Consider the following 113,625-nt stretch of genomic DNA (forward strand, 5'->3'; position numbering starts at 1 on the left):
ACATCCCCGGGCCAACTCACCCCCCTTCAACGAATCGTCGTCACTCAGTTCGGGCAGCTTCGTCCGTCGGTGACCGCCTCCAGGAGGGAGAGGGCGGTGACCGCCTGGAACCAGTCCGCCCGCGCCGGGGTGAAGAGCTTTCCGGACTCTCGCGACTGGCGCGCCCGCAGCCAGGCTGGCGGCCTGGCTGGGGGCTTGTCCCCACGAAGCCCTGCCCCCGCGAACCTCCCTCTCACCGGCGGGCGCTTCCGGGCAACGATTCAACGCGGCGGACAGGGTCCGGCAGCTTGCGGAGGAGGCGTTGAGGAGGTGGGTCAACAGCGCGTTCGCGCCGGTCGACGAAGTGGTCCGGGAGCAAGGACAGAAGCCGCCAGGCATTCGCGGGCTGGTGACGGCCGCGCCCCTGCCCACGGATGCGAGCACGGGCGTTGCGGGACGCGGCCGTACGTCTGCATGCCCCGGCTCAGAGGTGGGACTTGAACCACCGAGAACTCCTTCACGATCGCCTCTCCCGGCCGGACGAACGACCACAACATCCGTCCGCTCATCGGCCTCTGCTGCTACAAATGCCTCCTCAAACTGACCATGTAGGACACGGTGTTAGCCGTTGTCAGCCGTGGGTGATCGTCACGTGGTCCATCCGGGTACTGGCAAGTCCAGGCCCGGCGATCCCGGTCACAGTCCGGGGTGGCAGGAGCTTGCCGACAGTTCTGCACGAGGAGACATCGTGGTCGACCGCTCGAAGCATGACCACTCCGGCTGGGAGGCGGTCGTGCTCGCGGCTCGGGAGCGCGCCCGCTCGCGTCAGGCACTCATGGTCGAGCGCTTCGGTCTGGCCGGAGACGTGCCATACGCGTGGTCGATGGACGACGCGCAGATCACATGGTCGCGCGACGGCAAGGTTTTCCTCGCAGGCCGGCTCACAGTGATCGGCAGCGTCAGCGTGGCCCAGCAGACCTGGCTGTGGTCCTGGGCGAACGAATCACTCCCGCCCACCGCCCTGGGCGACATGGAGAGGGTGCGGCAGTTCGGCGAGGAGAACGACTACCCCGTCCTTCCCTGGCCAGGCTTCAAGTACGATCCCGAACTCGTCGCTGAGGCTCGGATGGTCGCGGCCTCCGTGCTCGACGCCGAGGGACTGTGGGCGGAGTCGATGGACGACGCAACTCCACTTCATGATTCATGACCTGGCGCCCGCTGCGGAGCGGCAGTGACGGTTGCCCGGATTCCCAGGCAACTGGTGCTGGCCATCGGACGCTGAACGGCAAACTCAACGTTCCTCGGCCTCCAGGCCGTAAACGCGTCCGGTGTCGTCGACGCATGAGCACCGAGCAGCACAACGCCAACGCATGCGGCCAAAACCTGGCGCTCATCAGCACGAAGCCACGGCAGCGCGGTTCACGGTCTTCCAAGCTCCGGCCGCCGCCGGGACCGGACACGAGCAGGCCTTCGGCAATGTGTCGAAGCTGGACGCAGGGTGGTGGCCGGCGCCCACACCTGGCTCTCCGGGACCAGCACCCTGCACGGGTCCGAGCCGCGGATCGGGGAGGGCCGGCGCGCCGGTGATCGAAGGCGGCGGCGCTGCCGCCTCGCGATCGTGTCCTCCTCGTCAAACTCGGCGGGGCGACCAGGGCGGGCTGCTGCGCACGGTCCCTTCGCGCCTTCGCAGCGGGAATGTGCCACCAAGCAGGGCCCTTGCACTGGGCTCGCCCGGATCCCTGTCCGAGGTCAAGATCCGGACCCTTTCCGGGCCAGGTCACCGTCCACCGCCGCCCACGGCTCGCCCCACAGTTCGCGAGCACCCGGAGCACACGGCCCGGGCCAGGCTGGTCGGTGTCCGTAGGACTACGCAATCGGCTACGGAATTGCGCTGCAAGGAGCCTTGCGACGCGTGCGCGGGTCCGCTGCGTGTGTGACTCTGTGGCCGGCAGCAGTCTCTACGCAGGCAAGGTAACTCATGCGAAGTGCACGGAAGTTGCTCGTACCGGCCGCTGCCGCAGCAGCGCTGTTCGCCGTCTCGGGGTGTTCGGACGATGAACCAGCCAAGGACAAGCCGGCCGCCCGGTCCTCGCCCTCTGAGCTCGCTCAGTACACGGCCGCTCCCGACACGGCCCCTGCGACGCAGAGCCCGACGACGGACACGTCGACGAAGTGCGTGAAGACGGCGGGTATGAACGTCGAGCAGCTCACCGAATATCTCAAGGAACTACCCAACAGCAGCGGCGCACACCAGTCCCAGGGACTGACACTGGACTCCGACGGACTGAACTTCACCCCGGACCCGACCCAGAGACCCTGCAAGGCGGTCAAGGTGAAGCTCGCCCGCTACTGGGTCGACCTCAAGCAGACGAGAGAGGAGACCGCCGTCAGCGCGGCCCGATTCGAGTACGAGTACACGCTCATCGACGTCACTTCCCACAAGGCCGGTCCGCAGAACGGCAGAGTCCCCGATTCCGCGCCGGCGGCGGGCTCCGACTGCCAGGGTTCGGTCTCGGTGGTCTATCTCGGCGACGACATTCCGCTGCGATCCCTGCCGTCCGACTTGGAACTGACCGACACGACAGCCCCGGTCCCGGTCGAAGTGAACGAAGACGGAGTGCTGTCCGCGATCTACGTCTCGCCGGTCAGCGTGGTGTCCTGCTGACCGGGAGAGGTGATGTGCGCACCGGCTGCCGGTGAGATCAGGTGGGCCCCGCCGTCCCGGTCGTCGTGTCGCGCAGTTCCGATCTGGTCTGGAGGACGGCGAGGGCGGCCCGTGAAGTGACTCCGGTCTTGCGGTAGATGCGAGCGAGGTGGGACTCGACCGTGCGGGGGCTGAGGAAGAGACGGGCGGCGATGGCCGGGGTGGTCAGGCCGACGGCGACCAGGGAGGCGATCTCGCGTTCACGGGCGGAGAGAGCCGCGAGTGGGGGCTCGGCCGAAGGCTGGGGCTGAACCGAGGATTGGGGCTGGGCCGGAGGTGGGGGCTCGGCGTACACGAGGGGATGGATCATGTCCGCCAGGCCCGTGAGCTGACGCGCGCCGCCGGTCGTGGCGAGTTGCCGGGCACGGGTCCACATGGCTCGGGCGCGGTCCGGATCGCCGACGGCCGCCAGGGGTGCGCCGAGCAGCAGGCTGAACGCTTCCCACAGCACCGCTCCCCCGCGTGCCGTCCTGTCCACAGCCTTCTCCAACAGCTCGGCGGCCGCTGCCGTGTCGCCGCCGGCGGACAGACAGTGGGCGGTGCTGCGCAGCGCCGATGCCTGCTGTGACGGCAGGTCCAGCTGGTCCGCCTCCCTGCGTGCCCGCTCGGCCCAGGTCACGGCGGCATCCGTGTCCCCGGTCAGGACGGCGGAGGTGACGAGGATCTCCAGGATGAGCGGACGCATGGACGGGTGGAGCCCGTTCAGGTCCTTGCCTCCGCCGCGCAGCACCGCGTCCCGGGCGCGCTGAGGATCGCCTGCGTGGATCGCCGCCTGGGCGAGTACGCACCAGGCGATGGACGCCCACCAGTTGGTGCGCGTGCCCGCTGCCGCGACGGCTTCCTCGGCCACCGCGAGTGCGGCCTGGTCGGCGGGTGGGAGCGCGAACAACTGGACATACGCCTTGTTGGTCAGGACGAAGGCCAGCAGTTCGTCGCTGCCGATGCCTCGGGCGATGGTCTCGGCCTCATCCGCGAGCTCCATGGCCGTCTCCAGCCGCAGGGTCTGCAGATGCACGTACGACTTGCAGAGCAGGAGGTGCGGCAGGACGTAGAGCTGGCCGCCGCGCCGGGCGATGGCCAGGCCGCGATCGGCGTGCCGTTCGGCATCGGCATACCGCTCCAGGAACGCCTCCGACCAGCCGAGCCGGGCCAGCGGCTCGCACAGACCCGCCAGGTCGCGATCGGTCAGGGCGTCCACCAGCGCGGCGGCCCGGTCGGTGGCCTGCCGCGCGGCACTCATATTGCCTTCGTAGGTCTCCCCGAGGGCGGCGATCGCGAGGGCACCGGCCTGGGCGACCTCGTCGCCCAGCGACCGGGCCAGGTCGAGGGTCGCGACGACGTCGGCACGCATCTGCGGGTAGGAGGTGGCGTGCGGCGCGGACGAGCCGAGTTCCAGGCCGAGTTCCACCCTGTCGGCATCGGACGGGCCCCGTGTCCGGGCGAGTTCGCGGCGCAGCAGGGCGACCGCCTCCGCGTACCGGCCGAGGTGACGTTCCATCACCGCGCAGAGTGTCACCGCGGACGCCCGCACGCTGTGCGACGCGCTCTCCTCGTCGGGCGGTGACATGGCGATCACCTCGTGCAAGAGGTCGCGGCTCTCCCGCAGTCCACCGCACACCCCCAGGGCTCGCGCCCGTCGCAGCATCAGATCGCGGCGCAGCAGGGCATGTTGAGGCTGGTCGGGCAGGTGGGTGAGGGCAACGCCGAGCCAGTGGGCGCTGCTCGCGGGTGCGGTGGAGGCGAACCGCTCGGCCGCTTCGGACAGTACGGCGACGGCTTGTGGGTCCCAGCCGGTCAGTGACTGCTCGACGTGGTGGGCGCGTTCGGTGGCGGGGGCTCCGGCGGCGGTCAGCGCGTCCGCGGCGAGGCGGTGCATGCGTACGCGCTCCACGGGGTGGGTGTTCTCGTGCACGACCGCCCGTAGCACCGGGTGGCGCAGGGTCCACCGCCCGCCCGGTTCGGAGCGCAGGAGGTCACGGTCCGTCAGCACCGCTAGATCGGCGCCGACTTCGGCCTCGTCCCGGGCGGTCACCGCGGCCAGCAGCGAGGTGCTGCCACGGTCGCCCAGGACGGCCACCGCTTCGGCGGTACGACGCTGTGGCGCGGTCAGCGGAGTCAGTTCGTCCAGCAGGACGGAGCCGAGTCCGGTGGAGGGCGGTGGGACGTCCTGCCCGGCGTTCCGCTCTGCTTGTCCGGCGTGCAGGAGAGCGAGAAAGTACAGCGGGTTGCCGTCGCTCGCGGCGTACAGTTCGGCGGCCCGGGCGGACCGCACGGCGGGCGCCAGTCGGGGGGCGAGGACCTCGACGCAGGCCCGCTCGGCGAGGGGGCCGAGGTGCAGTCTCAGCACCGTACCCAGGTCGATGCCACGGGTGAGGGCGGCGTCCAGGGAGGCGGTGGTCTGACGGTCGCGGCGGGCCACGACGATGATGACAGGGGCGTTCGGGGGATGGCGGACGACGTGGTCGAGGAGTTCCAGGGACGCCGGGTCCGCCCAGTGCAGATCGTCCATCGCCACGAGGAGCCCGGGGCCGGTCCGGGCGATCCGGACGAACAGCTTCGCGATGGACCGCTGCAGACCGAACCGGTCGCCGCGCGCGTCCTCGGCACCCGGCTCCGTCAACTCCAGGTCGTGGTCGGCGAGTGCGTCACTGAACGGCTGGTACGGGATGTGCTGTTCGTACTCGGTGGCCCTGCCTCGCAACACCGTCATTCCCCGGGCCTGTGCGCGTCGGCAGAACTCGGCCATCAGCCGGCTCTTGCCGATGCCCGCGGGCCCGGCGAGGTCCACGACGCACGAACCGCCGTTCTCCCCCAGAGTCCGGTCGAGGACCGTGTCCAGAAGTTCCAGCTCTGTCGCCCGGCCCACCAGCGGAGTCACATCGCCACCCAATCCGTCCATGTCCCGCGCGACTGTCCGGGACATTTTCGTGACGATCTTACGTAAGGACGAAGGCCCGATTGCTCTGCCCTGGACGACCTGCGCCGCGGGCACCTTCTTGCTCGGCCTCTTCCTCGCTTGGTGGCTCGACGCACTGGGCGCGATCGCGCTCGACGCGCCGTCCGGCACACATGTCCCCTACGTCTGCTACCAGTTGATCTCAGTCGCCAGGAAAGGTTCGTTCTCCGGAGCCTGCTTGCGGGCCGCCAGGACGCGCTCGGCAGCCGCGCCGACCGGTACGCGCAGGGGAGGTTCGTTCTGTTCGACGGTGTCGGCCACCGCGGAGGCCACGTCTTCGGGGGTGACCGACTCGCCGCGCAGGGCGCCCAGTGCGTCGAGCAGCGGAGCGTACGGGTCCTTCTCCTTCACGTACGCCTTGGCGCGTTCAGCGCCACCGGAGGAGACCGCGCCGGGCTGGATGAGACTCACCTTGACGCCGAAGTGACCCGTCTCTATGGCGAGTGTTTCGGCGAGCGCCTCCAGTGCCCATTTGCTGGCGCCGTACGGGCCGATCATCGGCAGCACCAGGCGCCCCTGGATGCTGGAGACGAAGATGAGACGGCCCGCTCCCTTTTCCCGCATCGCGGGAAGCACGCCCTGCACCACCCGCAACGCCCCGAGGGTGTTGAGCTGGAAGAGCCGCTCGACCTCCGCGAGCGGCACGCTCTCCAGGGGCGCGCGCACGGTGTCCCCCGCGTTGCTGATCAGTACGTCGATGTCGCCGGCGTCGCTCATGGCCTGGTCGACGCTCTGCTGATCCGTGACGTCGAGGCGCAGCCGTCGGTCGACGGGGAGGTCCGCCAGCTGTTCCGGGCGGCGTGCGGTGGCGACCACCCGGTGGCCGCGCCCTGCGAGTTCGACGGCGACGGCCCGGCCGATACCTCTGGACGCACCGGTGACGAGTACGGACGACATGTTGGAACTCCTGATTCGTCGGGGTGGAGCGACCCGGCCGGGGTCGACCGGGCCGAGGTTCCGGCTCAGGCGGCGGCCTTGCCGCCGACGAGGTTGCCCTTCATGAGCCACGTCGGGCCTTCGGCGTAGGCGCTGGCCCGCGCGAAGAACGCGGCGAAGTAGGGGCCTCCGGCGTGCGCGTCGAAGGCCTCGACGTCCGCGTAGGCCTCGTTCAGATAGAAGACGTCGGGGTTCTCCTCGTCGGCGATGATCTCGAATCGCCGCGAGCCTGGCTCGTTGGCGAGGGAGTCGCGCGCGGCCCGCCCGGCCGCTTCCACGAAGTCGTCGCGATGCTCCGGCTGGACGGTGAAGGAAACCAGGAATTGGTACATGAGGCCGCTCTCCTCGAAGCTCGACGCCTTGAGCAGTTCACTGACTGAACTATCCTGCTCGTCACCGTAGCACGCGCCAGTTCAGTGAGTGAACCAGCTCTGTTAGAATCGGCGTATGACGCTCCCCAAGACCTACGCGGACCGGAACTGCCCGCTGGCGCGAACACTGGAGGTCGTCGGAGAGCGCTGGACGCTGCTGATCGTCCGGGACGCGTTCTACGGGGTGCGGCGGTTCGGGGACTTCGCCACGCAGCTCGGGATCCCGCGCGCGGTCCTGACCTCGCGACTCAAGTCCCTCGTGCAGGAGGGCGTACTCACCCGTGACGACGACAGTGCGGGCGGCGTCGAGTACCTGCTGACCGCCAAGGGAATCGCCCTGTGGCCGGTCGTCCACTCCCTGATGAACTGGGGCGAGGCCTTCTACTCCCCCGACGGACCGAGGCGCGTCCTCCGCCACGACCAGGACGGGGGCCTCCTCGACGCCCAGGGGCGCTGCCAGGAGTGCGGTTCGGTCGTCCCCGTTCCGGCGATCCGGGTGGAGACCGGCCCCGGATTCCAGCCGTCGGACTCCGTTCAGGATCCGGTGTCGACCGCGATCAACACGCCGCGCCGCCTGCTCGAACCGATCACGACACCGCGCGCATCCCGCTGAGGGCTTGCAGCGAAGCGTTCTCCGACAACTCCCGGTCGGGATCTTCGATTTCAGGCCCCGCTGTCCGCCGAATGGGACGCCTCGACTCACCCGGTCCGGACGCCCACGCATGAAAAGTGAACTGGATCACATGCTGTCACAGGGGTGGCGCAGCCGGTGTCTTGAGCTCGAACCGGTCGAACCGAGGGAGACATCATCATGGTGCAGAACACGGACGTGGTCGTGGTGGGCGGCGGATACGCCGGAGTCATGGCGGCCAATCGCCTGACCCAGCACGACGGCGTGACGGTGACACTGATCAACCCGCGGCCCACCTTCGTCCACCGGGTCCGCCTGCACCAGATGGTGGGCGGGACCGAACACCGCCGTCGTCGACTACCAGGAGGTCCTCGCGCAGGGAGTGCGGCTGGTGGTCGACAGCGTGACGCGGATCGACGCGGCCGGGCGCGGTGTGGAGCTGGCGAGCGGTGGTGCGGTCGGCTACGACTACCTGGTGTACGCGGTGGGCAGTGGCAGCGCCGACCCGCAGGTGCCCGGGGCGGCCGAGTTCGCCTACCCGATCGCCGGCCTGGAAGAGGCGCAGCGGCTGCTGCCGGTCCTCGACGCCGCGCCCGCGTCGGCCGCGGTGACGGTCGTCGGAGCCGGTCCGACGGGCATCGAGACCGCCGCCGAGCTGGCGGAGCAGGGCCGCAGCGTGACCCTGGTGTGCGGCGGGGTGCTCGGTCCGTACCTGCACCGGCGGGGACGGCGGTCGGTGGCCGGGCGGCTGGCGGCGCTCGGGGTGAAGGTTGTGGAAGGCCCCGCAGCGAAGGTGACGGCGGTGGCACGTGACGCGGTCCGGCTCGCCGACGGCCGGCAGCTGCCCAGCGCGGTGACCATCTGGACCGCGGGCTTCGGCGTGCCGGACCTGGCCTCCCGCAGCGGGCTGAGCACCGACGTGCTGGGCCGTGTGCTCACGGACGAGACGCTGACGAGCGTGGATGACGACCGCATCGTCGCGGCCGGAGACTCGGCGGCGCCGTCGGGCCTGCCGCTGCGGATGAGCTGCCAGACGGCGATGCCGCTCGGAGCGCGGGCCGCCGACACGGTCCTCAGCCGGCTGGCGGGGGAACAGCCCGGGCCCCTCAACCAGTCGTTCGGAGCGCAGTGCATCAGCCTGGGCCGGGGCACCGGCATCTTCCAGTTCGGCAACAGGTCCGACGTGGCGGTGTGGTTCCACATCGACGGCCGCCTCGGCGCGAGGATGAAGGAAGGCGTGTGTAAGGGCATCGTGAAGCACCTGGCCGACGAGGCGCACAAGCCCGGTGGGTACAGCCTGCACCGCGTGAAGGGCGGCGCCGTACGCCGTGAGGCGCTGGCGACCCTGCGCGCCGAGGCACCGGTCGTCGAACGGACTTCCTGAGTACGGGGCGGACGACGGGGAGATGATCGGGACATGAGTGATGATCGCGCCGCCGCCGACCAGGCCACCGAGACCTTCATCGCGCAACGCAACCTGCTCTTCACCGTCGCGTACGAGATGCTCGGCTCGGCGGCCGATGCCGAGGACGTCCTGCAGGAGACCTGGCTGCGCTGGGTCGACGTCGACCTCCAGCAGGTGCGCGACCAGCGCGCGTACCTGGTCCGGATCACCACCCGGCAGGCACTCAACCGGCTGCGCACGATGTCCCGGCGCAAGGAGTCGTACGTGGGCCCGTGGCTGCCGGAGCCGCTGCTGACCACCCCGGACGTGGCCCAGGACGTCGAACTCGCCGAGAGCGTGTCGATGGCAGTGATGCTGGTCCTGGAGACGTTGTCACCGACCGAGCGGGCCGTCTTCGTCCTGCGCGAGGTCTTCGACGTCGGCTACGACGACATCGCGGCGGCGGTCGACAAGACCCCGGCAGCCGTCCGCCAGATCGCGCACCGCGCCCGCCGTCGCGTGGACGCCCGGCGCCCACGCGCAGTGGTTTCCCAGCGTCAGACGCGGGCGGCAGTGGAGTCGTTCGCGCGGGCACTGGAGGACGGGGACCTGCAGGCGTTGCTCGACGTGCTCGCGCCTGACGTCGTCTACATGGGCGACGGTGGCGGCGTGAAGCATGCCGCGCTGCGGCCGATCGTCGGCGCCGAGAAGGTGGCCCGCCTGCTGGCGGGCGGGCTCGGCAAAAACACGATCCCGGTCACCTTCGGCCCCACCATGGTCAACGGCAGTCCGGCGCTGGCGGTCCACCTGGACGGTGAGCTGGACAGCATCGTGGCGGCCCGCGTGGAGGCCGACCGCATCACCGGCCTCTACGTCGTCCGGAACCCCGAGAAGCTGTCCCGCACCGCATCCGAGACTCCGCTCACCCTGCGATGAACTCCCGTAGTTGGTGAGCGACTTGGTTGGGTTGGGTTCGGTGAGGCGAGCTGTTTGCGACGGCAGTGGGGTGAAACTGGCCCTTGACGTCCTGGTGGCAGTGACCGCACTGGTGGGCATGCGCAACAAGCGACCGCGGGCCTTCTACGCTGTGGGGTCGTTCGCGGCGGCCGCAGCGGTCGTGGCCGTCGCGTGGGAGTAGTCCCCGGCGGGCCTGAGCGCGGGCGCGTACTCGGGTGCGTACTCGGGGACGATCTCGCGCCGGCCCCGCCGCTGATCACCTTCGGCCCGACGTCGGGCACGCTCGCGTCGGCGAACCCGCTCCCGTCAACGCTCCTGCCGCCTACCGTGCCTGCGGCCCCGGGCCTGCACGACCTCCTGCGCGGCCGTCCACACGACGATCAGCGCTATGGCCAGCCACAGGACATCGCTCCACGACTCCCCCAGCCAGAAGTGGGAGAAGACAGCGGCGCCGCCGAAGCCGAGCACCGCCAGACCGAACCTCACCCGGCGGCGTGGCCACGGGGTCCGCGACCGCCCGGTCGCCCGACGTTCATCCGACATGCCCAACTTCGTAACACGAAGGGGCAGTTCGGATTCAGGGGCCGTGTTGTCCACGCGTCCGCCGACACCGAACCGGTCGTCGCCGTCCCTGACCGCAAGCGGAACCGCCTCCGCACTCGCCCAGAACTGGCCCACCGTCCCCCCGACGGCCCTGGTCGGCAGGGTGCGACCGGGAACGGCGCCGCTTCCTCACCGAACCGGACAGCGCCGACACGTCCGCCGCGCCACGCGAAGCCGTACGTCGGCAGTACGTCCATCGGGCACAGCACCGCCGGCCGCGCCGGGGCCGCCCTCCCTTTGCGTGAGGGAACCGGGTCGCCGCTGTCCATCCCCTCCCCCGTCAGGGCAGTGGAGACATCCGGCACGGCCGACCCCGTCCGCGTCCGGCGAGTGCCGGACATGTTCCGGACCGTCCGGGTCCCGGAACCCTGTGGAGCAGGCTCGGAAAGCGGTTCGGGCGGTGCCCGCGTGGTGAGCGCGGGCACCGCCCGAAGCGACGTCGGCGGCGAGGAAAGCGAAAGAACTTGTTTTCATTGCAGGAAATTGAGAAGGAAGCCCCTTCATGGCCTCGCCGTGATGAACGCTAGCACTCAGCCCGGGATCACGTCGCGCAGGTTTTCGAGGGTGATGGCCGTCGAGTCCGGGTGCAGGCCCTCGGGACGTTCGAGCCCGATGTAGAGCACGGGTTCGTCCGGGACGGGCTCGCCGTCCCACAGGTCCACCACCGTGGAGTCGTCGGACATCAGATCCACCAGGTACCACACCGTCAACTGCTGCCGCTCCACGAGGGCGCGTACCGCTTTGGCCACCGACACCTGGTTCTCCTCGACCCGGTTGGCCGACGAGATGCCCTTCAGGTACAGGTGCAGCCACTTCGCGCGCCACCGGCCGTCGTCCTCCCGGCGGAACACCAGCGGCAGCGCCACTCGGCCCACTCCGCGAAGCTCGGACTTCATACGCACCGTGCGCGGCTCGAACGGCCGGCCTTTCTGCTCACCGTCCCGCAGCATGAAGCCGAAGAACGACTCGGCTGTTTCCTCGAAGCCCTCACCGGCGTAGATGTTGACCTGCGGAACGATGAACGTGCTACGGACCCGGCCCAATGACAGGTTGATGAATTCCGAGGCCCCCTCGGGTGCCTCGGTGACATCACCCGAGTGCTCAGCTCCGGCAGCCGTGAGCGATGTGTAGGAGAGCCAGGAGTCAGTGCTGTAGTCGGCGTTGAGGAGCAGCGCCGAGAGGTCGTAGTCGGTCCGTTTCTCGGTCTCCTTCCAGTACGCGAAAAACCGCAGCTGTTCGCCGTCGACCGTGGAGAGTGACCCGCGCGGCAGGACGCCGAGCCCCGCCGTGGTGGCCCTGCCGCTGAGCGGGAGCGCCACGTCGAGGACGTCGGGGTCGAGGAGCAGTCGGCGTGGTGCCGGGAGCCTGCGGCGTATCTCGGCGTCCAGTGCACTGATCAGACGGTCGCGGTCGGCGGCGGGGACGGGTGGCCGGACGTCAGGGGTCACCCAGCCCCGGCCGCGACTGTTGATGAAGATGCGGGCTTCGCCGGTCTCCCGTTCCCGGTTGTGGAAGTGCTCGCGGACGGAGAGCACGACCCGGCCGGAGACCTCGGGGGCGACCCGCACCGCGGCGGCCACCACCGCATCCCGCTCTTCCTGGTCGGCGGCGGTACGCAGCAGGAGGTCCAGGGAGCGGAACAGCTTGCCGGGAGCGGACTGCAGCAGCCGCACCGCGCCGAGGACGTCGAACTCGTCGAGCCGCTTCTCGACACGGCTGTCGAAGGACCACGCCGGCTTCTCGCCCCGCGCCACCGCGAACACGTCGGCGGCGTGAGGCCAGCGCGGGTACTCGTGCGGGTGCAGACGCTCACCGAGCCGCTTGAACGGCTCCCGGTGGGCGTGCACATCGGCCAGCTTGGCAGGGTTCGCCGCGATGACGGTGTCGAGGCCCGCGAGCAGGGCACGGCGGGCCGGACGTGACAGTGTGCGGAACCGGGTCGGTTCCCGCAGTGTCACGTCGCCGCCCGACAGTGCGCAGGCCAGCCGGAGCACGTCGGTGACGGTGTCCAGCAGGAGGTCCGCGCCGACGGCGAGACGGGCGGCGTTGACAGCCGCCCGATTCTCCCGGACCGGGATCGACTCGGGCTGTGGCCCGAGCGCGCACCGCTCGGCGAGTGCCTTGAGGTCGAGCAGGTGCTCCTCGCCCAGGGGTGTCGTGGAGCCGGCCAAAGCCAGGTACAGGCTGGTGAGTTCGGTGTCCAGATCCGAGCCGAGGTGCAGGACGGTCACCCGGTCCCGTGCCGAGGCGATCAGCTCGTCCTGCGCGGCGAGCATCTCCTCGTAGGTGTGCTGATAACGGCCGTACACGGGAAGGCTGAGCAGATCCAGCATCCCGTGCGTCAGCTGCTCCACCACACTCTCGCGCGACGTTTTGTCGGCGAGCGCCTGCGTCACGCACCGCATCCAGAATTCTTCGGTGTCCGGCACGTTCGCCGGGAAGTCGATGAAATACGAGTTGTGCTGGACATGGTCGCCCACCATCTCGCTCACCGTCCGCAGGGTCCGCCTGGCGGTACGCACGACGGCGGCCTCGGACAGCCCCGACAGCCGCTCCAGCAACTGAGCGGACAGCTTGAAACCCACCGACGCCAGCGCCGCGTCGAACTGCCGCGCCACGACGGCCCCTTGACCCGCGGAGCCCTGAGGGGAGGAAAGACGGTGAGTGTGCCGAATGACCAGTGCGTCGAAATCGTGCGCCATTCAGGGATGATCGCAGAGACGTACGAACACATGCACTGGGGTTTTTGCGTGGTGCAGTACGGCGTGCCCGCGGTCGCCCTGGGGAGCCTGGAGTGGATCAGCGATGCCGACATCGAGGCCCGGAAGCCCGGCGCATCATCCCATGCGCGGCGAAGATCGTCTGATGCCCGATCGTGATCCACTGGCGTACAACCCCGTGTAGACCACAGCCGTCTGAAGAACGCGCCGGAGGATCGGTCTCCGGTGCGTTTGTCTACAGAGATCGGGGATCAAGTGGGGAAGAAGCTCTGGAGAGCTGTCGTGGCCGGTGGCGCGGTCGCGGTGTTCACCGGTGTTGCCGCGGTGCCGGCCGGTGCGGCCGAAGGCGGGGTCTCGTTCACCCGTGTCCAGGTGAACGGTGGCAAGCCGATCGTGATCGGGGTGTCGAAGGAGGTCGCGGTGCCCGCCTCCTTCCGGATGACGACCACCCACAAGTGGAAGTGGCCGGCGGTGTTCCTGTACCGCGGCAATGCGGATGACCGGCTGTGGCACGCCATCGAGACGAGCGACTGCATCAAGGTGAGTTCGGGCGTCTGCGACTTCGACGAGACGATGTTCTTCGACCCGAGCGTATGGGACATGCACAACAGCGAGGCCGGAGCCTGGAAGGTCGCGGCCGAGGTGTACTTCCAGGGCGGCGGCGGTGACACCGACGACAAGGGCCTCACGGCCTACGTGAAGCGCAACTCCCGTCTGACCGTGAACGCCTCGCCCGAGCCGGTGACCAAGGGCAGCACGATCACCGTGACCGGAAAGGTCACGCGGGCCAACTGGGAGACCCGGAAGTACGCCTCCTCCGGGGGCCGCCTGGTGAGCCTGCAGTTCAAGCCCACCGGGGCCGCCTCCTACACCACGGTGAAGAAGGTGTACGCGAACGGCTCGGGTCAGCTCAGGACGACCGTGAAGGCGTCCAAGACCGGCACGTGGCGCTGGGTGTACTACGGCAACACCACCACCGGACCGTCGAACTCGGCCGGGGACAACGTCGTAGTGAAGTGAATGTCCCTGGGCTGCCTCTCGACCTGTTCGGCAGCCCGGCGGACGGCTTCCGGGCCGGCCGTCCCCCTGGGACCGGGCCGGTGATTCGCCCGGCCCGGTCCCCGGTCCCGGACATCCGGAACCCTGCCCCCCTCGTCCCGCATCCGTGGATCCCCCTCCTCGGCGGGCCGTGAAAAGACAGTGGCATGACCCGACTGTGGGGAACCTGAAGGTTCCTGAAGGCCCTTCAGGTTCCCCACAGGACCGATCGGTCATGCTGGGGGCATGCGGATACTGGTGGTCGAGGACGACCGGCGGTTGGCGGAGCTGCTGGGCCGGGGCCTGGTCGGCGAGGGGTACGCCGTCGACATGGCTCATGACGGTCCACGCGGCCTGGAGCTGGCGCTGCAGAACGAATACGACGTACTCGTACTGGACGTGATGCTGCCTCGCCTCAACGGCCTGCGGCTGTGTGCGCAGCTGCGCCAGGAGGGCGTGTGGACGCCGGTCCTGATGCTCACCGCCAAGGACGGCGAGTACGACCAGGCCGAGGGCCTGGACACCGGCGCGGACGACTACGTCACCAAGCCGTTCTCCTTTGTCGCACTCGCAGCCCGGTTGCGCGCCCTGATCCGCCGAGGCCGCCCCGAGCGGCCCAGCGTGATCCGGATCGGAGACCTGGAGATCGACCCGGCCGGCCGCCACTGCCGACGCGGTGGCCGCGAGATGGCACTGACCGCCCGTGAGTTCGCCGTTCTGGAGTATCTGGCCAGCCGCAAGGGCCAGACGGTGTCCAAGTGCGAGGTCCTCGAACATGTCTGGGACGACCGTTTCGACGGCGACGTCAACATCGTCGAGGTCTACATCAGCGCCCTGCGCCGCAAACTCGACACTCCCTTCCAGCGGCGCTCGATCCGAACCGTCCGGGGCGCCGGCTACCGCCTCGACGCCGGCGAAGGCACACCACCATGAAATGGATACGTCTGATACGGCTGATGCCCCTGCTGCGTCGGCTGTCCCCCGCAACGATCCGCCTGAGGCTGACCCTCCTGGCCGCCGTGATCGCCGCGGTGCCCCTGGCCGCGGCCGCCACCGGCACGGCGCTCGCGGTACGGGCCTCGATCCTCCAGGACGGCCAGCGGCGCAGCGCGGAGACCCAGCACTGGCTGCGCGTGGAAGTGAAGCGCGATCAAGTGACCGACAAGCACAAACCAGTACCGCGCTGCCACTCCAACCCACATACGCCCCAGGCCCCCCAGCGCGTCAGTTTCTGCAGGAAGCCCTACGACTTCAGTTCCGGCAAGCCCGGACCGTCCGGCCGCGAGGCGATGTACGACGCCCTCAACAATCAGGGAGCGCTGTCCCTCGCCCCCTGGACCTCTTCGACCCCTATCCAGCGGCCAGGCGCCTATCCCCAGTTCTCCGACTACGTCGTGCTGATCTATTCGCTCCGAGCCGAACAGGCCCGGCTGAACACCTTCGTCTGGTCCCTGGCCGGCGGAACACTGGGGCTCGTAGCCCTGATCGCGGGCAGCACATGGTTCGCGGCCGGCCGGGTGCTGCGACCGGTCGAGGCCATCCGTGCCGAGTTCGCCGAGCTCAGCGCCCGTCATCTCGACCGGCGCGTTCCCGTTCCCCGAGCGGGCAACGAGATCGCGCGTCTCGCCACCACCATGAACACCACCCTCAACCGGCTGCAGACCGCCGTCGACCGGCAGCGGCAGTTCACCGCGGATGCCTCGCACGAACTGCGCACGCCGCTCGCCTGCCTGCGCACCGAACTCGAACTCGCCCTCAACCGGCCTGATGCCGCCGACTGGCCCCAGGTCGTTCGCGCGGCCCACGAGGACACCATCCGCGTACAGGAACTGACCGAGGACCTGCTGCTACTGGCTCGTCTCGACGCCGAGCACGGCGACCGGCAACCGCGGCGGACCGTCGACCTCACCGACGTCGTACGGGAGGAGACCGTCCGTCGTCGACCGCCGCACGGCATCGAGATCGACCTGCGCACGGAGCCCGGCCCGGTCGCCGTGACGGGCCACCCGGCTCTGCTGGCCCGCGTCATCGGCAATCTCCTCGACAATGCCGAACGCTACGCGACCAGTGCCATTGCGGTCCGTCTGACCCACGACACCGACCACGGCACAGCGGTGGTTGACGTCGTCGACGACGGCCCCGGCATCCCGCCCGAGGACCACGAGCGGATCTTCGAACGCTTCACCCGCCTCGACGACGCCCGCGCGCAGGACACCGGTGGTGCCGGTCTCGGCCTGGCCATCGCCCAGCGCATCGCCACCGCCCACCACGGCACCCTTGAGATCACTCCCCGTACCCGTGGCGCGCATTTCACTCTCCGCCTTCCCGCGCGCCTGCCCTGAAGTGCGCCGCCTCGTACGGTGCGGACCGGCAGGCCTTACCCGGTCCGGCTACCGGGCGTGGCAGGAGGCGCCGTTCGTAGCCTGTCCAGTCCGGCCATCTGCTGCGCCGTACTCCTCGCGATGGCCGCCGCCAGTCCCGTCGCCTCGTCGGCACGGCCTTGGTTCTGCTCGCCGGCGCACAGCATCCGGGACTGGGTGAAATGGGCGCGCAGCGCGTCGGTGAGGATCAGGTCGAACGGCCGGCCCTTCGTGGCGGCCGCCGTGTCGAGGGTGTCGAGGCCGACCATGCCCGGCATGTTGTGCCCCTCGTGGGGGCGCGTGTCCGGTACACCCGACCGCTTCAGCGCGGCGCGCAGACGGGCGAGGTCCGTACGCAGTGCCGAACCGGTCCTCGCCGCCAGCGTGGCCACGGCCGGGTCCGCCGAGCGGGAGGGCGCCAGGTCGGTCAGCTGCCGGGCACGCTCGGCCATGGGGATCATCAGCAGGATCCAGGCGGTGTCGGTCGCGTTGAAGGCCGATGTCCGCGACGCGGCGGCTCCCGGCGACGTACCGCTGGTCGCCGGCTGCGCGGTGCAGCCGGCGACCAGCAGCGCCACAACCGCGGCGCACACCGACCACAGGGTCAGAACGTGCCGGCGGAGTTGCACTTGGCCTTCTGGGTGATGCAGTCCTTCACTCGGTGTCCGAGAGCGGCGTTGTCCCAGGCGTTGAAGAAGTCGCCGTGGATGGACGACGCCATGCCCGAGGCCAGCCGGAAGCCCGCGCTACTGCCGCTGGTCGGATAGCTGACGACGAAGGAGAGGTTGGGGATGGCGACGGGGTAGGCGCCGCTGCACTTGCCGTCGTAGGTGAACGCCACATGCGACTTGTGGTCGGGGCTGTCGAGGTTCTTGCCGTCCCAGCAGTCGGGGAAGACGAGTTGGTGGGTGAGGTGGGCCTTCGGGGCGCAGACAGGCCAGTTGCCGTCGGCGCTGCGGCCGATCTCACCGCCCTCGCCGGAGCACCAGTACTGACCGGTCGATCCCGCCGGGGTGGGCGTCTGCGCCTTGGCGTCGCCCGCGATCATGCGGAATCCCTCAGGGAAGGGCACGGTCGCCGAGGGGTCGGTGAGCCGGGAACCGTAGTAGACGATCATGCCCTCGGCCTCGACGGCCCTGTCGCCCTCGTAGAGGGAAGGGATCCAGTACGCCGAGAGGTCGTCGGCGGGGGTGCAACTGGTCGGTTTGTTGGACAGCAGGGACTGGGTCGTGGTGAACGCGTCGGTGCTCTTGTTGCCGAAGAAGCTGTGCATGTGGGACGCGCCGGGAAGACCCGGCAGGACGATCGGGTCGTCCGGCCTGGAGTGACTGTAGGTGCAGGTGGCGTTGAACTCCGGAACCCGGACCACACCGCCGGGCACCGCGGCCGGCGTCATCGCACGGAACTGACTCAGCTGGGCGTTCCACTTGGTCTGGTCGACGGGGACCCAGCCGGGCGCCGCGCCGCCGCCCTCTCCGACGAACGAGAACCAGTTGATGTTCACGAAGTCACCGGCCCCCGAGCCGCGCACCACGGCGAACACCGTCTGCGCACCGGTGGGGTGGCTGGAGACCTCGGTCTCCCGGGTCGCCCAGGTCTGCCAACCGCCGGTCGGGGCAACCGAGATGACCGCGAGCAGCGGTCCGGTGAGGCTGCCGGTACGCAGTTCGACCGTGCCCGAGCCGACGGCGGAGGCGATCCGGGCCGACACCGTCAGCCGGCCGGCCGTGCCGAGGTCGACGTTGTCGAACCGCATCCAGTCGCCGTCGGCGAGGAACGCGGCGTTCTGCCCGCCTCCCATGTCCGCGGTCGCCTCCAGCCCGACGCCCGACTGGGCCGCGTAGGACTCGGCCTGGACGGTGACCGTCGCGGCCTGCGCCCGCTGGGTCGACACGGTCAGGCTCAGGGCGGCGGCCAGAGCGACCACCAGGACGTTCACCAAGAGTGTGTACAGGGGGACGCGATATCTGCGCATCTCACTTCCTCACGAACATCGGGGGTGACGGAATGGTGCGACGGAGCTGCTTGAACGAACGCCGAGGTGGCCGGGGCCCGGTCGTCGGCCCGGGCCCCGGCCTGGGAACCGACGGCTACTGATAGACCCGTACGAAGTCGACGAGCATCTTGGACGGGAAGGGAGTGCTCGCGTCCGTCGGACCCGGCCAGTCACCGCCGACCGCGAGGTTGAGGATCATGTAGTGCGGGTGGTCGAAGATCCACGGCCCGCGTGTCTGCTCCACCTGGTCCTTGTCGAGGGAGAAGACGGTCCGGCCGTCCAGGCTGTAGGTGATGCCCTTGCTGTTCCAGTCGGCGGCCCAGGTGTGGAAGTCGTCGGAGAAGTCGGCGTTCCCGGGCAGGGTGTACGGCGAACCGATGCCGCCTCCACCGTTGTAGGCGGGCGCGTGGACGGTCGAGTACGCGGTCTTCACGTCCTTGCCGAGGACCTCCACGATGTCGACCTCGCCGTTGTACGGCCACGGCCGGCCCGTCAGGAAGTCGGCGCCCATCATCCAGAACGCGGGCCACAGGCCGTTGCCCTTGGGCACCTTGATGCGTGCTTCGACGCGCCCGTAGGTGAACTGGAACGTCGCGCCGGTGTTCATCCGCGCCGAGGTGTACTGGCAGGTGGTGCTGCCGCTCAACGGGTCACGCGGGCACGACGATCCGGCGGTGACCTCCTTGCGGGCCTCCATCACCAGGTGTCCCGACCCGTCCAGCGAGGCATTGCGATGGTCGGTGTAGTACTCCAGCTCGTTGTTCGGCCCGGTACCCGGGTCGGCCCGCCACTTCGAGGCGTCGGGCTTGCCGCCCGCGGCGCCGTCGAACTCGTCGCTCCACACCAGCCGCGGCGGGTTAGCGGGGTCGCTCGGCAGGGGCGGGGGCGTGATCGGGTCCCCGCCGGTGCCGTACACCTGGAACTCCCACAGCGAGTAGCCGTACGGGGTGGCGCGTTCCGTGCCGAACATGCGCACGTAGCGGCCGGTGCCGGAGACGGTCAGTGTCTGCTTGAAGCCCGTGCCTGACGTCGTCGAGTAGATCGGCGTCCAGTCGGTGCCGTTCGGTGAGACCTGGATCTGGAAGGACTTGGCGTAGGCGGGATCCCATTGCAGGACGACCTTGTCGATCTGTGCCGTCGCGCCGAGGTCGATCGAGATCCAGCCCGGGTCGGTCCAGCCGGTGGTGGAGCTGGTGGCCCAGCGCGAGGCGGGGTCACGGTCGAACGCCCTGGCCGGTGTGCACTCCCAGCAGTTCCCGTCGCTCTGGGAGGAGGAGGCCGCGCCCGGCCTGCCGTAGGAGAGCAGCCTGCCCGGGTCTCCGCCGGTACCGCCGGCGGTGCCGTACACCTGGAACTCCCACAGCGAGTAGCCGTAGGCGGTGGCGCGTTGGGTTCCGTACATGCGCACATAGCGGCCGGTGCCGGTGACCGTCAGGTTCTGGGTGCCGCCCGTGCCCGAGGCCGTCTGGTGGACGGTGGTCCATGTCTGCGCGTCGCTCGACACCTCGATCCTGAACGCGGTGCCGTACGCGGCTTCCCAGTTGAGGACGACCCGGCTGATCCCGGCACTCGCGCCGAGGTCGATCTGGATCCACTGCGGATCGGCGAAGGCGCTGGACCACCGCGTCCCGGGGTCTCCGTCGACGGCGCTGCGGGCGTTGAAGTCCCCCTCGGTACTTGAGGCGGTGGCGGTCTTTCCCTGCGAGAGCAGGACCTCCGCTGCCTGTGCGGAGGGGGCGGGCAGAGCGATGAACGTGAGTAGTGAGGCGGCGAGCGTCAGAAATAAGGCGCAGCGACGCAACAGAGCTTGCACGGGCGACTCCTCAAGTGGGGGCGAGGTGAGGGAGCGCTCCCTGAAGGGGAGAATGGAGGGATGCGTGAAAGCTGTCAAGAGCTGTTTCACCTTGGAAAAACAGCGGTGTTACGCGTACGAATTCTTCAGGGAGCGGTCCCTGGAGCCGCTCGCGCGACATCGTCGGCCCGGAGACGGCGCAGGAGGCGAGGGACTCTTGGGCATGCTCATGACGCTCCTGCCTGCGGATACGCTGCTCACAACGTCATGACGCTGAGCCGGAGGTCGCCCTGATGAGAAAACCCGCCCCGCGCACGAACCCGGGCGGCGACACAGGGGACGGACAGGGATGAAACGCCCCACTCTGGAAGTGGTCGCCGCTCGGGCGGGCGTGTCCAAATCGAGCGTCTCCCGCGTCATCAACGGCGAGACGACGGTCGCCCCGGAGATCCGGGACGTCGTCATGCGCGCGGTGCGCGAACTGGGTTACGTGCCCAACGGGGCTGCCCGCAACCTCGTCACCCGCCGTACCGACACCCTCGCCGTGGTGGTCTCCGACCCGCCGCAGGGAGTCGTCTCCGACGACCCCCTCTTCTCGGCCGTGGTCCGCGCCGTCAGCCGAGAGCTGGAGAAGGCGGGCAAACGGCTCGTGCTCATGCTCGCGGAATCGGACCAGAGCCGGACCCGGGTGGTGCAGTACATCGCCGGCGGACACGTGGACGGCGTACTCCTGGTCGCCCTGCACGGTACGGACTCCCTGCCGGCCGCGCTCGCCCGGCAGGGTCTGCCCGTCGTGTCCTTCAACCGCACCTCCGCACAGGACGTCCCGTACGTGGCGCTGGACAACGCCGGCGGAGCGGCGCTGGCCGTACGTCACCTGCTGGAGCGCGGCCGGCGCCGGATCGCCACCATCACGGGGCCGCTCGAACTCCACGAGGCACGCGAGCGCCTGGCCGGCTACCGGCAGACGCTGCAGGACACCGGTCGGCGCTCGATCGTGGCACTGGGCGACTTCACGAGGGCGTCCGGCGCCGAAGCCATGCGCCAGCTCCTGGAGGACGATCCCGACCTCGACGCGGTGTTCGCGTCCAACGACCTGATGGCGATCGGAGCCCTGCGCACGCTCCAGAAGGCGGGCCGGCGCGTGCCCGAGGACGTGGCGGTGATCGGCTTCGACGACATCGAGGCCGCGTCCTACACGAGCCCCGCACTCACCTCGGTACGCAGCCCGATGGCGGACCAGGCGACCGCGGCCGTCCACCTGCTCCTCAACCTGATAGACGGCGGCCCCACAGATCCGGTGATCATGCCGAACGAACTCGTGGTGCGCGAATCGACCTGACCGCGCGGCTTGTTCCGCGACCGGTCTCGCGACTGATCTCGCGTTCCGGAACCGCCGGGACCGGCTCGGTGGCCAGGGAAGCCGGACGGCCCTCCTTCAGGGTTTCCAGGTGCGGAGGAAGGCCGTGATCCGTTCGGCGGTGCAGTGCGGGTCGTTGAGTTCGTTGGCGAGCGCGGTGAGTTGTTCGCGGGTGGGGTTGACGGGGATGTTGCTGGCTTCGAGGTACATGACCGCGACGGCGCAGGCGACGGTGAGGTTGGAGCGTTCCAGCCAGCGGCAGCGGCCGAGGCTGTGGACCAGGGCGGCGGCGCGGGCGTAGGGGCCGTCGTAGACGGGGGTGTCGAGGAGTTCGCCGCGATGGCGGGCCACGGCGGCGATCGGCACGCCGTAGTCGTCGGCGGCCGGGTCGCGATGGCCCGCCCGTTCGGCGACTTCGAGGATCCAGGATTCGTCGACGTGCAGGATCACGCGGCGGCACCCGGCTGCGGCTGCGCGTACGGGGCGTCGAGCTGCTCCTCCAGGTCGTCGAGGAAGGCGCCGTGCTCATTGATGAGCCGCTGGGCCGCCGCCATGCCCGCGGCGCGAGCACCGGTGGTGTCCTCGATGATCAGCCGCTCCACGTACTTGTTGAAGTCGAGCCGTCGGGCGGCCGCGGCGGCCTTGCCGGCGGCGAGGACGTCCTCTTCCAGCCGGACCTGCGTCTGCTTCTTCATGGAAGTCACACCCAGATGGTAGCAGGGTGGTAGCTGCCGCGCGGGGGATGTGGCGCGGGCGGATGCGGCGCGGGCGCTGGATGCCCCAGATTCCCTGTCGCCCTACCGGAATCTGCACTCCGACGATAAAAATCGACACCGTGTAGACTTTTGGGTGAGGGAGCAACCAGGCTCCGTCCGAGTCCCAGCTGGAGGAACAGTGCAGGAACAGAAGTGGCTCATCACCGGCGTCAGCACGGGCCTCGGACGCGCCTTCGCCCAAGCGGCCCTGACCGCCGGGCACACCGTCGTCGGCACCGTCCGCTCGGAGAAGGACCTGCGGGCCTTCGAAGAGCTCGAACCCGGACACGCTCACGGCCGCATCCTCGACGTGACGGACGGCGACGCGGTCGCGCGTGTGGTCGCTGAGGTGGAGCAGAGCGTCGGAGCTCTGGATGTCGTCATCGCCAACGCCGGCTTCGGCCTGGAGGGCACCTTCGAGGAGACCCCGCTGGCCGAGGTGCGGCGGCAGTTCGAGGTCAACGTGTTCGGGGTGGTGTCCACCCTGCAGGCCGTGCTGCCCCACATGCGCCGGCGCCGTAGCGGACATCTGATGGCCGTCACCTCCATGGGCGGGCTCATGGCCGTGCCCGGCATGTCCGCCTACTGCGGCAGCAAGTTCGCGCTGGAAGGCATCCTTGAGGCGCTGGGCAAGGAGGTCGCGCAGTTCGGGATCCACGTGACGGCGATCGAGCCCGGCTCCTTCCGCACCGACTGGGCCGGACGGTCCATGACACGTGCCGAGCGGTCCATCGACGACTACGACGAGCTGTTCGCCCCCATCCGTGAAGGGCGGCAGAAGGCCAGCGGGAATCAACTGGGCAACCCGGCCAAGGCCGGGGACGCCGTCGTACACATCACGTCGGTCGACCAGCCGCCGGCCCACCTCGTCCTGGGCTCGGACGCGCTGCGACTGGTCACCGCCGCGCGCACGGCCGTGGACGAGGACATCCGCGCCTGGGAGACGCTCTCCCGTACGACCGACTTCGCCGAAGGTGCTCAGCTCTGATGCCCGGCAACCACCCCGCGCGAAGCCGACGCGGCACCGAGCGCAAGGGCGACGTCCGGGAGCGGGCCATTCTGGACACCTGCGAAGCCCTGCTGGCGCAGAAGGGCTACGACGCCATGACCGTCGGCGACATCGCCCAGGGCGCCGGTATCACGCGTGGCGCCCTGTACTTCTACTTCGGCTCGAAGCAAGAAGTGGTCACGGCGCTCGTGGCCCGTACGGTCGAGCACCTGTGGGAGCGGTCGCGGGTCACCGCGCAGGCCGATGAACCGCGCCAGGCCATCGCGGCAGCCATGCGGCGCACGGTCGAGCTGTGGAACGAGCACGGCCTGGTCATGCGTACGGCGATCGACCTGTCGCTGACCGTGCCGGAGATCGGCGAACTGTGGAGCCGTACAGCTGACTTGTTCATCGCAGCCATCACGGCCGTCCTGGAACGGGCCGGCATTCGGGCCGGCGGCGAGCCGGAACAAGCGTCGGCGATGGCACGCGCTCTGTGCTGGATGATCGAGCGCACCTTCTACCACGCCTCGCAGGAGTCCCGCGAGGATCTGCAAAACGCATCCTCGACCTGTGAACACATCTGGCTGGTCAGCGCGGGCCTGACCGCCTGATGCATCCGGTGTCGGGACTGCATCAGCCGCTGAGGAGGATGGACGACGGCCGTCGTCAAACCCCGTGTGTGCGCGGGCGGTCGGTAATTCCGATCACGCAGTGGCGCCGATGGGGTAGCCTGTCCGGGATTTCGTGCGGCAGGTTCGCTGCCGCCCCGTTCGGCGCGCTCGGCGTCGACACGCACCGCGTGCCCTGCCCGGAAGGAGGCGAGAGACATGGACCGTGCTGAATGCGTTGCGGCCATAGTTGCCTCCGGCCGTGTGCCCTCCCTCCTCTGCGGCGCGCGGTAGCTCCTCCCCCTTCCTGTTTCCTGTCGTCGGCATCTTCCTGAGATGCCGCGTCACGAGATGTCCTGGCCTGCGCGGTTCACCGCCGCGCGGGCCGCGGGGGCGCGCGCCCGAAGACGGGCCCTTCTTTTGCTGGTCATCGTGATCTCGGCGTTCCGCGCCGCACGACCGGCAAGAGCACCGGCGTGAATGACACGCGGTTGGTGAGGCAGGCCCCGGGTGCTGTTCGCGGTTCCCGCTGCCCCACCGCCCTGCCGTGTCCCCGTGCTGCGTACACCGGCCCGTCGTCACCACCGCGACCGTCCCTGGCCGGCTGTCTCGACAGCGCTTCGACACGAAACGTGCGTGATCGTCATGAGCAAGAGTCCTCCCGAACGTCCCGGAGGGGAATCCCGTCCCGGAGGGGAATCCCTCCCCCGCGGCCTCTCCACCCCTTCCACGGCCACCGGCCGCTCTCCGGACCGCGAGGTTCCCGCCGCGACTCCGACTCCTGTGCCGACACCGGCATTGGCAGCGGCACCGGCACCGGCACCGGATCCGAAGCGCTGGTGGGCGCTGGCCGTCATCGCCCTCGCCCAGCTGATGGTGATCCTCGACGGCACCATCGTGAACATCGCGCTGCCCTCCGCCCAGCACGCTCTCGGCATGTCGGACGGCGACCGGCAGTGGGTGATCACCGCCTACACGCTGGCCTTCGGCGGGCTGCTGCTGCTCGGCGGCCGGATCGCCGATCTGGTGGGCCGCAAGCGCACCTTCGTCATCGGCCTGGCCGGGTTCGCCGCGGCCTCCGCACTGGGCGGCGCGGCGGCCGGTCCCGGGATGCTGTTCGCGGCGCGGGCCCTGCAAGGTGCGTTCGCGGCGCTCCTGGCGCCCTCGGCCCTGTCACTGCTGACGACGACGTTCACCGACCCCAAGGAGCGGGCCAGGGCGTTCGGGGTCTACGGTGCGCTGGCCGGCGGCGGCAGCGCGGTCGGCCTGATCGTGGGCGGTCTGCTGACCGAGTACCTGAACTGGCGCTGGTCCCTGTACGTCAACGTGCCCATCGCGCTGGCCGCCCTGCTCGGCGCACCGGCCTTCCTGCGCGACCGCACCGGCCGTCGGGACGGGCGCCTGGACGTGCCGGGCGCACTGCTGGGCTGCGGCGGGCTCGTCGCCCTCGTGTACGGGTTCAGCGAGGCTGAACCTCGCGGCTGGGCCGACCCGTCGGTCCTCACGCTGCTCGTGGCCGGCGTGATCCTGCTCGCCGCCTTCGTGTGGTGGCAGAGCCGCGCTGCGAGCCCGCTGCTGCCGCTGCGCATCGTCAAGGACCGTGTCCGGGCCGGATCGCTCGCGACGATGGGCCTGGCCACCGTCGGCATGTTCGGCGTCTTCCTGTTCCTGACGTACTACCTGCAGGTCGTCCTCGGCTACCCGCCGGTGCGGACGGGCCTGGCCTTCGTGCCGATCTCGGCCGGCATCGTCATCGGCGCCACCCAGATCGCGGCCCGCCTGCTGCCACGCACGGCACCGCGCGTCTTGATGTCGTCCGGCATGGTGCTGGCCGCCGCCGGAATGGTGCTGCTCAGCAGCCTGACCGTGCATGCGCAGTACGTCCCGCGCGTGCTGCCCGCCCTGCTGCTGCTCGGCCTGGGCATGGGCCTGACCTTCATGCCGGTCTACGCGACGGCCACGGCCGGCGTGCCCGCGCAGGACGCCGGTGTGGCCTCGGCCGTGCTCAACACCGTTCAGCAGATGGGCGCTTCGCTGGGCACCGTGCTGCTCAACACCATCGCCACCGGCCGTTACGTCCACTCGCACGTGCACGATCCGGTCCACGGCGGCGCGACCCTCGACGAAGGCATGGTGCACGGCTTCTCCGTCGCCTACCGGTGCTCGGCGGGCGTCCTGCTGCTCGCCGCCCTGGTGGCGGGCCTCACCGTACGGCGGAAGACGCCGAAGCATGCCGGAACCGACGCACGGGCCTGACCAGCCAGGGCCACGTCCCACAACCGGCACAACGAGCCGGGGCCACGTCCCGCCACCGGCCTGACGAGCCTGGGCCGCGTCCAGCCACCGGCTTACGCGCCGAGGTCGTGTCCGGCCACCCTCCACCTCACCCCTCGAAGGACCTCCCATGAAACCCCTGACCGAGCACGACATCCGTACCTCGTTCGTCAACTGCTCGAAGGGCGAGGCCAAACGCCTCCCCCTGCCCAAGAACCTGGCGGACCTCGACCACTGGGACGACCTGGACTTCCTGGGCTGGTTCGATCTGTCCGCGCCCGATCGCAAGTATCTCGTCGTCGAACGCGCCGATGAACTCGTCGGCCTGTCCCTGCGCTCCTCTTCCGGCAACCGCGGCTTCCTTCGCCGCAGCCTGTGCTCGCTGTGCCTGACCACGCATCCCGGCAGCGGTGTCTCCCTGATGAGCGCCCCCAAGGCAGGCCCGGCCGGCCGCGGAGGCAACTCGGTGGGCGTCTACATCTGCGCCGACCTGGACTGCTCGTTGTACGTACGCGGCAGGAAGAAGGCGGCGCCGGGCGGGCGGATGGAGGAGTCCCTCACCGTCGAGCAGCAGATCGAGCGGCTGCGCGGCAACCTCGACGCGTTCGTGGAGCGGGTCTTGAACTGACGCCGACAGGGGCTCGACGGACGTCGCCGCCGAGCCCCTGTCATCCCGACCACCGCGGCAGGCACAGCCGGCCCCGGCGATCACCCCCGTGGGTCATGGGTGTCCGCGTCAGCACTCGCCTCGCCAGCGGACGCTGTAGACGACCTCCGTGTAGGGAGCGGTCCACTTGTACTGGCCGGGCCCGGGGTTGTAGTGGAGACAACTGGTGACGGTGCCATCCCCCTCGTACCAGTACGTCATGTCGACGTGGTCGGCTCCCGGGAACGCGTATCCGTTGTTGAAGACGGACCGGAAGTTCACCTGGCCGCTCCAGTTGCCTGCCGTCTTGAGCACCAGCGATCCGGTCTGATCCGGCCCGCTGTAAGCGCAGAAGTACCCCTTGGGGCATCCGGGCGGATTCGCTTCGGCGGAGGCGGTGGTGGCCGAGGCGATGACACCGAGCATCGCAGCGGCGGTTGCGAGGGTTGCCGCAGCCTTCTTGCGCATATCGTTCCCCTGTTTCTGGTCGTGGCCATCGGCCCTGGCGCCAGGACGTACGGCGACCGGCCCGTACGAAGGTCGGTCCGTACGTAGGTCGGTCCGTACGCGGATCACGTCCACACCATGACGCAGATCGCGGGGGCAGCGCGAGACCCTTCAGCCACACCTGAAACCCGCTGCTCAGGCGCAGGAACAGGGATACCGGCCGGGGCAGCGCCCGAGCGGCCGGGCCCTGCCCGACGGCCCCGGTCGCGTCCGAGAGCCTGAGAGACGCGCTGCGCCTGAGCACGCCCGGTACTCATGAGCGGCAGACAGCCGCACACGTCACAGCCCTTGACGCACCCCGTCGACAGGACGAAGGATTACCGCTGCCGCTTGACAACGTTGTCCGGCTCATGGAGAGAGGCGCCGATCGTGTCCCGCATACCTGCTCCCCCGGTCGCCCGGCGCCGTTTCGTCCAACTCCTCGGCGTCTCCGCGGGCTTGGCCGCTCTGCCTCTGACACTCGGGCCCGCCGCCGCCCACGCCGAGGACCGTTCCGGTGGGCTCGCGGGGCGATCCGGCGCGGCGCCGGACGACGTGGCGGCCGTCTACCATCGTGTCCTGCTGAACCACACCCGCTGGTCGGAGCAGCAATGGGACCAGGCACGCGGGTACTACACGGACAAGGACTTCGGTTTCGCCGTGGTCCTTGGCAACGCGGTCCTCCTCACGCACGGTGCGTACGACGGCGACCGGGCCGGTGTCGACGAGCAGACGCTGCGGACCCGGACCCTGGCGACCATCAAGCACTTCGCCGCCTCCAACCGGCTGACCGGCGGCGCCCAGTGGGGCCGCAAGCTGTTCTTCGACACGACCTTCCAGTCGTACTTCGTCCTCGCCGCACGACTCCTGTGGGACGAGCTCGACGCGGTGACCCGGAAACACGTCGACACGATCGCGCGCGAACAGGCGGCCTACACGGCCGGCCTGGGCACGGGTGACGACCCGGACTCCGGTGACTGGACCCCCCACGGGCTCTCCGGCGGCTACCAGAAGGACACCAAGCTGGAGGAGATGGGCGTGTACGCCCAGTCCCTCGCCCCCGGTGCGGCCTGGGCCGCGGACGACCCCCGGCACGCCGACTGGCTGGCCGCGTACGGCACCTGGTCGCGCAACGAAGCGGGGCTGCCCCCGGCGGACCTCGCCAACCCGGTGCGCGTCGACGGCGTTCCCGTCACCGCGAACACGGCCCGCAACCTGTACGACACGTTCATCGTCGAGAACCACGGCTCCTTCGGCCCGCACTACCAGCAGGAGTTGTGGCGTACGTCGGGGCGCAATGCCGCGCACTTCATCGCCGCCGGGCGCCCGATGCCGCAGGTACTCACCCGGCAGCCGAACGCCGACCTCCTGTGGCGCACCCTCCTCGGGGTGATGAGCGACGCCGGAGAGCCGCTGATGCCCATGGTGGCGGACCGCGAGCACCTCTACGGGCGGGACGTCGTCCCGCTCGCCTTCCTCGCCCAGATCGGCGGCGACCGGGCGGCGGCCCGTGCCGAGCGCTCGCTGGCCTCGCGGCTGGAGGCGTACCAGGCCTACCCTCCGGAGTACCGGCTGGCGAAGTTCTCGGGCGAACCGAAGTACGAGCCGGAGGCCAGGGCCGAGTTGGCCATCAGCTACCTCCTGCATGTGTGGGCTGCCGAGCAGGGGCGCACGGTCCGCCCGCTGTCCGAGGCCGACCTGTTCGCGCACGCCTCCGGCGTCACCGACTTCGGAGCCGAGCCGGGTCTCGTCTCCCACCAGTCGCCCGGAGCCTGGGCCGGTGCCGTCTCCAAGCCGGGCTTCGTGAAGTTCGCCTGGCAACCGGCGCACGACGACTGGCTGTTCAAGGTCAGCGGCGGCACTCCGATGTTCCTCCCGACCGTGTCGGGCAAGGTCGAGAGCCGCCGGGTGCGGACGTACAGCCGGGTCCGTGACGGGTTCGACGGCAGCGCGACCGTGCTGCGCCTGGGCGCGGAGTACGCCGGTTGGACGTCTCTTCCCTCGGGCGCCGTCGTCTACGCGACCACGGGCGTCGCCGCCGGCGAGGGGCATCTGGAGGTGCACAACCTCACCATGCCCGGCGTGGCCGGGCTGTCGGGCTCCCGTACCTACCGCTTCGCGGAGGGCAGCGCCACGGTCACCGCGCAGGACGCCCGTCCGCCGGTGGCCTCCCCGCGGGTGGACGACCTCACGTTCGCGCGGACCGAGGTACGGCATCTGCGGATGGCCGGGGTCCGGCCCGATCCGACGTACGGGTACTCGCTGTTCGCGTTCGAGGCACGCGACGGGGCGGCGGGCACCGACCTCGCCCGGGCTGCGACGGCCACCGCGTCGTCCTTCGACCCCGGCAAGGAGCCGGCCCTGGCGGTGGACGGGAACCCGACGAGCCGATGGGCCGTCTCGCGGGCGGAGCGCCCCCGCACGGACAGCTGGCTCGCCGTCGACCTCGGCGGATCGCACTCCGTGGACCGGGTGAGTCTGCGCTGGGAGGCCGCCGCGGGGCGCGCCTACCTTCTGCAAGGCTCCGTGGACGGCCAGGAGTGGACCGACCTGGTGTCGTGGCCGGTCCCCGATGCGTCGAGCCGGGGTGGCTGGCTCGACGTCGACGGCCGTGCGGGACTGGTGGTGCGGGACTCGGAACACCCGCTGGCCGTGTACGGCGACACCGTGGTCCTGGCGGACGGACCGGCCGCCCCGCTGCTGGTCGAGGGACTGCCCGACGCCTCCCCCGCCGCCCTGCGTGAACTGGCCGGCCGCCCCGCGCCGCACGCCACGGACGGTGCCGTACGTGCCGCTCTCACGTACGGCCATCTCAGCCTGTTCAACCTCTCCGACCGGGCGATCGCCACGCAGGTCGCGATCCCGCAGTCCCGATCGCACCTGTCCTTGTTCGAGGGCCGGCAGACGGTGAGCACGTCCGGCAGTTCCTACGAGGCCGCGCTCGACGCCGTCACGGCCCAGGTCCTGGCGCCGCGGCTCTCGCTGCGTCCGCTGTCCGGCGGTCGGCTTCCCGTGGGCCTGCGCGCGGAGGTCGTCGACGCTTCCACGGTCCGGCTCAGCGGTCCGTCCTGCCGTCTCCGGGTCGTCGGCCCGAGCTCCGACGCGGTGGTCGTGGTGCGCTCGGGGCGGGTCGCCACCTGCACGCTGCGGGACACTCCCGCGTATCCGCACAGCGATCTCGCTCTGGGGCGCACCGTCTTCCCGACATCGCCTCTGCCGCCGGGCATGTCGGACCCCTCAGCGGCCGTGGACGGCGATCCGGCGACGGCCTGGACCCCCGGCCCCGGCGGTCGGATGGTCGTCGACCTCGGTGCGACGCAGCGGATCCGCGGCATCCGCACGCGGTGGACGCGAGGGTGGGTGCCCGGGGTCCGGGTGGAGGTCAGCGCCGACGGGCTGACGTACACGCGGATCGGGCGGCTGACAGGCACGGGGCGGAGCCGGGATCTGGGCGCGGACACCGATGCACGCTACGTCGCCGTCGTCACCGAATCCGGAGCGGGGGCGGGGGCGCGGCTCGTCGAACTCTCGCTGCGGTGAGAACTCCACGGCGGTCCCGGCCACCGGCGAGGCGGCATCGCATACGGTCTGCGGCATGACAGCGGAAGATTCGAAAAGCCCCAGGCCCCGGGTGCAGTTGGTCATCGGCATCGTCCGCCGCGGCCACGAGATCCTGCTCGTACGAGAGGGTCTCGGGGTCCACGGCGAGATGCGCTGGTCGCTGCCCGGTGGCGGGGTCGAGGACGGTGAACTCCTGCACGAGGCCCTGCGCCGTGAACTGCGGGAGGAGACCGGGCTGCTGGTGGGCGATCCGGTGCGGACCGCGTTCCTCATGCACATCGACTCCGAGCAGCACCCCTCGGCATTGGCCGCCGCCTTCGAGATCGACGAGTGGGCGGGGGACCTCACGCCGCAGGACGACGACATCGAACAGGCCGCCTTCTTCCCCCTGCCCGATGCCTTGAAGCTGCTCGGTGAACTCGACAGCGCGACACAGCGGGAGCCCATCGTCGGCTATCTGACGGGCGCCGTCGCGCCGGGAACGACCTGGCTGTACCGCAACCGGGGCGGGGAGGAGACGCTCGTCGCCCGCTGGTGACGACAGACCCAGGCACCGGCAGACGACCCCGTGCGGCCGGCCGGGTGCCCTGTACCCGCGATCGCGCCGCTACGGGGCACCCGGCGCGCAGCCGGCTGCGGCAGGCAGTGGCCGTCAGGTCGCGCAGCCGTCCTCCCCGGCTCCTGGTCCTCCGGAGGGGATTGAGAGGGCCAGGAGCCGGGGTCCGGGGCCCTGAACCGGCCTCCGTCCAGCGGGGGCCGTCCCTGTATGTGTCTTCCGGTACGGGCCGCGGGCCGGATGCGGTCGTAGTCGGCATCTACGCCTGTTGCGGGGCCGTCTCATCCGTCGATGAGCGCTACCTGCCTGGACCCTTCCCTCACGGCGTGGGAGAGCGCGGGCCGTGTTCAGGAGAAGTCGGTGATGACGACCCTGGCGGTGTTGCCGTCCTTCAGCGCCTCGTAGCCTGCCGCGATGTCGGCGAGGCCGATCTCCTTGGAGACCAGGTCGTCGAGGTTCATGCGGCCCTGGAGGTAGAGGGAGGCGTAGTAGGGGATGTCCCGCTTGAGGTTGGAGGAGCCCATGTAGACGCCCTGGACCTTGTGCGAACTGCTCAGCGCCGCGATGGAGTTGACCTCCACACCGGCGTCGTTGCTGCTGACGCCGATCAGATAGAGGCCGCCGCCCCTGGCCAGCATCCCCATGCCCTGGGCGGTCACGGCCCGCGCGCCGACGAAGTCGAAGACGTGGTCGGCGCCGTGCCCGGTGATCTCCCGTACGGCCTCGACCGGGTCGGTGGTGCGGGAGTTCACGACGTGGGTGGCGCCGAACGCCTTGGCGCGCTCCAGCTTGCTGTCCTCGATGTCGGTGACGACGATCTTCTCCGCGCCGGCGATGCGAGCGCCGCTGACCGCGTTCATGCCGACCCCGCCGGCTCCGATGACGACGACGGTCTCGCCGTGCGCGACCTGCGCGCTGTTGAGGACGGCGCCGGCTCCGGTGAGGACGCCGCAACCTATCAGCGCGGCCGGGGCCCAGGGCATGTCCTCGGGGATGACGGCGAGCTGGCTCTCGTGGATCAGTGCTTCCTGCGCGAATCCGCCGAGCCCCATGCCCTGTGCGACGGGAGCGCCGTTCCAGCTGATCCTCGACGGCTGGTCGGCTCCTCTGAGGGTCGCTTCGGGACGCAGGCAGATGTGAGTGCGGCCGCCGAGGCAGTTGGCACAGGTCCCGCAGTACTGGATGAGGCAGCCGACGACGTGGTCACCGACGCGCGCCTGGGTCACCCGGGGGCCGACCGCGACGACCACGCCCGCCACCTCGTGGCCGAGCACGACGGGGAACTCCTCGCCGATGAACGTCGCGACGCTCAGGTCCGAGTGGCACAGGCCCGAAGCCTTGACCTCGATACGGACTTCGTGCCCGACGGGTTCGGCAAGGTCCACGTCCTCGACGACGAAGCCCTGACCGAGTCCCTTGGTGATGGATGCCTTCATGGTGCTGTCTCTTTTCCATGTACGGACCGTCGGCGCCGCTCTGCTGAGGCCGGCGCCGGAGCGAGGCCGCGCTGGGGCCGGTGGGCGAGACACAGGTCTGCGGGCATCGGCGCGCGCGGTCGCGGCAGGCACCGGTCCCTGACCACCGGAAGGCTCTGCCACGTCGTCGATTGTGGCACCGAGAAACCCAAAAGAAAAGAGACACCTGTTGATCAATGCAGCTCAGAGGAGTGTGCTGTAGATCGCGATACGATGCGAAGGTGTCAGGAACCGATCACCCTTCCGCCGATTCCGAGCTCCCGGACGGGCCTTCTCCGGCCCCGGTGACGTCCGATGCGCCGGACCTCGACGTGCGCGCCCGAAGGACCCGGGCCAGGCTGCACGAAGCGGTCGTCCGGCTGGCGGCGGAGCGACCGGTGGAGGACATCGCCGTCGCCGACCTGGTGCGCGCCGCGCGCGTGAACCGCACGACGTTCTACAAGCACGCCACGAGTCCGGCGCAGGTGCTGGAGCAGGTGCTGTACGCGGATCTGGACCGGGTCAGGGCCGAATGGATCGCTGACGCCACAGCCGCCCGACTGCCCGTCACCACGGTGTGGGAGCGCGCCTCCCACGCCCTGCTCGACCACCTGGAGCGCTACGAGGCCGTCTACACCGCGGGCCTGGTGGGGCGGCGCAGCGCGATCCTGCACCACCTGCTCGTCGATCACTTCGCCGCGTCGGTGCGCGCCCTGCTCGACGGCAGCCCCACCCTCCTTCCCGGGGGTGACGGGCCGGCGAGTTGGCGCATGGAAGCGCACAGTCTCTTCTTGGCGCACGGCGAGACCGGCCTGGTGGAGGCGTGGCTGTCCCTGCCCGTCCCTCGCGATCGCCGGCTCTTCGTCTCCGCCGCCTCGGGGGCCCTGCCCTCCTGGCTCATTCACGAGCCACAGGACCGCTGAAGGCACACGGCCGCCGCGGCCGTTCGCGCCCCGACGGGCGCGGCCCGTCCCCCGGTCCCGGCGTCAGGCGCGCGTGACCCAGCCCCGGCGTCAGGCGCGCGTGACGTTGCCGACCGCGGTGCGCAGGTTGCCCTCGCCGTCGAGCAGCGGGGGCAGGGGGGTCGCGCCGGCCGGGTTCAGCGAGTCGAAGAGCAACGCGGTGAAGCGGGCGCGCAACGAGGGCGTGGTGCCGGGGAGTGCGAGACCGGCGACGGCCATGACGAGGATGTGCGGGATGTCCTCGGCGGTGAGGTCGTCGCGCACCTCGCCCGCCTCCTGTGCGCGCACGAGCAGCGGGTGGAGCGAGGCGCTGAAGCGCTGGAGGACGTCGACAGCGACATCGGCGAAGTTGCTGGCGAAGGTGACCAGACCCCGTTCCTCGGTGATCAGGTCGAGCAGCCGTGTGGCGATGTCCTGAAGCGCCTGGCGGGCATGGGGGACGTCGGCGGCGTCCTCGATGATCGGGAGCAGATCGGTGTCGAGGATGTCCTCCAGGACGGCCCGGACGACGGCCTCCCGGTTGGGGAAGTGGCGGTAGAGGGTGGCGATGCCCACGCCCGCCTCCGCCGCGATCTGGTCCAGTGAGGCATCACCCCTGCCCAGCACCGTGCGCCCCGCGGCCGTGATGCGCTCCACGCTGGAGCGGGCGTCGACCCGGCGCCGGGGCGCGCGATCGTTCCTGGCTGCCATCCGTGACTCTTCCCTGGTCTGCGACAAGGCCGACGAGGCCGTCCCTCCGCCGACCTGCATCCTAGCGCGGCGATAGACAACTATCGGTTTGATAGTAGCCTCTCACTTCATGATGCGGCCTGCGCTGTCGGGCCGCCCTGAGAGGGGAGAGCTCTGTGTCCGTTCTGCTGTACCGGCTGGGAAGGTTCGCCTACGGCAAACCCTGGTACGTCATCGGCGGCTGGCTCGCCGTCATGGCGACCGTCGTGGTGCTGCTGGCGACCCAGCCGGTCAAGCTCAGCAACGAGGTGCGTATCGACGGGACGCCTGCGCAGGAGGTCGTCGACGAGCTGGCCGACTCACTGCCGGAGGCGTCCGGCGGCCAGGGCATGCTGGCCTTCAAGGCCCCGCCCGGCGCCCGGATCGACGACAGGGAGGTCCGCACCGCGCTCCTGGCCGCGGTGGACGCCGTCTACCGCCATGATCACGTCGTCGACGTACGGAAGGTCCTCGCGCGGGAAGTCGCCAGGGGCGAGAACAGCCCGTTGCTGCGGGCCCAGGCGGCAGTGGCTCAGGCGGCCGGCAGGCCCTCGTCCGACAAGGCACCCGTTCCGTTGGAGGCGGACGGTCGACCGGTGCCGGGAGTGATCGTCTCCGCCGACGGCTCGACCGCGTTGCTGCAGTTCCAGTTCGACCGGCAGACCTTCGAACTCCCCTCGGGAACGATCGACAGCACCGTCGAGGCCGCCGAGCGGAAGGCCGAGCCCCTGGGCCTTGAAGTGCTGCCCTCCGCGGCCATGATGGAGATACCCGAGATCGTCGGGATCGGGGAAGCCGTCGGGGTCGCCGTGGCGGCCGTCGTCCTGCTGATCACCCTGGGCTCGACCGTGGCGGCGGGCCTGCCGCTGGCCATCGCCCTGATCGGCGTCACCGTGGGTGTGGGCGGCGCCTTCACCCTCTCCACCGTGTTCGAGATCCACTCGCTCGCCGCCGTACTGGCGCTGATGCTGGGGCTGGCCGTCGGCATCGACTACGCGCTCTTCATCGTGAGCCGGGAACGCCGTCTGATCCTCGACGACGGTCTGGACGCGCGTGAGGCGACCGGCCGCGCCCTCGGCACCGCCGGAAGCGCCGTGTTCTTCGCCGGCAGCACGGTGATCATCGCCCTGGCCGGGCTGCTGGTCATCGGTATCACCCTGCTCAGCACCATGGCCGTCGTCGCGGCCGCCACGGTCGCGGTCGTCGTCCTGCTCGCCCTGACCCTGCTGCCGGCGCTGCTCGGACTGGTCAAGGAGAGCATCTGCCCCGCCCGCTACAGGGCCCGCACACGGCAAGAGGCGGTCGGCCATGAACGCGCCCTGCGCTGGGGAGCACGTCTGGCCCACCACAGGTACGCGGCCCTCGCGGCCGCGATCCTGATTCCCGCGATCCTGGCCGTGCCCGCCGCCGACATGAAGATGGGCCTGCCCTCCGGCGCCAGCTACAACCCCGACACCGCGCAGCGGCAGAGTTACGAGCTGGTCGGCGACGCGTACGGCCCCGGCCACAACGGCCCCCTGCTGGTCGCCGTCAGCTCAGGCGCCGACGGGCAGCGCCTCACCCCGAAGACGCTGGCCGCCGTCACCTCCGATCTGCGGGGCGTCGAGGGCGTCACGTCGCTGTCGCTGGCCGGAATCAACAAGAGCGGCACCACGGCCGTCCTCAGCCTCGTTCCCGCCGGCGGTCCGAACGACGACGCCACCAAAGAACTCGTCACCGCCGTACGGGACAAGAGCGCCCACATCTCCGAGACTCGCGGGACCACCATCGGCATCACCGGCTTCACCGCCCTCGCGATCGACGTCTCCGACCGCCTCGGCGACGCACTCCCCCTGTACGTGATCACCGTCCTGGGGCTGTCGCTGATCGTCCTGCTCCTGGTCTTCCGCTCCGTTCTCGTGCCGGTGACCGCCACCCTCGGATTCCTGCTGAGCATCGGCGCCACCTTCGGCCTCACCACGGCCGTCTTCCAGTGGGGCCGGCTGCAGAGCCTGATCGGGCTGGACGCCACCGCGCCGGTGGTGAGCCTGCTGCCCATCATCGTCACCGGTGTCCTGTACGGACTCGCCATGGACTACCAGATGTTCCTGGTGACCTCCATGCGCGAGGCACACATCCACGGCGCCACCGCCCTCGACGCCACCGTCACCGGTTTCGCCCGCGCCGGTTCCGTCGTCGTGGCGGCGGCCACCATCATGGTCTCCGTCTTCGCCGGGTTCGTCTTCAACCCCCAACCCATGATCAAGCAGGCCGGCTTCGCCCTGGCCGCGGGCATCCTCATCGACGCCTTCGTCATCCGGATGACCCTCATCCCGGCCACCATGGCACTCGCGCGGGAGAAGGCCTGGTGGATCCCGGCCCGGCTGGACCGGCTGCTGCCGGACCTCGATGTCGAGGGCGACAAGCTCGCACAGAAGATCCCGCTGCCCCGCCCTCACCCGGCACAGCCACAGAGCATCGGGTGACCGGGACCGCGGAACCACGGGGCCGAGCGCCTTTACGCCCTCACCGTCCGCCGCGCGACGGTGAGCAGCCCTGCTGCGCTTCCGCGCTGTCAAGCGTCGAGTCCTCCGCGCTTGACCAACTGGCTCGCGATGACGTTGCGCTGGATCTCGTTGGTTCCCTCGCCGACGATCATCAACGGGGCGTCGCGGAAGTAGCGTTCGACGTCGAACTCGGTGGAGTAGCCGTAACCGCCATGGATTCGGACGGCGTTGAGCGCGATCTCCATGGCCGTCTCGGAGGCGAAGAGCTTCGCCATGCCGGCCTCCATGTCCACGCGGCGGCCCGCCTGCGCCTCCCGGGCGGCGTACAGGGTGAGCTGGCGGGCTGCGGTGAGGGAGGTCGCCATGTCCGCGAGGTAGTTGCCGATCGACTGGTGCTTCCAGATCGGCTTGCCGAACGACTCGCGCTCCTGGGCGTAGGCGAGGGAGTCCTCCAGGGCGGCGCGGCCGACGCCGAGGGCGCGGGCGGCGACCTGGAGGCGGCCGGTCTCCAGGCCCTTCATCATCTGGGCGAAGCCCTTGCCCTCGACTCCGCCGAGTACGGCGTCGGCGGGTGCCCGGTAGTCGTCGAAGGCCAGCTCGCAGCTCTCGACGCCCTTGTAGCCGAGCTTGGGCAGATCACGCGAGACCGTCAGGCCGGGGCCGTGTTCGACGAGGAGGATCGAGATGCCCCGGTGGGCCGGGCTCGCGTGGGGGTCGGTCTTGCAGAGGAGGGCGATCAGTCCGGAGCGGCGGGAGTTGGTGATCCAGGTCTTCGAGCCGCTCACGACATAGCCGTCGCCGTCGGGGGCCTTACGGGCGACCGTGCTCATGGCCTGGAGGTCGGAGCCGCCGCCCGGCTCGGTCAAGGCCATGGTCGCGCGGATCTCACCGGTGGCCAGCCTCGGCAGCCAGTGGCGCTTCTGCTCCTCGGTACCGAAGGTCAGGACGAGCTTGGCGACGACCGTGTGACCGCCCATGGCCCCGGCCAGGCTCATCCAGCCGCGGGCCAGCTCCTCGGTGATGAGCACGTAGCAGGGGACGGAGACGGGCGTGCCGCCGTACTCCTCGGGGACGGCGAGTCCGTAGATGCCGAGCCGCTTCATCTGCTCGATCAGGGCTTCGGGGTAGGTGTTGCCGTGCTCCAGTTCCCGGACGACGGGCTTCACCTCCTTGTCGACGAAGTCCTGCACCGTCCTGACGATGAACTGCTCGTCCTCGGACAGGATGTCCAGAGTGCTCATGCGGTGACGCTCCTTCCAGAGCCGCGATGGTGTCGTGCGTCGGTGGTTCCCCGGTGGCTCAGACGACGCGTTCCGCGCGCAGCCGCTCGATCTCGGCCGCGCCGTACCCGAGCCCGCCCAGGATCCTGTCGGTGTGTTCGCCCGCCGCGGGCACGGCGCCCATGCGCGGGACGGTGTCCGCCAGGTCCACGGGGGGCACGAGTGCGGGCACCGTCGTTCCGCCGGGAATCCGTACGTCCCGCCAGCGCTCGCGGGCCTCAAGGACGGGGTGGGCCAGGAAGTCCTCGATGTCGTTGACGCCGGCGTTGGCGATGCCCGCCCGCTCAAGGAGCTCCATCGCCTCCGCGCTGCCGAGTTCGGCGAAGCGGGCGGCGACGACCACGTTCAGCTCCGCGCGGTGGGCCACCCGGTCGGAGGTGGTGGCGAAGCGCGCGTCCTCGACGAGGTCGGAACGCCGGAGGAACTGCGTGCACAGAGCGGCCCATTCACGTTCGTTCTGCACGGTGAACAGCACGTCCTTGCCGTCGGCGGCGGTGTAGGCGCCGTACGGGGCGATGGTCGCGTGCTGGGTGCCGATGCGCGGGGGCTGGGTGCCGCCGAACCGTGTGTAGTACGCGGGCTGGCTCACCCACTCCGCCAGCGCCTCGAACAACGACACCTCCACCGCCCGCGCGATGCCCGTGGTCGCCCGTCTGAACAGAGCGGTGAGGATGCCCGAGTAGGCGTACATGCCGGCGGCGACATCGGCGACCGACACCCCGACGCGCGCCGCGCCGTGTTCGTTGCCCGTCAGGGACACCAGCCCGGTCTGGCACTGCACCATCAGGTCGTACGCCTTGCGGTCGGCCCACGGGCCGCTGGTCCCGTAACCCGAGATCGTGCACGGGATCAGGGAGGGCAGGCGCTCCGCCAGAGCCTGCGCGCCCAGGCCCATCCGGTCGGCCGCGCCCGGGGCGAGATTCTGGACGAACACATCGGCCTCCGCGAGCAGTTGCTCCAGGATCGTGCGGCCCGCGTCCGACTTCAGGTCGAGCGTCACCGACTCCTTGGACCGGTTGAGCCACACGAAGTAGCTGGACTCGCCGTGCACGGTGGTGTCGTAGCGGCGGGCGAAGTCACCGCCGCCCGGCCGCTCCACCTTGATCACCCGGGCACCGAGGTCCGCCAGCTGGCGGGTGGCGAAGGGAGCGGCCACCGCCTGCTCGACGCTGACGACGGTGATGCCGGCGAGCGGCAGGTCTTCGGGGTGCGCGGTCATGGGTGCTCCAGGAAGGGGTGGGCGGCCTGTACCGGGGCTACCATCATGAGTATTTATGACTCGCTAAGTGAAATAGCAATTACTGATGCCCCTATGCGTGCTTCGGATGGGGCGGGAAGGAGGGCGCCGTGGACCTCAAGCAGCTCAAGGCGATCGTCACCGTGGCCGAGGTCGGCAGCGTGACCCGGGCCGCGGAGCTGCTGCATCTGGTGCAGCCCGCGGTGACCCGGCAGATCCGCACCCTGGAGCAGGAGCTGGGCATCCCCCTCTTCGAGCGGACCGGGCAGGGGATGCGGCCCACCGAGGCCGGCGCGATCATGGTGGACCGCGCACGGCGTGCGCTGGGCGAGCTGGAGCGGGCCCGCGCCGAGGTGCAGCCGACGCCCGGCGCGGTGACGGGCATCGTCACCGTCGGCCTGCTGGAGAGCACCAGCGACCTGCTCGCCGAGTCGCTGGTGTCGGCGGTCGCCGAGCACCACCCCGGCGTGCAGCTGCGGTTGATGACCGCCTACTCGGGACATCTGCAGCAGTGGCTCGACGACGGCGATCTCGACCTGACGCTGCTGTACAACCTGGACAGCACGCCCTCGCTCAACGCCCGCCCGCTGGTGCGCGAGCGCCTGTGGGCCGTCGCTCCGGCATCCGCCGGCCTGCGCGCCGACCGGCCCGTTCCGTTCGAGGAGGCGGCCGAGCACCCGCTCGTGATGCCCACGTCGGGGCATGCGCTGCGCAGTCTGATCGACGCGGCGGCGGCGCGGGCGGGAGCCGGCCTGAACGTCGTCGCGCAGACCAACTCCATGCGCGTGCAGAAGCAGCTCGTGCGCGCCGGGCACGGCTGGACGGTGCTGCCCGGTCTGGGCATCGCCGAGGACGTCGTGCGGGGCGAGGTCAGTGCGGCGCCGCTGAGCGAACCCGACGTGTGGCGCTCGATCGTCCTCGGCACACCGAGGTCCGGGCGTACGCCGCCCGCCGTGGAGGTCGTCGCGCGGGAACTCGTACGCCAGATCAACTCCGCCGTGAAGCAGGGGAGATGGCCCTCCGCCCGGGTCGACGGGACGGACGGTTCCGCGGCAGACGTGTGAGCCCGTCCCGCGTCCCCGATGCGCCGACGCTCCGCTGCGCGGCACCTGCCATGCGCTCGGAGTATGCGCTCATCATGATTTTTTATTACCCAAGACGATCTATCACTGCCCATGATGGACGGAGCCGGGCGGCACACCTTCCCCGGTCGTACGCCGAACCGTTCCGCACCGCCCTCCTGGAGGTCGCCGATGCCCCCCTCTTCCCCTGCCTGGCCCGAGACGGCACCGCTCGGCTCGTACGTGACGTCGTGGCGGCCCGCACCCGTCACGGACGAGGACCCGCTGCACGCCGATCCGGTGGTGGCGCTCTCGGCCGTACTGGACCTGCCGGCCCCCGCAGTGCAGGACGGTGACGCGATCCCGCCACTGTGGCACTGGCTGTACTTCTTGAACTGGACGGCCCAGGGCGATCTCGGCCCCGACGGTCACCCGCTGCACGGGCACTTCCTGCCGCCCGTCCCCGACCGGCAGCGCATGTGGGCCGGCGGCCGCTGCGAGATCGTGAAGCCGCTCCGCCTCGGCGGACCCGCGGAACGCGTCAGCAGCCTGAGCGCGGTGACCACCAAGCACGGCCGCACCGGAGAACTGCTCTTCGTCACCGAACGCCGTGAGTTCCGGCAGGACGGCCGCGTCCGTCTCGTCGAGGAGCAGGACATCGTCTACCGGTCCGGACGCAACGCGGCGCGGCACCCCGACGCGCTCGACGAGTCGGCCGCTCCCGAACCGGACGCCCCCTGGCAGCTTCCGTTCCAGGCCACCCCCGCGCTGCTGTTCGGCTTCAGCGCCCTGACCGCGAACGCGCACCGCATCCACTACGACGCCCCGTACTGCCGCGACGAGGAGGGCTATCCGGGTCTCGTCGTGCACGGGCCTCTGCTCGCCCTGCTCATGCTCGAACTGCCGCGCCGCCAGACCCCGGAACGACCTGTGCGTTCCCTGTCCTACCGGCTCCGGCGACCGGTGTTCGCCGGCGAGCACGTTTCGGCCTACGGCACCCCTGGCGGCACTGGTGCCGAACTGAGTGTCGCCACCCACCGGGAGGCGCAGCACGCCACAGGGGAAGTGGTCTTCGGATGAGCGCCCAGCGTGATCGCGTCGTCGGCGCGAGAAGCCTGCTGTTCGTGCCGGGCGACCGGCCCGACCGCTTCGACAAGGCGGCCGCCTCGGGGGCGGACTTCGTCATCGTCGACCTCGAAGACGCCGTCGCGGCCGAGAACAAGGAACGCGCCCGCGAGAACACCGCCGCCTGGCTCGCGCTCGGCAACCGGGCGATCGTACGGATCAACGCGCCCGGCACCCCCTGGTCGGAGGACGACCTCGGCACGGCGGCCCAACACGGCTGCCCGGTCATGGTGCCGAAGGCCGAGAGCTCCGCCGTGCTCGGGGAACTGGCCGCCCGCACGGCCGGCCGCTGCGAACTCGTGGCGCTCGTCGAGACGGCTCTGGGTGTCGAGCGCGCCCACGAGGTGTGTGCCGCGCCCGGCGTCGTACGGACCGCCTTCGGCAACGTGGATCTGGCCGCTCAGCTCGGTGTCGCCCATGACGACCGCACAGCCCTGGCCTACGCGCGCTCCCGGCTCGTCGTCGCCTCGGCCGCCGCGGGGATCGCCCCGCCCGTCGACGGTGTCACCACCGCCATCCGGGACCTCGACGTACTGCGCACCGACGTCGCGGACGCCCGGCGACTGGGCTTCACCGGCAAGCTCTGCGTCCATCCCTACCAACTCCCCCTCACCGCCGACGGGTTCACCGCCTCGGCGAGGGAACTGGAGTGGGCGCGTACCGTCCTGGGCGCCGGGGAGTCCGTGACCACGGTCGACGGGCAGATGGTCGACAAGCCGGTGCTGGAGCGTGCCCGTCGCATCCTGGCGGCGGCCCGGGAACCGCACACCGCGCCCTGAGACCACCGACGGGTGCCGGCCGGTCCCGGGAGTGCCCGGGCCGCGCCGCCTCCCTCTCTCAGCTTTCGTTCCCTCAGCTTTCGTTCCCTCAGCTTTCCGCGCAGGCCGAGGCGAGGTCCCCGCTGGCGCCGTTGCCGGACTTGCCCGACGGCGGCAGCAGCTTCGGGTGGTCGTCCCCCGCCGTGTAGTCGTACTGCCAGAAGCAGTTGACCTCGGCGGAGGGCTTTCCGGCGGTGTAGGTGACCGGTTCGGGCAGCAGACCGTCGAGGGTCTCGTCCTTGATGCCGCGGTAGGCCTTGAAGACACTGTCACGGGTGACGGTGTCGGTGTCCGGGCCGACCGCCTTGAGGAAGAGTTCCAGGGACGCCCAGACGGTGGTGGCGCTGGAGCTGGAGATGTCGGTCTTGGGCTCGTACTTCTTCATCGCGTCACGGAACTCGGCGACCGGCGGGCTGTCGGCCCACCAGGGGAAGCCGTTGAGCGTGCCCACCATGTGCATGCCCTGGATGGCGCTGTACTTGGTCGGGTTGAAGCTGGTCGAGGAGGTGGCGAACACTCCCTTGTAGCCCTGTTGGACGCAGTCGCCCATGACCCGTACCGCTGTGTCGACCGAGACGAGCAGGGGGACGTAGTCGGCCTTCTTGTTCTTGAAGTTGAGGCACTCGGCGGTGTAGCTCGCGGCGTTCGAGGCGACGGTGGTGTATCCGCCGTACCCGACTCCGACGGCCGCGGTGGCCGGCTTGTAGACCTTGGTGTCGTCGGCGCAGGTGGCGGATTCCGCACACACGGCCGACACGAGCTGCTTGGCGCCGAACGCTCCGGCCGCCGTGACCAGGGACTTGATGACCGTGGCCGAGTTCGGGGACTGGGTAAAGAAGTTCGGCAGGCCGTTCCACACGGCCGCGTTGTAGCCGCCCGAACCGATCACCGGGAGGTCGGCGGACTCCAGGTACTTGCCGACCGAGCCCTCGGCGACGGCGTCGACCAGCAGCGTGGCGACGACCTTCTTGTCCTGGGCCAGCGACTTGGCGACGGACTGGGCCGCGCTCGCGTTGTTCTTGGTGTCGGCGATGACGATCTTCACCGGGCGCCCGCCCAGGCCGCCGTCGCTGTTGACCTTCTTCTCCCAGGCCCGCGCCGCCGCGGTGGCGGCGGTCGTGCTGGACGAGAGGGGTCCGGTCTCGGATATGGCGAATCCGATCTTCACCGGTTCGCCCTTCAGGTTGTCCGCCGGATCCGAAGCGCTGTCGCCGCCGCTCCCGCACGCGGTGAGTGCGAGACAGCAGCTCCCCACGAGGGCGGTGATGTTCCGCGCTCCGCGGGATGCTCTCCTGTGATGGTTCATGGGGCTCTCCATACATGGTGGTCGAGCGGCCCGAGTGGGCCCGGAGGGCGTGGGGGATGAGGGGTGTGGCAGGCATGGGGGGGCGTTGGGGCCTGATCGTCGCTGCCGGCGCGCTGCCGACGCCCGGTCTCCCGAGGTCGAGGACACGACCGGGGCGACGCGGCACACACTAGATTCTAATGGTGTTACAAGTCTAGTATCGGGACGATAACAACACTTGGAACATAACTAGAGGCAGGGAGAGGCTCCGGGGCCGTGCCAGGCGACCATGGCGCGCCGGACGGTCTCGACGAGCGCGAGCGGCCGGTCGAGCATGATGTGGTGCCCCGCGCCCGCGATGTCCGTGGTGACCGCGAGGGCCCCCAGCCGCTGCCTCAGCAGGTCCGCCATCTCCGCGCTCAGCAGGCCGTGTTCGGCCCGGACCAGGACGACAGGACGGGTCGCCGTGGACCAGGTGTCGAGTTCGACCTCGGGCCGGCGGTGCGTACGAGGGTCGAACTTCCAACTCCAGCCGTCGTCGAAGCGCCGTACCGAGGTGTGCGCCACATGTGCCGCGACGTACGGCAGGACGTCCTGGGCGGGCGAGGGCCGCCACCGTGCGGCGGCCTCCCCGTGATCCGCGTACCGACGGAGTACCGCTGCCGCCCGCCGGGCGCGGCGGACCAGGTCCTCCGGGCGGACGCGCCGCACCGGTGGATCCACGGCGACGACCCCGGCGACGGCCGGTGCGGACAGTTCGGCCGCGCGCAGGGTCACGAAGCCGCCGAGGCTGTGTCCGACCAGCACCGCGGGTCCCACGATGCCCGACTCCCCCGCCACGCAGGCGACTTCGGCCGCCCAGCAGTCGAGCGAGTAGGTCGGTCTGCGGTCGCTGTCCCCGTGCCCGGACAGGTCGAGGGCGACCACGCGGTGGGCGTCGGCCAGCAGCGGTCCGAGGTGGTCCCACCAGCCGGCGTGGGCGCCCGCGCCGTGCACGAGGATCACGCCCGGGCGGCCCGCGGGACCCCAGGTGCGGTAGGTGATCCGGGCGCCGTCGACCATGGTCGCCCCGTGGCGGGGCGCGGCGGCGAGCGCGCCGCGGAACCAGGCCGGCGGCCGCTGCCGCTCGTCGGACGACGATCCCGTACTCACAGGGCCGACCGTACCCTCCGCCGGGTGCGCTGCCGCGCGGTGCGGTTCAGGCGGCGCCCTCGCCGATGTACTGCTCGAACATGTTCCCGTCGAGCAGGGGCGCCGCGTCGCCGGAGTACGCGATCCGTCCGCGCCGCAGGACGTAGGCCGTGTCCGCGACCTTGAGGGACCTGAGCGCGTACTGGTCCACGAGCAGCAGCGCGATGCCCTCGGCCTTGAGGGTCTCCAGGAACTCGAAGACGAGGTCGACGACGATGGGCGCGAGTCCGAGCGAGGGCTCGTCGACCAGGACGAGATGCGGGCGGCGCAGATGGGCGGCGCAGAGGGCCAGCATCTGCTGCTCTCCGCCGCTGAGCGTGCCCGCCTTCTGGCCGAGCCGGTTGCCGAGGACCGGGAAGGCCGCGGCGGCCTTCTCGATGCCCTCCTCCACGGCGCCGCGCGACGCCATCATGGCGAGGTTCTCGCGCACGGTGAGGTTGCGGTAGATGCCCCGGCCCTCGGGGATGTGGCACAGCCCGAGCCCGGCGCGGCGGTGCGGGGCGGTGCGGGTGACGTCCGCGCCGTCGACGAGGACCTGTCCTTCGGACGGTGCGAGCAGCCCGGAGGCGACGCGCAGGGAGGTGGTCTTGCCCGCGCCGTTCGGGCCGATGAGCGCGGTGACCCGGCCGGGCCGCACGGTGAGCGACACGTCCCGCAGGACCGTGGTCTCGCCGTATCTGGCGCTGACATCGCGCAGTTCGAGCGCGGGCGCCGTGGTGTGCGGCCCGGTGTCGGCCCGGAGGTCGGTGGCGGTCATCGGGCCTGGCCTTCCGTGACGGTGGAGGGAGTCCGCGCCATCGCGGTCTCCGCCTCGGTGTCGTCGAAGGTGCCGAGGTAGGCGGCCTGGACGACGGGACTGCTGCGGACCTCGTCGGGGGTGCCCTGGAACAGCATCCGGCGGAAGTCCAGGACGTGGATGCGCTCGCAGATCCGCAGCACCAGGGCCATGTCGTGCTCGACGAGCAGGATGCCGCAGCCTCGCCGGCGTACGACGTCGAGGAGGATCTCGCCGAAGCGTTCGGTCTCGGCGGTGTCGAGGCCCGAGGAGGGCTCGTCGAGGAGCAGCAGGTCGAAGGGGCCGCCGAGGCAGCGGGCGAGTTCGACCAGGCGCCGCTGGCCGGTGGAGAGGGAGCCCGCGGGCCGGTCGCGGAGGTCGGCGATGCCGCACAGTTCCATCGCGTACTCGGCGGCCTCCCGGGTGAGTCGGGCCTCCGCACGGGTGGCGAAGAGCTGACCTCGTACGTTCGTGCCCGCGAGGGACGACTCGATGCCGAGGGCGACGTTCTGGGCGACCGTCAGGGAGTCGCACAGTTCCATGAGCTGGAAGGTGCGTCCCAGCCCCATGCGGCCGCGTGCCGCCGCGCCCTTGTCGGTGACGTCCGTGTCGTGGAGGCGGACGCTGCCCGAGGTCGGGGTGAGCAGTCCGCTCGCGGCGTTGAACGTGGTGGTCTTGCCCGCGCCGTTGGGCCCGATGAGTCCGGTGATGGAGCCGACGGGCGCGGTGAAGCCGATGTCCTCCACGGCGATCCGGCCGCCGTAGCGGATGGTGAGATCCTTGATCTCCAGGCCGGTCGCCTGCTCCCGGAGGGTCCAGGGGTCCTTGGCGGCGGTGGGCTCCGGCTTCTTGGCCGGCCCGCCCCAGCGGGTCTCGACGAAGGTGCGCAGGGCGGCCGGTGCGGGCGGTGTACCGCCGCGCATGGCGGTGACGACGGCGGCGACACCGAAGAGGACGTTGAGCCAGCTCGCCGCGTGTTCGCTGTGCCAATAGGCGGGCAGCACCGAGCCGACGAGGGCGACGACCGCGTACCAGGGTTCGCGGAACGGCATCAGGGCGAGCATCGCGACCAGGACGAGCGAGGAGTACGCGGTGTAGTTCTGGTCGCCGAGGACGGCGTAGTTCACCGATGCCCCGTACAGGATGCCCGCGACGCCCGCGAAGAAGCCGGCGATGCAGAACACCAGCAGCCGGGTGAGGTTGACGTCGAGGCCGAGCGTCCTGACCGCGAGCGGGGATTCGGCGAGGCCCTTGAGGACCCGTCCGAGTCGGCCGCGGTGGATGACGACCATGACGACGGCGGTCACGACGAAGAAGGCGAGGACGACGTAGTAGTAGGCGCGGTCGCTCTCGAATCCGCCGGGGCGGGGCATGGCGCGGCCGATGCCGGTCTGGGTGAAGAAGAACGAGCGTGAGTACAGGAGTTGTTCCACGGTGAGGCCGAAGCCCAGGGTGGCGAGCGCCAGGAACAGCCCGGACAGCCGGATCGCGGGCAGCGCCAGCAGTGCGGCGACCGGCACCACGACGAGCGCGCCGAGCAGCAGGGCGAGCAGCCAGGGAAGGCCGAAGTTCGCGGTGAACTGGGCGAACGCGACAGCTCCGATGGCCGCGAAGGCCGCCTGGCAGAGCGAGACCAGACCCGCGGTGCGCACCAGCAGTCCGAGCGACAGCAGCATGATCGCCTGGGTGAGGCCGACGGTGTAGTAGGACAGGTCGGTGCCGACGGCGAACGGCACCACGGCGAGCAGCGCGGTGACCACCGCGCCCGCCACGAGCCGGGTGCGGGCGGGGCCGTGCCAGGGAGTGGTGGGCGGCCGTTCGGCGCGTGCGGGAGCGTCGAGCTTGCGCCGGGGTACGACGAGCAGGGCCACCAGCAGCAGGAAGAACGGCAGGCTGGAGGAGAGCCCCGACAGGGAACTGTTCTCCAGGGTGTACTTGGTGGAGACGCTGGCGGCCACGCCCACGACGAGGGCGCCGACGTAGGTGAGCGGGATGCTGGAGAAGGCGCCGACGGCGGCGGCGCCGAACGCCTGCACCACCAGGAACGTCAGCGCGACCGACTCCAGTCCGGCGATCGGTGCGATGAGCACACCGGAGAGCGCGGCGAACATGGAGCCGACACCCCACGCGAGGCGCTGGACGCGCTGCGGGTCGGTGCCGTGCAGGCCGACCAGTTCGGGGTCGTTGACGACCGCGCGCATGGCGAGCCCCGAGCGGGAGGTCCGGAAGAAGACGTAGAGGCCGCCCACCACCAGCAGCGACACGGCGGTGACGGTGACCTGGGCGTAGGTGATGTTGACCCCGCCCACCTCGAAGAACTCGGACCCCTTCGGCAGGTACTGGGGCAGTCGCAGCGTGTTGAAGCCGTACGCCACGGTCGCGAGGCCCTGCACGATCAGGATCAGCCCGATGGTCGCGACGATCTTCATCGAGGCGCGCTGGTCGGCGAGGGCCCGGCTCATCGCCGCGAGGAGCAGCCCGAACACCGGCCCGAGGACGCCCACCGCGAGAGCCAGCGCGGCCCACCAGGGCCACTCCTGGTCGACGCGGAGGTAGTAGAAGACGTACGCGGCAGCGGCGGCCACTGCGCCGTGGCCGATGTTGAAGATGCCGGAGGTCTTGTAGGTGAGGACGAGGCCGGTGCCGGCGAGGCCGAGGATGGCGCCGGTGGCGATACCGGCCACGATGAAGGGGAGCAGGTCGTTCAGCATGACTGCGGTCTCCCGTCGGAACGGGGCGGGATCGAGGGTGACTCCCCCACCGGACAAACCGCTCGGACTGCGCGCGACGGAGTCGGCATCGGTTCTCCTTGCTGAGTGGCGGCCGGGCAGGGCGAGAACGCGCCGACGGCCGATGCGCAGTCACGCTAAACGGCCGAACAATTACTTGTCCAGGCTTAGAACACCACTTACTCCATCACTTACCAATCGTGACAGCGACTCATGGAGCATGAGTGGAGCACGCATGGAGCACGGCAGGAGGTCCCACTTCCACGAACAGGAGGTCCCGCGTCAGAGCCTCAGCAGCCCGCGGTCTGCGCGTCCGCCATGCGGGGTCCCGCGGCCCACCGGTCGTCGCGGGCGCCCACCACATGCATGGTGCCACTGACGTAACAGCCGTCGTCGGAGACGAGGTACATCACGGCGTTCGTGATGTCGTCCGGGTCGGGGGTCTCGACCGGCATGCGGGTGAGCGCCGGACTCACCGGCCCACCGAGGACGCCGTCGTCGGCGGCGGTCTCGTGGTGCACGGCGTTCACCCGTACCCCGTACGGATCCAGCTCCTCCGCCAGCACCTGGATCAGGGGGATGAGCCAGGCCTGCGCGGTACCGCCGTGCGGGGCGCGCCCGTCCGAGCGACCGGCCGAGCGCCCGGCCGTGAGCGGGGTCGCGGGCGGAGTCGTGATGACCACCGATCCCCCTCGGCCTCCGCTCATCAGATGGGGAACCGACGCCTTGATGATCCTCCAGACGCCGATGAGCCTGCCGTCGATCGCGTGCTGCCAGGTCTGCTCGGCCTCTTCGAGGACCGCGAGGGGGTCGACGGTCCCGGCGTCCGCCAGCACGATGTCGAGCCGGCCCAGCTCGGCCACGCCCTGGTCGACGGCCGCCGTCAGCGCGGCCGCGTCGCGCACATCGGCGCGTACGGCGACGACACGTCTTCCCGCGCGCTCGACGAGGCGGGCAGTTTCAGCCAGGCCGCCGGGGGCCGAAGGGCTCGGATCGATGCCGGCCGGAGCCGCCGCGTCCACGGCGATGACGTCGGCCCCTTCTTCGGCGAGCCGGACGGCATGACGGCGACCCTGCTCCCGTCCCGCCCCGGTGATGAACGCGACCTTCCCTGCGAGCCGTCCCACGGGACCACCCTCCTGACATCGCCGATGACGCCGGATTCCGCTGATCAGAAAGGTTATGGCGCAGTGGGACAAAAGTAAACCGCGAAGCGTGCGACGATGGGCGGCATGACGGAGCCATCGGCGCGGACAGCGGTGAACCTCGGCGGCCGGCCCGCCTCGACCAGCGCGCACCGGCTCGCCGAGATCGCCCAGGAGCTCTTCATCCGCCAGGGGTTCTCCGAGACCTCGGTCGACGACATCGCGGCTGTGGCCGGAATCAGTCGCCGCACGTTCTTCCGGTACTTCTCGACGAAGGCCGACGTGCTGTGGGTCGAGACCCAGAAGGAACTGGACCGGGTGCGGGAGGGCTTGGACGCGGCACCGGCGCACGAGAACTGCCGTGACGCCCTGTGCCGCGTGATCCCGGCCGCCTACCGCCTGTCGGAGTCCCAGCGGACCTGGGCACTCCAGCGTGCCGAACTGGTACTGCACGAACCCGCCGTCCAGGGGTCACTCGCCCGGCACCAGGCCGAATGGCGCGCCATGGTCACGGCCTTCGTGGCGCGGAGGGCGGGCGCCGAGGTCACGGACATGCTGCCGATGGCCGTCGGCGCGGCCGCGCTGAGCGGAAACCTGATCGCCCACGAGTACTGGACGGCCCATCCGGCCGAGGATCTGCCCACCGTGGTGACGCAGATGCTTCAACTCATGCTGCCTCGACTCGACAACATGTAGAACACCATTGCGTGCCCGGAGCCCTCGTACGGCGGAAACCTGTTTATATTATGTTTGGAACATTATTGACAGAGCCGCGAGAGAGGGTCCCGGCGTCATGACCTTCGTAATCAACCAGGGATGCTGCAAGGACAGCTCGTGCATCCCGGTCTGCCCGGTCCAGTGCATCCGGCCCCGCCCGGGCGACCCCGACTTCACGACGGCGGAGCAGCTCTACATCGATCCGGCGACCTGCATCGACTGCGGCGCCTGCATGGACGAGTGCCCGGTGAACGCGATCGACTCCGAGTTCGACCTGTCCGAGGAGTCGGCGGACTACCTGGACATCAACGCGGAGTACTTCGCGGCGAACCCGATCGCCGAGTCGCTCCCGCCCGATCTGGTCTACCGCAAACTGCCCGCGGGACGTGCCGAGTTGTCGGTCGCGATCGTCGGTTCCGGCCCGGCCGCCTGCTACGCGGCCGGTGAGCTGAGCGACATCAAGGGCGTCACGGTCAGCATGTTCGAGCGTCTACCGACCCCGTTCGGCCTCGTGCGGGCCGGGGTGGCTCCGGACCATCCCAGGACCAAGCAGATCGCGAACCGGTTCGGTTCGGTGCTGGCCCGGCCCGGCGTGCACTGCTTCTTCAACACGGAGGTGGGCCGCGACATCTCGATCGACGAGTTGCTGGAGCATCACCACGCGGTGCTGTGGGCGGGCGGCGCCGACGACGACCGCCGTCTGGGCATACCGGGTGAGGAACTGCCCGGCTGCTTCTCCGCGCGGGAGTTCGTCGCCTGGTACAACGGCCACCCCGATTTCACCGGCCACCGCTTCGACCTGACCGGCCGGCGTGCGGTGGTGCTCGGCAACGGCAATGTCGCGCTCGACGCCGCCCGGGTGCTCGCCCGGCCGGTCGGCGCGCTGGAGCCGACCGACATCGCCCCGCACGCCGTCGAACTGCTCGGCGCCAGCCGCATCGAGGACGTCGTGGTCGCCGCACGGCGAGGCCCCGAGCACGCCGCCTACAGCACGGGTGAACTGCTGGCGCTCGACAGCACCGAGGGGGTCGCGCTGCGCGCGGTTCCCGGGGAGGCCGACAGCCTCGCCGGACGGACCGACCGTCAGGCCGCGGTCGTCCAAGCCGCGGTCGTGCGGGCCGCGGGCCGCGAATCCGGCGGAGCGGACGGCGGCGAACGCACGATCACCTTGCGGTACGGGCTCACGCCGGTGTCGGTGAACGGTGACGGCGCGGTGGAGTCGGTGACGTTCCGCCGCGCCGACGGAAGCACGGAGACGATCGAGACGTCGTTCGTGCTGCGTGCCGTGGGATACCGCGGACGCTCCGTGGCCGGGCTGCCGTTCGACGACGTGACGGGTACGCTGCCGCACCGCAGCGGCGCCGTGTACGACCCCGAGAGCGGTATGCCGGTGGTCGGCGTCTACTGCGCGGGCTGGATCAAGCGCGGCGCCAACGGCATGATCGGGAGCAACAGGACGGACTCCGCGGAGACCGTGGAGGCCCTCCTCGACGACCTTGCCGGGGGTCGCCTGACCGACCCGGTCCATGACGTCGAGCATCTCGCGCAGCTGGTGTCCGAACGCAATCCGGACGTGGTCGACAAGCACGCCTGGACACGTATCGACCAGGCGGAGCGACGTCTCGGCCGGGAGGCCGGGCGCGCCCGCGTCAAGCTGGTGAGTGTGGCAGAACTCCTCGCCGCCTCGCGGGTGACGTCATGACGGCCCGCGTCATCGCGGTCGTGGGCGCGGGCCTCGCCGGGCTCCGTACGGCGGAGGCGGTGCGCCGGGCCGGCTGGACCGAGCGGATCGTCGTGGTCGGCGACGAGCCGCGCATGCCCTACAACCGTCCGCCGCTGTCGAAGAAGATCCTCCTCGACGGGACCGGCTCGCACGACCAGGTCGCTCTGCGGCTGCGGCCGTCGGAGCACGAGACCGAATGGCGGCTGGGAAACCGCGTCGTGCGCAGTGACCTCGATGCCCGGACCCTGTGGCTGGCGGACGGGTCGTCGCTGGTCTACGACGGTCTGGTGGCCGCGTCCGGTGTCACCGCGAGGAGGCTGCCCGAGGCCGTCGGCGGCGTGCGGCGCGTCCTGCGCACGGTGGACGACGCGGTCGCCCTCACCACCGCCCTCACGGCGGGAACGAGAGTGGTCGTGATCGGAGCCGGTTTCATCGGCTGCGAGGTCGCGTCGGCCGCCGTCGCACGCGGCTGCGAGGTATCCGTCGTCGCGCTCGACGCGGCTCCGATGACCGTGCCGCTGGGACCGATGGTCGGCGCCGAGCTGGGCCGCAGACACGCCGGGGCGGGCGTGCGCTTCCATCTCGGGCAGGGAGTCACGAGCGTGGGCGAGGACCTCGTCGTCCTCACCGACGGCACACGGCTCGGGGCCGACCTGGTCGTGGAGGCCATCGGCTCCCGGCCGAACACGCAATGGCTGGCGGACAACGGCCTCGATCTCGCGGACGGGGTCGTGTGCGACGCCCGGCTGCGCATGGGAGGCACACCCGCCGCGGTCGCCGTCGGTGACGTCGCCCGGTTCCCGAACGCCCACTTCGACGACGTACCCCGGCGTGTCGAGCACTGGCAGATCGCGGCGGACACGGCCCTGCACGCGGCCAGGACACTGGTCGCCGACCTCGACGCGGGCGAACCGCCCGCCGCGTTCGGCACGGTGCCCGCCTTCTGGTCGGATCAGGGCGTCGTCAGCATCCGGTCCTTCGGCATGCCGGGACTGGCCGACACGAGTGCCGTGCTGGAGGGCGATCTGACGGGCGAGGCCGCGATCGGGTACAGCCGGGACGGCGCTCTCGTCGGGGTGGTGCTGCTCGGGCTCGCCAAACAGGCGGGAGCCCACCTCCGTCGTCTCACCGCGGAACTGGAGACGGCGAGGGCGGGCTCCCGCACCTGACCGCCGGTCAGTCCTCCAGCAGGACCACTCCGCGCAGGTTCTTTCCGGAATGCAGGTCGGCGTACCCCTGGTTGATGTCGTCCAGGGTGTACGTCGACGTGATCAGCTCGTCCAGCTTCAGATGCTTGTTGCGGTACAGGTCGACCAGCAGCGGAACGTCCCGGTAGACGTTCACACCGCCGTAGACGTTCCCGCGCAGGGTCTTCTGCGTGAGCGTGAACTGGAAGAGGGACAGGTCCAGCGAGGTCGAGGCCGCCGGCGTCACCGAGGTGATCACCACGATGCCGCCGGGGCCCACCAGATCGACGGTCTCGGCGAGCAGTCCGCCGCTGCTCACGCCGACCGAGAGGATCGCCACGTCGGCGAGGCGGCCGGGGGTCAGCTCCGTGAGCAGCTCGGTGGCCTCGGCGATGGAGGCGACGGCGTGGGTGGCTCCGAAGGTCTTCGCCTGCTCGCGCTTGAACTCGACCGGGTCCACGACGACGATCAGGTTCGCGCCCGCGTTCCTGGCGCCCTGGACCGAGTTGACGCCGACGCCGCCGCTGCCGACGACCACCACGTTGTCCCCGGGACCGACCTCGCCGAGGTAGACCGCCGCGCCCCAGCCGGTGGTCACGGCGCAGCCCAGCAACGACGCCGCGGCGAAGGGGACGTCCTTGTCTATCTTGATGGCGCAGCGTTCGGAGACGACGGTGCGGTCCGCGAACGTGCCGAGGTCACCGGTCGCCGCGACCGACTGTCCGCGTGCCGAGAACGGCGTCTGCTGCCCGTAGCCCTGCTGTGCCGCGTTGAGGCACAGGTTCGAGCGGCCCTGCCCGCAGTTGCGGCAGTGTCCGCACGGCGGGTTGAAGATCAGCACGACGTGGTCGCCGGGCGCGACCCTGGTGACGCCGGGGCCGACGGCCTCGACGATCCCGGCCCCCTCGTGACCGCCCACGAGGGGCAGCGGCACCGGCATGTCGCCGGTCACCGCGTGGTCGTCGGAATGGCAGAGCCCGGTGGCCTTCACCTTCACCAGGATCTGGCCCGGGCCCGGGTCCGCGAGCTCGACCGGCTCGACGGTCCACTCCCCTCGGGTCTCCCACAGGATGGCGGCTCGGTTGCTCATGATGTGCCTCTCGTGAGTGAGGTGCGGTCGGCCATTGCCCCCGCTACTCATGCTGTCTATTATGCTGGAAGTCGAATGTAAACATAAGTAGCAGCATGAGAGCGCGACGACCGGCCGACTCCGGAACGCATGTGGTGTGTGAAGAACGGGGCGCGTGTTCCCGCCCGAGCAGCGTCGAAGAAAGGGGTAGCCCATGACGTCCATGGCCGAGCGTGCCGAGGAATCCGGCCTCCCGGTCCACCGCCTGGACCTGGAGAACGACGAGCGGTTCGCGGAGGATCCGTTCGCGGTGTGGGACGAGGCCACCGACACGGCGCCGCTGTTCTACAGCCCGGCGGGCCGCGGCTTCTTCGTCGCCGCGGACTACGACACGGTCAAGACCGTGCTGCAGAACCCCCGTATGTGGTCCAACCTGCCGAGCCCGATCACGTACACCAAGGAGGAGGTCGTGATCGACGTGCCGCCGATCACGATGGATCCGCCGCAGCACACCGCCTACCGGCGGGCCCTGATCCCGCTGTTCAGCCCGAACGTGGTGGCCACGCTGGAGCCGCGCGTGCGGGAGCTGAGCCATGAGCTGTGCGACAGCATCGAGGCCGCGGGTTCCTGCGACTTCGCGAAGGACTTCGCGAGCAAGCTGCCGGCGAGGTTCTTCCTGGAGTGGCTCGGGGTGACCGAGGGCGACGCGGACCGGATGTTCAAACTGGCCCAGGCCGCGGCCTTCGACTTCCCGACGCAGGAGGAGCGCAACGCGATCGAGGAGGAGATCAACGCGATCGTCGGTGACGTCATGAAGGCCCGCAGGCAGGAGCCGCGGGACGACCTGGCCACCGCGTTCACCCAGATCCGTATCGACGGCGAGCCGGTCGAGGAGAAGCTCCTGGTCGGCATGGCGACCCTGGCGTTCATCGCCGGACAGGAGACCACGTCGACCCAGCTGTCGTACATCGCCTGGCACCTGGCGCGGCACCCCGCCGACCGGCAGCTGCTGGTGGACGACCCCGATGTCATCCCGGACGCCATCGAGGAACTGATGCGCGTGTACAACACCGGAGGACCCGCCGGCCGGGTCGCGGCGCAGGACGGCGAACTCGCGGGCTGCCCCGTCAAGAAGGGTGACCGGATCTTCATCGCCCGGTCCGGCGCGGACCGTGAGCTGGACCGCGAGGTGCACCTGCTGCGCACGCCCAACCGGCACAGCGCCTTCGGGCTGGGCGTGCACCGCTGCCTCGGCTCCCATGTCGCCCGTATGGAGATGCGCGTCGGCCTTGAGGTGTGGCACGAGCGCTTCCCGCGGTACGAGCTGCCGACCGATTTCGTCGCCCGGCACCGCTACGGCAGCTTCATGCAGCAGCTGACCAGGCTGCCGCTCGAACTGAACCCCGCCTGACGGGCGCACGGCCCGCCCGGCGAAACCACCACGACGCGAGGAGCACGCAACCATGACCTCTCTTTCCGGGAAGGAAGCCACCGGTCTGAGGTTCCGGATCGACACCGACCTCTGCGCGGGACACGGCCGGTGCTACGCGCTGGGCCCCGAGTACTTCGAGTCCGACGACATCGGTTACGCCAAGGTGCTCGACCGGGTCGAACCGGCGGACCGGCGCGACGGCATGGAGGACATCGCGATGGCCTGCCCGGAGGGCGCCATCCTGATCGAGGAGACCTCAGGGAGCTGAGGTCCGTACACGCTGACCCTGCCCCCACGGACCGGGCGGGGCCCGCCGGGGAGGACACCCCCGGCGGGCCCCGCCCGGTCCGCGTCCGTTCAGATCACGCCTTCCCAGGCTTCGAGCCGGAACGCGCCGGGATTCTCCACCGTCCCCGCGCGCGAACCGAGTTGGCGCACCTTGCGCCGCTCCCCGTAGACCTCCCAGCCGGGATCGCCGCCGGCCACGAAGTCGACCCACGCCCCATGGGTACGGGTGGCAAGCTCCCGGGGCGCGTCGGGGCCGCGCAGCGCGATGCCCCACGGATCGTCCAGCGTGTCGAACACGAAGGGGATCTCCAGCGTGTGGCACGCCCCCAGCCGCCCGCCGTACGTGTCCGGCCGCCACGCGAACTCGTACACATGGCTCTCCGCTCCGGCGGCGCGTCGCGCCTCCACGTACCGCACGGCCGGCACGCGGCAGAACCAGTCCGACTGGATGGCGACGTACAGTTCCGCCGCGGTCGCTCCGGGCAGGCCGGCGCGGTACCGCTCGATCATCACCGCGGGGTCGACACCGAGCCTCGCGACCGTCGCCGCGAGCGTCCGCTCGTCCAGGGTGTCCGCCAGCCCGGTCGGCGCGCAGAACAGTCCGTACTCGTCGGCGTTCGTGCCGATCAGCAGCTCGACGGCGTTCGTGGCGCCGTCGCGGACCGCGTCGAGCGGATGCCGGGGCACGATCTCGCCGTCCACGACGGGCTGCATCGCGAGGCGGCGGAACCGTGCGAACCGCGGGTCCTTGCCCGTGGCGGCCCGGCCGATCACCTCGTTGGTGGCGGCGTGGAGTCTGTCCGCCGGGACTCCGGAGACGCCCCGCACGCTGTGCGGTACTCCCAGTTCGGCGCAGAGCTCCGAGGCGAACAGCCGTGCCTCCTCCGGCGTGTGGACGTGGTGGCCGTCGCCGCTCTGCGCGATCGCGCGCCGCATCAGGCCCTCGGCCCGCGGCACGGTCAGCAGGGTGAGCAGCGACATCGCGCCCGCCGACTCCCCCGCGACGGTGACCCGGGCGGGGTCCCCGCCGAGGGCGGCGATGTTGTCCCGCACCCATTCCAGCGCCGCGATCTGGTCCAGCAGTCCGCGGTTGGGCACGGTGTCCGGCAGATACAGGAAGCCCTCGGCGGCGAGTCGGTAGTTGATGGTCACGGCCACGACGCCGTCCCGTGCGAACGCCGACCCGTCGAAGACGGTGGTCGACCCGGTTCCGGTGACGAAGCCTCCGCCGTGGATCCAGACGAACACCGGCAGACTCGCCGAGGTGTCCGGGGTCCAGACATTGAGGTTGAGGCCGTTCACGCCCGGCCGCACGGGGTCGGGGAGCAGCGCGTCGATCACGGCCGAGCGCTGCGGCGGGGCCGACACCGTGGGGCCGTACGCGGTCGCGTCGGCGACGCCCGCGTGCGGCAGGGGCGGGCGGGGCGCGGCGAACCGGTGCTCGCCTGTCGGCGGTGCCGCGTAGGAGATCCCTTTGAAGGACAGCACCCCACGCTCGCGCGTGCCGCGGAAGGTGCCCTGGTCAAGTCTTGCTTCCATGGGCTTTAATTATGCTCCTAATAAATGAAGTGCGCTACTATGGCATTACTATGGGATCACAGAAGGGGCTTCCGCGTCGATGACACTGGACGACAAGCGACGGCTCGAACTGCTGACCGCGCCCGGCGGAGCCTTCCCCCTGACCGAGCGGGCGGTCGGCGGCCGGACGGTCAAGGTCTTCGACCGCGAACCGCGCACCCTGCGGGAGGCGTTCCTGGCGACCAAGCGGCACGGCTCCGCTCTCGCCATCGGATACCGGGACGAGCACTACGACTACGCAGGCCTGTGGGCGCGGACCGTGCGTCTGGCCCACGCCCTGCGGGGCGAGTTCGGCATCGCCAAGGGCGACCGGGTGGGCATCGCGATGCGCAACTACCCGGAGTTCGTGTTCGCCTTCGGCGCGACCCAACTGCTCGGCGCGGTCGCCGTGCCGTTCAACTCCTGGCTCAAGGGACCGGAGCTGGCCGACCTCGTCGGCGAGGCCAGGCCCAAGGTGCTCTTCGCCGACCAGGAACGGATCGCGCTCGCCCAGGCGTTCGGGATCACCGCGCCTGAACTGATCGGCGTACGCTGCGCCGCCCCGACGCCAGGTGTCACCGACTGCGCGAGTCTGCTCACGGACCTGTCCGCGGACCTCGACACACCGGACCTCGACCCACCGGACGCCGAGGTGCTCCCTGACGACGTGGCCACCATCCTCTTCACGTCGGGCACCACGGGCAGGCCGAAGGCGGCCGTCCACACGCACCTCAACCACTCGGCCTCCCTGCTCAACAAGCTCATCCGCGCCGTGCCGGTCACCGAGCCGGAGGGCGGCGGGCCGGTCGAGGTGTCGCCACCTCCCCGGTCGTGCAAGCTCGTCACGTTCCCGTTCTTCCACATCGCCGGCCTCAACACGCTCTACAACACCCTGTACGCCGGGCAGTCCCTGGTCCTCATGTACAAGTGGGACGCCGCCGAGGCGGTCCGGCTCGTCGAGGCCGAGAAGGTCAACGAGGTCTCCGGGCCGCCCTTCGTCGTCCAGACGTTCCTCGCCGCCGCGCGCACCACCGGCCGGGACCTCTCCTCGCTCCGCTCGCTCGGCATGGGCAGCGCCGCGGCGCCCGCGCACGTGGTCGAGGAGGTGCGCGCCGTGCTCGGCGACACGGTCGTCCCCAAGACCGGCTACGGCATGACGGAGACGACCTCCGGCGTCGTCGCGATCTCCGCCGCCGACTTCGCCCGCCGGCCCACGAGCGTCGGCAGGCCGCTGCCCACCGCGGAGGTCGCGATCATGGGCCCGGACGGCCGACTGCTCGACTCCGGCGCCGAGGGCGAGGTCGTGGTCCGCGGCCCGCAGGTGATCCAGGGCTACGAAGGCACCGGGACCGGCGCCGGCCCTCTGGACGACAGCTTCCGCGACGGCTGGTTCCGCACCGGCGACCTCGGCAGGATCGACGCCGAAGGCTTCGTGTACCTCGTCGGCCGGATCAAGGACATCGTCATCCGCGGCGGGGAGAACATCAACTGCTCCGAGGTCGAGGTCGCGCTCGAAACCCACCCCGAGGTGCGCGAGGCGGCCGCGCTCGGCGCGCCGCACCCGTTGCTGGGCGAGGAGCTCGTGGCGATCGTGCACGCGCCGCAGGACAGCGCGGTGACCCCGGAGGACCTGCGCGCCCACCTCGCCGAGCGGCTCGCGGCGTTCAAGGTGCCCGCCCGCGTCGCGATCGTCCACCGGCCGCTCCCCCGCACCGCCAGCGGAAAGATCGTCAAGCGTGAGCTGGCCGGTGCGCTGGACCTCGGCCGGCTGCTCGACCCCACCCCCGCCTCCTGACACCCCTTCACGTACGCATTCGAGATTTCCGGAGGACAAGCATGGCCGTCCGCACCCCCGACTTCGACGTCATCGTCATCGGCGCCGGGATCTCCGGCATGTACCAGCTCCATCTGCTGCGCGAGGCCGGCCTGAAGGTGCGCGTCCTCGAAGCGGGCGGCGACGTCGGCGGGACCTGGTACTGGAACCGCTATCCGGGCGCGCGCCTGGACTCCGAGAGCTACAGCTACCAGTACGCCTTCACGAAGGACCTGCTCGGCGAGTGGGACTGGTCGGAGCACTTCGCGGCCCAGCCCGAGCTGGAGAAGTACTACCGGACCGTCGCCGACCGCTACGACCTGCGCAAGGACATCCGGTTCGACACGCGCGTCACGGCGATGGACTTCGACGAGGACACCGACGACTGGACGGTCACGACCGGGACGGGCGAGCGGCTCACCGCGCATGTCGTCATCACCGCGACCGGCGTGCTCTCGGCCCCCATCTACCCCCGCATACCGGGGATCGAGCGCTTCGGCGGCGAGGTCCGCCACACCGCGCAGTGGCCACGCGAAGACGTCACCTTCGAGGGCAAGCGGGTCGCGGTGATCGGGACGGGCTCGACGGGTGTCCAGGTCATCACGGAGATCGCGAAGACCGCCGGGCATCTGACGGTGTTCCAGCGCACCGCGAACTGGGCCGTGCCGCTGAACAACGCGCCGCTCTCGACCGAGGAGATGGCCGAGATCCGCGCCGGCTACCCCGACATGTTCGACCGTCTGCAGAAGACCTTCAGCGGCTTCCTGCACGACTGGGACCCCCGGCCCACCACCGATTACGACGGGGCCGGCCTGCGCGACCGTTTCGAGGCCGCGTACAGCGGTCACGGCTTCTCCAAGTGGATCGGGCTGCCGGCCGACATCGCCACCGACATCACGGCCAACGAGAAGTGGTCCGGCTTCCTCGCCGACAAGATCCGGGAGCGCGTCGACGACCCCCGGACCGCCGAACTGCTGATCCCCGACGACCACTACTTCGGCACCAAGCGCGTGCCCTGCGAGAGCGGCTACTACGAGTCCTACAACCGGGACAACGTCGAGCTGGTCCCGGTCAGGGAGAACCCGATCGAGGAGATCACGGAGACGGGCATCCGCACGTCCCAGGGCGAGCTCCCCTTCGACATGATCGTCTTCGCCACCGGCTTCGAGGCCTTCACCGGCGCCCTCAAACGCATCGACATCACGGGCGTCGGCGGCAGGACACTCCGGAAGGCGTGGGAGGACGGGCCGGTGACCTACCTCGGCGTCCAGGTCTCGGGATTCCCCAACCTCTTCATCATGGGCGGGCCGCACGGCAAGGGCGGTCACGGCAACGGTCCCCGGTGCGCCGAGCGGGTGCTGGAGTGGATGGCCGAGTTCGCCGAGCACATCGTCACCGAGGACATCCGCCGCGTCGAGGCGACCCCGGAGGCGGAGCGCGAGTGGTCCGAGGAGGTCCAGCGGCGCGCGTCGGGCGGGCTGCTGGCACAGACGAAGTCCATCTACTTCGGGGACAACCTGGAGGACGAGGACGAGGACGGCGACGGGGGCAGGCCGCGCAAGCGCGTGTACCTCGCGTACATCGGGGCGCTGTCCGAGTACGTCGAGCGGCTGCGGACGCTGGCGAGGACGGGCTACCCGGGGTTCCGCATCTCCAAGTAGCGGCAGACCGTGTGAAGGGGCGGCGGTGGATTCATCCACCGCCGCCCCTTCACATGTCACACGTCACGTGCCGCCTGTCGGCGGGTGAACCCCGTCAGCGGGAGAACACGATCCCCTCGTACGCCGCGTCACGGACCCGGTCCAGCTCGGACCGGTACCGCGGCAACCCTCCCGCGTACAGCAGGAACGTCCTCTTGCGGCCCGGCACGTTCGTGCCCCAGGCCCAGCCGCTCGCCGACTCCTGCAGGGTGCCCTTGATGGTCGAGTATGCCAGGTCCGACCACGCGTCCTCGGCCTCCGCGGTCGCCTCCGCGCGGGTGATCCCCTGCTGCCGCTGGTGGTCGAGGCAGTCCGTCACCCAGTCCGCCTGGACCTCCGCGTACCGGGGGATGTTGCCCGTGGTGCTCTGCGGGCCGCCGACCATGAACAGGTTGGGGAATCCGGCCGTCTGGATGCCCAGGTACGTCCGGGGCCCGCCCGCCCAGTGCTCGCGCAGCGGGAGACCGCCGGCGCCGCGGATGTCGATCCGGTTGAAGGAGCCGGTGACGGCCTCGAAGCCGGTCGCGAGCACGATCATGTCGACCTCGTAGTGGCCCCGCGAGGTCCTGATCCCGGTCTCGGTGATCCGCTCGACGGGTTCCTCGGAGGTCGCCACGAGCTGGACGTTGTCCTGGTTGAAGGCCTCGTAGTAGTCGATCTCCAGAGGTGGTCGCTTCTGTCCGAACCCGTGGTCCTTGGGGATGAGCCGTTCCGCGGTCTCGGGGTCCTTCACCCGCTGGCGGATCTTGTCCGCCAGGAACTGGTTCAGGAGAGCGTTGGCCTCCGCGCTGCGCGTGACGTCCTGGAAGTTGGCGTGCACCATCGACATGCCCGGTGCCTCGTACAGCTCCTCGAACACCGCGAGGCGTTCCTGCGGGCTCACGTCCACCGCGCGCTCGGCGCGGGCCTGGTACTGGGTGCCACCGGGTGAGGCCAGGAGCCGTGCGTGCAGTTCGGCCGCGCGCAGCCGCAGTTCCTCCGCCTTCTCGGGTGAGATCTTCGTGTTGTTCAGCGGGGTGCACCAGTTCGGCGTGCGCTGGAAGACGGTCATCGACCGCACCGCGGGGGCGACCGTCTGCACGATCTGCACACCGCTGGAGCCGGTGCCGACGACGGCGACCCGCTTGTCCGTGAAGTCCACCTCGGAGTGCGGCCACAGCGCCGTGTGGTGGATCTCGCCGCGGAAGTCCTCGCGGCCGGGGAAGGGCGGATATATCGGTGCCGACAGGATGCCGACCGCGGTGACGACATAGGTGGAACGAAGCTCCGTGCCGTCCTCGGTGGTCGTCGTCCAGGTGCCGGTGGCGTCGTCGAAGACCATCGACTTCACCCGGGTGTCCAGCTGGATGTCCTCGCGTAGGCCGAGCCGGTCGACGACGAAGTTCAGATAGCGCTCGGTCTCCGGCTGTGACGCGTACTCCTCCGACCATGTCCACTCGTCGAGCAGTTCCCGCGAGAAGAAGTAGCCGTAGCTGTAGCTCTCCAGGTCGAACCGGCAACCGGGGTAGGCGTTCCAGTACCAGGTGCCGCCGACTCCCCCGCCCGCCTCCAGGAGCTTCACCCGCAGGCCCAGTCGGCGCAGCCGGTGGAGCTGGTAGATCCCGGAGATCCCGGCGCCGACGATCACGGCGTCGTGGTCGATGCCGGTCTTGGGGTCGTTCTGTGTCATTTCCCTGTCTTTCTGCGTCGCGGGTTCGGGCCGGGTCACGGTCGGGAGCCAGGGGCGGCGCCGCGCACGCGGTCGGCTCGGACGATGTCCGCGGCGATCCAGGCCAGCGCCATCGTGGGCGCGTTGTTGTTGCCCGAGGGCTGCTGGGGGAAGACCGACGCGTCCACCACCCGCAGACCGGTCGTGCCGCGCAGCCGGAGCCGGTCGTCGACCACGTCGTGCTCGTCGGGGCCCATCGCGCAGGTGCCGAGGGTGTGGTAGCCGGCGTTGCCCTTGTTCAGCGCGTGGTCGAGGATCTGCTCGTCGGTCGAGATACCGGGCCCTGGTTCGAGCTCCGCCACGACGTGGTCGGCGAACGGCGGTGTCGCGAGGATCTCGCGGGCCTTGCGGACGACCTTGAGCAGCAGCCTGCGGTCGTGCTCGGTGCTCAGGAAGTTCGGTACGAGTTCCGGCGCGTCCGTCACCGAGGGGCCGGTGATGTGGATGTGCCCTCGACTCGTCGGGTGCAGGGGGAAGGTCACGAACCGCGCGCCCGGGTGCTTGTCCACGACCAGGCGGCCGGTCATCGGGTTGGCCGTGGACGTGGAGATCGGGGTGAAGAAGCTCTGGGTGTCGGGGCGCCAGGACGCCGGGTCGGAGGCGTAGATCCCGGAGACGGCGAAACCGCCGTGGGCGATCAGGCCGTCGCGGGTGAACAGGTACTTGAAGCCGGTCCACATCTGCCGCGAGAAGCTGGAGGCCAGGTGGTTGTAGCCGCGGACCCCGTCCAGCCTCAGCTGGAACAGGACGCCCCGGTGTTCCCTGAGGTTCTCCCCCACCCCCGGACTGGCGACGAGCAGCGGCACCCCCGCCGCCTCCAGGACGTCCGGATCGCCGACTCCCGAGCGCTCCAGGAGCAGCGGTGAGTCGAAGGCGCCGCCGCACAGCAGTACTTCTAGGCGGGCGCGGAAGGTGACCGCCTTGCCGTCGCGGCGGGCCCGCACCCCGATGGCGCGGGTTCCCTCGAAGAGAACGCGCTCGGCCTCGGTGTTCGGCACGACCGTGAGATTGCGGCGGCGTCGGGCCCGGCGCAGGAACGCCCGTGAGGCGCTCATCCGCAGTCCGTTCCGGGTGTTCGACGCGACGTAGGACACCCGGTTGTTGTCGCTGCCGTTCATGTCGTCCTCGAACGCGATGCCGTGCCGGTCCATCGCCTGGATCAGCTGCTCGCAGACCGGCTCGGAGGGGCCGGCTATCTCGATCGGCACGGGGCCCTTGTCGCCGCGGAAGTAGGTGCCTCCCAGCGAGTGCGCCTCGATCCCGCGGTACGCCTCAAGGAACCGCTGCCAGTTCCATCCCTTGTTGCCGGCCTCCTCCCACTGGTCGTAGTCGGGGGCCCAACCGCGGTTCCACACCATTCCGTTGATCGTGGTGGAGCCGCCGACGACCCGTCCGCGGTGCCAGACCTCGTGGGACCCGTCCGGGTAGGGCTCGGTCACGAAGTCCTTGGCGTATCTGGCGTCGGCGACCGTGTAGTAGAACCCCTTGGGCACCAGGTGGATCGGCGCACGGTCCGGGCCGCCCGCCTCGATCAACAGCACCGACACGTCCCGGTCGGCGCTCAGCCTCGCGGCGAGTACGGACCCCGCGGCGCCCGATCCGACGATGACGTAGTCGTAGGTACCGCTGCTCATGTCTGCCATGGCATCTCGCTTCTTTCCGCGCCCGACTCCCAATAATGGTGGAGCATAATTAGAAAACTACATGACTCATTCGGTCCCCGGCGACAGAGGCGGTGGAGGAGGGACTTCGCGGACACGGCTACGGCGTCGGGGAGTCCACGTTGAAGAGGGCCATGTTGCCGCCGTCGACGGCCAGTGACTCGCCCGTGATCTGGCGCGACAGCGGGGACAGGAAGAACAGCAGCGCGGCCGCGACATCGGCCGGGTAGGTGAGCCGTCCGGTGGGCGTCTTCGCGATGTTCGCGTCCAGCAGTTCCCGCGTCCACTTGGGGTTGGCCTGTGCGCGCGGGGTGCGCACCACGCCGGGCGCGACGGCGTTCACGCGGATGCCGAGCGGTCCCAGCTCGACGGCGGCGGTGCGCACCAGCGACATCAGCGCGGCCTTCATCGCCCCGTAGGCCGCCAGCTTCGGTGAGCTCTGCTTGCCCGCGACCGACGCCACGAAGGCCACCGAGCCGCCCGTCCCGGTCCGCCGCCAGTACCGCGTGGCGTACTCCAGGGCCAGGTAGGCGTGCTTGAGCACGACGTCGAGATGCCACTGCCAGTCGTCGTCGGTCAGTTCGGTGAGCGGCTTGTAGCGCGCCAGGCCGACGATGTCCACGACCCCGTCGAGTCTGCCCAGTTCCCGGCCGACATGGTCGAACAGCTCGGCCATCGAGTCCCGTTCGGTCAGTTCGCCGACCCACGGCACGCCGCCGACCTCCTTGGCCACCTCGTCCGCCCGGTCCTGTTCACGGTCGACGCACACGACCTTCGCGCCGTACGCGGCGAGTGCGTGCGCGCTCTGATGGCCGATCCCCTGACCGGCGCCCAGGACGACATGGACCTGGCCGTCCAGCCGCATCAGGGACGCGTAGTCGGGGACGATGTTCGCGTCGGGCTCGACAGGCATGTGACGCCTTCCTATTTGACTGCGATCGGGTTGAGGGGGGAGCCGACGGCACCGGTGATCCGCAGCGGGGGCGCGGAGAGGAAGAACTCGTACACGCCGTCGGCCGCGCAGGCCAGCGCGAGCGCGTCGAGATCCCAGATCTCACCGATGAGCACGCCGGCGTTGACGAGCATCACGACATGCATGCCGAAGGGCACGTCGGGCAGTGACTCGCACGGGACGACTTCGAGTCCCCAGGTGTCCGAGGCGACGGCCGCCACCTTGCGCGGCAGCAGGTAGTCGCAGGCGCTCAGTCCGAGGCCGGGCGCGGGTCCCGCCGCGTAGTCGCCCCAGAACTCCTCCTGGCGACGGCGCTCCATGTGCCCGGTGCGCACCAGGACGATGTCGCCCTCGCCGATCACCACGCCCTGATGCTCGGCGCACGCGGCGAGGTCGTCGTCCTGGACGGCCTGTTCCGGTTCGAGCCAGTCCACGCCGTAGAAGCGCGGGAAGTCGAGGAGGACGCCACGGCCGGTGGTCGTCTCGCGGACCTCGGTGATGCTGTTGTGCGCGGCTCCCGCGCCGGTCACCGACTCGGGGCCGTGACCGTTGTAGGTGACGCCGTCGAAGAAGACGTGGCAGAAGGCGTCCCACTGCGTGGCCGCCTGAAGCGGCATGTAGACACCGTCGTCGGTCGAGCGCATCCCGTGCCGGGCGTTCTCCCAGTCCGCGAGCATGTCACCGCCGTGCCGGAACATGATGTGCTGCGGGTTGACCCGGGGACTGCCCGGACGTCCATGGTTGGGCCCAGCACGGTCGAAGGGTGTGGCGAGCGAGAACACCTGCCCGGTACGCACAAGGCCCGCGGCCTCGCGCACCTTGTCCCTGCTGACGTAGTTCGTCGAACCCCGCTCGTCGTCCGGTCCCCACCTGCCCCAGGTGCGGTGGCGCTCCGCCATCGCGAGGACATCGGCTCTCGTGTACTCGCGGCGGGGTGAGACGGCTCTGCGGGCGGCGATGACGGCCTCCTCAATACTGTTCGCGAGTATCTAATAATGTTCCAACATGTTAGCATCAGCTTTGTGACCACGACAGCCCCCTCCATCGCCCCCGACGCCGCCATGATCGAGAAGGTGGCCCGCGACGTCGTCACCGCGCACCCGCCACGCGACGTCCCGCTCACCGAACTCATGGGTGCCTGGTACGACGCCGGACTCACCTGGGTGCACTTCCCCGAAGGCCTCGGCGGGCTTCGGGCGCCGCGCAGTCTGCAGCCCGTGGCCAACCGGGTCATGCGCGAGGCGGGCGGCCCCGAACCCCGTACCGTGAACACCATTGGGTACGGGATCGTCGCCGGCACGATCCGCCGCTACGCGAGCCCGGAGCAGGCCTCCCGACTACTGCGGCCACTGGCCACGGGCGAGGAGAAGTGGTGCCAGCTCTTCAGCGAGCCCAGCGCCGGCTCCGACCTCGCGGGGCTCGCCACCCGGGCGGTCCAGGAGACCGGAGACGCCGTGACGCCGGGTGGGGGCGACTGGATCGTCAACGGCCAGAAGGTGTGGACCAGCCTGGCGCACACCTCCCGCTGGGCCGTGCTCCTCGCGCGGACCGACCCGGACGTCCCCAAGCACAAGGGCCTGACCTACTTCATCCTCGACATGACCACCCCCGGTGTGGAGGTCCGCCCCCTGCGGCAGCTCACCGGGCGGGCCCAGTTCAACGAGGTCTTCCTCGACAACGTCCGCATCCCCGACGCCCAGCGCTTCGGCGCGGTCGGCGAGGGCTGGATCGTCGCCAACAGCACCCTGGGCGACGAGCGCACCTCCCTGGGCGACCGGGTGCCGGCGCGCGGCAGCGGCGTGATCGCCGACGCGCTCGCACTGTGGCAGGCCCATCCCGAACGTCACACCCCGGTCCTGCGGGAGCGGCTCACCCGGCTGTGGATCCGCGCCGAGACGCACCGGCTGACCTCCGACCGCACCCGGGTGGCGGCGGCCACGCAGGCCACCGCAGGGCCGGGCAGCGCCGTCACCAAACTGGTCGGCTCCGAACTGACCCAGCACGTCTACGAGTTCTGCATGGAGCTGCTGGGCCCGGCGGGCACGCTGATCGACACCTACTCCCCCGACGCCCCCGACGACGAGTCGGGACCCACCGCGATCCAGCGGAAGTACCTCCGCTCACGGGCCACCACGCTCGAAGGCGGCACGTCCGAGATCCAGCGCAACGTCATCGGGGAACGTGTGCTGAAGCTCCCGCAGGAACCGCGTGCCGACAAGAAGATCCCGTGGCGCGACGTCCCGCGCTGACACCGACGCCCACCCGCGAGACACCCATTGGTTGCCATGACACAGGAATTCGAGTTCACGGACGAACTGGCCGAGCTGCGCACCATGGTGCGCGACTTCTGCGCCGAGGTCTCGCCGGAATCCACGGTCCGCGAAACGATGATCACGGACACCGGAAGCGACAGTGCGCTCTGGCGCCGCCTCGCGGCCGAGCTGGGCGTACTGGGACTGGCCGTACCGGAGGCCTACGGCGGTGAGGGGGCCGGCCTCGTCTATCAGGCCGTCGTCGTCGAGGAACTCGGCGCCGCGCTGGTGTGCGGGCCGGTGCTCGGGACGGTCTGCCTGGCGATGCCCGCCCTGGCCGCGCTGTCCGACGCCGCGGTGCGGGCCGACTACCTTCCCGCGCTGGCCAAGGGCGAACGCGTCGCGACACTCGCGGTCCCGACGCACGGTGGCACCTTCTCCCCTGACCGGGTGACGGTCACCGCGACTCCCGCGGAGAGCGGCTGGACCCTGTCGGGTGCGCTGGCCCAGGTCCCCGACGGGACGACGGCGGACCTCCTGCTCGTCGCGGCCCGCACCGGGTCCGGGGTCGCGCTGTTCGCGGTGGAGGGTGACACGGAAGGCGTCGCCCGGACCGCGCTGTCCACCCTCGACCTCACCCGGCGGCAGGCCGACATCGTGCTCCACGACGTCGCGGCGCGACGCGTCGCGGACGAGAGCGAGTGCCCGTCCGTCTGCGAACGGGCGCTGCTCGTCGCCTCCGCCCTGCTGGCGGTCGAGCAGGTCGGCGGCGCGCAGCGGATGCTCGACGCGACCGTCGCCCATGTACGTGACCGCCTGCAGTTCGGCCGGCCCATCGGCTCCTTCCAGGCGGTGAAACACCGGTGCGCCGACATGCTGGTCTCGCTGGAGCAGGCCCGGTCCGTGGCCTATCACGCGGTGTGGGCCCTGGAGGACGGCACGGACGACGCCCGGCTGGCGGTGAGCCTCGCCAGGGCCGTGGCCTCGGAGTCGTATCTGTGGATCAGTACGAGTGCCATCCAGTTGCACGGCGGACTGGGGTTCACCTGGGAGGGCTCGCCCCATCTGTACTTGAAGCGGGCGACCACCGACGCCCTGCTCCTCGGCACGGCCGGGGAACACATCGAGCACGTGGCGGCACGCACGGTGGATCTCGCCTCCGCCGCCGACTGACGGGAGGCCACCAGCATGGTGCAGCAGAAGGAACAGGTCGTGCCCGAAGGCGCCGAGGAGTCGCAGGCCACTGCCCCCGGAGCCGTCGAGGAGTCGCGGGCCACCGCCTCGCCGGTCCACGGCCTGCGCTGGGCGATCAAGACCAGCTTCGTCGCGTACGTCGCCCGTATGCAGGACGGACGGGCCCATCTCGGCAACGGCGTCGCGGTGAACGAGCGCAACGAGTTGATCTTTCCGCTGGAGGAGGACGCCGCTTCCGTCGCGGAGACGTTCGCGTTCGGTGGTGACGTCCGGTTCGTCGGCCACTTCGGCATGCTGTCCGTGCACATCGCCCTGCCGCGCGTCGTCGTACGCGCGGGCGGCCGGGGCGAGTTGACCGTCCTGGATCCGGCGTCGCGGGACGGCGGACGGCTGCGGCTGGTGACGTTCGACCTCACCGGCCGGCGGACGGAGGGCGGGATCGAGGAGTGGCACGCCACCGACGTCCGCCTGGCGCCCGAGGGCGTGGAGCTCTTCGGTGACGTCTACGAGGCGGGCGAGCCCTTCGCCCCGCTGACCATCACGGTTCCCCGACCGGAACGACCCGAACACCCCGGACGACCTGAAGGAAACCATGGCTGAGGACATCGAGGCGCTGCGCGACCGCATCGGCATCGAGGCGGCTCTCCGCAACTACGCCTACGGGCTCGACGAACGCCGCTGGGAGGCCTGGGAGCTGGCGTTCACCGCCGACGCGGTCATCGACTTCACGCCGATGGGCGGCAAGCGCGAGACCCCCGCCGGGATGCGTGCCCGGCTGAGCAAGCCGGACCCCGCCTGGCTGTTCGCGCAGCATCCGCTGGTGAACACGGTCGTCGAGCTGGACGGGGACCGGGCGACGGCGTACTCGGACTACCAGGTGGAGACCGGGCGCCGCGGCGCCGAGGAGGGCGAGATCGTCCGCGTCTCGGGCGGCGGCTCGTACGTGGATCTCCTGAAGCGCACGCAGGACGGCTGGCGGATCACCGAACGCCGGGTCTCGATGAAGTGGCGCGAGACCCGCACCGTACGGGACGAGATCACTCGCTGAACGACGCTGAGCGATGACGGGTGGGTGCCGGGTACTTCAGTGAAGTACCCGGCACCCACCCGTCTTTTCGCTCGTCTACCGGTCCCAGCCGATCCAGTCGGCCAGCGCCCCGCCGAGCACCGCCGTTCGCTCACTCTCACTGAGCAGAGGGGTGTGATGCACGAAGGCGTCCACCAACTGCGGGTACGGGACGGGCAGTCGGGAAAGGTCCGAACCGAAGAAGACCCGGTCCGCGCCGAAGGCGTCGACGAGCAGGTGGACCGTCTCGGTGACGGACGGGAAGGGGTGATCCTCCCGTACGAAGCACGGCAGCGCGGAGGCCTTGACCGCGATTCCGGGGTACTTCGCGAGGGCGAGCAGCGGCTGGACGGCCTCGGCCAGTGGCGCCGCGGCGGACTCGACGGCCGCGTGGTCGACGGTGATCCTGAGCCCCGGGTACCGCTGGGCGAGCCGCTCGTAGAGCGCGTGGCGGCCGGGTGCGTAGATGTTCAGCGGCACCCCGAACCGCTGGGCTGCGGACCAGAATCCGCTGGCCTCTGCCGCCGCGACCGTCCCGTCGACATCGCCGCGGTTGAGGGACATGCGGATTCCGTACATGCCGGCGGTCTCGCGCCAGTGCGCCAGCTTCTCGACCTCCGCCGGATCGCCCGTCGCGTAGCGGCAGATGGCGCCGAACCGTCGCGGGTGCGCCGCCGCGGCGGCGAGGGTGTAGTCGTTGCGCGAGCCCTCCCAGGTCGGCCCGAGCAGCAGTGCTCCTGAGACGCCGGCCCCGGCCATGAGGGCGCTGACCTCCGGCACCTCCAACGGGACCGCGCGGTGCGGCTCTATGGCGTCCGGCGGCCACGGCCGATCGGCGGTCGGAGCCTTCCACACATGGATCTGCGCGTCGATGATCATCGGTGCCGGTGCTCCGTCGCCGCCGGGGACGGATCCGCCACCGGGGACGGGTCCGCCGCGGGGGACGGTTCCGCCGCGGGGTAGGCGTCGAAGTCGCTCATCTGCAGCTCGGCGTACTGCTCCTCGTGTCGGGCCCGCGTGAACGGCCAGATGATCGGGACACCGACTTCCTGGCTGTACCAGTTGTCGCCCTCGGAGTACGTCGTGCCGGGCAGCGCCTCGCGCACCTCGTCGACGAAGGCCTTGGTCGCCGCCTCCGAGGGCGCGTACCCCTGGCCGGTCCGCGCTATGACGTCGAACAGGCGCATGAGGTAGCCGACCTCGTGGGCCAGCGTGGTGGGGATGGTCAGCGAGTTGACCGGGGCGAACGGGCCGCACAGCAGGAAGAAGTTGGGGAAACGCGGCACACCGATGCCGCGGAACGCGGTGACGCCGTCGCGCCACGCCGCGTCCATCGTCAGCCCTTCGGGGCCCGTGACGCGCATCGGCCGCATGTACGCGTGCGCGTCGAAGCCGGTCGCCCAGACGATGACGTCGTGCCGGTGGAGCGTGCCCCGATCGTCCACGATCCCGTGCGGCTCCACGCGCCGGATCCCGCCGAAGACCGGGTGGACGTTGTCCTGCTGCGCCACGCGGTAGTAGTCGGGTGTCTTCGCGATGCGCTTGACGCCGAGCGGTTCGGTCGGCGTGAACTTGGCGCGCAGCTCCGGATCCGGGATCTCGTCCTCCAGCATCTTCAGGAAGCGCCGCTTCATCTCCTCGCGGTCGGGTCCCGGTACGAGGCGCCAGGTCTCGTTGCCGTCCGTTTTCACCCGCAGCTCGGCCATCTTCCGGTCGTAGCGTCTGGCCAGCGGCGGGATGCGCAGGACGAGTTTCTCGGTGAGCGTGTACCTGGGGTTGTCCTTGACCTGCATCCACTGCGGCGTGCGGATGTAGTGGGTGACGTCGGCGCCCGTCTTGCCGAGCGCGCTGACGATCTGTACGCCGCTGGAGCCGGTGCCCACCACGCCGTACCGGACGCTCTTGTCCTTGAGGTCGAGGGAGTGGTCCCACCGGGAGGAATGGAACTGCTTGCCGAGGAAGGTGTCCGCTCCCGGGACCTTCGGTATCGCGGGCGTACGCAGGAAGCCGGTGGCGGTGACGACGATGTCGGCCGTGCTCGTCGAGCCGTCGGCCAGGGTGAGCGTCCAGACGCCGTTCTCCCACGCCGCCGACGTCACCTCGGTGTCGAACTCGATGTGCGGCAGCAGGTTCCGGGTCTCGGCGAAGTCCGCGAGGTAGCGCCGGACCTCCTCACCGGGCGCATACCGTTTGGTCCAGTGGTGTCCGCGCGCGAACGGGAACTCGTAGTTGCGCGTCAGGACGTCGACATGCAGGCCCGGGTACGTGTTGGTGTCCCACGTCCCACCTGCGGCGGAGCGCTTCTCGTAGATCGTGAAGCGCATCCCGGCGTTCTTGAGGTGGTGCCCCATGAAAAGTCCGGACATGCCGGCGCCGACCACGGCAACCTTCAGCGGCTGCTTCATCCAGCTCTCCGATCCTGTCGCCACATCAAGTTGTCTCTTAATAATGTTCCAACAAGATTAGCATGCACTGGATCAGCGATTGTGGTGTACATGTCATGTCTGACCGGTGAGCGGCACCCGCGGAGCGGTCGGGAGCTTCTCAGCCCTTCGAGGCGGACGCCGGCAGGTCGCGCAAGGCGGGGCCGAGCAGTTCGTCCAGCTGGGACCGGGCCGCTTCGAGGCGCCGGGTGTACTCGTCGCGCTGCGGATCGGACTGGACCTGACCGGCCTGCTCCGGGCCGCCCTGCTCCGAACCGGCCTTCACGCCCTGCCGCGCTTCGGGCGACTTCGCGGCCGACCACAATTGCCGCAGGATGGCCGCGGCCAGCGCGTCGTAGTCGATCTCCAGGCCCGCCACCGGGCTCGCGTCCTGCGAAGTGGCAGCCTCGACGGCTTCGGACTGCGCACGGAAGCTCTCAGCGGTCTCCTCGGACGCGGCGATCCCGTAGGTACGCTTCCCGCGGATCTCCCGGACGATCTCGCCGTCCCGCTCCATGGCCGCGATCAGCTGGATGAAGGCGACGGCCGAACCCCGGTAGCCGACCGCCTCCTTGAGTACGGCGGACGTGTACCCGGACGGGTCCCTGACCGGGCCCGAGGTCACCAGCAACTGTCGGACCCGGGCTCGGGCGCTTCCGTCGCGTGCCATCGGGCGTACCTCCACATGGTCGCCAAACCTGCTCAACAAGAGTAACGACAAGCATAGAGCACGCCCCCGACGCCGCCGGGCCGTCGACACCCGGCGCCGATCCGGGCGGATACGCGGATTAAGGCGACGTAACCAAAAGATGTCAATGGCATCCCTTGACGCCCGAGTGTTGTGCTCCTTACTGTCCTGAGAAGTTCGCCGCAGCATCCAAAGGAGGACGGCCGTGGACATCAAGGGCATCTGGGAGCTGGCAGAGCGGGCCGCGGATCTGCTGCCGGGCGCCCCCTCCCCCGATGATGTTCTCGGCTGGCTCAGCTGGCGCGAGCTCGTCTGGGACACCGCGCACCGGATCGGCGAGATCGCCACTCCCGTGCTCAGCGACCTCGGACTCACCGGCATGGACGACGCGAACACGACTTCGGTCTCGGCAACACAACTACTGCGCCTCGCGGTCCTGGTCCACACGAACTCGGGCGAGGTGTACGCGTCCGGCCTCCCGACGCCCTGACCCGCCCGCGTCCTCCACCACCCCTGCTCACACGTCCTCAAGGAGGGCCCATCGTGACCAGCACTACCGTCGACGCCGGCCAGTACCGCACGCTGAATCCCGCGACAGGCGAACTGGTGCGCTCGTGGAACGCGCTCGACGACAAGAGCGCCGAGGAGCTGCTGTCGCGCGGCCACGAGGCGTACCTGGCCTGGCGGCAGGTGCCGATCGAGGAGCGGGTGCGGCTGTTCCGGCGGGTGGCCGAACTGATCGGCTCGCACGCCGAGGAGCTGGGCCGTCTGACGACGCTCGAAATGGGCAAGCCGCTCAGCCAGGCGATACCGGAAGCGCACGGCGCGGCCGAGATGTTCACCTACTACGCGGACCGGGGCCCCGAGCTGCTGGCCGACGAGGTGGTCCCGGTGCCGGGCATCTCCCGTGCCGTCGTACGCCGCGAACCGGTCGGTGTCGTCCTCGGCATCGAACCGTGGAACGCCCCGATGTACCAGGCGATGCGCGCGACGGCGCCCAACCTCATGCTCGGCAACACGGTGATCGTCAAGCCCGCCGCCATCTGCGCCGGGTCCACGCTGCTGTTCGACGACATCTTCCGCGAGGCCGGGTTCCCGGACGGCGTCTACCAGACCGGGCTCCTGTCCAGGGACCAGGTCTCGACGTTCATCGCCGACTCCCGGGTCCGCGGGGTGACACTGACCGGTTCGGACCAGGCCGGGGCGATCGTGGGCGCGCAGGCGAGCCGCCACATCAAGCCGGTCGTCCTGGAGCTGGGCGGGTCGGACGCGTTCGTGGTGCTGGACTCGGCCGATCTGGACAAGGCCGCGGCGACCGCCGCGACCTGCCGGCTGATCATCGGCGGGCAGGCCTGTGCCCTGCCCAAGCGGGTGATCGTGACGGAGGGCGTCGCTGACGAGTTCATCGCGAAGTTCGTGCCGCTCTTCACCGACCAGCACATCGGGGACCCGTTCGACCCGCAGACGACGCTCGGTCCCATGTCCAGCAGGTCGGCCGCCGAGCTGCTGGAGGAGCAGTACCAGGACGCGGTCGACAAGGGCGCCACCGTGCTTGCCCCGGGCGGCCTCATCGACGGTCCCGGCACGTACTTCCGTCCGGCGGTGCTGACCGATGTGACCCCCGACATGCGCCTGTACCACGAGGAGGCGTTCGGGCCGATGGGGCTGGTGTTCCGGGTGCCCGACGCCGACGCGGCGATCGCCCTGGGCAACGACACCAAGTACGGCCTCGGCGGTTCGGTGTTCGCGGAGGACCTCGACGAGGCGCAGCGCGTCGCCGCGGGACTCGACACCGGCGCCGTGGGCATCAACCAGTTCCTGCCGGCGCGCGTCGAACTTCCCTTCGGCGGCACCAAGTTCTCCGGCGTGGGCCGCGAACTCGGCCGGACGGGCATGGACCAGTTCGCCAACCTGAAGACGTACGCGCTGCCGTAGGGCACCGTCGTGACGCACGCCTGACGGGCGCCGTCACCGACGTGGGACGCAGAGAACTCCCTCCTCTCCGGGGTGATCCGGGGAGGAGGGAGTTCTCGTCGTGTGCGGTCCGGGTTACGGGCCGCCGGTCAGGCGCGGTCGGTCGAGGTCAGTACCTCGGCCGTGTCGGGGCTGCCCACCGCGCGGCGCCTGCGCAGCGCGATCCGCCAGCCGTCCGCGGCCCTGACCAGGTGCCACTCGTTCGTCGACGCGCTGAGCAGCTTCAGGCGCGGTCCGTCCTGGTGGAAGATGAAGGAGTATCCGGCGGCCACCGCGGTGTCGCCGCGCACCGTGACGGTCAGGTTGTTGCCCTGGAGGTGCAGGCTCCGGCCGGCGAATCCGTCGCCGTGCACTGCGGTCCGGTCGGTGAGGAACGTCCGCATCGCCTCCTGGCCCTCCCACCGCAGCACCGCGTACGGGTCCTCGCTCCCGCCCTGGGAGACGTCCATCGCGCCGTCCTCGGTGAACAGCGCGAGATAGTCGTCGTCGAGGCAGGCGTCGGCGTAGTAGCCGTAGCGGGAGAGCAGTTCGCGGATCTCGCGCTCGTCCCGGAGTTCGCGGACCTGCTCCTCCAGTGCCGCCAGGCGGCTCTCGATGTCGCTCACGACACGTTTCCTTCCGCTGTTCCTGCCGCCGGGGCGAATGTTCCTGTCGCCGGGGCGAACACCGGGACCGGGCCGTCGCCCGTGTCCTCGAAGCGTGCTGTGACGGCCGCGCCGACCGGGTCGGCGGTACCGAACCCGGTCAGCCGGGTCAACAGGCGCACCCCGCAGGTCAGTTCCACCAGCGCCACGTTGTAGGGGATCCGCTCGCGCAGTGAGGTGTCGTACGCGCGGTGGTAGACCACCTGGCTCCATACGGTTCCGGTGGGTGCCACCGGCTTCCAGGTGAATCCGCGGCCCAGGCACTCGGGGCACACGCCCGCCGCGGGCCAGCGGACGAACGCGCAGTCGTCGCAGTGCTGGAAGACGAGTTCGCCCTGTGCCGCCCGGTCCCAGAACAGCGAGGCATCAGCCGTGGTGGTGTCCATATCAGCTCCTGTCCACACTGAGGATCGTGCTGGCGGCTTTCATGAAGCCGAACGTCGAGCAGTACTGCGCGGTGCGCGGCCCGTCCAGCTGACGCCCGCCCGCCTCGCCGCGCAGTTGCCGTACCGCCTCGCACAGGTGCAGGAAGCCCCACATGTAGGCCTCGGACAGCTGTCCGCCGTTGGTGTTGAGCGGCAGCTTCCCGCCGAACCCGACAGCGCCGTCCCGGAACGCCTCGCCCACCCCGCCGGGTGGCACGAAGCCGTACATCTCCAGCATCTGCAGCACCCATACGCTGGTGGGGTCCTGGATGTAGAGCGCGTCGACGTCCTCGCGGTCGATCCCGGCGGCGGGGTAGATGCGTTCGGCGACCCGCTCGATCCACGGGCGCATCCATTGGTCGGCGTTCTGCCGGTCGCGCAGTCCGCTCTGCTGGGCGATGCCCATGACGTGCACCGGTTTGTCGGTGAAGTCGTCCGCGCGGTCGGCGCGGGTGACGATCAGACAGGCGCCCCCGTCGGAGATCATGCAGAGGTCCGAGCGGCGCAGCGGTTCCACGAGGTAGGGCTGGGCCAGGTAGTCGTCCAGGGTCAGTGGTTCGCGGAAGACGGCGAGCGGGTTGTCCCGCGCGTACCGGCGCTGCGAGACCGCGATCCGGCCGAGGTCCTCCTCCGTGGTGCCGTAGAGGTGCTGATGTCTGCGGAAGGCCATGCCCGCGGGTCCCGCGACGTTCAGGAACCCGTACACCGAGGCCTCGTCCTGGCGGCCCAGCGGGTGGCCGAACCGGTTGCCGGCGCTGCGCTGGTTGGTTCCGTAGACGATCGCGACGGTCGTCGCGAGTCCCGCGTCGATCACGGCGCAGGCCAGGTGGAGGGAGAAGTTGCAGGTGCCGTAGTCGAGGGTGGCGCTGTAGTCGGGGTTGAGGCCGGCCAGGCGGCCGATCTCGGTGTCGATGCCGAAGCCGCCGTAGGACTTGCAGGTGATCAGTCCGTCGACCTCGGACTTGGCGATGCCGTGTTCGGCGAGGGTGCGGCGCAGGGCTTCGACGGCGATCTCGTCGGCGGAGATGCCGGGGACGGTGCCCTGTTCGGTGTTCCCGGCCGCGACGATCGCCGATCGGCCGCGGATCGCTCCGCGGGGTTGGCTCGTCATGTGCGTGCTCCCTCAGATGATGCCGTCGGCGGCGAGTTCGTCGACCTCGTCGGCGGACAGGCCGAGCAGTCGTCCGTAGACGTCGTGGTTGTGCTCGCCGTAGGTGGGCGCGCCCGCGTCGACCGGTCCGCCGGCGTACTGCGGGGTGTCGCTGAGCTTCACCGACGGCGCGGCCACCGGCCAGCGGCCGAAGTCGGTGGCGTCCAGCTCGGTCAGCCAGTCCAGCGCGGCGAGTTGGGGGTCGTGTTCGACGCGGTCCTCGGCGGTCTGCGCGGTGCCCGCCGGGACGCCGGCCGTCTGCAGTTGCTCCATGAGTGCGAAGGCGTCCAGCTCGCTCGTCCACGCGCCGATCAGCTTGTCGAGTTCCGCCCGGTGCCTGCCGCGGGCCTCCAGGGTCGCGAACTCCGGCTGCTCCAGCCATTCCGGGTGCCCGGCCTCCTTGGCGAGCGCGACCCACTCGTCCTCGGTCTCGCAGGTGATCGCTATCCACCGGTCGGTTCCGGCGCACCGGTAGATGCCTTCGGGGGCGGCGGTCCCGTACGGCGAACGGTTGCCCGCGCGCTGCCACTCACGGCCGTTGACCTGGAAGTCCAGGGTGGGTACGGCGGTCATGAACAGGCCCACCTCGCACTGCGAGGCGTCGATCGCCTGTCCCTGTCCGGTCTGCTGGTGGTGGTAGAGCGCGCTCAGGATCGCCAGGGCGAAGCTGTAGGCGCCGAACCAGTCGAGGTAGGAGTATCCCCAGCCGGCGGGCGGGAACGGGTCGGGCAGGCCGCTCATCTCCGAGGTGCCGGCGAAGGCCTGCGCGATGGGGCCGATGGTGCGGAAGCGTCCGTAGATCCCCTTGGTGCCCATGCCTGACTGCTTGGCGTAGATGATGTCCGGTCTGATGTCCCGCAGTACGTCGTAGCCGAGCCCCCAGCTCTCCATCACCCCGGGTGAGAAGCCCTCGGAGACGACCGTGCTCTGCGCGACGAGCCGCTTGGCGAGGGCGAGCCCTTCGGGGTGCTTGACGTTGAGCGAGATGCCGCGCTTGCCGGGATTCTTGTTGTTGTACTGGGCGCCGACGGGGCCGCCGAGGTCGGCGGGCCAGCGGGAGGGGACCGGTGCGACGGCCCGCTCGCGCGCCTCGCGGCCGCCGACCGGCGCGCCGCCCCGGCGGGGGTCGAGGTTCTTGTGCCACTCGACCTTGATCACCTCCGCGCCCAGGGAGGCGAGGAACCGGGTCGCTCCGGCGGAGGCCAGCATCCAGGTGAAGTCGAGGATGCGTACGCCCTGCAACGGGAACGGGCGGCCGTGCACGGACAGTTGGTCGGGGCCCGGGCGCGGCACTTCCCTGATCCGGGTGCGCGGTCTCGTGGTGAGGACCGGCTCGCGGTCCTCGTCGAGGCGCGGCGCGCGGCGGCCGGCCGCCCAACCGGTCCCGGTGCTGACCCACTTGCTCACCGGGTAGCGCAGGCTGCGGCCGAGTTCCGGGTGCTCAACCTCGGCGTAGGTGCCGCGTTGCAGCCAGTGCTCGTCGTAGGCGTTCTCGTGCGGCTTGCGCACCGGCACCCACATCAGGCCCGCCTCCTGCGCCTGCCGCCAGGGCACGTCCTCGTGCAGGTAGCGGCGCACGGTGTGCTCGACCGCGTCCATGTTGCGTGCGGCGCCGCCCTCCATGCCGGGCAGTACGCGGGAGTCCTGTTCCTTCTCGTCGCTGCCGTCGCTGACGTCGTGGGCGCCGATGCCGTGCTCCTCGATGAAGGGCTTGAGCAGCTTGGCGTTGCGGGTGCTGGCGAGGGTGTAGCGGCCGTCCTTGCTGGCGAAGACGGAGCGGTGGACGGAGACGGCGGGCGCCGAGTGACGGCAGGTCTGGCGGTTGAAGGGTGTGCGCAGGCAGGCCCACGACATGAGGTCGCCCTCGGTGTTCTTCGCGACCGCCTCGTGCAGCGCGCAGGACAGGTACTGGCCCTCGCCCGTGGTGGCCCGGCGCATCAGCGCGGCGACGATGGTGAACGCCATCTGCTCGCCGCCGATGGCGTAGGTGTGGCCGAGCTGGGGGGCGATCGGGGGCAGGTCGTAGCGTCCGGCGGGGTCGGGGTCGTAGCCGCAGTTCATCACCGGTCCGCCGAGCGCCAGGTGCACCAGGTCGGAGGCCTTCCAGTGCCGCCAGGGGCCGGTGTCGCCGAACGGGGTGATACGTGCGTAGATCAGCTTCGGGTAGCGGGACCGCAGCGCGTCGCTGCCCAGTCCGCGCTCTTCGAGGTGGTCGATGTCTCCGGCGTCGAGCACGACGTCGGCGTCGCCGGCGAGTTCCGCGAACCGCGCCACGTCGGCGGGGTCGTCCAGGTCGAGGACGACCGACTTCTTCCCGCGGTTGTGGGCCCAGAAGTGCAGCGAGCGGTCGGGGCCCGGCACATCGTCGACGAACGGTCCCATGCGACGGCTCGCGGCACCCGCCGGTGGTTCGATTCTGATCACTTCGGCGCCGAGTCCGGCGAGCGCGAGCCCGCAGTACTCGCCCTTCTGGTCGCCGAACTCAAGGACTCGGATCCCGGCGAGACTTCCCGGGTTCGCACTGTCGGTCACGGGAGGGCCTTCCATCACGGTCACTTATCTTGAACAATATTAGACCATGATTGGCAGCGCGGGCGAGATCGAGTCAACAAGCCTTCCACCACGTCAGCAACGGCTCGTACGTGACTGGTCCAGCGCTTCTTATTATGCTGCTAGTTGTATATGGTCCGGCTACTACCTATGGTTGGGGCTACTATGGCTCATACATCATCCGCCCGGCCGCTCGCCGGACTACGCGTTCTCGATTTCTCCCGGGTGGTGTCGGGACCCTTCTCCTCCCAACTGCTCGCGGATCTCGGTGCCGAGGTCGTCCGCGTGCAGGCACTCCCGGCCGACACCGCCGCAGCCGACGCAGATCCCGGACCGCTGACCGAGGCGGAACTCTTCACCTGGGGTATCGGCCGCAACAAACACTCGGTGTGCGTCGACCTGAAGAACCCGCGCGGACGGGAACTGGTCGAGCGCCTGGTCGCGGTCTCCGACATCGTCTTCGACAACTTCCGCCCCGGCGTCATGCGCAGGCTCGGCCTCGACCGGGAGTCCCTGGTCCGGCACAACCCTTCGATCATCACCTGCTCGCTCACCGGGTTCGGCGAGAGCGGCCCCTGGGCGACGATGCCCGCCTACGACCCGATCGTGCAGGCGATGTCGGGCGCCATGAACTACACACGGCTCGACGCCGACGGCGCTCCGGTCCGGTGGGGCATCCCCATCGGCGACCTGTTCGCCGGTCTGTTCTGCGGCATCGGCATCGTGGCGGCCGTCCTGCACCGCGACCGGTGCGGCGTCGGACAGCACGTCGACGTGTCGATGCTCGACGTGATGCTCGCGCTCAACACCTACCGGGTGCCGCAGGCGCTGAGCTTCGGCGAGGAGCCCGACCCCGCGCCCTTCGAGGGCGGCCAGGGCACCGTGCCGTTCGGCAACTTCGCCTGCCGGGACGGCTGGCTCGCGATCTGCATCAGCCAGCGCGCCTGGAGCGCGGCCTGCGACATCCTCGGCAGGCCCGACCTCGCGACCGACGAACGGTTCGGTACGCAGGCCGCCCGGCACGCCCACCGCGACGAGCTGGTGGAGATCCTGCAGAAGGTGTTCCTCGAACACAGCGCCGACGACCTCCAGGCCCGGTTCATGGCGGCGGGAGTGGTCGGCGGGAAGGTCCTGCGCGTCGCGGAGGTCTTCGACCACCCCCAGGTGCTCGCCCGCGGCATGGCGGTCGAGATCGGCGACAGGCACGGCCGCACCGCCGTCGTGGCCGGCGACCCGCTGAAGTTCAGCGACTCCCGGGACTGGCGGTCACCGAGCCGGGAGGGCACCGACACCAGGGCCGTACTGGCCGCGCTGCTCGGTACGACCGACGCCGAGCTGACGGAGCTGTGCGACGCGGGGGCCGTGTACGCGGCCCGGACGGCGGAGGGCCGCTTCACGGAGTCGACGTACACACCGCAGCCCCGCACGGCCGCCGAACCGTCCGCGCACTCCGGCGGCGACCACGGCCGGGCGCTCGACGGCACCGTCGTGCTGGAGCTGAACGGCGACGAACCGAGCAAGGCGTTCGCCGCGCAGTTGCTCGCCGACCTCGGTGCCAGTGTGATCCGGGTCGACCGTCCGGCGGGCCAGCACCTTGAGCCCTATCCCGACTCCACCAGGGAGGCCGCGTTCCGCTGCGGTCTCAACCGCGGCAAGGCGAGTGTGTTCGCCGACCTCAAGACCGATGACGGCCTCGGCTTCTTCGGCCGGCTGGTGGGCGAGGCGGACGTGGTGCTCGACAACTACCGCCCGGGGGTGCTCCAACGGCTCGGCATCGGGCCGGAAGCCCTGCGCGCACTCAATCCGCGGACGATCTCGTGCTCCATCACCGGCTTCGGGCACAGCGGCCCATGGAGCAGGTACCCGGCGTTCGACAACGCCGTCCAGGCGCTCGGCGGCGGCATGAGTGTGACCGTCGACCACACACGACCCGACGTCCCGGTGCGCTGGGGCAACCCCATCGGCGGTCTCACCGGCTCGCTGTACGCGACGCTGGGCATGCTCGCCGCACTGCGGCTGCGGAACCTGACCGGCGAGGCCAGGCGCCTCGACGTCAGTCTGCTCGACGCCCAGGTGGCCCTGCTGTCCTACCGGGTGCCGCAGGCCGTCACGCTCGGCAAGCCCTTCCTGCCGGAGCCCCGGCGCGGTGGGAGCGGCTCCCTGCCCTTCGGCGTCTTCCGGTGCGCGGACGGGCGGTGGTTCACCCTGTGCATCACGCCGCAGTTCTGGGGCCGCTTCTGCGAGATCGCCGACGTACCCCGGTGGCGTGACGATCCGCGGTTCGTGACGGAGCCGCTGCGGCGGGAGAACGAGACCGCCCTCAACGCCTTGCTGGAGCAGCAGATGCTCACCAAGGAGTCCTGGCAATGGGAGCAGTTGTTCTTCGAGCACAAGCTCCCCGGCGCGGTGGTGGTCGACCTGAACACCGCGTTCCGGCACGAGCAGACCCGGCACCGGGGGATGCGCGTGACACTGCCCGACTCCGGGCATCCCCAGGGCGTCCAGGTCGCCGGGTTCCCCATCAAGTTCTCCGCCGCGGCGCCGGTCCCCGCCGCCCCCGCGCCGCAGCACGGTGCGGACACCGAACGGCTGTCCCGGGAGGTCGGTTTCGGGGCGAAGGCGGCCAGTTGACCTGACGGACCGAAGACAGCGTTGGGGGCCGGGAAAGGAATCCCGGCCCCCAACGCTGTGCGCAGTGCGTCAGGCGCTGACCTGCTTCTCCTGCTGCTGTTCCTGCTGGGGCACTCCCAGCAGTTCGTCGAGCTTGACGCGGGCCAGCCGCAGGCGCTGGGCGTACTCGTCGCGCTCCTCGATCATCCGGTCCCGCTCCGCGCGCAGGGCTTCGGCGTCGCCCGCACCCGGTGCCGCGACCGGCTCCGTGCGCGGCTCCTCCGCCGCCTTGGCCGGTTCCGCCGCGGCGGTCACCGTGAAGTCCCACAGCTGCCTGACGAGGGCGCGCGCCAGCTTGTCGTAGTCGATCCTGATGACACCGTCCGACTCGACGGTCGCCTGCGAGACCGGGACCGTCAGCGCCTCGGGGGCGCCCGGTGCCGCCACCGGGCCGAGGGCGCGCTCCGCGGCCCGCGTGGCGGAGATGCGGTACGTGCGCTTGCCCCGGATCTTCCGGACGATCTCCCCGTCCCGGTCCATCGCCGCGATCAGCTGGATGAACGCCACCGGTGAACCGTCGTAGGAGACGAGGTCCTTGAGCACGCCGGTCGCACGCCCGGACGGGTCGTCCACCGGTCCGTGCGCGACCAGATAGTTCCGGATGCGGGTCCGGGCCGTGCGATCGCGAGTCACGATGTCCAACCACCCTCGGCGTCGTAGTCCGGCCCCAAGGGCCAATTATGGTCAAAGCCGCTCGGAAACCTGCCAGTATTACCTGGGCATAGTAACGCAACAGGGTTGAGACAATATAGTCCACGCGGCGAACGGGCAGGTACGAGGCCCATTCGGGGGTCTGACGGCAGCCTTGCAGTGACCCTTTTGTCAAGTGACACCGTTGACATACTCGTGTAGCGTGCCGCGGATGGACGGTAACGCGAAAGAGTCGATCTCCGAGGCGTTGGAACGGCTCGCGCTCGCCCTCGGCGAGAACGGTGCCGTGCCGGTCGCCGAGCTGGTCCGGGCACTGGAGCGCGCCGCCGAACGGCTGCGGACCCGCTCGGTGTCCACCGAGCTTCCGCACGACCTCATCACCCAGGCGGAGGCCTCCCGCGCGGTCGGCGTCAGCCGCCAGGCCGTCAACCAGTGGGTGCGCAACGGCGTCGTCCGCTCCTTCGTGCGCGGCGGCAGCGGCCGGCACGCGCCCGAGGTGTCGATGTCCGAGGTCGCCATCGCCGCGAACCGCCACACCCGCGAGGTCCCCTTCTCCACTCCGATGCGCAAGGAACTCATCGAGTTCCTGCTGCTGCTCGGGCGCGGCTCCACCGGGCCGCTGGTCCGTGCGCTGCGGGAGTGCATCGAGGACGACAACTTCCCCGGCGAGGCAGGGGAACAGATCCGGGTGCTGCGGGAGTTCGTGCTCGCGTCCATGGGCGACGGCGAGAACCAGCACGAGTTCACCGCCGCCGGCGTCAAGATGCTGGCCGAGATGTCGCCGCGTTTCGAGGTGGACCGGCAGCAGCCCCTGGGCCGCCTCCTCGACTCGCTCGGGCTTCTCGTGCACTCGGCGGACGGCACCGACGGTTTCGACTCCCCCGCGACAGCGATCCTCGGGCTGCTGGGCGCGGCCACCATCGGCGCGCAGTACCCGGAGAGCGACGCCGACGCGGGCCGCGCGATCGCCGCCGCGGCCGAGAAGGTCTGGGGCGCCGAGTGGACCGCGCGCCTGTACGACGCCGCGTTCCACATCGGCGAGCTGAGGCCCTCCCCGCTGACACGGTACACGGCGTCCCTGACCTACCTGGACAACAACCGGTTCCTCCGCCAGGCCCAGGCGTCGGGCGTCAGCATCACCTACGTACGCGGACCGGGCCCGATCCTGCCGGAACGCTTCTACGGCGCCCACATCCTGGCCGACCTCCTGGCCGGTGTCCGCGACGAGACGACGGTGTGGAAGTGGTCGGCGGACCGCGGGCCGCGGACCCGGCCGGCACAACTGCCCAGTACCGACAACCCGTTCCGCGGCTTCCACTACGAGTACGGGCTGCTCGACGCGAGCATCTACGGCATCCGCCGGTACTGCTTCTCCGCGGCCGACGCGCGCGACGACCTGCAGACCCAGCTGGCCCGGCTGCCCGAAGGGCAACGGCCCGCCTATCTCGAACTCGCCATCGACACCCTGGCCCGGACCCTCCGTCAGCCCTACGTCGAACTCGTCTCGATCGCGCGCCGGGAGGACTTCGACTGGTGGAAGGACCACATCATCCGGGCGTCCGAGCGCGAGATCCTGATCGGGCTGCGCGACGAGCGCGCCCGCAGCACCGCGCACGGCCTGCTGGTGCAGACCAGTCTGCTGCCCAAGGTCGTGGAAGCGGCGGACTCGGACGGACAGCTCCGTGAACGGCTGCGGATCTACGTCAAGAACCTTGAGTTCAACGTGGTGGACGTGCGCTACCACGACGACCTCCGGCGCGGGGTCGGCCGCATCGTGAAGGCTGGCGGTCGCAGGCTCGGCGAGGACGAGGCACGCACCCTGGCCGAGACGGAGATCCGGTCACTGCTGGCCTGACGCCGGTCTCAACACGCCGCTCCGCCCCATCCCATACGTGCCACCGCCTTCGCCCCGCCGCTTCCCCGCCGTCGTCCGGCGGCTCGGAGGCGGCGGCGGACGACGGCGTAGGGCGTGAGCGTCACGTGCTCCGCTTCCAGTCGACGGCGCCCTCGTCGGCCTCCGCGTGGGCGACCCGGCCACCGTAGATCTCGGCCCAGTGCGCGTGATTGAGCTGGTGCAGCGAAAACGCCGACTGCAGCGCGTTGTGATGGCCCTGGATGTCCCGCGTCTGGTTGACCGACTCCTTGATCATCAGCGCCGTCATCGTCGGGCGGGCCGCGATCCGCCGCGCGTACTCCAGGGTCCGCTCGGCCAGCTCGGCCACCGGGTAGATCTTGTTGACCATGCCGAGCTGCCTGGCCTCCTCGGCGTCGATGCTGTCCCCGAGCAGCAGCATCTCCTTGGCGCGCCGTGGGCCGAACTCCCAGGGGTGCCCGAAGTACTCCATGCCGCACATGCCCAGCCGGACGCCGACCGGGTCGGTGAACGTGGCGTCGTCCGCCGCGACGATCAGATCGCACGCCCAGATCAGGGTCAGCCCGGCGGCGAAGATCGGCCCCTGGGCCTGCGCGACCACGATCTTGCGCAGATTCCGCCAGCGCACGGCGTTCTGGTAGTAGTAGTGGTACTCCCCCAGCATGCGCTTCTCGACACTGCGCCGGGTCCCGCCGTTGACGGTGAAGGTCGGATGGTGGTCGGGGCTCTCGGGGTCGCGTTCGGCCGCCCTGTCGGGTGTCCCCATGTCGTGGCCCGAGGAGAAGGTGCGGCCCTCGCCGGCGAGGATCACCACGCGCACGGTGTCGTCCCGCTCGGCGCGGACGAACGCCTCGTCGAGCTCGACCAGCAGGCCACGGTTCTGGGCATTGCGGTAGCGCGGACGGTTCAGCGTGATCCGGGCGATCGTGCCCTCGTCGAACGTCTCATACGTGATGTAGCGGTACGCGGACATGGTTCCTCTCCGACTCACCCTGGGTCCTGCACTGGCAGAGCACGGCATCGCGACTCAACACAACTATAAGACAAGTACGATCCAATAGTTATCCACCTGGAGCTTGTGGCTTGCATCTCACCCTCCTATGCTCCTACACCTGTGTTCAATCATTATTGAGAGGAATCGCATGGGAGCAGGCACGGCCGGCGGGCGGCCCGAGTCCTTCGCCATCGGGTTCCCGGACAGCGCCCTGGAGGACCTGGCACGGCGACTGGAACTGACCCGCTTCGCACCGGACCTGGACAACGAGTCGGGCAGATACGGCTTGAGCACGGCCCACCTTCGACGACTGGTGTCGTACTGGCGGGACGGCTACGACTGGCGCGCGCAGGAGAAGCTGCTCAACACCCTGCCGCACGCCCGGGTGGAGCTCGACGGGATCCCGGTGCACTTCGTCCATGTCCGGGGCCGTGGACCTGCTCCCCGACCGCTGCTGATGAGCCATGGATTCCCGTGGACGTTCTGGGACTTCCAACGCGTGCTCGGCCCGCTGACGGACCCGGCGGCGCACGGCGGCGATCCGGCCGACGCGTTCGACGTCGTCGTCCCGTCACTGCCGGGGTTCGTCCTGTCCACGCCGATGCCCCGCGCCGGGGTGTCCTTCCTGGACACCGCCGACCTGTGGGTGCGGCTCATGCGGGACGTACTGGGTTACGACCGGTTCGGCGCGCAGGGCGGCGACTGGGGTGCGCTGGTGACCGCCCAGCTCGGCCACAAGTACGCGGAGCACCTCACCGGCGTGCACTTCACCAGCGTGGGCTCGCTGCCCGGGGCATGGTCCCGACCGCGGCCGTGGAACCTGCTGCAGCGCGCGGTCGACGCGGCGGCCCCCGAGCACCGGGACGCGGTGGTGGCCTGGGAACGGCGCCGCATCGGGCACATCGCCCCGCAGGTGGCGCACCCGCAGACCCTGGCGCACGCCCTGCACGACTCGCCCGCAGGCCTCCTGGCCTGGCTCACCGAACGCCGGATGAGCTGGGCCGATCCCGCGCTGGAGCCGGCCGACGTCTTCGACGACGACTTCCTGATCACCAGCACCATGCTCTATTGGCTGACCGGTTCCTACGTCAACGCCGCCCGCTTCTACCACGAGGCGGCCGCACGGCCCTGGCAGCCCTCGCACGACCGGACCCCGCTGATCGAGGTGCCGACCGGGCTGTCGATCTTCCCGGACGACAACCCGCCCGGCGCGACCTACGACCACCTGGACGAGCTCTACCCCCTCGTCCACGTCGGCCGGCACGAATCCGGCGGCCACTTCGGCCCGATGGAACGGCCGGACGAGGTCGTGGCGGACATCCGGGCCACGTTCCGTTCTTCGCGCTGAGACCAATCCCCCGTCAGGGTAGGGAGTACAGAGAAATGACCGACACCGACCAGTTGTCGCTGGAAGAGCTGCGCGCCGCGTACCGCCAGGACTACGACCCGTACGCCGCGTCCACCATCTCGGAGCACCTGGGCGAACTGGCCGAGCGCCGGGAGAAGCTCCCCGTGAGCTACTCCGCCCGCGGCAACGGCTGCTGGGTGCTGACCGACTACGACGACATCTCCGCCCTGCTTCGCCGCAACAACCGCGGAGTCGTCAGCTTCCCGAACGAGCCGGACGGCGTGAACGCCGTCGGTACCCGCGACGCGCAGATCCCGATCGAGGTCGACGGGCTCGCGCACCGCCAGTACCGGCAGGTGCTGGACCCGATCTTCGCCCCCAAACGGGTCGCGCAGCTCGCCGACGAACTCACGGTGCAGGCGAACAAGCTGATCGACGAGTTCATCGAGGCCGGGACCTGCGACTTCGTGGACGGCTTCGCGCTGCCGTTCCCCGGCGCCACGGTGATGGCGATCATGGGCTGGCCCATGGAGGACCTCCACCGTATGAACGGCTGGGTCGACGTCCTGGCCCACGGTGTGCCCGGTGGCACGCTGGAGGAGAACGCCCAGGCACGCGGCGTCGCACACGGCGAGTTCACCGCCTACATGGCGGAGAAGATCCCGCAGTGGCGTGCCGCGCCCCGCCGCGAGGACGTCACCTCCGTCATCCTCGACGCGGAGATCGAGGGCAAGAAGCTGACCGACGACCAGCTGTTCGACTTCTTCGTGCTGATGATGATCGCGGGTCTCGACACCGTGCAGAGCGTGCTGGCCCAGAGCATGGCCTATTTCGCCCGCAACCCCGAGCAATGGGACCGGATGTTCGAGAAGCCGGAGACGCTCGCGCCCGCGATCGAGGAACTGCTGCGGTGGACCACCCCGCCGGTGCCGACCCGCACGGTCACCGACGAGTCTCTGGAGATCCACGGCGTACGCATTCCGCGTGGCGAACGGATCCACGCGCCGCTGTCCGCGGGCAACCGCGATCCGAAGTACTACCCCGACCCCGACGAGATCAAGTTCGACCGCGCGCCCAAGCCGCACCTGGCGTTCGGCGTCGGCCCGCACCGCTGTGTCGGCCTGCATCTCGCCCGGGTGGAGCTGAAGATCGCCTTCACCGAACTGCGCCGCAGGATGCCGCAGTTCGACCTCGATCCCGCCAAGCCCGCGCCGCACGAGCACCTCGGGCTGGCCTGGGGCATCGACGACGTCCACCTCCGGTTCGCCCCGGGTGAGCGTGAGTTCTGACGCCATGACGAAGACGAACTCGGACGACGTCCTGGTCACGCATTTCGACCACCACTCCCGGCAGTTCGCAGGGAACGCGATCACCACGGTGAACGAGTTGCGCGAACAGGCCCCGGTCGCACGGTCCGACGCCTATGACGGCTTCTGGGTCGTGACACGCCACGACCTGGTCGCGGAGGCCTTCCGCGACTTCGAGTCGTTCTCCTCGAAGAACGGCGCGTCGATCCCCGCGCTGTCCTTCGGCAGCACGCACATCCCCACGTCGATGGACCCGCCGGACCACCAGATCTACCGGCGCGTGCTGACTCCGTGGTTCAGCCAGTCCTCGATCAGGAAGCTGGAGCCGTGGATCCGCGAGACGGTGGCCGCTCTCGTGGCGAAGCTCGCCGAGCGGGGCACCTGGGACTTCGTCCCCGACCTCGCGGACATCACCCCGGGCACCGTCACCCTGACCATCCTCGGCATGGCTGCCGACCGGCAGGGCGAGTTCCTCGCGGCGATGGCCCGTGGCATGGAGAACCAGGGCACCACCGACGAGGAACTCCTGGCGGAGATGGCGCGGGACAAGGAGTGGCTCGTCGCGCAGATCCTCCGCGAGGCGGCCGACCGCCGGGCCGCTCCGCGTGACGACCTGATGTCCGTACTGGCGAACGACGAACTGCCGGGCGGCGGCAAGGTCACCGACGCGCAGATCGTCGACATCGTCATGGTGCTGCTGCTCGCCGGCTTCCACACCACCAGTGGCGCGCTCACCGCGATGCTCGTACACCTGGAGCGCCACCCGGAACTGCGCGAGCGGCTGCGGGCCGAACCCGAACGGATCCCCGACGCCATCGAGGAGATCGTACGGCTGTACGCCCCGGCCACCGGCATGGCCCGGCAGGTGACGCGCGACCGGGAGTTCGGCGGTGTGCAGCTACGCGAGGGTGACATGGCCTTCATGCTCATCATGGCCGCGAGCCGCGATCCCCGGCAGTTCGAGAACCCCGACGAACTCGACCTGGACCGCTCGAACAGCAAGAGCGTCGCCTTCGGCTGGGGTGTGCACCGGTGTCTCGGTCTGCACCTCGCCCGGACGGTGCTGCGGATCGAGATGGAGCTGGTCTTCGAGTTGCTGCCGGACTACGAGATCGACCTGGAGCGGGTACGGCTGTCGCACACGATGGGCATCGGCTATCTGCACGAGTCGGTGCCGGCCCGGCTGGGCGGGAGGGCCTCGTGAAGATCCACGTGGACCGCGAGCTCTGCGAGGGCAACTCCGTGTGCGTGGCGCTCGCCCCCGCGCTGTTCGACCTCGACGACGACAACATGGCCGTACCGCTGGCCGAGAATCCGGAGGGCGAAGCGCTGGCGGAGGCGGAACGCGCCGCCAACGGCTGCCCGCGCGAGGCGATCGTCCTCGACGGCTGAGGGAGTGCGTGCACGCGTGTTGGAGCGGCCCCCGAGTGTTCCGCGCGAGGGCCGCTTCTGCGCTTCTCACCTGCGGGTCCGCGTGCCTCAGGGTCCGTCGTCATCACGCGCTGCCGACAAGCCCTGTGATCACGGTACGTCTGCCGTTCACCGGCTGTCCTCCTGGTACGGGAGAACTGTTGGGTCTGGGCCGGGACGATCGGGCCGCCCTTCCCATGACCATGTCAGGACGGAATCCGTGAACAGATCGATCGCCCGCCGTGGGCGTCGTGTTCTTGCCCGTTTCCTTGTCGTCGGCCCGCTGTTGGCCACAGGCGCGCTGAGCGGTGTCCCGGTGGCGCACGCCGCCGCCACCGACGACATCCGCATCAACGAGGTGGTGACCACGGGAGACGTCGACGACTCCATCGAACTGGTCAACAAGGGCACCGCCACGATCGACGTCTCGGGCTGGATCCTCAAGGACGACGACACGAGTCACTCGTACAAGATCGCCTCGGGGACCACTCTGGCGGCGGGCGGGTATCGGGCGTTCGACGTCCACGACACGTTCGGCCTGGGCTCCGCCGACGAGGCCCGCCTCTACCTCGCCGACGGCAAGACCCTGGTCGACGGCTTCTCCTGGAGCAGTCACTCCGCCCCGTCCTGGTCGCGCTGCCCCGACGGCACCGGCGACTTCCAGCAGGCGTTGGCAGTGACCTTGAGCGGACCGAACAGCTGCCGCACCTCCGGGGGCGGCGACGGGGGTTCGACCAGCCCGGTGGCGTGGCCGGGCAGCGGCAGCGTGGCGACCGCGGATGCCTCCAACGTGTTCGGTCAGGACCTGAGCGGCCTCTACCAGGAGGGCGACGTGCTGTGGGGCGCGCAGAACAGCGGCAAGCTGTGGCGCCTGGTGCGGGACGGCTCCACCGGCTGGAAGCCGGACACGAGCAACGGATGGTCCTCCGGCAGGACCCTGCGCTTCACCGGTGGTTCCGGCACTCCCGACAGCGAGGGCGTCACCCTGACCGGCTCCGGCTCGGCCGGCGGAGTGTTCGTCGCCAGTGAGCGCAACGGCGACGCCTCCGGCACCAGCCGCCTGTCGGTGTTGAAGTACGACGTCACCACGTCCGGCTCGTCGCTGACCGCTGCCAAGGAGTGGAACCTCACCTCCGATCTGCCCGCGACGGGTTCCAACCTGGGCCTGGAGGGGATCACCTGGGTTCCCGACACCCACCTCGTCGGGGCCGCCTTCAAGGACTCCTCCACCGGGGCGGCCTATGATCCGGCCCGCTACGGCGCCCACGGTGGCGGCGTGTTCTTCGTCGGCGTCGAGGGCTCCGGGACGATCTACGGCTATGTCCTCACCGACTCCGGCGGCTACACCCGGGTCGCCTCCTTCACCAGCGGCATGGCCGGGGTGATGGAACTTCAGTGGGAACCCCAGGCCGCGCGCCTGTGGGCGGTCTGCGACGACACCTGCGACGGACAGCACCGCACTCTGAAGATCGACACCACCGGCGGCTTCACCGCCACCGCCGTCTTCAACCGCCCCACCGGCATGCCCAACTACAACAACGAGGGCTTCTCCCTCGCGGGCTCCGGCGAATGTGCGGCCGGCTCCAAGCCCGTCTACTGGGCCGACGACACCAACGACGGCGGCCACGCCCTGCGTAAGGGCACCATCACCTGCTGACCTGTTTGTTCGTCGCGTGCGGATGTGCGCGAACCGGGAGCCCCGGGCCGTACGGCCCGGGGCTCCTGCGTTCCCTGCGACGTCGCCGCGCAGCGGAACACACCGCGCACGCCGGCCGCGACCGCTCAGAGGCCGAGTTCGCTCAGCCGTGTCTCGTAGTCGAGGGTCGTGTCCTCCTCGTCGCCGCTGGGCTGGTCCCACATCCGGGTGAGTTCCGACTTCACCGTGGAGGGGAGAGCCTCGTAGCGGTCGCCCCAGGTCTCGGAGCCCGGCATCCAGTAGCCGACCACCTTGAACCGGTCGGCGGGCAGGCCGAGTTCCTTGCGCAGGTAGCGGCGCACGTCGCGCAGTGCGTTGGTCTGCCCGGCGACCCACACGTACCCGCCGGTGAGGTCCGTGCCCGGCGGCACCTGCGCGGCCACCAGCTCCGCCAGTCGGCAGGGGCCGTGTCCGTTGCCGCCGTACTTCCAGGTCAGATGGTCCCCGGGGCGCACTGACAGGTCCTGACGTGAGCCGGCGCCCGGCACCTCCACCGCGATCCGGCTGCGCACCCCTTCCGGTGTCTGCTCCAACAGGCGTGCCAGCGCGGGCAGTCCGGTCAGGTCGGAGACGAGCACCTGTCGTTCGAGGTCGGCGGGCGGCCGGTAGAGGCCGGTCGGCGACGTGAGGCCGACCGGGTCGCCGGGGCGTGCCCCGAGCGCCCACTCCGACGCCACCCCGTGGTCGTGGCGCACGAAGTCGATGTCGATCTCCCCGGCGTCCGGGCGGACCGCGCGGATCGTGTAGGTCCGCATCGGCGCGGTGGGACGATCCTCGGGCGTCCGCCAGCCGCCGTCCGCCAGGGCCTGCGGCAGCGAGAGGTCGTGGCGGTCCGCGCCGTGCGGCAGGAAGAGCCGTACGTATTCGTCACCGACGCCGGTCGAGACGAAGTCGGCGAGGTCGCCGCCGCTCAGGGTGACTCGCACCATGCTCTCGGAGAGCGTGGCGACCCGGGCGACTTCGGCGTGGTGGATGGTCATGGGGTTCCTTCGTGTGGGACGTGTGGGGCAGCGGAGGCGGGGACGACGACGGGTGTGGCGGGCGACGGCGGAGGCGGTACCCGTCCGGTGACGGCCGACCAGCGGCCGCGGCGGTGACGTAGGTGTAGCAGCCGATGCCGCCCGGTTCGACGGAGGAGGCGTGCGCCGTGCCGGGCGGGAGCCACAGGCCCTGGCCGAGGACGAGCCGTCGCATCGCGTCGCGGGTGTGGACCAGGACGGTCCCCGAGTGCGACCAGGCCACCATCGGATCGGCGTGGGTGTGCACGTCCCGCAGGGAGGGCCCGTTCGGCGCCGATCCGTCGAGGATGGCGGTGGTCAGGAGGTAGGGGGCGCCGACGACAGGGCCTCCGTCGACCGGCTCGTCCCAGTCGGAAGCGGCCGGTGGATGCGCGTCCCGCCGGGCGGGGAGAAGGAGTGCCGACGACATTGGATTAGGTTAGCCTCACCTAATTTCCAAATGTCTCCGGGTCCGGCCGCAGGAAGCCCTCCCGCTCCAGCTCTCTTCGCGCAGGTCAGGCAAGGAGCGCCGAGAGCAGGGCTTTCAGGGCGACCGGATAGTCGTCGCGCCCCTCGCGCCGGTCCAGTTCACGTACGCGGGCCAGGGCGGGCAGGCGCGCCGGGTCGATGCCCTCGATGGTGAGCCGGCGCTGGCTCGGCTCCCGGGGCGGGGTGAGCGGGTGCTCGTCGAGGAGTTCACCGATGGTCAGGTGCCAGCAGGCACGGAAGGCCGTCGACGCCCGGCGCGGATCGAGTCCCGCCGCCAGGAAGTCGGCCAGACATGCGTCACTGAAAGCCAGGGCGTTACGGGCGACCAGCTCACCCCGGATCAGGATGTGCAGCACCCACACGTGTGCCGCCATGTGATCGTGTGCGGCGACGAGCCGGGCGAAGAGCCGCTCCCCGGGCGTCCCGCCGGAAACCTCCACGGGCAGCCCCGCGGCGATGCCCTCCAGGATCGCCACGAGCAGGGCGTCCCGGTCGGCCACGTGCCGGTAGAGCGAGGTGGCGGCCGTCCCCAGTTCCGCGGCCACGGCCCGCATGGTCAGCGCGTCCAGCCCGTCCCGCTCGATGAGTTGCCGCCCGGCCCGTGCGATGACCTCGGGACTCAGGCCCGGCCGCGGATGAGCTCGCGGCACCCCCTTCGATCGCCGGGAGGGGTCCGGTGCGGCGGCCGACGGGCGTGTGCTCATAGGGCGATCCTCCCATTCCGACACCTACACCGTGGAAGTTAGGTTTGCCTTATGCGTACAGTGTTCGCATCGCGCCGTCGGGGCGCGCTTCCGAGCTGAACAGGAGCCAGGCACCATGACCGAGAAGGAACCAGCCCCCGTGGAGACGAGCCCGCCGAGCGGGACGGCGGCCCGCGGCCGAGCGGGCCTGGTGCTGGCCGCGGCCTGTATCGCGCAGGTGATGGTGGTGCTGGACGTCAGCGTCGTGAACGTGGCCCTGCCCTCGATGGCGTCGGACCTCGGCTTCGCACCCGGGTCCCTGTCGTGGGTGGTGAACGCCTACACCCTCGCGTTCGGCGGACTGCTGCTCCTGGGCGGCCGTTTCGCCGACTTCGTCGGGCACCGTACGGCGATGCTCCTCGGGCTGACGGTCTTCGGCCTCGCCTCCGTCGCGGGCGGACTGGCGCAGAACCCCGGCCAGTTGATCGCGGCCCGCGCCGGCCAGGGCCTGGCCGGGGCCCTGCTGGCGCCGCTGAGTCTCGCGGTCATCATGCTGGCGTTCCCGGAGGGCAAGGAACGGTCCCGAGCGGTCGGGACCTGGGCGATGGTCGCGGCGGCCGGCAGCGCGCTCGGGGTGCTGCTCGGCGGACTGCTGACCGAGTGGCTCTCCTGGCGCTGGGTGCTGTACGTCAACCTGCCCATCGTCGCGGTCGGCCTCCTGCTGGCCGGGCCGTCCTTGACCAACGGGCGCACCACCCGCCTCCGGCGCCTCGACCTGGTCGGCGCCGTCCTGGTCACCACCTCGGTCACGGCCCTGGTCAACGGCCTGATCAGGGCCGGCGAGCACGGCTGGGGCACGTCCGGGGCGCTGCTGTCCTTCGCCGTGGCGGTGTTGGCGGGTGGCGCGTTCGCGGGGTGGGAACTGCGGGCCGCCGCCGAACCCCTCGTCCGTTTCGGGGTGTTCCGCGCCCGCTCGGTGTGGGTGGCCAACCTCGTGGTCGTCTTCATCGGAGCGGCCACGGTCGCCGGGTTCTACTTCGCCTCACTGTTCCTGCAGAACGTGCTGCACTACTCGCCCCTGAAGGCGGGCGCCGCCTTCGTGCCGTTCTGCCTCGGCACGATCGCCGGCTCACTGCTCTCGGGCCGGCTCACGACCCGCTTCGGTGTCCGCGCGGTCCTGACCGCGGGGCTGACGCTCGGTGCGGCCGGGATGCTCCTGTTCGGCCGGATGGGGGCGGACTCCACCTTCCTCGGCGGCTTCCTGCTCCCCTCGCTGGTGGCCTCCGTCGGTGTCGGTCTGTGCATGGTGGCCAACACCTCGCTCGCCACCACGGGTGCCGCCGCGCACGAGGCCGGGCTGATCAGCGGGCTCATCAACGCGGCCCGGCAGATCGGCGGCAGCCTCGGCCTGGCCGTCCTCACCACGGTGGCGGCGTCCGGGAACTCCTCGTCCGGGGCCGATGACACCGTCGGACGACTGGTGAACGGCTACAGCCACGCGTTCTTCGTCACCGCCGGGTTCTGCGCCGTCGCCGCGGTCGTCGCGGCACTGTTCGCCCCCGGTACCCCCAAGGCCCCTGCCGGTCGCCGCCCCGGGATCGACGACCCGGCGCGGAATGCCGTGGACGCGCGCACCGGCGCCACAGGGGACACGGCCGCACCGGCGTGAGGGGCACCGGCTGCCACGACCCGGTCGCCACAGCCGTCGATCTCCCCTGCTCAAGGGCTGGTCGGGTAGCCGGATCACGTTTCCCTGACACTGCCGTCGCACTCGAACGGCCGATCAGAGCACCGGCGGCCCCGCCTCGATGCGGCGCAGTACCGGGAGGAGGCGGTCCAGGTCGGGGCCGGTCTGGATCTGTCGCTCGTCCCACCAGGTGGCACCGGCGTCACGCAGGGGACCGACCACGTCCCTGGCCTTCGCCGCGTCCGGGGGCGTGGCTCCGCCGAGCACGAACTCGAAGGGGCGCTCGGCCCCGGCCGTACGGTGCTCGCGCACGTAGTCGACCAGTTCGCGTACCTCCGCCACGTCCGGCACATGGCCATGGCGGGCCGACTCGAAGAGCGGAACCGCGCCGTCCCACCGCGCTGCCCGCCGCATGGGCGCACGACGCGGCCAGAACCCGCCGATCCACACCGGCGGACCGGGCCGTTGCACGGTGGCGGGCAACAGCGCCACGTCCCGGACCTCGTAGTGCCGGCCGTGATGGTTCACCGGCTCGCCGGACCAGAAGCGGCCCAACAGCTCCAGTCCTTCGTCCAGCCGCTCGGCGAGTACGCGTGGCTCGGCGACGTCGCCGAAGCTGTGGTACTCGTCCTCGACGGGACCGCCCAGGCCGGCGGCGAAGATCACCCGGCCGCCGCTGAGGTGGTCCAGGGTGGCCACCTGGCGGGCCAGTTGCTGCGGACGGTAGCGCGGGACCGGCGTCAGCAGGGGGCCCAGCCGGATCCGGGAGGTCGCCAGCGCGGCCGCGGTCAGCAGCATCCAGGGATCCCCGAAAGGACGCCCTTGGTGGCGACGGTGCAGGACATGGTCCCAGACGAAGAGCCCGTCCCAGCCTGCCTGTTCGGCAGCGGCAGCCGCCGTCGCTACGTTGCGGGGGTCGGCGAAGTCACCGAAGTTCGGGATGTTGACGGAGAAGCGCATCCCAGCAGGATGCGCAGCCGATCACGAAGCGGCAACCGGATTCGGATACATGGGATACAGGTGTCTTCACGGTAGGCCGCGGACCGGCTCACCGCCGCTCCCAGTTCTCGTCCTCCCACAGGGTCACGCCATGGGCCGCCAGCCGTTCGGGCAGGTCCGCCAGGACGTCCAGCTGCTCGATGTGGTGCACCCCGGCGCTCACCCGGCCGGTGTACACCGCGCGGGCGGCATGCGCCGCCACCAGCCCGGACACTCGGCCCTGTCCCTGCCCGGTGAGCGCCCGTACCGCGTGCCGGTCGCCGTTATGGGCGTCGGCGCGCAGCGCGAAACCGTCGCCGCCCAGGTGGACCATGCCGAAGGCCCGGGTGAACAACCGCTGCTGGGCGGGCCGTCGAGTGCCGCGCAGCGCTCCCAGCCGGCGCAGACCGAAGAGCGCGGCCGTCAGCGGCCGGGAGTCCAGGCACAGCCGGGTCGTCGCCCGCGGGATGCCCAGGGTCTGCCGCACGGTGTGCTGGTCGGAGAAGGCGAACGGATGGGCGGTGCGCGTTCCGTACCCGGGCAGGGCCACCCGCTGCGGGCGGGCGGTGACCGGCTCGCTCAGCCCGGCGACGGTCCAGCGCACCGCGTCGGCCCCGTGTCGCTCCCCGGTCCCCAGCAACACCGTCAGATCAAGACTCCGGGCCCCGCCGACCGCCTCGTGGGCACGGCGGGCGAGCAGGCTGGTGAGGCCCGGCGCCACGCCGACGCTCAGCACGGCCGCGGCCCCGGCACGGGCGGCAGGACCGTCGAGTTCGGCGACCAGGGAGAGCAGCCGGTGGCTCGCCCCTACGTCCACGAGGTGGATGCCGCGCTCCAGGCAGAGCCGCGCCGGACCGGCGTCCCGGGGCTCGACGCAGAGCACCACCACGCGAACGTCGGCCAGTTCGTCCAGGACCCTCCCGAGACCGGGCACATCGCCGATGTCGACGCCTATGCCGCCGAGTCGGCGAGCGCGGGCCACGTCGCGTCCGGCGGGCACGACCCGCCCCGGGAACCACTCCTCCAGCGTGCCGGTCACGGTCGCGCCGACGGCTCCGTACCCGCCGATGACGAGGATCCGGCCGGGCGGCACCTCTCGATTCACTGTAGTCATGCTCCAGTGAATAACACTGTAGTGTCACTACAGTCAAAATCACCCCCCGTCCCCTCGGAATCCGTCTCCTCAGCATCCGTACGCTCGGAATCCGTTCTCTCAGAGCCAGAAAGGCAGGAAACGAGGTGGCAGCGTCCCTGACGCGGGCCGAGAAGGCCCGCCGCACCCGGTCGCGCATGACCGACACGGCCGCCCGGCTGTTCACCGAACACGGCTGGACGGCGACCACCGTCGAGGACATCGCCCGCGCCGCCGAAGTCGGCGTCCAGACCGTCTACTTCACGTTCGGCACCAAACGCGCCCTGCTCAAAGAGGTCCTGGACATCGCCGTCGCCGGCGACCCGGACCCGCTGGCCACTCTTCAGCGTCCCTGGGCCCGCGCCGTCGTGGACGAGCCCGACCCGGCCGCGCAGCTCCGCCTCCAGGCCGCGGGCGCCTGCGACATCCTGCGCCGCGCCGCGCCGCTGCTGGAGGTGGTGCGCAGCGCGGCCCCCTCAGAGCCGGAACTCGCCCAGCTCTGGCAGACCAACCTCGAACAGCGGCACACGGTGCAACTCCGCTTCGCCGAGGCCCTCGTGCCCAAGACCGCGGCCGGGCTGCGCGACGGCCACGACGCCGCGTCGGCCGCCGACATCGCGCTGACCGTGCTCGGCCCGGAGACCTACACCCCGCTCACGGCGGGGCGCGGCTGGACACCGGAACGCTGGCAGCACTGGTCCGCGGACTGCCTGGTGCGTCAACTGCTGCCCTGAGCAGCCGTGTTGAGACGCACCACCGGCGCGGGTCGAGTACGTTCACCCGACCCGCGCCGGAGGATGTTCGAAGGGGCCGCGCGCGGGCCCCGATACCGGCTCTCGTTACGCGGGGTCGAGGCGGAAGATGCTGCCGTTGCTGGCGAGCAGATACAGCTCCCTGTCTCCGCTCTGGACGAACGAGACCACTTCGCCGGCGTTGACTCCGAGGTCGCTCACACCGGTGACCTTGCCGTTCTCCAGCTGCAGCGTGCGGACGGTTCCGTCGCAGTAGTCGCTGAAGACGTACTGCCCCTTGAGGTCCGGGATCTCGTCGCCGCGATAGACGTATCCGCCGGTCACCGAGCAGCCCAGGCCGGTGCGGTCGTACTCGTGCACCGGCGGTACGTGGTTCGCGGGCTCCGTGCCGCCCCGGAAGGGGTGGTTGCCCTCCATCTGGGACCAGCCGTAGTTCTCGCCGCCGTCGCTGTCGGCCGGGGCCCAGTCGATCTCTTCCCAGTCACTCTGCCCGACGTCACCGATCAGCAGATCACCCGTGCCCTCGTCGAAGGAGAACCGCCACGGGTTGCGCAGCCCGTACGCCCAGATCTCGTCCTTCGCGTTCGGGTCGTCCACGAACGGGTTGTCCGGCGGAATCGCGTACGGCTCGCCGCCCTTCGGATCGATCCGCAGCAGCTTGCCGAGCAGTGTGTCGAGGTTCTGCCCGTTCTTGTGGGGGTCGCCGCCTGAGCCGCCGTCACCGAGCGCGATGTAGAGGTATCCGTCGGGGCCGAACTTGATGTCGCCGCCGTTGTGGTTCGCGTAGGGCTGGGTCTGGGTGAGGACCGTACGCCGGGTGTCCGGCTGGATCCTGCCGTCCTGGACGGCGAACTCGTCGACCGTGCTGGTGCCTTCGAGGTTCGTGAACGAGATGTAGAAGTGCGTGAACTCCTTGTCGAAGGCGATGCCCAGCAGGCCTCGTTCACCGTCGGTCGTGGTCTCGTCGGACACGTCGAGGACGGGTTCGCCGAGGCCCTGAGCACCCAACGTCCTTACGGTTCCGGCACGTTCGGCTATCCAGACCGTGCCGTCGGGGCCGGGAGCGCCGGCGGTCGGACTCTGGGCCGTGGTCAGTGCCGTGAGCACGACCGACCCGTCCCGACCTGGTGATACGGATTCATCGGCGGACGCTGTGGTCAGGGCCAGGGAGGCGACGAGGCAGAGGGTGCCGACGATAGCCGAGCTTCTGGTGCGAACTTTCACCGTGATCCTCCTGGAGGCGGCGAATCGGTAGGTCACGCAGTCGCCGGGCAGAAAGCGGTGGGGATCCGCCGTGACGGCACGCAACCTGAGTGGGGGGATTGTGCACTGCTGTCCACCCATGAGGATACTGGGGTATCTGTGAATTGCGGGAGCGAAAACCGCCTGCATTCAAACGGCCGAACAGCAGGTCCTTGACGCGAACCGCGCGCCGCGCACCGCATGCCACACACCGCGTACCGATAGATCCTCAGTACACGGTGAGGCCGAAGTGGGACATCACCTCCGCGACGGGCTGATGGTAAGAGACCCCGCCGGAGGTGCAGTTGCCGCCGGCTCCGACCAGGAAGCCGACAGCCAGGGTGCCGGAGTACGCCGGAGCCCCCGTGTCGCCGGCCTCCGCACACGTGGTGGACCGGACCAGACCGTAGACGGTGCCCTCGGAGTAGTTGACCGTGGCGTTGACCGCGGTCACCTTCCCGCAGTGGACCCCGCTGGTGCGACCGACATGGCAGAGCGACTGCCCGACCGCCGGGCTCGCCACCCCGGTGATGTCCTGGTAGACACCCCCGCCCAGCGCGATGTCACCGGGCAGGTTCAGCAGGCTCGATGTGTAACGGACCACTCCGTAGTCGTCGATGGGGAATGAGGCGCCGGCGGTGACTCCGACCTGCACGGTGCGGGCGGCATCGGCGTACCAGGTGGTGGTGTGGGTGCCCGAGCAGTGGCCGACCATCACGCCGTAGAAGACGCCGTTGCCCGTCGCGTTGAAGCCGACGACACACTGTGCGCCGGTGGCCGCGTAGAGGACGGTGCCGCCCCGGATCGTCGTCAGTTGCAGGGCGGTGGCGGACGGAACGGTGCCGAAGAGCAGGCTGACCACGGCCGTCATGGCTGTGGTCAGCATCGCCAGGCAGGTGTGCAGACGTCTCACGGCCCCTCCCAGGGTCATCGGTGGTCCGGTAACGCACAGTTCCCTCATGGTGAAGGCGCGACGGGCGCGGCGACAGACGTACTCCGGCCTGGCTGCACACGTGAGAAGCGACCGAGCCGATGCCCGTCTGGCCATCACCGTCAGGCAGGGGCTGTTGCCGAGATCGATCGGCGCTCTTCGCGAAGCCGGCCTACCGATCGCGGCGCCGAAGGAGCCCGGCGTAGCCGACGCGGGCACACACAAAGACGAGTACTATCGCGTTTCGAAAGAAACGCGTTAGTATCGCGTTCCGTTCGATGTCGGCCTTCAGCGCCCCACCGCATCGACGAGTTTCCGAGGAGTCCCATGGCCACCCTGCTCTCGCCCCTCCTGGACCTGCTGACGCTTCAGGGCACGGTCACCGAGACCGAACCCGTCGCCGCCCGGTTTCGTCGCCTTCGCATCGAGGGCGAGGCCCTGTCCGGGCTGACCGTCCGCCCCGGACAGCAGGTGAGGGTCATGGTCGGCGACGGGCTGACGCTGCGCACGTACTCGATCTGGCGCTACGACCCCGAGGGCGCCGTCGAGTTGTGCGTACTGGATCACTCTGGAGGCGGCCCCGGGGCACGGTGGGGAAGCAGCGCCACAGTCGGCGACCGGGTCCGACTGCGCAAGCCGGAAGGGACGTTCACGCTGCGGCCCGACGCCGCGCACCACGTGTTCGTCGGGGACGAGACGGCGTCGGTCGCCTTCGGCGCGATGCTGGGCGCACTGCCCGACGGGGCGCGCATCTCCGGCTGCGTCGAAACGGAGACGGCTGCCGACCGGCTCCCCCTGCCGTACGCGGACCGCCTCAACTGGATTACCAGGAGCGGCACTTCACTCCCGGACGCGGTGCGTGACCTCGCCCCTGAGCCGGGCGGGATCGCGTACGTCGCCGGGGAGGCACGGACCGTGCAGCACGTGCGGCAGGTGCTCGTGCGCGAGGCCGGCTGGGACCGACGGGCGGTACTCACCAAGCCGTTCTGGGCTCCGGGCAAGCGCGGACTGGAGTAGGCCAGAACCCTTTTGAACACGGACCCTGGCGCCCTCTGGCCCCCTGGTATCAGCGGTTACGACGGGGCTGGGATGTGCTCCGATGCCGGGTGGCGTGGATGGAACCGAGGAGGTCGAGGGACTGTGCGCTGGGACTGCCTGGTTCGGCGTGGTAGATGAGGAGTTGCTGGCCGGGTGCGTCACGTACGTCGAAAGCCTGGTAGGTCAGCGTGAGGGGACCGACGTCCGGATGCAGTAGGCGCTTGGCGTCCTGGGTCTTGCCGCGCACGGTATGGGTGTTCCAGAGGCGGGCGTAGTCCGCACTGTGTTCGCTGAGTGTACGGACGACTTGCTTCAGTCGCGCGTTGTCGGGGTCGAAGCCCGCCGCCTGGCGCAGGTTGGCGACGGTGGCCTGGGCCGCCCGGTCCCAGTCGGCGTAGAAGTGCCGGCCCGCGGGATCGATGAAGGTCATGCGGGCCAGGTTGTCGGCCGGTGCGAACGGCGAGAAGAGCGCGTCGGCCAGGGCGTTGGCGGCGAGGATGTCCAGTGCCCGGTTCATGACGAACGCCGGGGTGTTCGGGTAGCCGTCCATCAACTGGCGCAGCGCCGGGCTGACCCGTTCGGGGGTGCGCTCGGCGGGCGGGTCGTTCGGCACGGCCCCAGCCAGCTGGAACAGGTGCCCTCGGGCATCCGTGTCGAGGCACAGTGCACGGCTGAGGGCGTCGAGTACCTGGGGCGAGGGGTTGCGCTCCCGTCCCTGCTCCAGGCGGGTGTAGTAGTCGGCATTCACCCCGGCCAGGACGGCGACCTCTTCGCGGCGCAGTCCGGCGACTTTGCGGACTCCGTGGCTCGCCATTCCGACATCCTGCGGTTGCAGGCCGGCGCGGCGTGCGCGCAGGAATTCTCCCAGGTGGTTGTCGTCCATGCGTTCAGGCTAGGCGGTGGTCCGGTGTGCTGCCTGGGTGTGTCCCACCCAGGCAGCACACGGCCTGGTCAAGGGTGACCGACCTGAACAGACTCAGAGCCGGGCTCGAACGTGGCGGCCGAAGAAGAAGAGCGTGGCGCCATGACCGCCGTCGCATACCCCGTCGGTGGATCAGGAAGTCCCGACACTCCGGTCAGCAACAACGAAGTAAGGACCACAGCCATGGCAGGGGCAGGGAAACGACTCGACGGCAAGGTCGCGCTGATCACCGGCGCGACCGGCGGCATCGGTACGGCGACCGCCGAACTCTTCGCCCGGGAAGGTGCCCGGACAGTGATCACCGATGTCGCGGACGGCCCGTTGCACAACCTGGGCGACCGGCTCAAGGCACTCGGCGCGGAGGTCGTCGCCGTCCGCCTGGACGTCTCGCGCGCACAGGAGTGGGACGAGGTGATCACTGTGGTGCGCGACCGGTTCGGAAAGCTGGACGTGCTGGTGAATCTCGCCGGCATCGTGGACTGGCCGGGCATCGAGGACACCCGGGAAGAGGACTGGGACCGCGTCATCGACGTGAATCAGAAAGGCACCTGGCTCGGAATGAAGGCGGCGTTGCCGCTCCTGCGCGCGAGCGGCAACGCATCCGTCATCAATACGTCCTCCGTGCTCGGCCTTGTGGGAAGCGGCGCGGCAGCGGCCTACCAGGCGTCCAAGGGCGCGGTGCGGCTGTTGAGCAAGACCGCCGCGGTCGAGTACGCCCGCCAGGGAGTACGGATCAACTCGGTGCATCCCGGTGTGATCGCCACGCCGATGATCCAGGAACTCCTGGACGAACAGGGCGACCAACAGCCGGACATCCAGCGAACCCCCATGCGCCGAGCCGGCCGCGCCGACGAGATCGCCCCCGCGATCCTCTTCCTCGCCTGCGATGAATCTTCGTTCGTCACCGGTTCGGAACTGGTGGTCGACGGCGGACTCACCGCGCACTGACCGCTCTGTCCGGCGGCCCTCACCGCGCAGCCGCACGCCACCGCACGTGCCCTCACTGCGGCACGCACCCCTCCATGGAGCACGCCTTGTCACCTGCATCGCCGTCCATCGAATCCGCCGAGTTCACAGGTAGGACCGCCCTCGTCACCGGGGCCGCACGCGGCGTGGGCAAGGAGACTGTGGCACTCCTGCACGCCAGAGGGGCTCACGTCGTTGCCACCGACCAGCGCCTTGAGGTCGAGACTCTTCCGGAAGAATTTCCCGGTGTCCTCGCGATGTGCGCAGACATCACGCAGGAAGCGACTGCGATCCGCGCGGTGAAGTCGGCTCTGGACGCTTTCGGCGGACTGGACATCCTGGTGAACAACGCCGGACGCGCTCTGAACAAACCCATCACTGAGACCACGGCCGAGGACTGGGACGCGGTGATGGCAGTCAACACCCGCGGCGCCTTTTTCTGCGCCCGCGAGGCCTTCCGGGCCATGAAGGCCGGAGGCGGCGGAGCCATCGTCAGTACCGGCTCCTACACGAGCACCGTCGCACTGCCCGAGGGCGCCGCCTACAGCGCGTCGAAGGGTGCGCTGGCCCAGTTGACCAAGGTGCTCGCTGTCGAGGGCGGGCCATTGGGCATCCGCGCCAACCTGGTTGCCGCAGGCGTCATAGAGACTGACTTTCTGGACACGTTTCGCTCCGACAGTCGCTCGTACCTCGCCTCGTTTGCCAATGCGCAACCCCTGGGCCGAGTGGCGCAGCCCGAAGAAATCGCCGAGGTCCTGTGCTTCCTCGCCTCACCACGCTCCAGCTTCGTCACGGGAGCCGTGGTCGCGGCCGACGGAGGCTACACCGCGGTCTAGCGAGCAGCGACACCTCATGGCCGCGCGGACGCGCCAGGTCGGCCTTGGACGGACTGACCGGCTCCCGAGTCCAACTCGGCTCAGGCAGACACCTTCTGATGAGTCGTCGAGCGTCACGTGACGGGCGGGTTGAACCGGGAGTAGTCCTGGAGTTCCCATCGCAGCGGGCTGGCGTTGTCGATCTGCACCACGCTGTCGATGTCGAACTCCACGACGCGCAGAGCCCCTGGGTACGCCGCCGCACTGCGCGGGTCCCAGTCGATCCGGCCGGTGCCGGTCAGTTGCAGGGTGTGGCCGCGCTCCCAGTCGAGAAACAGCAGGCCGCACTCGGGGGCGAGGTGCAGATTGCCCAGCGTCATGTAGAACTGATTGCCTGTGTAGTCGGGCCAGCGCAGTGTGCGGGGCCCCACTACGGTGACGAAGCCCGGCATGCCGCCGCGGTGTGACGCGTCGGCGCCGTGCTCAGCGGTGTGGCTGGCGATGAAGAAGGTGTCGGCCTGCTCGATCCAGCGCCGCTGGACGTCGCTGAGTTCCTTGCTTGTACGGGCTTCCCCGGGCGGCGTGGCCTGCGCGGACTCTGTGATGACGCGCTTCTGCAGGTACTTCGGGCAGTTGCCGAAGACTTGCCCGGTGGTCATCCGCAGGCCGTCGCCTTCGCGTCGGGCCACACCGTTCGCGCGGATACGGCGCTGAGTCTGCGGATGCAGGGCGAGCACGCCGACGGCGCGTTCCCCGTCGAAGGCATGGTGGAGCGGATCGCCCGGAGCGGGCAGCCCGTGGATGTCGAGGGTTCGGCTGTCCACCGGTTGGGCGAAACCGGGAGGTCCCGTCACGATCGTCGACCAGACGGCGCCGGCGTCGTCGGCGGCTCCGACGATCAGCATCTGCTGGGCGCGGAGGAAGGGGTGGAACCCGTGCGGGATCTCCGGGCCGAACATCGGCGATCCCCATCCGGGGCCGCCCTCCTCAGCCCTTTGCTGGACCGCCTGCTCACCGGGGTGTTCTGCGCGCACTGCCATGAGGTGCCTCCTTGATCAGCCTTGATCAGCGTGCGAGCAGGTCGGGCAACTCACCGAGGACCTGCTCGAAAACGGAAGGGTCGTCCAGGACGCGCGCCACCACCAAGGCGCCCTCGATACGGACGAGGGCAGCGCGCGCCCGACGCTCCGCGTCCTGTTCGGCCGCACCTGCCCTGACAGCGGCACCGGCCATGGCCTGGAGCCACGCTCGGGCGAGCCGGGCGGCGTGGGCCCTGATCTCCGGCGGTGCCCCGATCAGTGTCATCGTGTCGAGGACGCAGGCCATCCGACCGTCCCGGTAGACGAGCGCCATGCGCCGTGCCATCTCGGCAACACCCTCGGCGGTATCCGGCTCCGAGGCGAGCAGCTCGAAGATCTCGCCGAAGTGGGACTCCATGCTCGTGAGGACGGCGGCTGCCATGGCGGGCTTGCCGTCCGGGAAGCGGTGGTAGAGGCTCGCGCGTTGCAGCCCGGTCGCCCGGGACAGGTCGGAGAGTGACGCTCCGGCGTACCCGTTGGCCCGGAAGACCTCGGCGAGCCGGGCGTGCATCAGCTCATCGTCGACGTTCGGTGTCCGTCCCATGCTGATACTGTACCGAACGTTCGGTAAAAGAGAAAGTGCGAGGTTTCCTCGTTAGCGCACGGTCACCGCGCCCCGTGCCGACGGCCTGATTCACGACCGACAGGACCAGCCCCGCGGCGAGGACCGGTTTGTGACACCGGTGACACAACAGCGACACAACGGCCCACAACCCTGCCGGGGCCTCCCAGGTCTCATATGCGTGGGGCGGCAACGACCAGTCATCCCCACGGCATTCGACGACACGGCACCTCGCCGAACACACCACCAGGGGGAAACACCATGAAGCTGTCCCGCCGCGCCACCACCGCAGCCGCCCTGACCGGGCTGGCCCTCGCAGGCACTCTCGCCGCAACCACTCCCGCCACGGCAGCCACCACGTCCGAGACCACGGCCAAGGCGGCTGCGGCAACGTACAACGGAGCCTGCGGCAGCGGCTACGGCGTCATCGACTCCACGCCGGTCGGCAACTCCGGCACGGTGTTCCTCACCTGGAACGCGGCGACCGGCAAGAACTGCGCCGTGACCATCCGCAACACTGCGGGCGCGAAGATCTACATGGCCGTCGAACTCAACGCCCTGGTCGGCCACGAGTCCACGCCGGTCCGGGACGACGGCCAGTACACGTCCTACGCCGGCCCGGTCTACGTCGACGGCCGCGGCTACTGCATCGAGTGGTACGGCGTCATCGGCAACGCGTCCGGCGGCGACTCCGGCCACTGCGGCTGATCCAGGCCTCCCGGGGGCGGGCCGACCACCCGCCCCCGGTTCCATCCGGGCCCGGCATGTCGGTGCAGCGACCGGGGAGGTCTGTCCTCGACCAGCTACCCATGGCTGAACGCGTACAGGTCACACATCGAGGCGATGGACGCTGACCGCGTAACCGCCGCCGTCGTAGGGAGCGCCGTCCCAGGTGGCGAAGCGGTCGACGGGAACGAGGCCGGCCGCGGCACAGCAGGCGTCGTACTCCGGCAGCGTAGTGGTGGGCGGCACGGGCAGGTGGGCCGCGTCCAGCCCGAAGCCCGCGACCAGCAGGCCGCCCGGACGCAGGGTCGCGGCCAGGCGGTCGACCACCGCGGCCTCCGTCCCGGGAGCGAGCAGCGGCAGGACGTTACCGGCGGCGACCACGAGGTCGAAGTCCGCGGCGATACCGAACCGCGCCGGATCGAACTCCGCGAGATCGGCCTGCAACCAGGGAAGTTCGGGCGCCTGGGCCCGCGCCACTTCCAGCATCGAGGCATCCAGGTCGACGCCGACGCAGTCGTACCCGAGCTCCGACAGTCGGATCATGACCCTTCCGGTGCCGCACCCCGCGTCGAGCACACGGGCCGCCGCCGGCACGAGAGCAGCACAGAACGCGGCCTCCCCGTGCATGTCCTTCCCGCTCCGGGCCAACGCCTCGAATCGCGCGGCGTACTCGCCACCGGACACTCCACCGGTCAGGTCCCGCCAACGACTCATGAGATCGACTATAGGCCGCCGAACCGACCTGCTTCTGCCACGTCGTGAGCCCGGACGTGCCCAACCAGCTGAGCGTCGAGTACAACGCCCATGTCATCGAAAGCATCTTGACCCACGTCGCTCCCGAACTCGGCTGGCGCTGACGGCAGCTGGACGCACCACCTCCGCCGAGGCCGTGGCGGGCGACCTGCGTTGGGTGGAGACCCGCCTGACCCAGCGGGGACCGACCGTCCCCTGGACAGACCTCACCCGCATCGACCAGCACACACCCACCTGCTGACCTGCAGCCTCGCCCAGACCGCCCCCCCTCCTCACCCCCACCAACCCGCCCCACGTCCTAACCTGTGTCCTTCACACCCGCCTCGATACGCACCCGCAATGGCAGCCCCAGACCACCGCACGCCAACACCACCCCGCCCAACGCCCCTGCCTCACCAACCAATGACACTTGCCCGTCGCCCCCGCCCCAGCACTGCACCGCCCCCCTCGCCGGCCACCGCGACTCGGTGTTGTCGGTGGCGAGCCCACTGGACGGAACCTGGCTCGGCACCACCAGCACCGACACAGCGGTGCGGATCTGGGACGTCTCGAATGTGCGCACCGTGCCTGTAGCACGATCCCAAGGCCTGCTGGCCCCATGTTCCTGAGGTCCTGCTGGCGAACTTGCTGTGGGGGGGGCGCAAGGGCTTGTTCCTCCTCGTCCTCCTCCCTTGAGGCACAGCTAGTGGCAGTCCACAGCCAGGCTGTAGTTACGTAATGCCGGAAGCGGGGCGGGCCGGCTTCCTGTAACTCCGCATGATGATCAATCGAAGAAGCACTACGGCTTCTTACCGCGTATCGGCGTCGGGCCGGGGCCCTGCGCCGATACGCGGCACTGACTTCGCGTAGCTGCGGTGGCCGTACCCGCCGGGCGGATGAGGAAGAGGGCTTGGTGCCGGGCGCCGTCTCGCCCCCTGCCCAACGGGTGGACGCGCCCCTGCGCCCAGGGCAGTTCCGGTTCGGTGGCAGGTTCAGCCAAGCGGTCCCGCGGCCAGAAGCCTGCGGGACTCATCCGCAGATCAGCGGCTCACACCTCGGTAGTGCGCGGCGTCCTCGTAGACCAGCCTGCGTGTGTCCGTTGAGATCCCCTTGACCGGTTGTCCTTCGGGCAGGGCAGGTGCCAACGCGTGGAAGACCTTCCGTACTCGTTCCTGGTCGTAGTCCCACACGTGCTCGGCCGCCCGTAGTGAGGCCCCTCCCCCCGGCAGCAGTTCCACGTCGTGGAAGGCGCCGCCGGCACGGAGGGACTCGACGCCGCCGAGTGCCGCTACGACTCCCGGAGAGCAGACCGTCCACCACGCGTATCCCCGCAGGACGGTGTCCAGGTGGGGGAACGTGTCCTCAAGCAGCAGTCCGAGGTCGGCCTCCAGCGCGGTTCTTCCCATCACGCTCTCGGCGTCGTCGGCGATGCTTCCGTACAGGATGTCCTCGTAACGGTGCACCTGCGTACGGAAGAAGTCGGTCCAGCGGGCCTGCGCCTCGCTCCGGGCGTCCGGGTCGGTGAATTCCTCCGTGGTGCGCGAAGCCACGAGCGAGACGACTTCCGGGGAGTCGCGGTCCCTGACCACGGAGACGTCGAGCCACGGCAGGTCGGGGTGGCCGTCGGCGCCGATGGTCCTGAGGACCACCGACGCCTGACCGGGCATGCTCTCCACGTCGCGGAGGAAGGTGCTCCAGTTCTTCGGCGACCAGGGGACCTCGTACGGTCTCTGCCGGCGCCTGACCGGTTCCAGCACCGCCAGGGTCGCCCACAGTTCCCCGGGTGCCGCTTCTCCGCGGCTCAGCGCGACACCACGGCCCGAGAAGTCCATGTCCGGCGTGAACCCCGCCCGCAGCGGTCCCGCGAGAGCGCTGAGCGCAGCCGTGAACCAGGGTTCGGCCAATTCGCGGTAGGCGCTGCCGTCGTCCGGCGACGGCAGGTCGATCTCCGCGCGCAGCGTCCCGTTGAGTTCCGTCCCGCCGCGCATCGCGTCTTGTCCAGCCATGGCCCGCTGCCCCACTTCCCCGGGCGCCAGTCAGCCTGGCCCCCCTCCGCACAGGTTCCTGAGCCATCGCCTCACGCGACGGTCGTGTACCTGTAGACCTTCGACGACCGCTCCCCACAGCTCTTCGGGCCGCCGCTGGGGACAGTACGGCAGACCTCGCCGTCTTCACATCCCGAGCCGGGACGTGCTTGAGCAGAGGTCGTGTTACGCAATGATCGCCCGCCTGGGCAAGGACTCGATGGGGTAGAACACTTGGAAACCAGCGAGAGGGGCGCGCCGAGTGGACGCTGGCGTTGCGGCGATACTTGGTGCGGCCATCGGTGCTGTCGGAGGTGTGGGCGGCGGGCTGCTCACCCTCAGCACGCAGTTGCGGAGTCTCGATGCTCAGCATCGTGCAGAGGAGAAGCGTTGGCTCGCGGATGTACGGCGCGAGACCTATACAAGCTTTATCGCCTGCGCGAAGCAGCTTTCCAACGCCGTCTGGAAAGCGTCTGATCTGCTTCACGGTGAAGCCGGTGTCGAAGACTGGGAGCGTGCCCGCTCCAACGTGCACGACGCCTGGACACAACTCAGTGCCGCGTCAGCGGCGGTCACGATGGCCGGCCCGCACACTGTGGCTGCGGCCGCTGAGGATCTACGAGAGGCCTTGAGGCAGTGGGAGCTGTTGACCGGCACCTGGATTCGAGCTGCGATCCAGCAGGGTACTGGGCAACTCGCGGAGCACGACCGGCGATTCATGGCTGGGTTCGACGCCAAGAAGCCCCTGGAGGTCGCGTTCCAGGTCGCCGCACGGCGGGCGTTGGGAACCGATACGTGACCGGCCGCTGCCCCCATGACGTCCCCCTCCCCCGACCGACCGGCCGAGTTCGGGCCTCGCCTCGTCCCGCCCAGGGCGGGACGGGACGGTCGCAACGGCGGGACCGTGCCGGGACCCCCGTCCCCGGCACGGTCGACGTCAGTCGGTCAGCAGCCGTCGGTCCAGGCGTGCGACGAGATGTTGTCGTTGACCGACTGGTTCTTCCCCTCCCACCACGGCAGGCCGTTGTTGAAGATGTAGTCCCCTCTCGAAAGGTCCTGCCACGCGTCACCGTGGCCGAGGCAGGCGTACACCCCGCTCTGGTCCTGGTTGTAGTAGAGGTCGACGTCGTCGTAACCGCCCGCGAAGCCGCGGTTCTCCAGCGACGAGGCGAGGTTGCGCATCGGCTGGCAGTTGCCCGTCACACCGTCGTCGCCGTAGTCCCAGTCACGCTTGTTCCCCGACCAGGAACAGTGGGCGCCCTGCTGGTAGGGGTCCGCCCACGCGTGCAGCCTGCCGTCCTCCGCGGCGGCGGCCGCTCGCGGCGCGGCGGCCGGTCCGTCCGCGGCCTGGGCGGCGGCGACCGGGCCGACTGTCGCGAAGAGCATCGCGGCACCGGTGGCGAGCAGAGTGAGTCGCTTCATGTCCTCATACCTCTCAGATTCTCTGGTTCTCAGATGGGGAGTCAGCCGGTCTTGACGATGTCCCGGGCGCGGTTCAGCGCCCCGGACTCCAGCGTCTTCCTGTTGATGAACTCGGTGGAATGGTCAGACTCGGTCCGAGCCCGTTCAGCGCGCGCGAGCGCGCGGGCCGTCTTCGCGAGACCCGAGGCGCCCGCGCACTGGGCCTCCGCCGTCGCGGTCGCGATCTCGTCGGCGCGGGACTTACCCGCCTGACGTATGAACCGCTGACGTGCCTCCAGCGGGGAGCTGTACGAGTGGCCCTTGGTCCGCATGCAGGCCGACCACCGTGAGACCGCCGCCGTGAAGCGCTCGTCCCGGGCGACCGCGGGCGGTACGGAGCGTTCCAGAGCGTCCGTCACCTTCCAGGCGCTGTACCACTTGCGCAGGTCCGAGTAGAGGGACCGTTGTGCCTCGGACTCGCACCCCTGATCGCTGTGCCGGATGGTGCCCATGCCGGGAACCCGCGCTTCCAGACCCGTCGGCTCCGGGCCGTTGAGCGCGTCCACGGCGGCGTCCTTGCGCTTCGCGGAGAGGCTCCGGAAGTAGAGCTGGTTCGGGTTCTTCGCGGCGAGGGTGTCCCGCTTCCGCTGGATGTCGCTGCCGTAGCCGTGCTCGGCGGCCCAGGTCTCGTCGTCGATGACGTACGGGAAGAGCCGGTCGACCCCGGTCGGCAGGTCTTCGACGACGTGGAAGGAGAATCCCCGCTCCCGCATGCAGTTCCGCGTCAGGAGCGCCTCGGCCTTGGCCAGGGTCTGCCGTTCGGCGGGCGTGAGTGCGCGGGCGGCGACGGTCGGCTCCGGGACGGTGGTCCTGGGAGACGGGGGTGATGGTGCCGTCGTGCAGGCCGACAGCCCCGGCGCTGCCAGACAGAGCAGCAGTACGGCCATGGCCTTGCCCTGCCCCCGCCCTCGCCCCCGCCCTGGACAGGACCCGGTACGTCCGGCCATGTTCATCCCTCTTCCCCCGAAACGCTGCGACACCTCGAACGTTAGGAGGACCGGCTCGCCAGTGGTCCTGACATCTGTCAGGGCCTGGCGCCCTGGCCGCCGTAGTAGTCCCTGCGCCAGAACGAACCGCTGATCACTGACGCTGCCATGGCGGAAGGACGGTATTTCGTTGGTTGCCCGAGCAGAAACGCCGCCCGGACCTACGCGGGGATCTCGACGACGGCTGACGCCAGCCGGGGCTGCTGACGGGCGGACTCGGTCGTCCGTCTGTGAGAAGACGACCCGAAGTCACGTAGGGGCGAGATGTGTTGAGTCTGGGTACGGGGCCGCCCACCCCTCACCAGTTCTGACACACCCTCACTCTCCGAGGAAGCTCACGGTTTCCGTCACGTCCGCCCGTCCGGTGCGCAGCCGTGGCACACCTTCTTTTTCGAATCCCACCGAGACACCGCAGAACAGCACGCGCCCGTCATCGGCTCCGACCATCCGGCTGACGGTCTTGCGGTACATCGTCCACATCACCTGGGGGCAGCTGTGCAGCCCTTCCGCCCTCAGCAACAGCATGACCGTCTGCAGGTACATCCCCGCGTCCGCCCACTGTCCGGGTCCCATCGTGCGGTCGAGATAGCAGAACAGCACGACCGGCGCCCCGAACGCCCCTGTGTTCAGCGCGGCGATCTTGAGGGAGCCCGCGTCGCCGCCGCCAGCACGCGCTCAAGTACTGTCTTGAACACGGGCATTGAGTTGAACGCCCGCGCAGCCCTGCGACTGTCCACGGCTTCATACACATCCACGTCTTCTCGTCCTCTCACTCCACGGCAGGTAGGCGGGCAGGCAGGCAGCGGAGACACCGGTGTCGAGCTCGCGATCACTTCCCTGGTGACAGGTCGACCTTCTTGCAGTGGAGGTCGTCGGTGACGCCCGCCGGACGTTGACACAGACGCCTCGCCTTTCCGGAGTCCGGGATCTCCGTCAGCCGGATGCTGTGGCCCGTACGGCCGCCGAAGGGCTCGGCAGTCGTGAAATCGATGTCGCCCGTGGCCTGGTTCGCGATTCTCAACTGCCAGAGGTTCGCCGCGGTGGCGGCCCTGGTCTGAGGTTTCTCGCCGGAGGCATCGGATCCCGTCCCGTTGCTCGCGGCCTCGAAGAGCGCCCTGGTGGCGTCGTGCGAGAGCGGCGTCTGGCCGCTGGCGAAGCTGTCCGGTGTGGCGTCGATCCTCAGATACTTCTTGGCGGCAGCGTAGAACCGCGTACTGTCCTTGGACTCGTCCAGAGCGGTCAGTCCGACGGTGTACAGGGTGACTTTCGAGGCCAGTCCGTGCCCGTGGTCCATGTTGCCGCCCTTGGAGAGGTCGTCACCGGTGAGGATGGCCATGGCGCGTTCCGAACAGTTATGTGTGTTGTTGAGCAACTCCGCCA

General features: G+C 70.1%; 98 protein-coding genes and 2 pseudogenes (1 of these 100 running past the window's edge). 50 read left to right on the forward strand and 50 right to left on the reverse strand.

Going from position 1 to position 113,625, the window contains the following annotated elements; genetic code table 11:
• The first annotated feature begins 727 nt into the window (after positions 1 to 727).
• Complete coding sequence (locus J8N05_RS21320) at positions 728 to 1,186, forward strand: DUF6882 domain-containing protein (protein WP_247706383.1); 459 nt, start codon at positions 728 to 730, stop codon at positions 1,184 to 1,186.
• Between the two features lie 771 nt (positions 1,187 to 1,957).
• On the forward strand, positions 1,958 to 2,644 hold the full coding sequence (locus J8N05_RS21325) for a hypothetical protein (protein WP_210884970.1): 687 nt from the start codon (positions 1,958 to 1,960) through the stop codon (positions 2,642 to 2,644).
• A 37-nt stretch (positions 2,645 to 2,681) separates the two neighbouring features.
• Here the strand turns inward: J8N05_RS21325 and J8N05_RS21330 are convergent, their stop codons facing one another.
• The 3 genes from J8N05_RS21330 to J8N05_RS21340 all read right to left on the reverse strand — a co-directional run bounded on the left by J8N05_RS21330 (position 2,682) and on the right by J8N05_RS21340 (position 6,907).
• Positions 2,682 to 5,606: a helix-turn-helix transcriptional regulator gene (locus J8N05_RS21330; protein ID WP_247706384.1), complete on the reverse strand. Its 2,925-nt coding sequence runs from the start codon at positions 5,604 to 5,606 to the stop codon at positions 2,682 to 2,684.
• Between the two features lie 162 nt (positions 5,607 to 5,768).
• The gene (locus J8N05_RS21335; RefSeq protein WP_210884971.1) at positions 5,769 to 6,536 is read right to left on the reverse strand and encodes an SDR family oxidoreductase; all 768 of its coding nucleotides are present in this window, start codon (positions 6,534 to 6,536) and stop codon (positions 5,769 to 5,771) included.
• Between the two features lie 65 nt (positions 6,537 to 6,601).
• Positions 6,602 to 6,907, reverse strand: a complete 306-nt coding sequence (locus J8N05_RS21340; protein WP_210884972.1) for a putative quinol monooxygenase — start codon at positions 6,905 to 6,907, stop codon at positions 6,602 to 6,604.
• A gap of 115 nt (positions 6,908 to 7,022) precedes the next feature.
• Between J8N05_RS21340 and J8N05_RS21345 the strand changes: the two genes are divergently transcribed.
• The 4 genes and pseudogenes from J8N05_RS21345 (at position 7,023) to J8N05_RS47965 (ending at position 10,099) form a co-directional block, all read left to right on the forward strand.
• Positions 7,023 to 7,559, forward strand: coding sequence for a winged helix-turn-helix transcriptional regulator (locus tag J8N05_RS21345; protein ID WP_210884973.1), 537 nt, complete (start codon positions 7,023 to 7,025; stop codon positions 7,557 to 7,559).
• A gap of 198 nt (positions 7,560 to 7,757) precedes the next feature.
• Positions 7,758 to 8,961 (forward strand): annotated as a pseudogene (locus J8N05_RS21350) (NAD(P)/FAD-dependent oxidoreductase).
• A 33-nt stretch (positions 8,962 to 8,994) separates the two neighbouring features.
• Positions 8,995 to 9,897 (forward strand): RNA polymerase sigma-70 factor, encoded by a 903-nt coding sequence (locus J8N05_RS21355; protein WP_210884974.1) that lies wholly within the window; start codon positions 8,995 to 8,997, stop codon positions 9,895 to 9,897.
• 70 nt (positions 9,898 to 9,967) lie between these two features.
• Entirely contained in the window at positions 9,968 to 10,099 is a 132-nt protein-coding gene (locus J8N05_RS47965) for a hypothetical protein (RefSeq protein WP_282108163.1), read from the forward strand.
• Positions 10,100 to 10,224: 125 nt separating this feature from the next.
• On the opposite strand, the gene J8N05_RS21360 is transcribed toward J8N05_RS47965, so the two are convergent.
• Together J8N05_RS21360 and J8N05_RS21365 are read right to left on the reverse strand one after the other, a co-directional pair.
• Positions 10,225 to 10,461, reverse strand: a complete 237-nt coding sequence (locus tag J8N05_RS21360; protein ID WP_210884975.1) for a hypothetical protein — start codon at positions 10,459 to 10,461, stop codon at positions 10,225 to 10,227.
• Positions 10,462 to 11,051: 590 nt separating this feature from the next.
• A complete protein-coding gene (locus tag J8N05_RS21365) occupies positions 11,052 to 13,223 on the reverse strand; it encodes a TerD family protein (protein ID WP_210884977.1) in 2,172 nt (723 codons plus the stop codon).
• On the opposite strand from J8N05_RS21365, the gene J8N05_RS21370 reads away from it, so the two are divergent.
• From J8N05_RS21370 to J8N05_RS21385, 4 genes are all read left to right on the forward strand, one after another.
• Complete coding sequence (locus tag J8N05_RS21370; protein WP_210890610.1) at positions 13,182 to 13,400, forward strand: hypothetical protein; 219 nt, start codon at positions 13,182 to 13,184, stop codon at positions 13,398 to 13,400. The two genes, J8N05_RS21365 and J8N05_RS21370, sit on opposite strands and share 42 nt — an antisense overlap.
• 96 nt (positions 13,401 to 13,496) lie before the next feature.
• Complete coding sequence (locus J8N05_RS21375) at positions 13,497 to 14,261, forward strand: hypothetical protein (protein WP_210890285.1); 765 nt, start codon at positions 13,497 to 13,499, stop codon at positions 14,259 to 14,261.
• A 264-nt stretch (positions 14,262 to 14,525) separates the two neighbouring features.
• Positions 14,526 to 15,212, forward strand: coding sequence for a response regulator transcription factor (locus tag J8N05_RS21380; protein ID WP_210884979.1), 687 nt, complete (start codon positions 14,526 to 14,528; stop codon positions 15,210 to 15,212).
• Positions 15,209 to 16,621: a sensor histidine kinase gene (locus J8N05_RS21385; RefSeq protein WP_210884981.1), complete on the forward strand. Its 1,413-nt coding sequence runs from the start codon at positions 15,209 to 15,211 to the stop codon at positions 16,619 to 16,621. The genes J8N05_RS21380 and J8N05_RS21385 overlap by 4 nt, the downstream gene beginning before the upstream one ends.
• A 35-nt stretch (positions 16,622 to 16,656) precedes the next feature.
• On the opposite strand, the gene J8N05_RS21390 is transcribed toward J8N05_RS21385, so the two are convergent.
• From J8N05_RS21390 to J8N05_RS21400, 3 genes are all read right to left on the reverse strand, one after another.
• Positions 16,657 to 17,232 (reverse strand): DUF305 domain-containing protein, encoded by a 576-nt coding sequence (locus J8N05_RS21390; protein ID WP_210884983.1) that lies wholly within the window; start codon positions 17,230 to 17,232, stop codon positions 16,657 to 16,659.
• 11 nt (positions 17,233 to 17,243) lie between these two features.
• Positions 17,244 to 18,614, reverse strand: a complete 1,371-nt coding sequence (locus J8N05_RS21395; RefSeq protein ID WP_210884985.1) for a DUF1996 domain-containing protein — start codon at positions 18,612 to 18,614, stop codon at positions 17,244 to 17,246.
• A 115-nt stretch (positions 18,615 to 18,729) separates the two neighbouring features.
• Positions 18,730 to 20,448, reverse strand: coding sequence for a discoidin domain-containing protein (locus J8N05_RS21400; RefSeq protein WP_407699923.1), 1,719 nt, complete (start codon positions 20,446 to 20,448; stop codon positions 18,730 to 18,732).
• Between the two features lie 328 nt (positions 20,449 to 20,776).
• On the opposite strand from J8N05_RS21400, the gene J8N05_RS21405 reads away from it, so the two are divergent.
• Complete coding sequence (locus J8N05_RS21405) at positions 20,777 to 21,769, forward strand: LacI family DNA-binding transcriptional regulator (RefSeq protein WP_210884987.1); 993 nt, start codon at positions 20,777 to 20,779, stop codon at positions 21,767 to 21,769.
• 96 nt (positions 21,770 to 21,865) lie between these two features.
• Here the strand turns inward: J8N05_RS21405 and J8N05_RS21410 are convergent, their stop codons facing one another.
• Both J8N05_RS21410 and J8N05_RS21415 read right to left on the reverse strand, forming a co-directional pair.
• Positions 21,866 to 22,237, reverse strand: a complete 372-nt coding sequence (locus tag J8N05_RS21410) for a fic family toxin-antitoxin system, toxin component (RefSeq protein ID WP_210884988.1) — start codon at positions 22,235 to 22,237, stop codon at positions 21,866 to 21,868.
• Positions 22,234 to 22,482 carry a hypothetical protein gene (locus tag J8N05_RS21415; protein WP_210890287.1) on the reverse strand — a complete coding sequence of 83 codons (249 nt, stop codon included), beginning with the start codon at positions 22,480 to 22,482 and terminating at the stop codon, positions 22,234 to 22,236. The genes J8N05_RS21410 and J8N05_RS21415 overlap by 4 nt, the downstream gene beginning before the upstream one ends.
• 199 nt (positions 22,483 to 22,681) lie before the next feature.
• Between J8N05_RS21415 and J8N05_RS21420 the strand changes: the two genes are divergently transcribed.
• The 4 genes from J8N05_RS21420 (at position 22,682) to J8N05_RS21435 (ending at position 27,043) form a co-directional block, all read left to right on the forward strand.
• The gene (locus J8N05_RS21420) at positions 22,682 to 23,530 is read left to right on the forward strand and encodes an oxidoreductase (RefSeq protein WP_210884989.1); all 849 of its coding nucleotides are present in this window, start codon (positions 22,682 to 22,684) and stop codon (positions 23,528 to 23,530) included.
• On the forward strand, positions 23,530 to 24,144 hold the full coding sequence (locus tag J8N05_RS21425) for a TetR/AcrR family transcriptional regulator (RefSeq protein ID WP_210884990.1): 615 nt from the start codon (positions 23,530 to 23,532) through the stop codon (positions 24,142 to 24,144). Before J8N05_RS21420 ends, J8N05_RS21425 begins: the two co-directional genes overlap by 1 nt.
• A gap of 642 nt (positions 24,145 to 24,786) precedes the next feature.
• Positions 24,787 to 26,397: an MFS transporter gene (locus tag J8N05_RS21430; RefSeq protein WP_247706385.1), complete on the forward strand. Its 1,611-nt coding sequence runs from the start codon at positions 24,787 to 24,789 to the stop codon at positions 26,395 to 26,397.
• 148 nt (positions 26,398 to 26,545) lie between these two features.
• Entirely contained in the window at positions 26,546 to 27,043 is a 498-nt protein-coding gene (locus J8N05_RS21435) for an FBP domain-containing protein (protein ID WP_210884992.1), read from the forward strand.
• A gap of 108 nt (positions 27,044 to 27,151) precedes the next feature.
• On the opposite strand, the gene J8N05_RS21440 is transcribed toward J8N05_RS21435, so the two are convergent.
• The gene (locus tag J8N05_RS21440; RefSeq protein WP_210884994.1) at positions 27,152 to 27,529 is read right to left on the reverse strand and encodes a peptidase inhibitor family I36 protein; all 378 of its coding nucleotides are present in this window, start codon (positions 27,527 to 27,529) and stop codon (positions 27,152 to 27,154) included.
• A gap of 408 nt (positions 27,530 to 27,937) precedes the next feature.
• On the opposite strand from J8N05_RS21440, the gene J8N05_RS21445 reads away from it, so the two are divergent.
• Positions 27,938 to 31,087 (forward strand): discoidin domain-containing protein, encoded by a 3,150-nt coding sequence (locus tag J8N05_RS21445; RefSeq protein ID WP_247706386.1) that lies wholly within the window; start codon positions 27,938 to 27,940, stop codon positions 31,085 to 31,087.
• Positions 31,088 to 31,142: 55 nt separating this feature from the next.
• The gene (locus J8N05_RS21450) at positions 31,143 to 31,646 is read left to right on the forward strand and encodes an NUDIX hydrolase (protein ID WP_210884998.1); all 504 of its coding nucleotides are present in this window, start codon (positions 31,143 to 31,145) and stop codon (positions 31,644 to 31,646) included.
• A 365-nt stretch (positions 31,647 to 32,011) separates the two neighbouring features.
• Here the strand turns inward: J8N05_RS21450 and J8N05_RS21455 are convergent, their stop codons facing one another.
• Entirely contained in the window at positions 32,012 to 33,100 is a 1,089-nt protein-coding gene (locus J8N05_RS21455) for a zinc-binding dehydrogenase (protein WP_210885000.1), read from the reverse strand.
• 260 nt (positions 33,101 to 33,360) lie between these two features.
• Here J8N05_RS21455 and J8N05_RS21460 point away from each other — a divergent pair, with 260 nt between their 5' ends.
• Positions 33,361 to 34,041, forward strand: a complete 681-nt coding sequence (locus tag J8N05_RS21460) for a TetR/AcrR family transcriptional regulator (protein ID WP_210885002.1) — start codon at positions 33,361 to 33,363, stop codon at positions 34,039 to 34,041.
• Between the two features lie 90 nt (positions 34,042 to 34,131).
• On the opposite strand, the gene J8N05_RS21465 is transcribed toward J8N05_RS21460, so the two are convergent.
• Entirely contained in the window at positions 34,132 to 34,770 is a 639-nt protein-coding gene (locus tag J8N05_RS21465) for a TetR/AcrR family transcriptional regulator (protein WP_210885003.1), read from the reverse strand.
• 155 nt (positions 34,771 to 34,925) lie between these two features.
• Between J8N05_RS21465 and J8N05_RS21470 the strand changes: the two genes are divergently transcribed.
• Positions 34,926 to 37,253 carry an MMPL family transporter gene (locus tag J8N05_RS21470; RefSeq protein ID WP_210885004.1) on the forward strand — a complete coding sequence of 776 codons (2,328 nt, stop codon included), beginning with the start codon at positions 34,926 to 34,928 and terminating at the stop codon, positions 37,251 to 37,253.
• A gap of 89 nt (positions 37,254 to 37,342) precedes the next feature.
• On the opposite strand, the gene J8N05_RS21475 is transcribed toward J8N05_RS21470, so the two are convergent.
• Complete coding sequence (locus tag J8N05_RS21475) at positions 37,343 to 38,515, reverse strand: acyl-CoA dehydrogenase family protein (protein WP_210885005.1); 1,173 nt, start codon at positions 38,513 to 38,515, stop codon at positions 37,343 to 37,345.
• 58 nt (positions 38,516 to 38,573) lie between these two features.
• On the reverse strand, positions 38,574 to 39,773 hold the full coding sequence (locus tag J8N05_RS21480) for a CaiB/BaiF CoA transferase family protein (protein WP_210885006.1): 1,200 nt from the start codon (positions 39,771 to 39,773) through the stop codon (positions 38,574 to 38,576).
• A gap of 128 nt (positions 39,774 to 39,901) precedes the next feature.
• Between J8N05_RS21480 and J8N05_RS21485 the strand changes: the two genes are divergently transcribed.
• From J8N05_RS21485 to J8N05_RS21495, 3 genes are all read left to right on the forward strand, one after another.
• Entirely contained in the window at positions 39,902 to 40,855 is a 954-nt protein-coding gene (locus J8N05_RS21485) for a LysR family transcriptional regulator (protein ID WP_210885007.1), read from the forward strand.
• A 189-nt stretch (positions 40,856 to 41,044) separates the two neighbouring features.
• Complete coding sequence (locus J8N05_RS21490) at positions 41,045 to 41,932, forward strand: hypothetical protein (RefSeq protein WP_210885009.1); 888 nt, start codon at positions 41,045 to 41,047, stop codon at positions 41,930 to 41,932.
• Positions 41,929 to 42,756, forward strand: coding sequence for an HpcH/HpaI aldolase/citrate lyase family protein (locus J8N05_RS21495; RefSeq protein ID WP_210885011.1), 828 nt, complete (start codon positions 41,929 to 41,931; stop codon positions 42,754 to 42,756). The genes J8N05_RS21490 and J8N05_RS21495 overlap by 4 nt, the downstream gene beginning before the upstream one ends.
• A gap of 88 nt (positions 42,757 to 42,844) precedes the next feature.
• On the opposite strand, the gene J8N05_RS21500 is transcribed toward J8N05_RS21495, so the two are convergent.
• The 5 genes from J8N05_RS21500 to J8N05_RS21520 all read right to left on the reverse strand — a co-directional run bounded on the left by J8N05_RS21500 (position 42,845) and on the right by J8N05_RS21520 (position 49,902).
• Positions 42,845 to 44,101 carry an ABC transporter substrate-binding protein gene (locus J8N05_RS21500; protein WP_210885013.1) on the reverse strand — a complete coding sequence of 419 codons (1,257 nt, stop codon included), beginning with the start codon at positions 44,099 to 44,101 and terminating at the stop codon, positions 42,845 to 42,847.
• Between the two features lie 228 nt (positions 44,102 to 44,329).
• The gene (locus J8N05_RS21505; RefSeq protein ID WP_210885015.1) at positions 44,330 to 45,232 is read right to left on the reverse strand and encodes an alpha/beta fold hydrolase; all 903 of its coding nucleotides are present in this window, start codon (positions 45,230 to 45,232) and stop codon (positions 44,330 to 44,332) included.
• A 46-nt stretch (positions 45,233 to 45,278) separates the two neighbouring features.
• Positions 45,279 to 46,028, reverse strand: a complete 750-nt coding sequence (locus tag J8N05_RS21510) for an ABC transporter ATP-binding protein (RefSeq protein ID WP_210885017.1) — start codon at positions 46,026 to 46,028, stop codon at positions 45,279 to 45,281.
• Entirely contained in the window at positions 46,025 to 48,757 is a 2,733-nt protein-coding gene (locus tag J8N05_RS21515; protein WP_210885019.1) for a branched-chain amino acid ABC transporter permease/ATP-binding protein, read from the reverse strand. The genes J8N05_RS21510 and J8N05_RS21515 overlap by 4 nt, the downstream gene beginning before the upstream one ends.
• 308 nt (positions 48,758 to 49,065) lie before the next feature.
• Positions 49,066 to 49,902 (reverse strand): SDR family oxidoreductase, encoded by an 837-nt coding sequence (locus tag J8N05_RS21520; protein WP_210885021.1) that lies wholly within the window; start codon positions 49,900 to 49,902, stop codon positions 49,066 to 49,068.
• A 105-nt stretch (positions 49,903 to 50,007) separates the two neighbouring features.
• Between J8N05_RS21520 and J8N05_RS21525 the strand changes: the two genes are divergently transcribed.
• The 3 genes from J8N05_RS21525 (at position 50,008) to J8N05_RS21535 (ending at position 53,529) form a co-directional block, all read left to right on the forward strand.
• Positions 50,008 to 50,616, forward strand: a complete 609-nt coding sequence (locus tag J8N05_RS21525) for an acyl-CoA-like ligand-binding transcription factor (protein WP_210885022.1) — start codon at positions 50,008 to 50,010, stop codon at positions 50,614 to 50,616.
• A gap of 97 nt (positions 50,617 to 50,713) precedes the next feature.
• Complete coding sequence (locus J8N05_RS21530; protein ID WP_210885023.1) at positions 50,714 to 52,339, forward strand: FAD-dependent oxidoreductase; 1,626 nt, start codon at positions 50,714 to 50,716, stop codon at positions 52,337 to 52,339.
• Positions 52,336 to 53,529, forward strand: coding sequence for an NAD(P)/FAD-dependent oxidoreductase (locus J8N05_RS21535; RefSeq protein ID WP_210885024.1), 1,194 nt, complete (start codon positions 52,336 to 52,338; stop codon positions 53,527 to 53,529). Before J8N05_RS21530 ends, J8N05_RS21535 begins: the two co-directional genes overlap by 4 nt.
• 7 nt (positions 53,530 to 53,536) lie before the next feature.
• Here J8N05_RS21535 and J8N05_RS21540 read toward each other — a convergent pair whose 3' ends face one another.
• Positions 53,537 to 54,637: a Zn-dependent alcohol dehydrogenase gene (locus J8N05_RS21540; RefSeq protein ID WP_210885025.1), complete on the reverse strand. Its 1,101-nt coding sequence runs from the start codon at positions 54,635 to 54,637 to the stop codon at positions 53,537 to 53,539.
• Positions 54,638 to 54,830: 193 nt separating this feature from the next.
• Between J8N05_RS21540 and J8N05_RS21545 the strand changes: the two genes are divergently transcribed.
• Both J8N05_RS21545 and J8N05_RS21550 read left to right on the forward strand, forming a co-directional pair.
• A complete protein-coding gene (locus tag J8N05_RS21545; protein WP_210885026.1) occupies positions 54,831 to 56,027 on the forward strand; it encodes a cytochrome P450 in 1,197 nt (398 codons plus the stop codon).
• A gap of 52 nt (positions 56,028 to 56,079) precedes the next feature.
• Entirely contained in the window at positions 56,080 to 56,316 is a 237-nt protein-coding gene (locus tag J8N05_RS21550; RefSeq protein WP_210885027.1) for a ferredoxin, read from the forward strand.
• A gap of 89 nt (positions 56,317 to 56,405) precedes the next feature.
• Here the strand turns inward: J8N05_RS21550 and J8N05_RS21555 are convergent, their stop codons facing one another.
• Positions 56,406 to 57,875 carry a carboxylesterase/lipase family protein gene (locus J8N05_RS21555; RefSeq protein ID WP_210885029.1) on the reverse strand — a complete coding sequence of 490 codons (1,470 nt, stop codon included), beginning with the start codon at positions 57,873 to 57,875 and terminating at the stop codon, positions 56,406 to 56,408.
• A gap of 79 nt (positions 57,876 to 57,954) precedes the next feature.
• On the opposite strand from J8N05_RS21555, the gene J8N05_RS21560 reads away from it, so the two are divergent.
• Both J8N05_RS21560 and J8N05_RS21565 read left to right on the forward strand, forming a co-directional pair.
• Complete coding sequence (locus J8N05_RS21560) at positions 57,955 to 59,688, forward strand: class I adenylate-forming enzyme family protein (RefSeq protein ID WP_210885031.1); 1,734 nt, start codon at positions 57,955 to 57,957, stop codon at positions 59,686 to 59,688.
• A 41-nt stretch (positions 59,689 to 59,729) separates the two neighbouring features.
• On the forward strand, positions 59,730 to 61,367 hold the full coding sequence (locus J8N05_RS21565; protein WP_210885032.1) for a flavin-containing monooxygenase: 1,638 nt from the start codon (positions 59,730 to 59,732) through the stop codon (positions 61,365 to 61,367).
• A 94-nt stretch (positions 61,368 to 61,461) separates the two neighbouring features.
• Here the strand turns inward: J8N05_RS21565 and J8N05_RS21570 are convergent, their stop codons facing one another.
• The 4 genes from J8N05_RS21570 to J8N05_RS21585 all read right to left on the reverse strand — a co-directional run bounded on the left by J8N05_RS21570 (position 61,462) and on the right by J8N05_RS21585 (position 66,626).
• Entirely contained in the window at positions 61,462 to 63,075 is a 1,614-nt protein-coding gene (locus tag J8N05_RS21570) for a flavin-containing monooxygenase (protein WP_210885034.1), read from the reverse strand.
• A gap of 35 nt (positions 63,076 to 63,110) precedes the next feature.
• Complete coding sequence (locus J8N05_RS21575) at positions 63,111 to 64,748, reverse strand: GMC family oxidoreductase (protein ID WP_210885036.1); 1,638 nt, start codon at positions 64,746 to 64,748, stop codon at positions 63,111 to 63,113.
• Between the two features lie 127 nt (positions 64,749 to 64,875).
• Positions 64,876 to 65,688: an SDR family NAD(P)-dependent oxidoreductase gene (locus tag J8N05_RS21580; protein ID WP_210885038.1), complete on the reverse strand. Its 813-nt coding sequence runs from the start codon at positions 65,686 to 65,688 to the stop codon at positions 64,876 to 64,878.
• Positions 65,689 to 65,699: 11 nt separating this feature from the next.
• Positions 65,700 to 66,626: a cyclase family protein gene (locus J8N05_RS21585; protein ID WP_210885039.1), complete on the reverse strand. Its 927-nt coding sequence runs from the start codon at positions 66,624 to 66,626 to the stop codon at positions 65,700 to 65,702.
• Between the two features lie 123 nt (positions 66,627 to 66,749).
• Between J8N05_RS21585 and J8N05_RS21590 the strand changes: the two genes are divergently transcribed.
• The 4 genes from J8N05_RS21590 to J8N05_RS21605 are packed head-to-tail and all read left to right on the forward strand — an operon-like array spanning position 66,750 to position 70,221.
• The gene (locus tag J8N05_RS21590) at positions 66,750 to 67,976 is read left to right on the forward strand and encodes an acyl-CoA dehydrogenase family protein (RefSeq protein WP_247706387.1); all 1,227 of its coding nucleotides are present in this window, start codon (positions 66,750 to 66,752) and stop codon (positions 67,974 to 67,976) included.
• A gap of 36 nt (positions 67,977 to 68,012) precedes the next feature.
• Entirely contained in the window at positions 68,013 to 69,152 is a 1,140-nt protein-coding gene (locus J8N05_RS21595) for an acyl-CoA dehydrogenase family protein (RefSeq protein WP_210885041.1), read from the forward strand.
• Positions 69,153 to 69,167: 15 nt separating this feature from the next.
• A complete protein-coding gene (locus J8N05_RS21600) occupies positions 69,168 to 69,773 on the forward strand; it encodes an HtaA domain-containing protein (RefSeq protein WP_210885042.1) in 606 nt (201 codons plus the stop codon).
• Positions 69,766 to 70,221: a nuclear transport factor 2 family protein gene (locus J8N05_RS21605; RefSeq protein WP_210885043.1), complete on the forward strand. Its 456-nt coding sequence runs from the start codon at positions 69,766 to 69,768 to the stop codon at positions 70,219 to 70,221. Before J8N05_RS21600 ends, J8N05_RS21605 begins: the two co-directional genes overlap by 8 nt.
• Positions 70,222 to 70,296: 75 nt before the next feature.
• Here the strand turns inward: J8N05_RS21605 and J8N05_RS21610 are convergent, their stop codons facing one another.
• From J8N05_RS21610 to J8N05_RS21620, 3 genes are all read right to left on the reverse strand, one after another.
• The gene (locus J8N05_RS21610) at positions 70,297 to 71,118 is read right to left on the reverse strand and encodes an amidohydrolase family protein (protein ID WP_210885045.1); all 822 of its coding nucleotides are present in this window, start codon (positions 71,116 to 71,118) and stop codon (positions 70,297 to 70,299) included.
• Positions 71,115 to 72,644, reverse strand: coding sequence for a flavin-containing monooxygenase (locus J8N05_RS21615; protein ID WP_210885047.1), 1,530 nt, complete (start codon positions 72,642 to 72,644; stop codon positions 71,115 to 71,117). The genes J8N05_RS21610 and J8N05_RS21615 overlap by 4 nt, the downstream gene beginning before the upstream one ends.
• A gap of 139 nt (positions 72,645 to 72,783) precedes the next feature.
• A complete protein-coding gene (locus tag J8N05_RS21620; RefSeq protein WP_210885048.1) occupies positions 72,784 to 73,332 on the reverse strand; it encodes a hypothetical protein in 549 nt (182 codons plus the stop codon).
• A 223-nt stretch (positions 73,333 to 73,555) separates the two neighbouring features.
• On the opposite strand from J8N05_RS21620, the gene J8N05_RS21625 reads away from it, so the two are divergent.
• Together J8N05_RS21625 and J8N05_RS21630 are read left to right on the forward strand one after the other, a co-directional pair.
• The gene (locus J8N05_RS21625; protein ID WP_210885049.1) at positions 73,556 to 73,840 is read left to right on the forward strand and encodes a hypothetical protein; all 285 of its coding nucleotides are present in this window, start codon (positions 73,556 to 73,558) and stop codon (positions 73,838 to 73,840) included.
• Between the two features lie 53 nt (positions 73,841 to 73,893).
• Positions 73,894 to 75,285, forward strand: coding sequence for an NAD-dependent succinate-semialdehyde dehydrogenase (locus J8N05_RS21630; RefSeq protein ID WP_210885050.1), 1,392 nt, complete (start codon positions 73,894 to 73,896; stop codon positions 75,283 to 75,285).
• Between the two features lie 128 nt (positions 75,286 to 75,413).
• Here J8N05_RS21630 and J8N05_RS21635 read toward each other — a convergent pair whose 3' ends face one another.
• The 4 genes from J8N05_RS21635 to J8N05_RS21650 are packed head-to-tail and all read right to left on the reverse strand — an operon-like array spanning position 75,414 to position 80,075.
• Positions 75,414 to 75,929, reverse strand: coding sequence for a nuclear transport factor 2 family protein (locus J8N05_RS21635; protein ID WP_210885051.1), 516 nt, complete (start codon positions 75,927 to 75,929; stop codon positions 75,414 to 75,416).
• Positions 75,926 to 76,354 (reverse strand): Zn-ribbon domain-containing OB-fold protein, encoded by a 429-nt coding sequence (locus J8N05_RS21640; RefSeq protein WP_210885052.1) that lies wholly within the window; start codon positions 76,352 to 76,354, stop codon positions 75,926 to 75,928. The genes J8N05_RS21635 and J8N05_RS21640 overlap by 4 nt, the downstream gene beginning before the upstream one ends.
• 1 nt (position 76,355) lies before the next feature.
• Complete coding sequence (locus tag J8N05_RS21645) at positions 76,356 to 77,504, reverse strand: thiolase family protein (RefSeq protein ID WP_210885054.1); 1,149 nt, start codon at positions 77,502 to 77,504, stop codon at positions 76,356 to 76,358.
• Positions 77,505 to 77,516: 12 nt separating this feature from the next.
• Complete coding sequence (locus tag J8N05_RS21650; protein ID WP_210885056.1) at positions 77,517 to 80,075, reverse strand: CaiB/BaiF CoA-transferase family protein; 2,559 nt, start codon at positions 80,073 to 80,075, stop codon at positions 77,517 to 77,519.
• 183 nt (positions 80,076 to 80,258) lie between these two features.
• On the opposite strand from J8N05_RS21650, the gene J8N05_RS21655 reads away from it, so the two are divergent.
• The gene (locus J8N05_RS21655) at positions 80,259 to 82,724 is read left to right on the forward strand and encodes a CaiB/BaiF CoA transferase family protein (protein WP_210885057.1); all 2,466 of its coding nucleotides are present in this window, start codon (positions 80,259 to 80,261) and stop codon (positions 82,722 to 82,724) included.
• A gap of 69 nt (positions 82,725 to 82,793) precedes the next feature.
• Here J8N05_RS21655 and J8N05_RS21660 read toward each other — a convergent pair whose 3' ends face one another.
• Positions 82,794 to 83,396, reverse strand: coding sequence for a hypothetical protein (locus tag J8N05_RS21660; protein ID WP_210885059.1), 603 nt, complete (start codon positions 83,394 to 83,396; stop codon positions 82,794 to 82,796).
• A 229-nt stretch (positions 83,397 to 83,625) separates the two neighbouring features.
• Between J8N05_RS21660 and J8N05_RS21665 the strand changes: the two genes are divergently transcribed.
• Positions 83,626 to 85,269 (forward strand): hypothetical protein, encoded by a 1,644-nt coding sequence (locus J8N05_RS21665; protein ID WP_210885061.1) that lies wholly within the window; start codon positions 83,626 to 83,628, stop codon positions 85,267 to 85,269.
• 121 nt (positions 85,270 to 85,390) lie between these two features.
• Here J8N05_RS21665 and J8N05_RS21670 read toward each other — a convergent pair whose 3' ends face one another.
• The gene (locus J8N05_RS21670; protein WP_210885063.1) at positions 85,391 to 86,260 is read right to left on the reverse strand and encodes an enoyl-CoA hydratase; all 870 of its coding nucleotides are present in this window, start codon (positions 86,258 to 86,260) and stop codon (positions 85,391 to 85,393) included.
• Positions 86,261 to 86,429: 169 nt separating this feature from the next.
• Between J8N05_RS21670 and J8N05_RS21675 the strand changes: the two genes are divergently transcribed.
• From J8N05_RS21675 to J8N05_RS21695, 5 genes are all read left to right on the forward strand, one after another.
• Positions 86,430 to 87,629, forward strand: coding sequence for an epoxide hydrolase family protein (locus J8N05_RS21675; protein ID WP_210885064.1), 1,200 nt, complete (start codon positions 86,430 to 86,432; stop codon positions 87,627 to 87,629).
• 35 nt (positions 87,630 to 87,664) lie between these two features.
• Positions 87,665 to 88,918 carry a cytochrome P450 gene (locus J8N05_RS21680; RefSeq protein ID WP_210885065.1) on the forward strand — a complete coding sequence of 418 codons (1,254 nt, stop codon included), beginning with the start codon at positions 87,665 to 87,667 and terminating at the stop codon, positions 88,916 to 88,918.
• Positions 88,919 to 88,922: 4 nt separating this feature from the next.
• Complete coding sequence (locus tag J8N05_RS21685; protein WP_210885066.1) at positions 88,923 to 90,140, forward strand: cytochrome P450; 1,218 nt, start codon at positions 88,923 to 88,925, stop codon at positions 90,138 to 90,140.
• Positions 90,137 to 90,328 (forward strand): ferredoxin, encoded by a 192-nt coding sequence (locus J8N05_RS21690; protein WP_210885067.1) that lies wholly within the window; start codon positions 90,137 to 90,139, stop codon positions 90,326 to 90,328. Before J8N05_RS21685 ends, J8N05_RS21690 begins: the two co-directional genes overlap by 4 nt.
• 238 nt (positions 90,329 to 90,566) lie before the next feature.
• Positions 90,567 to 92,003, forward strand: a complete 1,437-nt coding sequence (locus J8N05_RS21695; RefSeq protein WP_210885068.1) for a lamin tail domain-containing protein — start codon at positions 90,567 to 90,569, stop codon at positions 92,001 to 92,003.
• A gap of 125 nt (positions 92,004 to 92,128) precedes the next feature.
• Here J8N05_RS21695 and J8N05_RS21700 read toward each other — a convergent pair whose 3' ends face one another.
• Positions 92,129 to 93,022, reverse strand: coding sequence for a siderophore-interacting protein (locus J8N05_RS21700; RefSeq protein ID WP_210885069.1), 894 nt, complete (start codon positions 93,020 to 93,022; stop codon positions 92,129 to 92,131).
• 533 nt (positions 93,023 to 93,555) lie between these two features.
• Positions 93,556 to 94,233 carry a TetR/AcrR family transcriptional regulator gene (locus J8N05_RS21705; RefSeq protein ID WP_210885072.1) on the reverse strand — a complete coding sequence of 226 codons (678 nt, stop codon included), beginning with the start codon at positions 94,231 to 94,233 and terminating at the stop codon, positions 93,556 to 93,558.
• A 115-nt stretch (positions 94,234 to 94,348) separates the two neighbouring features.
• Between J8N05_RS21705 and J8N05_RS21710 the strand changes: the two genes are divergently transcribed.
• Positions 94,349 to 95,881, forward strand: coding sequence for an MFS transporter (locus J8N05_RS21710; protein ID WP_247706388.1), 1,533 nt, complete (start codon positions 94,349 to 94,351; stop codon positions 95,879 to 95,881).
• 114 nt (positions 95,882 to 95,995) lie between these two features.
• Here the strand turns inward: J8N05_RS21710 and J8N05_RS21715 are convergent, their stop codons facing one another.
• Both J8N05_RS21715 and J8N05_RS21720 read right to left on the reverse strand, forming a co-directional pair.
• Positions 95,996 to 96,859, reverse strand: coding sequence for an LLM class flavin-dependent oxidoreductase (locus J8N05_RS21715; RefSeq protein WP_210885074.1), 864 nt, complete (start codon positions 96,857 to 96,859; stop codon positions 95,996 to 95,998).
• Between the two features lie 88 nt (positions 96,860 to 96,947).
• Positions 96,948 to 97,991 carry a saccharopine dehydrogenase family protein gene (locus tag J8N05_RS21720; RefSeq protein ID WP_247706389.1) on the reverse strand — a complete coding sequence of 348 codons (1,044 nt, stop codon included), beginning with the start codon at positions 97,989 to 97,991 and terminating at the stop codon, positions 96,948 to 96,950.
• 125 nt (positions 97,992 to 98,116) lie between these two features.
• Between J8N05_RS21720 and J8N05_RS21725 the strand changes: the two genes are divergently transcribed.
• Entirely contained in the window at positions 98,117 to 98,743 is a 627-nt protein-coding gene (locus J8N05_RS21725; protein ID WP_247706390.1) for a TetR/AcrR family transcriptional regulator, read from the forward strand.
• 105 nt (positions 98,744 to 98,848) lie between these two features.
• On the opposite strand, the gene J8N05_RS21730 is transcribed toward J8N05_RS21725, so the two are convergent.
• Positions 98,849 to 99,985: a PQQ-dependent sugar dehydrogenase gene (locus J8N05_RS21730; RefSeq protein ID WP_210885076.1), complete on the reverse strand. Its 1,137-nt coding sequence runs from the start codon at positions 99,983 to 99,985 to the stop codon at positions 98,849 to 98,851.
• Positions 99,986 to 100,232: 247 nt separating this feature from the next.
• Entirely contained in the window at positions 100,233 to 100,916 is a 684-nt protein-coding gene (locus tag J8N05_RS21735; protein ID WP_210885078.1) for a S1 family peptidase, read from the reverse strand.
• A 345-nt stretch (positions 100,917 to 101,261) separates the two neighbouring features.
• Between J8N05_RS21735 and J8N05_RS21740 the strand changes: the two genes are divergently transcribed.
• A complete protein-coding gene (locus J8N05_RS21740; protein WP_210885080.1) occupies positions 101,262 to 101,951 on the forward strand; it encodes a siderophore-interacting protein in 690 nt (229 codons plus the stop codon).
• A 49-nt stretch (positions 101,952 to 102,000) separates the two neighbouring features.
• On the opposite strand, the gene J8N05_RS21745 is transcribed toward J8N05_RS21740, so the two are convergent.
• Positions 102,001 to 102,855, reverse strand: coding sequence for a helix-turn-helix transcriptional regulator (locus J8N05_RS21745; protein WP_210885082.1), 855 nt, complete (start codon positions 102,853 to 102,855; stop codon positions 102,001 to 102,003).
• A gap of 222 nt (positions 102,856 to 103,077) precedes the next feature.
• Between J8N05_RS21745 and J8N05_RS21750 the strand changes: the two genes are divergently transcribed.
• Both J8N05_RS21750 and J8N05_RS21755 read left to right on the forward strand, forming a co-directional pair.
• Positions 103,078 to 103,842: an SDR family NAD(P)-dependent oxidoreductase gene (locus tag J8N05_RS21750; RefSeq protein ID WP_210885084.1), complete on the forward strand. Its 765-nt coding sequence runs from the start codon at positions 103,078 to 103,080 to the stop codon at positions 103,840 to 103,842.
• A 74-nt stretch (positions 103,843 to 103,916) separates the two neighbouring features.
• Positions 103,917 to 104,696: an SDR family NAD(P)-dependent oxidoreductase gene (locus tag J8N05_RS21755; RefSeq protein ID WP_210885086.1), complete on the forward strand. Its 780-nt coding sequence runs from the start codon at positions 103,917 to 103,919 to the stop codon at positions 104,694 to 104,696.
• 113 nt (positions 104,697 to 104,809) lie between these two features.
• Here J8N05_RS21755 and J8N05_RS21760 read toward each other — a convergent pair whose 3' ends face one another.
• Both J8N05_RS21760 and J8N05_RS21765 read right to left on the reverse strand, forming a co-directional pair.
• Positions 104,810 to 105,715: a PNPOx family protein gene (locus J8N05_RS21760; RefSeq protein ID WP_210885088.1), complete on the reverse strand. Its 906-nt coding sequence runs from the start codon at positions 105,713 to 105,715 to the stop codon at positions 104,810 to 104,812.
• A gap of 25 nt (positions 105,716 to 105,740) precedes the next feature.
• Positions 105,741 to 106,298, reverse strand: a complete 558-nt coding sequence (locus J8N05_RS21765; protein ID WP_210885089.1) for a TetR/AcrR family transcriptional regulator — start codon at positions 106,296 to 106,298, stop codon at positions 105,741 to 105,743.
• 279 nt (positions 106,299 to 106,577) lie between these two features.
• Here J8N05_RS21765 and J8N05_RS21770 point away from each other — a divergent pair, with 279 nt between their 5' ends.
• Positions 106,578 to 107,024, forward strand: a complete 447-nt coding sequence (locus J8N05_RS21770) for a spore-associated protein A (protein ID WP_210885090.1) — start codon at positions 106,578 to 106,580, stop codon at positions 107,022 to 107,024.
• 120 nt (positions 107,025 to 107,144) lie between these two features.
• On the opposite strand, the gene J8N05_RS21775 is transcribed toward J8N05_RS21770, so the two are convergent.
• Complete coding sequence (locus J8N05_RS21775; protein ID WP_210885091.1) at positions 107,145 to 107,756, reverse strand: class I SAM-dependent methyltransferase; 612 nt, start codon at positions 107,754 to 107,756, stop codon at positions 107,145 to 107,147.
• A gap of 344 nt (positions 107,757 to 108,100) precedes the next feature.
• On the opposite strand from J8N05_RS21775, the gene J8N05_RS48195 reads away from it, so the two are divergent.
• Complete coding sequence (locus J8N05_RS48195; protein WP_407699924.1) at positions 108,101 to 108,403, forward strand: WD40 repeat domain-containing protein; 303 nt, start codon at positions 108,101 to 108,103, stop codon at positions 108,401 to 108,403.
• 411 nt (positions 108,404 to 108,814) lie between these two features.
• Here J8N05_RS48195 and J8N05_RS21780 read toward each other — a convergent pair whose 3' ends face one another.
• Positions 108,815 to 109,780, reverse strand: a complete 966-nt coding sequence (locus tag J8N05_RS21780) for a hypothetical protein (protein ID WP_210885092.1) — start codon at positions 109,778 to 109,780, stop codon at positions 108,815 to 108,817.
• A 280-nt stretch (positions 109,781 to 110,060) separates the two neighbouring features.
• Between J8N05_RS21780 and J8N05_RS21785 the strand changes: the two genes are divergently transcribed.
• Complete coding sequence (locus J8N05_RS21785; protein ID WP_210885093.1) at positions 110,061 to 110,597, forward strand: hypothetical protein; 537 nt, start codon at positions 110,061 to 110,063, stop codon at positions 110,595 to 110,597.
• A 146-nt stretch (positions 110,598 to 110,743) separates the two neighbouring features.
• On the opposite strand, the gene J8N05_RS21790 is transcribed toward J8N05_RS21785, so the two are convergent.
• The 4 genes and pseudogenes from J8N05_RS21790 to J8N05_RS21805 form a co-directional block, all read right to left on the reverse strand.
• Positions 110,744 to 111,220, reverse strand: coding sequence for a hypothetical protein (locus J8N05_RS21790; RefSeq protein ID WP_210885095.1), 477 nt, complete (start codon positions 111,218 to 111,220; stop codon positions 110,744 to 110,746).
• A gap of 41 nt (positions 111,221 to 111,261) precedes the next feature.
• A complete protein-coding gene (locus J8N05_RS21795; RefSeq protein ID WP_210885097.1) occupies positions 111,262 to 112,146 on the reverse strand; it encodes a hypothetical protein in 885 nt (294 codons plus the stop codon).
• A gap of 417 nt (positions 112,147 to 112,563) precedes the next feature.
• Positions 112,564 to 113,000 (reverse strand): annotated as a pseudogene (locus J8N05_RS21800) (nitroreductase).
• Positions 113,001 to 113,074: 74 nt separating this feature from the next.
• On the reverse strand, positions 113,075 to 113,625 hold the final stretch of the coding sequence (locus tag J8N05_RS21805; protein WP_210885099.1) for a type 1 periplasmic-binding domain-containing protein. The gene runs 2,332 nt beyond the window's last position; the window shows 551 of its 2,883 coding nt (coding positions 2,333-2,883); the start codon falls outside the window, past its right edge; its stop codon occupies positions 113,075 to 113,077.

Origin of the sequence: Streptomyces liliiviolaceus, from assembly GCF_018070025.1 — a bacterium.
Taxonomy (GTDB): domain Bacteria; phylum Actinomycetota; class Actinomycetes; order Streptomycetales; family Streptomycetaceae; genus Streptomyces; species Streptomyces liliiviolaceus.

Excerpts from the sequence above, each read along its gene's own strand:
- J8N05_RS21325 (WP_210884970.1), top strand. The coding sequence starts at position 1,958 with ATGCGAAGTGCACGGAAGTTGCTCGTACCGGCCGCTGCCGCAGCAGCG.
- J8N05_RS21330 (WP_247706384.1), bottom strand. The coding sequence starts at position 5,606 with ATGTCCCGGACAGTCGCGCGGGACATGGACGGATTGGGTGGCGATGTG.
- J8N05_RS21335 (WP_210884971.1), bottom strand. The coding sequence starts at position 6,536 with ATGTCGTCCGTACTCGTCACCGGTGCGTCCAGAGGTATCGGCCGGGCC.
- J8N05_RS21340 (WP_210884972.1), bottom strand. The coding sequence starts at position 6,907 with ATGTACCAATTCCTGGTTTCCTTCACCGTCCAGCCGGAGCATCGCGAC.
- J8N05_RS21345 (WP_210884973.1), top strand. The coding sequence starts at position 7,023 with ATGACGCTCCCCAAGACCTACGCGGACCGGAACTGCCCGCTGGCGCGA.
- J8N05_RS21355 (WP_210884974.1), top strand. The coding sequence starts at position 8,995 with ATGAGTGATGATCGCGCCGCCGCCGACCAGGCCACCGAGACCTTCATC.
- J8N05_RS21360 (WP_210884975.1), bottom strand. The coding sequence starts at position 10,461 with ATGTCGGATGAACGTCGGGCGACCGGGCGGTCGCGGACCCCGTGGCCA.
- J8N05_RS21365 (WP_210884977.1), bottom strand. The coding sequence starts at position 13,223 with ATGGCGCACGATTTCGACGCACTGGTCATTCGGCACACTCACCGTCTT.
- J8N05_RS21380 (WP_210884979.1), top strand. The coding sequence starts at position 14,526 with ATGCGGATACTGGTGGTCGAGGACGACCGGCGGTTGGCGGAGCTGCTG.
- J8N05_RS21385 (WP_210884981.1), top strand. The coding sequence starts at position 15,209 with ATGAAATGGATACGTCTGATACGGCTGATGCCCCTGCTGCGTCGGCTG.
- J8N05_RS21395 (WP_210884985.1), bottom strand. The coding sequence starts at position 18,614 with ATGCGCAGATATCGCGTCCCCCTGTACACACTCTTGGTGAACGTCCTG.
- J8N05_RS21405 (WP_210884987.1), top strand. The coding sequence starts at position 20,777 with ATGAAACGCCCCACTCTGGAAGTGGTCGCCGCTCGGGCGGGCGTGTCC.
- J8N05_RS21415 (WP_210890287.1), bottom strand. The coding sequence starts at position 22,482 with ATGAAGAAGCAGACGCAGGTCCGGCTGGAAGAGGACGTCCTCGCCGCC.
- J8N05_RS21425 (WP_210884990.1), top strand. The coding sequence starts at position 23,530 with ATGCCCGGCAACCACCCCGCGCGAAGCCGACGCGGCACCGAGCGCAAG.
- J8N05_RS21430 (WP_247706385.1), top strand. The coding sequence starts at position 24,787 with ATGAGCAAGAGTCCTCCCGAACGTCCCGGAGGGGAATCCCGTCCCGGA.
- J8N05_RS21435 (WP_210884992.1), top strand. The coding sequence starts at position 26,546 with ATGAAACCCCTGACCGAGCACGACATCCGTACCTCGTTCGTCAACTGC.
- J8N05_RS21440 (WP_210884994.1), bottom strand. The coding sequence starts at position 27,529 with ATGCGCAAGAAGGCTGCGGCAACCCTCGCAACCGCCGCTGCGATGCTC.
- J8N05_RS21450 (WP_210884998.1), top strand. The coding sequence starts at position 31,143 with ATGACAGCGGAAGATTCGAAAAGCCCCAGGCCCCGGGTGCAGTTGGTC.
- J8N05_RS21455 (WP_210885000.1), bottom strand. The coding sequence starts at position 33,100 with ATGAAGGCATCCATCACCAAGGGACTCGGTCAGGGCTTCGTCGTCGAG.
- J8N05_RS21465 (WP_210885003.1), bottom strand. The coding sequence starts at position 34,770 with ATGGCAGCCAGGAACGATCGCGCGCCCCGGCGCCGGGTCGACGCCCGC.
- J8N05_RS21475 (WP_210885005.1), bottom strand. The coding sequence starts at position 38,515 with ATGAGCACTCTGGACATCCTGTCCGAGGACGAGCAGTTCATCGTCAGG.
- J8N05_RS21480 (WP_210885006.1), bottom strand. The coding sequence starts at position 39,773 with ATGACCGCGCACCCCGAAGACCTGCCGCTCGCCGGCATCACCGTCGTC.
- J8N05_RS21490 (WP_210885009.1), top strand. The coding sequence starts at position 41,045 with ATGCCCCCCTCTTCCCCTGCCTGGCCCGAGACGGCACCGCTCGGCTCG.
- J8N05_RS21495 (WP_210885011.1), top strand. The coding sequence starts at position 41,929 with ATGAGCGCCCAGCGTGATCGCGTCGTCGGCGCGAGAAGCCTGCTGTTC.
- J8N05_RS21500 (WP_210885013.1), bottom strand. The coding sequence starts at position 44,101 with ATGAACCATCACAGGAGAGCATCCCGCGGAGCGCGGAACATCACCGCC.
- J8N05_RS21510 (WP_210885017.1), bottom strand. The coding sequence starts at position 46,028 with ATGACCGCCACCGACCTCCGGGCCGACACCGGGCCGCACACCACGGCG.
- J8N05_RS21515 (WP_210885019.1), bottom strand. The coding sequence starts at position 48,757 with ATGCTGAACGACCTGCTCCCCTTCATCGTGGCCGGTATCGCCACCGGC.
- J8N05_RS21525 (WP_210885022.1), top strand. The coding sequence starts at position 50,008 with ATGACGGAGCCATCGGCGCGGACAGCGGTGAACCTCGGCGGCCGGCCC.
- J8N05_RS21530 (WP_210885023.1), top strand. The coding sequence starts at position 50,714 with ATGACCTTCGTAATCAACCAGGGATGCTGCAAGGACAGCTCGTGCATC.
- J8N05_RS21535 (WP_210885024.1), top strand. The coding sequence starts at position 52,336 with ATGACGGCCCGCGTCATCGCGGTCGTGGGCGCGGGCCTCGCCGGGCTC.
- J8N05_RS21540 (WP_210885025.1), bottom strand. The coding sequence starts at position 54,637 with ATGAGCAACCGAGCCGCCATCCTGTGGGAGACCCGAGGGGAGTGGACC.
- J8N05_RS21545 (WP_210885026.1), top strand. The coding sequence starts at position 54,831 with ATGACGTCCATGGCCGAGCGTGCCGAGGAATCCGGCCTCCCGGTCCAC.
- J8N05_RS21550 (WP_210885027.1), top strand. The coding sequence starts at position 56,080 with ATGACCTCTCTTTCCGGGAAGGAAGCCACCGGTCTGAGGTTCCGGATC.
- J8N05_RS21555 (WP_210885029.1), bottom strand. The coding sequence starts at position 57,875 with ATGGAAGCAAGACTTGACCAGGGCACCTTCCGCGGCACGCGCGAGCGT.
- J8N05_RS21560 (WP_210885031.1), top strand. The coding sequence starts at position 57,955 with ATGACACTGGACGACAAGCGACGGCTCGAACTGCTGACCGCGCCCGGC.
- J8N05_RS21565 (WP_210885032.1), top strand. The coding sequence starts at position 59,730 with ATGGCCGTCCGCACCCCCGACTTCGACGTCATCGTCATCGGCGCCGGG.
- J8N05_RS21570 (WP_210885034.1), bottom strand. The coding sequence starts at position 63,075 with ATGACACAGAACGACCCCAAGACCGGCATCGACCACGACGCCGTGATC.
- J8N05_RS21575 (WP_210885036.1), bottom strand. The coding sequence starts at position 64,748 with ATGAGCAGCGGTACCTACGACTACGTCATCGTCGGATCGGGCGCCGCG.
- J8N05_RS21580 (WP_210885038.1), bottom strand. The coding sequence starts at position 65,688 with ATGCCTGTCGAGCCCGACGCGAACATCGTCCCCGACTACGCGTCCCTG.
- J8N05_RS21585 (WP_210885039.1), bottom strand. The coding sequence starts at position 66,626 with ATGGCGGAGCGCCACCGCACCTGGGGCAGGTGGGGACCGGACGACGAG.
- J8N05_RS21595 (WP_210885041.1), top strand. The coding sequence starts at position 68,013 with ATGACACAGGAATTCGAGTTCACGGACGAACTGGCCGAGCTGCGCACC.
- J8N05_RS21600 (WP_210885042.1), top strand. The coding sequence starts at position 69,168 with ATGGTGCAGCAGAAGGAACAGGTCGTGCCCGAAGGCGCCGAGGAGTCG.
- J8N05_RS21605 (WP_210885043.1), top strand. The coding sequence starts at position 69,766 with ATGGCTGAGGACATCGAGGCGCTGCGCGACCGCATCGGCATCGAGGCG.
- J8N05_RS21610 (WP_210885045.1), bottom strand. The coding sequence starts at position 71,118 with ATGATCATCGACGCGCAGATCCATGTGTGGAAGGCTCCGACCGCCGAT.
- J8N05_RS21615 (WP_210885047.1), bottom strand. The coding sequence starts at position 72,644 with ATGAAGCAGCCGCTGAAGGTTGCCGTGGTCGGCGCCGGCATGTCCGGA.
- J8N05_RS21620 (WP_210885048.1), bottom strand. The coding sequence starts at position 73,332 with ATGGCACGCGACGGAAGCGCCCGAGCCCGGGTCCGACAGTTGCTGGTG.
- J8N05_RS21640 (WP_210885052.1), bottom strand. The coding sequence starts at position 76,354 with ATGGACACCACCACGGCTGATGCCTCGCTGTTCTGGGACCGGGCGGCA.
- J8N05_RS21645 (WP_210885054.1), bottom strand. The coding sequence starts at position 77,504 with ATGACGAGCCAACCCCGCGGAGCGATCCGCGGCCGATCGGCGATCGTC.
- J8N05_RS21655 (WP_210885057.1), top strand. The coding sequence starts at position 80,259 with ATGGCTCATACATCATCCGCCCGGCCGCTCGCCGGACTACGCGTTCTC.
- J8N05_RS21665 (WP_210885061.1), top strand. The coding sequence starts at position 83,626 with ATGGACGGTAACGCGAAAGAGTCGATCTCCGAGGCGTTGGAACGGCTC.
- J8N05_RS21670 (WP_210885063.1), bottom strand. The coding sequence starts at position 86,260 with ATGTCCGCGTACCGCTACATCACGTATGAGACGTTCGACGAGGGCACG.
- J8N05_RS21675 (WP_210885064.1), top strand. The coding sequence starts at position 86,430 with ATGGGAGCAGGCACGGCCGGCGGGCGGCCCGAGTCCTTCGCCATCGGG.
- J8N05_RS21680 (WP_210885065.1), top strand. The coding sequence starts at position 87,665 with ATGACCGACACCGACCAGTTGTCGCTGGAAGAGCTGCGCGCCGCGTAC.
- J8N05_RS21685 (WP_210885066.1), top strand. The coding sequence starts at position 88,923 with ATGACGAAGACGAACTCGGACGACGTCCTGGTCACGCATTTCGACCAC.
- J8N05_RS21700 (WP_210885069.1), bottom strand. The coding sequence starts at position 93,022 with ATGACCATCCACCACGCCGAAGTCGCCCGGGTCGCCACGCTCTCCGAG.
- J8N05_RS21705 (WP_210885072.1), bottom strand. The coding sequence starts at position 94,233 with ATGAGCACACGCCCGTCGGCCGCCGCACCGGACCCCTCCCGGCGATCG.
- J8N05_RS21710 (WP_247706388.1), top strand. The coding sequence starts at position 94,349 with ATGACCGAGAAGGAACCAGCCCCCGTGGAGACGAGCCCGCCGAGCGGG.
- J8N05_RS21715 (WP_210885074.1), bottom strand. The coding sequence starts at position 96,859 with ATGCGCTTCTCCGTCAACATCCCGAACTTCGGTGACTTCGCCGACCCC.
- J8N05_RS21720 (WP_247706389.1), bottom strand. The coding sequence starts at position 97,991 with ATGACTACAGTGAATCGAGAGGTGCCGCCCGGCCGGATCCTCGTCATC.
- J8N05_RS21740 (WP_210885080.1), top strand. The coding sequence starts at position 101,262 with ATGGCCACCCTGCTCTCGCCCCTCCTGGACCTGCTGACGCTTCAGGGC.
- J8N05_RS21745 (WP_210885082.1), bottom strand. The coding sequence starts at position 102,855 with ATGGACGACAACCACCTGGGAGAATTCCTGCGCGCACGCCGCGCCGGC.
- J8N05_RS21750 (WP_210885084.1), top strand. The coding sequence starts at position 103,078 with ATGGCAGGGGCAGGGAAACGACTCGACGGCAAGGTCGCGCTGATCACC.
- J8N05_RS21755 (WP_210885086.1), top strand. The coding sequence starts at position 103,917 with ATGGAGCACGCCTTGTCACCTGCATCGCCGTCCATCGAATCCGCCGAG.
- J8N05_RS21760 (WP_210885088.1), bottom strand. The coding sequence starts at position 105,715 with ATGGCAGTGCGCGCAGAACACCCCGGTGAGCAGGCGGTCCAGCAAAGG.
- J8N05_RS21765 (WP_210885089.1), bottom strand. The coding sequence starts at position 106,298 with ATGGGACGGACACCGAACGTCGACGATGAGCTGATGCACGCCCGGCTC.
- J8N05_RS21770 (WP_210885090.1), top strand. The coding sequence starts at position 106,578 with ATGAAGCTGTCCCGCCGCGCCACCACCGCAGCCGCCCTGACCGGGCTG.
- J8N05_RS21775 (WP_210885091.1), bottom strand. The coding sequence starts at position 107,756 with ATGAGTCGTTGGCGGGACCTGACCGGTGGAGTGTCCGGTGGCGAGTAC.
- J8N05_RS21780 (WP_210885092.1), bottom strand. The coding sequence starts at position 109,780 with ATGGCTGGACAAGACGCGATGCGCGGCGGGACGGAACTCAACGGGACG.
- J8N05_RS21790 (WP_210885095.1), bottom strand. The coding sequence starts at position 111,220 with ATGAAGCGACTCACTCTGCTCGCCACCGGTGCCGCGATGCTCTTCGCG.
- J8N05_RS21795 (WP_210885097.1), bottom strand. The coding sequence starts at position 112,146 with ATGGCCGTACTGCTGCTCTGTCTGGCAGCGCCGGGGCTGTCGGCCTGC.